Below are 110,555 nucleotides of genomic sequence, written 5' to 3' on the forward strand. Positions count from 1 at the left end.
CTGATAGCACGGAAAATCAGAAGTTATAGCCGACCACGAGGTAATAACCCCAACCGGTAGACTTGATCGGGCCCTGTGGCAGGTTGATATCCGCGCCATCCTGCCACTGGCCGCCGTTATGGAAATAACGCGCCACGAAAGAATAGTGCCAGTGATCGTAGTTCAGCGCCAAAATGTGGCTGGAGGCGATAGAGTTGCTGGTGCGCACCTGTTTGCCGGTGCCGTCAACCCAATGGCTGTCCTTGCCCAGATCGGAACCAAAGTCGAAGTTGGTGAAGCCGATGTAGCTCAGGTTGCCGCCCCACACCTGGGTCAGCGGCACGAAGTATTTCACCTTGAAGCGGTAACCGTCCCAGCTGTTCTCGTTGGCAGCCTGGTAGTTTTCCCACTGGTATTTGGCATAGATGTTCATCGACAGGCTCATCGGCAGGCCGGTGTCGATATCGGTGCCCAGACCCATGTACCAGGTGTTTTGACGACCGTCGGCGTTGTGGCCCAGGTCATAGATGTAGTTGTTGGCGAAGTACCACTCTTTGAACGGACCGAAGCTCAGATCGGTGCCGGTCAGCTTGTCGATGGAGAAGCGCGGTTCAATCTCCATAAACAGCGGGGAGCCTTTGTCCCAGATGCCGCGATCCGGGGTATTGCCCACGCCGAAGAACTTCGGCACGTCAACGTAACCGTAGAAGTCGAACCAGTCTTTCTTGGCGAAGGCTTCGTATTCGAGATACACGTCGTTATTCAGCTGCGGTCCGAAACGGGTGTGGTAGCTGCCCACCACGTTAACGCTCTGGTGCCACCAGTCGGAGACATATTGACTGTCTTTGCTATCAGCCATTGATGATGCACTGTAAGACGCTGCGAGCAGTACACCTGCTGCGAGAGCTATTTTTTTCATTTTATTACCACATGCTTAAAGGGCCATTTCCTGCCCGTTTAGAAAAGATGACAATGAGTCTGCCGACACCTGGCGTTGTCTTCACACAGAAACTCGGATGACGCGCGCATTATAGAAACCACTGACTGTAAGAATCTGTGATCCAGTTACGCATTTCGCGAATAGGTAATCGATTGCGTTCACATTTGTCAAATTATGTTTCATTCAAATTCACATTCGCTGTGATTTTTGTCATGCACATCGATTTTTAGCGCAGTTTTTGAGCCAACTGTCATCAACCGGCAATGAAGAGGAGTACGGCATTCAAGCGGGAAATGCCGGCGAAAACTCGCCGGCGAGAGAGAAGCGGCAGCCGATCACGCTGGCCACATCGAACGACGAATGAGGCTGCAAAAATTACCGCGAACAAAGCTCGGTTCCTTATCCGCCAGCACGTCCGCTTTGACGTTGCCGAAGGTGCTGTCCGGCTTATGTCGAATCCCGTCGTAAAACGCCTGAATAATCGCTTCCTTGAAGTTTGCCCCGCGGGGATGCAACTCCACTACCCGCTCTCGCAGCGTCGCGTCATAGCCCTGGTAATTGATCCCTAACACATCCATCTCTACCCCCGCGGTCACCAGCGCAATCAGCGGGTGCATGTATTCCGGGATCCCCGGCGTGGTGTGTAACGCGATCGCCGTCCATACCCGATCGATATCCTGACGGCTGACCCCGTGCCCGCGTAAAAACTCGGCCGCCGCATCGGCACCATCCACTTCGAAACGTTTGTCGCAGCTGCAGTGATCGTGCGTCAGTCCCATATCGTGAAACAGGCAGCCGACGTACAGCAGTTCAGGATCGTAAACCAGCTTGCGCTGCTGCCCCGCCAGCGCCGCCCAGTAATACACCCGGCTGGAGTGGTGAAACAGCAGATCTGATTCGGTGTCGCGCACTAACTCGGTCGCCTGACGCGCCATCGCGCTATCCGGCACGCTGATGCCGTTGATGGTTAAACTCATAACTCGATTCTCCCGTTGTCTGGAACCCGGTTAGATTAGGCGTTACACTGAATGTCCTCAATTGCCATTAATCAACGATTAGGGATATCCCCCATCCATCGGGATATCGCATGCCATGAGTAAAACCATCGCTATTCTCGCCGTGCCACAGGTGCAGCTGCTGGACGTTTCCGGTCCGCTGGATGTTTTCGCCGAGGCCAATCTGCAAGCCGGCTATGCCGCCTATCATCTGCAGGTAGTCGGAAAGACGCTGGCGCCGATCGTGTCCTCCTCCGGCGTCAAACTCGTGCCGGATCTCGCCATCACCCAATGGCGTGAACAGGCGATCGACACGTTGCTCATCGCCGGTGCACCGGGTATCGCCGACGGCGAAAGCGAAACACGCACGCTGGACTGGCTACGCAGAGTGGTACCCCGCACTCGCCGCTACGGCTCGGTGTGCAGCGGCGCTTTTCTGCTGGCGGAGGCCGGCCTGTTGGATGGGCGGCAAATCACCACCCACTGGGCGGTAGCCGATCAATTGTGTCGCCGCTATCCTCAGGTCACGGTGGATAAAGACGCCATTTATGTGCGTGACGGGCGCCTGCAGACTGCCGCTGGCGTGACCTCAGGGCTGGATCTGGCGCTGATAATGGTGGAAGACGATTTAGGGCGTGAGATCGCGCAGCGGGTCGCGGCCCAGCTGGTGATGTTTTTCCGCCGTCCCGGCGGGCAGATGCAATTCAGCTATCGGGAACAGGCGACCCTGGCCGGGCGCTCAATGCTGCAGGAAGTGCAACGCTGGGCGATAGACAATATCGGGTTACCGCACAACGTAGCCAGCCTGGCGGAACGCGCCGGCGTCACCCCGCGGCATTTCAGCAGGCTGTTCGGCAACGAGGTCGGCACCTCTCCCGCTAAATGGCTCGAGGAAGCCCGCATCGCCGAAGCGCGCAGGTTATTGGAACTCGGCGTATTGGCGCCAAAACAGGTGGCGGCGCATTGCGGTTTTTCCAGTGCAGAGCTGATGCGGCGGGCATTTATCCGCCGGCTGGGGGTAACGCCGGCGGACTATCGAAAAATGTTTCTCGGTAAACAACTGCGGCGCGAAAGCTGAGATCAGTTTACCGCCGGCACCGCCTTGGCGATGTTTTCCTGGCGGAACGCCACCTCTTCGCCGTTTTTCACCTCCCAGTTGGCAACCGGAATGTCGGTCTTGGGCGCCGCCGCGACGACCGAACCGTAAATCAGCTTGTCGTCGCGGCGCAAAATATAAACGTCGAGCTGATATTCGTGCCGCAGATTCGCCGTGGTCAGGCGCACGGTATCGCCGCGCTCATAATGATGCACGTCGATTTCAGGCTGTTGAATAAATTGAATGTCGCTTCTCATCGTCGTCGTTCCTTCAGGCAACATGGCTAGTTAAATTCTAGTTCAACATTGCGCCGACGGCGGATAATTTCCGTTAATTTCCGCGAGTTGCCCGCCAACAGATCAGCGAGCCAAGCGTGACCATCGCTACGCCCTGCCAGAAATTGGCGGTCAGCGAGGTGTGCAACACCAGCGCGGCGAACACCGCCGACAGTACCGGGGTAAAATAAGAGACGGTGGCCAGCAGCGTCATGTTACCGTGCAGAATGCCAACGTTCCAGGCGGCATACCCTGCTCCCATCGCCACCCCGGCGCACAGCAGCGTTACGGTCACGCCGAGGCTGAACTGCATGCCGCTTTCCGCGCTGAAAGCATACTTCAGCCACAGCGCCAGCGCGGTCAGCACGATGAACAGCACCACACCGTTGCTGCCCTGGGCAATCTTCTTGGTCAGGTTGCAATACAGCGCCCAGATCACCGCGCCGCTGAACGCCAGCGTATAGCTGAGCGGATTGCTGCGCACGTTGGCCAGCATCTGCGCCGGTGACCAGCCGCCCTCGCCGCTCATGATCCAGCCGATGCCGAACAGCGACAGCAGCAGCCCCGGCAGCAGCCACCATTTCGCCTTTTGGCCGTTGAGCGCCAGCGCCATCAGCACGGTGAAACAGGGCCACAGGTAGTTGATCATGCCCACTTCTATCGCCTGCAGGCGGGTATTGGCGTAGCCGAGCGACAGCGACAGGCAGATCTCGTAGCTGACGAACAGCAGGCTGCCGACGATGAGATAAGGTCGCGGAAAGCTGCGCCATTTCGGCACGCCGAGCGCCACCAGCAAAAACACCGCGCTGACGCTGTAGATCATCGCCGCGCCGCCGATCGGCCCCAGCCCTTCGCTGACGCTGCGAATAAGGCCAACCACGCTGCTCCACAGCACAATGGCCAACAAACCGAACAACGTGGCGCGGGTACGCGAGGGCAAAGCGGGCATAAGACAGGTCCAATGGGTTATTTTTTATCAGGTTTTTCACTCTACTGCCGCACGTGCCAAAAAGAAAGGCGGGATACTCCCGCCTGTGAATTTATTGCTGCGGTTGCCGCTCCAACTGCGGCGGCGGCTGGCGAAAGCGTCGGGTCAGCCAGGCCAAATAGCCGAAGCCCAGTGTCGCCCAGATCAGCCCCATGGTCAGCGAGCTTTTCTCCAGGTTCAGCCACAGCACCCCCACCGTCAGCGCCCCCACCAACGGCAGGAACAGGAAGTTGAAGCGATCCTTCCAGCTTTTGTTGCGCCCTTCGCGAATGAAGAAGTGGCTGATCACCGACAGGTTAACGAAGGTAAAGGCTACCAGCGCACCAAAGTTGATCAGCGCCGTGGCGGTCACCAGATCGAACGACAGCGCTGACAGCGCCACCAGCCCGACCATCAGTACGTTCAGCGCCGGGGTGCGCCATTTGGGGTGGATATAGCCGAAGAATTTCTCCGGGAACACGTTGTCACGCCCCATCACGTACAGCAGGCGCGATACGCTGGCGTGCGACGCCAGGCCGGAGGCCAGCGTGTTGATGAAGGTCACGCACAGGAAGATCGACTGGAACAGCTTGCCGCCGACGTACAGCGCGATCTCCGGCAGCGCGGCGTCGGGCTGGTGAAAGCGTTGAATGGACGGGAAAAACAGCTGAATGAAGAACGACACGCTGATAAAGATCACCCCGCCGTACAGCGCGGTCAGGAAGATGGCGCGCGGGATCACCTTGGCGGCGTCGGGCGTCTCTTCACACAGCGTGGTGACCGCGTCAAAACCGAGGAACGAGAAGCACAGGATAGTCGCGCCGGTAATGACCGGCAGCAGATGCGCATTCTCGCTGAGGAACGGCCGCAGGCTCCACACCGTGCCCATCCCCTCGCCGTTGTGCAGGCCGCGCACCACCAGATAGATGAACACCAGAATGATCGCCACCTGCGCCAATACGAACAGGGTATTGAAGTTGGCCACCAGATTGACGCTTTTCAGGTTGATGGCGGTGATAAGGATAACGAAGCCCACGACCCACACCCAGGGCGGCACTTCCGGGAACAGCGCGGTCAGGTAAATCTTCGCCAGCAGCGTATTGATCATCGGCAGGAACAGATAATCAAGCAGCGATGACCACCCCACCAGAAAACCGACGTGCGGGTTGATCGCCTTCTGCGCATAGGTATAGGCAGAGCCGGCGGTGGGAAACTGGCGCACCAGTTTGCCATAGCTGATGGCGGTGAACAGCACGCCGGCCAGCGCCAGCAGATAGGAGGTCGGCACATGGCCGTCGGTGAGGCCGGAGACGATCCCGAAGGTGTCAAACACCGTCATCGGCGTCAGATAGGCCAGGCCCATCATCACCACCTGCCACAGCTTGAGGGATTTGCGCAGCTGCGGTTTGCCCGCCGGGCCGCCGTCGATGGCTTTAATCGTCATGGCATTTCCCCTCTTGGTCCTCTGCTGTCAACCGTGCAACGTCATTCAGAGAGGCCGCAGGGAAACTGCTGCTCAGGCGGCGGTAAAAACGGGTTGGTATCGCTGTCGGGCGGCCGGCGACCGGCCCGTAGGCACTGCGGCACAGACAAACGTCTGCGCAGGGGGCTGACTGAGTCATGGTTATTTCCTCGTCGGCGTCCTGTACGCCGTGATAGAAGAAATTCTGTACCGCAGCGCGCAGCCTCGCCGGCCACAGGAGAGCCGATGAAATGCGCCGGACGCGCGCGGTAGTCGCAGGGTGAGCGGGATCAGGCGTTTTTCAACATCCACTCGATTTCGGTTTCGGTGATCAGGCGCTCGAACTGCACCAGCTCATCAGTTTTGCAGGCCAGATAGACGTGGCTGAAGCGTTCGCCCAACAATGCATTGAGCACCGGCTGATGTTCGAACTCGTACAGCGCGTCGCTCTGGCGGATCGGGAACGGCAGCCCGTCCTGTTCCAGACCGTTGCCGGTCACCGGCTCAGGCAGCGGCAATGCGGTTTCCAGGCCATAAACGATGCCGGCCAGAATGGTCGCCATCACCAGATAAGGATTGGCGTCGGCGCCCGCCACGCGATACTCCACGCGGTGGTTGTCGCGATCGCCGCAGGGAATGCGCAGCGCCACGGTGCGGTTGTTATGCCCCCAGGAAGCCTGGGTCGGCACATACATGCCAGGCTGGAAGCGGCGGTAGGCGTTGACGTTCGGCGCCAGCAGCGCCATCGAAGACGGCATCAGGGCGATCATGCCCGCCAGCGCCTGTTTCAGCAGCGCCGAATCTTCGCCGTCATCGTCGGCGAACACGTTGTTGCCCTGCGCGTTCAGCATGCTGATGTGCACGTGCATGCCGCTGCCGGCGTGCTCCTCATACGGTTTGGCCATAAAAGTCGCCTGCATATTGTGGTTCTCGGCCACCATGCGCACCAGCCGCTTCAGCGCCAGCGCGTGATCGCAGGCCTGCAGCACATCATCAGTATGATGCAGGTTGACCTCGAACTGCCCCGGCGACGCCTCCGCCACCGCGCCGTCCGCCGGAATGCCCTGCAAACGCGCCAGTTCGTCGATCTCGCTCAGCACATCGGCGAAATGGTTCAGGTTATCGACGGAGTACACCTGGCTTTGGGTGTTGCGTTCTTGCGTGCCCGGCGCGCACGGCGGCTGCAGATAGCCTTCCGCGTCACGTTGACGATCGATGAGATAGAACTCCAACTCTACCGCTACCACGGGGGAAAGCCCGCGCTGACGCAAACGCTGCCACACTCGGTTCAGCACATTGCGCGGTTCAACGTCAAAGGGAGTGCCATCTTCATCCAACATGGTGAGCAGCACCTGCGCAATATATTGCGGGTCCGCCGCCGACGGCGTCAGCGTGCCCGGTACCGGCACGCACACGTGATCCGGCTCGCCCAACTCCTGCCCCAACCCGGCCTCTTCCACCACGTTGCCGAGAATATCCATCGCAAATACCGACGCCGGGAAGTAACAGCCCTTCTCCAGTTTGTTCAGGCCGCCGACCGGGATGCGTTTGCCGCGGAAGCTGCCGTTCAGGTCGGTCAACAGTACGTCGACATGTTGGGTTAACGGATAACGTTCCAGATACTTTTTCACTTCGCGCTGGAACGCGCTACTTCGTCTCTCTTCACTGTGCTGAACAAAGTTTTCCACTTCTACGATGTTGGTCTGCATGGTTCACCCGCCGTTTGTGTTTTGCTGTCGTCGATGTTTATTGACCGTATTGTTCAATATAATGCCCACAAATGAAACGTAGATGAAACAAATTTGTTTTGCAAGTGTTACTTTTGGTTTGAATATTGCCCAATCGACTGCTAGATTTATAGAATATTGAACGAAATCGGCGGTGGAGAAGCTTATCGTTCATAATTTCGAACGTACCAAGGGGATAGCATGGACAATATATTTAACAGACCAGTCATTGGCGTCGTCATGTGCAGGTATAGGTTAAACGGGCACCTCACACAGACCTTGCAAGAAAAGTACCTGAATGCCGTTATCACCGCCGGCGGCTTGCCGATCGCCCTGCCGCACGCGCTGGCGGAGCCGGAAATGCTGGCGGAGCTGCTGCCGCGCCTCGACGGCATTTTGCTGCCGGGCAGCCCCAGTAATGTGCAGCCGCACCTTTATGGTGAAAACGGCGATGAGCCTGACGCCGATCCTGGCCGAGACGCGTTGAGCCTGGCGCTGATCCGCCAGGCATTCGACAGGCGCATTCCCCTTTTCGCCATTTGCCGCGGCATGCAGGAAATGGTGGTCGCCACTCAAGGCACCCTGCATCGCCGCCTGTACGAACTGCCCGAGCTGCTGGAGCATCGTGAAGATCACGATCTGCCGCTGGAACAGCAATACGCCCCCGCCCACGAAGTCATCGTTCAGGAAGGGGGGCTGCTTTCGCAACTGATACCGGATTGCAACAGATTCTGGGTGAACTCGCTGCACGGCCAGGGTGCCAAAACCCTGGGCGCGAGCGTTCGCATCGAGGCGCACGCCGCTGACGGGCTGGTGGAGGCGATCAGCGTGCGCGATCAGCCCTTCGCGCTCGGCGTGCAGTGGCACCCCGAGTGGAACAGCGACGAGTATGTCCTGTCGCGCCTGTTGTTTGATGGTTTCATCACCGCCTGTCGGAACTATCAAAAGGAAAAACGCCCATGAGCGACGTCAGCTTGGCACCGGGAAAACGTCTGTCGCAGATCCGTCAACAATTGGGGTTGTCGCAGCGCCGGGTCGCCGAACTGTCTGGGTTAACCCACAGCGCCATCAGTACTATCGAGCAAGATAAGGTCAGCCCGGCCATCAGCACGCTGCAAAAGTTGCTGACGGTGTACGGTCTGTCGCTGTCGGCGTTTTTCGCCGAGCCGGAAAAACCGGCTGAGCCGCAGATCGTGATAGACAGCGACGACCTGATCGAAATCGGCAGCCAGGGCGTTTCGATGAAGCTGATCCACAACGGCGACCCGAATCGTACGTTGGCAATGATGATCGAGACCTACGAACCGGGCACCACCACCGGCGAGCGCATCAAACACCAAGGGGAAGAGATTGGCACGCTGCTGGAAGGCGAAGTGGTGCTGCAGGTCAACGGCCAGAGCTATCACCTGCTGGCCGGGCAGAGCTACGCCATCAATACCGGCATCCCCCACAGTTTCAGCAACACGTCGGCGCGCATTTGCCGGATTATCAGCGCCCATACGCCGACGACATTCTGATCAACGGAGCCAGGCATGAACTTTCACCACTTGCAGTATTGGCAACAACGGGCGCAGGCCCTGAAGATTGAGCACCAGCTGTTTATCGACGGCCGCTACCAGCCGGCCGCCGCGGGGAAATGTTTCGCCGTGGAAGATCCCGCCGGCCGCCGTGAGCTGGCGCAGGTCGCGCGTGGCGAAGCCGCCGACATCGATCGGGCAGTCAGCGCGGCGCGCGCCGCCTTTGAGCGTGGCGACTGGGCGCAGGCCGCCCCGGCGCAGCGCAAAGCCACGCTGCTGCGTTTCGCCGATCTGATGGAGCAGCATCACGAAGAGCTGGCGCTGCTGGAAACGCTGGACACCGGCAAACCCATCCGCCACAGCCTGCGCGACGACGTGCCGGGCGCCATCCGCTGCATCCGCTGGTACGCCGAAGCGATCGATAAGGTCTACGGCGAAATCGCCCCCACCGGCCGCGAGGCGCTGGCGCTGATCGAGCGCGAGCCGATCGGCGTGGTCGGCGCCATCGTGCCCTGGAACTTCCCGCTGCTGCTGGCCTGCTGGAAACTCGGTCCGGCGCTGGCCGCCGGCAACAGCGTGGTACTCAAACCCTCCGAAAAATCGCCGCTGAGCGCCATCCTGCTCGGCAAATTGGCGCAGCAGGCCGGGTTGCCGGACGGCGTGCTGAACGTGGTGCCCGGCTATGGCCACGACGCCGGCAAGGCGCTGGCGCTGCACCGCGACGTCGATGCCCTCACCTTCACCGGCTCCACCCTGGTGGCGAAACAGCTGATGATTTACGCCGGCGAATCGAATATGAAGCGTGTCTGGCTCGAGGCCGGTGGCAAAAGCGCCAACATCGTCTTTGCCGACTGCCCGGATCTGGATCAGGCTGCCCGCAGCGCCGCCGCCGGCATCTTCTACAATCAGGGGCAGGTGTGCATCGCCGGCACTCGCCTGCTGGTCGAAGCGAGCATTGAGCAAGCGTTCCTGCAGGCGCTGCGCAAACACGCGGCGGCCTTCGTCCCCGGCGATCCGCTCGATCCCGACACGGTGATGGGCACGCTGATCGACAGCGGCCACTGCGAGAAAGTGGCCGGCTATATCGATCGGGGGCTGAGCCAGGGCGCCGCGTTGTTCCTCGACGGGCGCGACCATCCGCAGGGCGACCACGCCGGCTATCTGGGGCCGACCATCCTCACCCAGGTGAACAACGCCATGAGCGTGGCGCGCGATGAAATCTTCGGCCCGGTGCTGGCGGTGACCACCTTCGACGACGAGCAACAGGCGCTGCAGCTGGCCAACGACAGCGACTACGGCCTCGGCGCCGCGGTCTGGACCCGCGATCTGGCGCGCGCGCACCGCATGGCGCGCCAACTGAAGGCCGGCACGGTGTTCGTCAACAACTACAACGACGGCGACATGACCGTGCCGTTCGGCGGCTACAAGCAGAGCGGCAACGGCCGCGACAAATCGCTGCACGCGCTGGACAAATTCACCGAATTGAAAACCACCTGGATCTCGCTGGAATAAGGGCTTATCTCATGACTGAACACGTAAAAAGCTACTATGCGGCCACGGCCAACGCACATCAGCCCTATCCGCAACTGAATGAATCGATCGAATGCGACGTCTGCGTGATCGGCGGCGGCTATACCGGCCTCTCCTCCGCGCTGTTCCTGGTGGAAGCCGGCTATAACGTGGTGGTGCTGGAAGCGGCGCGCATCGGTTTCGGCGCCAGCGGCCGCAACGGCGGCCAGTTGGTCAACTCTTACAGCCGCGACATCGATGTGATTGAAGAGCGTTACGGCGCGGAAAGCGCCCGCCTGCTCGGCAGCATGATGTTCGAAGGCGCGGAGATCATTCGCAGCCGCATCAGCCGCTACGCCATCGACTGCGACTACCGCCCCGGCGGCATCTTCGCCGCCCTGAACAACAAGCAGTTCCATGCGCTGATCGAGCAAAAGCGCAACTGGGAGCGCTACGGCAATACCCAGCTCGAGCTGCTCGATGCGGATCGGGTGCGTCAGGAGGTCGCCAGCGATCGCTACGTCGGCGCGCTGCTCGATCACAGCGGCGGCCACATCCATCCGCTCAATCTGGCGCTGGGCGAGGCCGAGGCGATCCGCCTGCAGGGTGGGCGCATCTTCGAGCAATCGGCGGTGACGAACATTCGCCACGGTGAACCGGCGCTCATCAGCACCGCCAACGGCCAGGTGAAGGCGCGCTTCGTCATCGTCGCCGGCAACGCCTACCTGGGCGATAAGCTGGAGCCGCGGCTGGCCAAGCGCAGCATGCCGTGCGGCACTCAGGTGGTGACCACCGAACCGCTAGCGCCGGAGATCGCGCAGGCGCTGATCCCGCAGAATTACTGCGTGGAGGACTGCAACTACCTGCTGGATTACTACCGCATCACCGCCGATCATCGTCTGCTGTACGGCGGCGGCGTGGTATACGGCGCGCGCGATCCGGACGATATCGATAACCTGATCCGGCCGAAGCTGCTGAAGACCTTCCCACAGCTGAAAGGGGTGCGCATCGACTATCGTTGGACCGGCAACTTCCTGCTGACGCTGTCGCGCATGCCGCAGTTTGGCCGGCTGGAGAATAACGTGTACTACATGCAGGGCTACAGCGGCCACGGCGTGACCTGCACCCATCTGGCGGGCAAGCTGATCGCCGAGCTGATGCGCGGCGACGCCGAACGCTTCGACGCCTTCGCCAAGCTGCCGCACCTGCCGTTCTTCGGTGGACGCAATCTGCAGATCCCGTTCACCGCCATCGGCGCGGCCTACTACACGCTGCGCGACCGCATCGGCGTCTAAAAACAACAGGCCCGGTCATCCTGGCCGGGCCGGTAGGTTAACGCTTAGACGATCTTCGGTTGGCCGTCCGAGGCGGTCGCCCCGCCATCGACCGGAATGTTGGCGCCATTGATAAAGCTGGCGTCGTCGCTGGCCAGAAACGCCATCACCGCCGCCACTTCTTCCGGCTCCGCCGCACGCCCCAGCGCGATGCGCTCATTGAACTTGTCGCGGATCTCCTGCGGCCAGCCGTTGGTCATGTTGGTTTTGACCAGGCTCGGGCAGACCGAGTTGATGCGCACGCCGTCACCGCCGTGATCCAGCGCCATGGCGCGCGTCAGGTTGACCACCGCGCCTTTCGCCGCGCAGTAATAGGCCGCACCCCAGTCGCCACCCAGGCCGGACACCGACGCGGTATTGACGATACAGCCCTTGGTTTTCAGCAGGTGCGGCAAGGCAAATTTGGAACAGAACACCACGCCATCGATATCGACCCCGGCGATGCGGCGCCAGTCGTCGATGCTGGTTTCCAGCACGCTGCCCGCCACGTGTACGCCGGCGTTGTTCAGCAGGACGTCGATGCGGCCCAGTTTTTCCGCCACCTCGTTCATCATTTTTTCAACCGCAACGTGATCGGAAACATCGATATGCACCGCCATCGCGCGGCCCTTCGGCAGCGAAGCGGCGACCTTGTCTACCGCCTCTTTGGCCCAGTCGGCCAGCACCACGATGGCGCCTTCGGCGGAGAAACGCCGCGCCGCCGCTTCCCCCATGCCATTGCCCGCACCGGTGATAACCACGACTTTATTGTCAAAACGCATGAGACCTCCTCCATGTGAACGTATTTATATAAGTCATACAAATCTCATTGCCCCGAGGATAAGACGCCTCTCTCCAGAGAACCAGTCAAAACGTGCGGTTTATTAACCAAAAGGAGGTATGTCAGTGATTTCAATGCGCTGGATTAACCTTTATCGGATTTTGGCCAACATATTGATGGATAAAATAAAATTACGGTGAGTCACTATTCGTCAGGCGGATTGTCAGCAAGCGGGATTATTGCGAAAAGGCAGTTATGGCCACTCAGAGATAAGTGATGTGAATGAAAAACGGCAGCCGCCCGCAGGCGGCCGCGACTATTTTTTCTCGATGGGGACAACCAGCAGATCGACGTTCAGTTCGTTGATCGCCTGACGCGCCGAAGAAACCAGCCGGCTCCAGACATCGTGATGGTGGCCGAAGATCACCAGGTCGAACCCTTTTTCCTTCGCCACCCGGTTCAGCTCTTCCGTCAACGCGCCGCGGCTGACGATCACCTCTTCGACCGGGTAGGACGACTGCCCTTTGATCGCATTGAGCATATTCTTCACCCGCTCCGAAAAGGTGCGATCGGTGTAGTTGTAATCGCCCACGCCCAGATCGACGTAATAGCCGGCGCGGTGGATGTCGATATAGATCAGGGAAAGTTTGGCATGGAGTGCGGCAGCCAGCCTGGCGCCCTTGCCCAGCAGAAACTCGGCGTCTTCGCTGAGATCCGTGGCGACAACGATATGCTGATAAGCCATGACGGTAGCCCTCCGCGTCAAACCCATGAACAGGATGGCGTTCCTTGCCGCATGTTTCTTATGCACCTTAAGTTTAGCCCAGCGCCGAGCCCTTCGCCTGCGTCAAAATCGTTCCATTTATGGAACGATGTATCCCGACTTCAGGCTCTACCGGATTTCTCTCTTCTCCCTACACTGTAGGCAAGTGCTGAGTTTCAGCCTTATCAATCAAAGAAGATACCCACTGACCTCACGACGAGAAAAGGAAAACACCATGAGCACTCCAGCCAACTTCAACGGCCAGCGTCCTGTTATTGATGCCAATGACGCAGTCATGCTCCTGATCGACCACCAGAGCGGCCTGTTCCAGACCGTCGCCGATATGCCGATGACCGAGCTGCGCGCCCGCGCCGCCGCCCTCGCCAGCATCGCTACCCTCAGCAAACTGCCGGTGATCACCACCGCCTCGGTGCCGCAGGGCCCCAACGGCCCGCTGATCCCGGAAATTCACCAGAATGCGCCGCACGCGCAGTACGTCGCCCGTAAAGGGGAAATCAACGCCTGGGACAACCCTGACTTCGTAGCGGCGGTCAAGGCCACCGGCCGCAAGACCCTGATCATCGCCGGCACCATCACCAGCGTCTGCATGGCCTTTCCGTCCATCAGCGCGGTGGCCGAAGGCTATAAGGTCTTTGCGGTGATCGACGCCTCCGGCACCTACTCGAAAATGGCGCAGGAAATCACCCTGGCGCGCGTGGTGCAGGCCGGCGTGGTGCCGATCGACACCGCCGGCGTCGCCTCCGAGCTGCAGGGTAGTTGGAATCGTGCCGACGCTCAGCAATGGGCCGAGGTTTACACCAAAATCTTCCCGGCCTATCAGCTGTTGATCGAGAGCTACCTCAAGGCGCAGGACGTGGTGAAAAACAACGAACTGCTGGACTCGCAGCGTTAAAATCGCGGGCATAAAAAACCCCGGCTAAGGCCGGGGCTATTGATCATGTGCCGGTGGCTTTCCCGGCTGTCATGTTATGGCGTAAGCGTCCATCCAACACTCCAACATTACGCAGCCTAAGCACAACTTTTTCACAACAGAAAAAAAGACTGAAAAGTGGCATTATTATTTATGCGATAATCTGTTTTTCTGTTGCCAATAATAATTAATTATTGGAACGTCATCGAGGAATCGAACCCCAGTCCGCCAACGAATATTTCGCTGCCGCTCTTCCTGCTGAGCTAATGACGTATCGATAAAGACTCCGGGCGAACCCGGAGTTTATTTAGGCTAAAGGTGTTATTTCTTAACTGCTCCGGCTTAAACCCTCATCGCTGTCGTAAGAAACCGCACCTCGACCGAAAATTACAACGCGACCACGTTGCCGGCAGAAGGACCCTTCATACCCTTTTCGATAGTGAACTCAACCTGTTGGCCTTCGTCCAGCGTTTTGAAATCGTTGCTCTGGATAGCAGAGAAGTGTACGAACACGTCTTTGCCGCCGTCTGCCGGGGTGATAAAGCCGAAGCCTTTCCCTGCATCAAACCATTTTACCAAACCCGTCATTTTAGTAGACATAGAGATATTTCCTTTCTATTTTTGCGACGCCATAGGGCGATAGAGGTCTGTTTTTATTGGAAACTTATGGGGCACTAGAGAAGAAAATTCGCGGAAGAAGAGGTATCTGGGGGATATCACTAACACTGAGAACTGCTTTACTAAAACTGCTTTCATAAGGTCTGTATGACAAACCGATGACGCTATTTACACACAGCTAATTTATTTAAGCAAGATATATTTTAAATTATATTCATATGGCTCATAATTTTATTATCGCAAAAGGCCGCTGACGCCTGTCGCTACGGGCAGGTAAAAAAAGGTTTCACCCTGCTGGATTATATCGGCGATTCATTATAAAACTAAGGCTAACTCGCTGCTTACAGGCCGTTAACCGATGATCGATATGCCAGCCGTGCTCGCCGTTTTCACCGTCTATATCGTTGGCGTGGTGATCCCCGGCCCCAATTTTGTCGCCGTCGCCCACAAAGCCGTTTCCGCGCGCCGCAGCGAGGCTTTCGCTCTGGTGGCGGGCATTGTCTTGGTCAACCTGTTCTGGGCGAGCAGCGCCCTGCTCGGCGTCGGTATAATTTTCGCCTTGTTCCCCTGGTTGGCGCTAGCGGTAAAAGTGGCCGGCGCAGGTTATTTGATTTGGTTCGGTTATCGGCTGATCGCCCATGCAGCTCCCGGCTCAGGGGTTATCGGCGCGGCGGGTGGGGTGAACTCCGGCTTCAGATCGGCATTCTTGCAAGGAGTCGCCACCAACATCGCCAACCCCAAATCCGTCGCCTTTTACGCCGCGGTGTTTTCGTCGGCGGCGCCTGCCCATGTCTCCATGCCCACCTTCGCCGCCATGCTGCTGGAGGTCGCGGTAGTCGCTAGCCTGTGGTATGGCCTGGTGGCGCTGGTGCTGTCGCACGCGCCGATCGCCAGCGCCTACCGACGCAGTAAAGCCTGGATCGATCGCGCCTGCGGCGTGCTGATCATCAGCCTGGGCATCAGGCAGCTCTTCAGCCGATGATCGCGATCCCGAGCCGCTCCAACAGCTGCGCGGCCTGGTGGCTGTCCATTTTGACGCCCTGCAGATCGGTAGTGCGCAAATCCAACTCGCCCAGTTCCGCGTTGCTCAAATCACACTGGGTGACGTCGGCGGCACGCCAGTCGAAACCGGAGAATTCGCCGCCGGACAGATCGGAGCCGCTGAAGCTGGCGCCGAGCACCTGTGCGCCGTGCCAGCGGTTTTCCCACAGCTCGCATTTCTCCAGCACCACCTTGGCGAAGTTGGCATAGCTCAGGTTGCTTTTGGTGATATAGGCGCTGCAAAACCAGGTGCGGCTGGTGATCATGTTCATAAAGCTGGTGCCGCGAAAATCGGCGCCCTGCGCGCGGCATTCGCGGATCTCGATGCCCAACGCGTTGGCATGACGAAAATCGGCCATCGATAAATCACAGCTTTTAAAACTCGCGTCTTTCAGTATCGCGCGGCTGAAGTTGCCGCCCTGTCGGCTGTCGCGGTCGTAGAACTGGCAGCCGATAAATTCGGTGCCGGTCAGATCGGCACCCGAAAAATCACACAGCATAAAGCTGCCGTTTTCAATCTTCTCGCCGGTAAAGCGGTTACGTTCGATCTTCTCACCCTTCAGCGCCAGGCTCATTGCAACACCCCTGTTTATTTATACAGCCAGGGCAGCATTTAATCCTATTCCGACAGGGTTGGCAACCGTCGTCGATCAGCGTGCCTCAGCCGCAGGCCGTGCTAACGCCACCTTGACGATGCTGAACGTCCTGATGCTCTCCGCCTGAGCGACGTCAGCAAACAGTTTGGGGTAACGGGAGTTGACCACCCACACCTCGCCATCGCGCAACGCGGCGCCGGTCGGCCCATCCAATCCCGGCGGCGTGGCGACCGCGGCGACATGGGCGCTGGCCCAGCCGTCGGCCGAGGCGAGCAGCGTCACGTCGCCGGACATGCTCCCCTTTTCAGCCGGAAAAGACTGTACGATCACCAATTCGTTGGCGTTTTTGAGCCGCAGCCCGTCCGGCCCTTTCAGCCGATGCGGCAGCCTGATTTCACTTATCGCAGGCGTGTTATCCAGCGTCACCTTCCACAGCAGCCCGCGGGTGTAGTCCGACGCAATCAGGTAGCCATCTGGGTGATACACGATGCCATTGAGATAAGGCTGTGTGCCCTGCGCAGCGGCGGGTGCGTCGGCGGGCAGCAGAAGCGATGAGCGCACCAGGATCGACACGTGGCGCGTTGCCCGGTCGATCTTGTAAATCTGCGGCTGGAAGCTGTCGGTTACGTAGATATTTCCCTGCGCATCGAGCGTCAGATCGTTGGCCAGCGTCGGCCCACGGCTTAACGATGAGAGATCGTACGTCTGCTGCAGCGCGCCGGTATCGAGATTGAACTCCAGCACCTGCGCCACGCGATTGCGCGTGCCAGGGGCTGAATGGAGGGAGACGCCCACGTCTTCGTTGCATACCAGCACCCGGTTGCGCTCGGTGTCCACCAGCATGCCGGAGGTGGTAATCAGTCCCTTGTCGGTGGAAAACCGCCGATAGCGGCCATCCGGGTAGACCAGGCCCAGCTGGCCACCGCGCAGGGAGGAGATCAGGAACGCACCGGCGCGCGGCTCCCAGGCGATGCCCTCAGGGTAGGCGCCGGCGGGATCCGGCGAAAAATCGATGCGTTGCGTGGCCTGCGCCTGCATAACGACGCCGAGAAGCAGTGTGGCGCCGGCCAGCTGGGTGACGCGCCGGCGGCGCAACAATAAGAAAGACAAGAGACTGAAGCGGAACATGAGCATGACCCTGATGAGGACTCGGATCGCTAGAGTAGGATCGCGCCGCTTACGGCACCAGCCGGGAAAAAGGCAATGCGCCACTAAAAAAATCGCAGTAATCAGCGCAAAAAAAAACCGCCCGATGCGGGCGGTTGAGGTGACGGCGAACCGTTACTTCAGGGCTTCCTGAATGGCGTCGGCCATTGGGCCGATGTGCTTTTCCGCCGCTTTCAGCTGGAAGTCCACGCCGTTGCCGTCGTTGGTATCCGACAGCGTGGCCTTGATCAGTTCCAGCGCCGCCTGCACCGCCACCAGCCGTTTGTGCTGTTCGTCCGTGACCGGTTCGGCGCCCATATTGGCCGGATAGTAATGTTCTAACATCGCGATCTCCTTTTGATGACGTTAACCTCTAACCTACCAGAAAACCGCGCATTTACTAAGGAAACCAAGCCGGGCGCGGCCGAGTGACGATAAATTGCACTATACTGGGCAAACACTCCCCCCTGATACAGGATCATCGCCATGTCATTCCAGGGAAGCTGCCACTGTGGCGCCGTCACCTTCTCCGTAGACGCCGAACTGCCCACCGAAGCCCTCAGCTGCAACTGTTCTATTTGCCGCCGCAAAGGGCTGCTGCTGTCGTTCTTCCCCATCAGCGCTTTCACGCTCAACAGCGATCAGGACCAGCTCAGCACTTACACTTTCAATCACCACAGGATCCGCCATCAGTTCTGCCGGACCTGCGGTGCCCAGCCCTTCGCCTACGGAACCGCGCCGGACGGCGCCGCGATGTGCGCCGTTAACCTGCGCTGCGTGCCTGACGTCGCGCTGGATGCGTTACAGATCCACAGCTACGACGGGGCCAGCGTCTGAGCGAATCGCGCACTCAGTCGAAGGCAACCCAGCCGGCGTCGGTTTCAGCGGATTGCACGCAGCGCGCCACCCACTTCACGCCCAGTGCGCCAGCCTGCACGTCCGGGTACCAGAAGTCGGCCAGGAAGGCCGCGTCGCGCCGATCGGTGGCGTCCATCGCCAGCGCGAAGCGGCGGTAGAGATTCGACCAGGCTTCAAACAACCCCTCCGCATGACCGCCGCCGATGCGATCGTCCGCCAACGCCGGCGCATCGAGATACGGCATGCCGCGCTCCAGGATCCGCACCGGCTCGCCCTGCACTTCGAAGCGTAGCTGATTGGGTTGTTCATCCCACCACTCCAGGCTAGCCTTTTCACCGACGATGCGCACCTTTTGACCGTGCATCGAACCGCAGTTGACCGCCGAACACCACACGGAGCCGACGGCGCCGTTGTGATACTCCATCAGCACATAGGCGTTGTCCTCCAACGGCGCGCGCGACGGCACAAAGCTTTGCCGGCTGCAGATCAACCGCCGGATCTTCAGCTGCGGCGCCATGGTTTCCGCCAGAAACAGCGTGTGGGTCGCCAGATCGCCCAGCACATAGCTGGGGCCGACAAAGCGCGGATCGACCCGCCAGCGAGTGCTGGGATTATCCTGCTCCACCGGCGCGGCGTGAAAGCCGTGAGCGAACTGCATATTCACCAGCCGGATTTCCCCCAGACGGCCATCGGCAATCATCTGCCGGGCCTGTAAAATCATCTGGTGCCCGGCATAGCCGTAGGTCACGCCGATGACTTTGCGCTGCCGCTCGCACAACGCCGCCAGCGCCTGCGCCTCATCGACGCTGAAACACAGCGGCTTCTCGCACACCACGTGCAATCCCGCCTCCAGCGCCGCCCGGCAAATGGCGTAATGGGTGTTGTTCGGCGTGGCGATCGAGACCGCTTCGATGCCGTCCGCCCGCGCGGCTTCGGCGCGGAACATCTCGGCATAATCCGCATAACAACGCTCCGCCACCACGCCCAGGCTCCGACCAAAATCACGCCCGCGTTCGGCGTCAATGTCAAACGCGCCGGCCAACAGAGTAAACGCGCCGTCGCGCAAGGCCGCCGAACGGTGGATGTAACCGATCTGGCTGGTGCCGCCGCCGCCGACCATGCCCCAACGCAACGATCTCGCCAAAGGTTTGCTGCCGTTGATCATCGTGTTTCTCCTGATTAAAAGCCGAGGCCGCGCAAGTAGCGCAAGCTGGCGGTGACGTCCTGCAGGCTGCCCTGCACATTGCGCGGATCGCGTTCCTGCTCGATAGTGATCCAGCCCCGGTATCCGCGCTCGGCCAACAGCGCGCGCAGCTGCGGATAATCGATCGCCCCGCTGCCCAACGGACACATGACACCCTCGGCGCAGGCGGTGAAAAAATCGACGCCGCGCGCCAGCACCTCGCGGAACACCAGCGGATCGACGTCTTTAAAGTGCAGATAATCGAGACGTTCAAAGTGCTTGCTCAGCCAGGCCGCCGGGTCCAGCCCGGCGTAATACAGATGGCCGGTATCCAGGCACAATCCGGCGGTGTGATGCGGAATGTCCGCCGCCAACCGGTCGATTTCGTCGGCGAACTCGATGCAGCCGCCGGCGTGCGGATGCACCACCGGCCGCACGCCGTATTCCCGCCAGGCCAATTCGCTGATGCGCGTAATGTGCCCGATCATCCTCTGCCACTCTGCCTGCGACAAACGCGGCGCTAAATCTGAACGCCCGGCGAACCTGGCGCGTTGCGGATTGCCGAAATCGATAATCACCAAGAACGGCGGCGCGGCGCGATCGCCCTCGGTCGGCTCCGCCCTAGGCGCCCGCGAGAGGTTGCGGCATATCCGATGAGTCAGGGCCAGCAGGCGCTCAATGTTCGCCTCGCTGACCAGATCGTCAAAAATCGTGCCGGCCACCAGCGACAGACGATGCTGCTCCAGCGCGGCGCACAGCGCCTCGCTCTGCGTCGGCAAATAGCCCCACGGCCCCAGCTCGATGCTGCGGTAGCCGGCCGACGACGCTTCTTGCAGAACCGTGGCGTAGGGCGGCAAATGGGGATTGTTTGGGTCATCCACGCCCCAACTGCAGGGCGCATTGGCGATAGGCAAAGTCATGGCGACGGCTCCTTTCTTGCGGGGAATGCCGGCAGTATCAAACAAAAATTCCAAAACCATCAATAATGAAAATTTTATTTTTTGATAGAGATCGCGCTATTTTTGATGAATTATTTGATAGTTTTTAATCAAATTGAGGCGACGCCTGACTGCGCCATGACCTCGGCAAACACCACTCAGCGGCCGTCAGAGGTTTTCTTTGGTGATCACATCGAAGCGATTAATGATGTGGCGTAATCCCGGTTGTTCATCGGCAGCGAGCAGCGTCTCGACAATCGTGGCGGCCAACTCAGAAATGCGGTGACACAGCAACAGATCCACCGTGCCGTCGAGCAGCGCCATTTCACCGCCCTGCACCGGGCCGTGGCACACCAGCGTGATGTCGCGCTGCCGGCCGCTCTCTCGTAACGCCTGAATAATGCCTTCTACACCGCCGCTCGGCGCGTACAGCGCCGCCAGCTCCGGGTGGTTCGCCAGCAGTTCACGCGTGACCCGGCGCGCCGTTTCCGCGTCCTCGAGGCTGCGCACCGGTTCCAGCACACGCTGGCCGCTCATCTGCTCACGCAGGTAGGAGCGAAAACCGATCTCGCAGGCTTCCTGGCAAGTAAAACGGTTGTCGCCGATGATCACGCCAACATCTCCCTGACGCCGGCACAGACGGTCCACCGCCCAACCGGCGGTGCGGCCCGCTTTTTGATTATCCAGACCGATGTAGCCGGCGCGGCTGGGCACCGATAAATCCGACAGCAGCGCGAAAACGTTGATGCCCGCCTGGGAGGCTTCTTCTACGGCATAGTGGATCAGGGGGTGATCCAGCGCCAACACACCGATCGCGTCCACCTGGCGGCTCAATTGGCTAATGGCGGCGGCGGTATCGCCGATGGCATTGAGAGAGTGGAAGATGAACTGCGGCGGCTGCCCCGGCTCATGATACGGCGCCGCTTGCACCATCAGTTCATCAGCCAGTTGCGCATAGAAAGAGTGTTCGCGCCGCAGTAGGATGAACCCCATTCTCAGGCGGCGTTCCGGCCTGCCCAGCACCGCCGACAGGCAGTGGGACTTTTCCAACGCGAACCCCAACTTTTTCGCCGCCTCAATCACCCGGCGCTGGGTGGCGGGCCGCACCGACGCGCGTTGGTTGATCACCCGATCGACGGTGGCGATGCCGACCCGCGCCTCTCTGGCGATGGCCGCCATGGTGGTTTTCTTGCCGCTCATGTTCATCTCCATCAACGATTTGATGGAAAAATATCATAGACGTTGCCGCCCCTGATGTGATGCCGTTCGCGATTAACGGTAGACGGAGAACTTCTTGGTGAGCGGCTTAAGCTGTTCAGTGTCGCCGTAGAGCGCCACCGCCACGAAGTCCAACTGCTCGTAGGGGGTATTGGCGGTGTCGGCGATCTGTTGTTCGGCGGAGTGCGACAGCATGGTGGTGGTGAAGAAGTTGGACAGCACGCCCTCCTCCTTGCACTTGAGGATCAGGTTGCTGAGCTGGCTGCTGTTCTTGGCCTGCAGGATGACGATCGGGTAGTGGCTCATATTGGCGCTGACGCCGTCGAGGCTGCTCGGGTAGTGGTGAAACTCGCGCTGCTCGATAAGATCGGTGATGCCCGCCGTCAGATGGCAGGAGGCGTTAAACAGAGTGGCCGGTTCGTGGTTGCGGTTGAGGATAATGTAGAATTTTTTCTCGTTGTCGCTGTACATACTCTTCTCCTTGAATAGACAACCCTTTTTACCCAAGCCAAGGGCGGTTTTCAAGGCGAGATAAGGGCCGCGTCCGGCCCCGTGATGACGTTTCAGCCTCAGATCCCGCCTTCGCCCGGGCCCAGCGGCTGCGCCACCTGATGCAGCACGGTGATGTTCTGCAGGATAGTGCCGCCGTCAATCGGTTTCATCTGGCCGTCGCGATCTTTATAGTGCGTCGGTTTGGCGCCGTGGAAAAACAGGCCAGCGTTAACCTGCACGCCCAGATAGCCTGCGCTGGCCGGCAGGCGCTGCACGTCGGTCCAGGGGTTGGAAACCGGCACGTACTGGAAGCCCTCGCCCGTCTTGGCGTATAGCGGGCGCAGCAGCGTGACAAAGGCCATCATCGGCGACAGCGCTTCTTTAAAGATCTGCACCGGCCGATCGACCGTCATCAAGAAACCCTGCGGTTGCTCCTCAACCGTGTCGAGGCTCAGGCTGCTGCTGATATCATCACCCCGGCCGCCATAGCTCCACTCCATCACCGGCGCTCCATTTTCATTCATCATCTCTGACATACACTGCTCCTTATAAATAAAATTGATCGGGCACGCTCGCTGCGTGCCGGAACAGTAAACCGCTGAACGGACACCCGCGTCCACGCAGGGTGGTACGCTGGCGAACCAAACAACGAGGCGCGCAAAATAAAGCTCGAAATGAATAATTTCCCCGCGTGACAGCGCAGCATTTGAACGACTTCTGTTGTAGCGCAGACGCATAGTGAGGGCGTTACCGCCTCAGGAGAGTGTTATGACCGCGATTAAACCGGACGCCATCGACCGCGTCCTTCCCGCCGCTACGCCCTGGCTAGCCGTCATCAACGTGCTGTTCGCCGGCATCGCCGCGGCGCTGCACGTAGGTAAGGCCACCATCGCGCTACCGGCGCTGCAGGCCGAATTCGGCCGTTCGCTCGAAACGCTGAGCTGGGTCATCTCGGCCTTTCCTTTCGTCGGGGTGTTCGGCGGCATCGCCGCCGGGCTGCTGGTGCGCCGCTGGGGCGATCGGCGCCTGCTGGCGGCGGGGTTACTGATCGTCAGCGCCGCCAGCTTTACCGGCGCCACGCTGCACAACTTCAACGGATTGATCGTCAGCCGCTTTGTCGAAGGCCTCGGCTTCGTGATCGTGGTGGTCGCCTCGCCGGCGGTGCTGAACCGCATCGTCGCCCCGGCGCAGCGCAGCCTGGTGTTCGGCATCTGGAGCACCTTCATGCCGGCGGGCATCGCCATTTCATTGTTTTTCGGCCCCCATCTCGCCGGCTGGCAACAGAGTTGGCAGGCCGGTGCGGCGTTGACGCTGCTGGCCGCCCTGCTGCTGCCGCTGACCACGCCCCGACGCGCCGCCAAGACGCACGTTCCGCCGTTGCAGCTGCGGCATGCGCTGGGCGCGATGCTGCGGGCACGCCAACCGCTGTTGCTGGCGCTGATGTTCACCACTTACAACCTGCAGTTTTTCTCGGTGATGACCTTTCTGCCGATCTTCCTGATGCAGCGCATCGGCCTGTCGCTGGCGGCCGCCGGCGGCATCAGCGCAGCGGCGGTGGCGGCGAACATCATCGGCAACCTCGCCGCCGGGTTCTTGCTGTCGCGCGGTCTGCGGGCCGGTAGCCTGCTCGCGGCCACCAGCCTGGTCATCGGCATCTTCGGCATCGGCATTTTCCTGCCGATGACGCCCAACGGCCTGCTGATCCCACTGTGTTTCCTGTTCTGCGCCATCGCTGGCATGTTGCCCGCCACCATTCTGGCCGCCACGCCGGCGGCGACGCCGGAGCCCACGCTGTTGCCGCTGAGCCTGGGGCTGGTGATGCAAGGGAACTATCTCGGCCAGGTGATCGGCCCGGTCGCGCTGAGCGCCATCGTGGCCGCAGCCGGTTGGGCGGCGCCGGCGTGGCTGGTGCTGGCGGCGGCCCTGTTAGGGGCGCTGTTGGCGCTGGCTTTTCTCAGCAGGCGGCATAATGCAGGGTGATAAGCAGAAAAGTCGTTCTGTTTGTTATAAGCGGTGCTGAATTTTCCCTGGTGCAGGTGCCTGCTTATCGCGAAGGATAAGGCCAATGATGATCGAGACCCGACAATGACAATGCGCCAGTGGCCGCGAAATACACCAGCAGGCCGGCAAAGGCGATCAGTAGCGTTTTCTCGATGACACCGAGTCGTTTGTGTTCAGTCATTTGCATACTCCTTCGTGATATCGGACGAAAGGCCGCCCTCCTAAAAACTAGGAAAGCCTGGCGCAGGCGGCAAGCGCGGCTCACAAAATGAAACACAATCGATAAATTTTGTTAATTATTTAGCCCTCATTCTTTTCTCGTGCCGCCGCCTGTTCACCCTGCAGCGCCCGCCTTTCCCTTAGTAACCCTATGGTATACGCCGTTAAAAATCCCCTACCGGTTAAGCAAAGGTGATGATAGTGTTGTTTTCATTCAGTTCATCTATGCTGAAAATTCATCTTTTGAGGGACGACTATGATGTCTAAAGGCATTTCCAAGGGATTCTTTATTCTGATCCTGTTCATCGTTACCGCCGCCTTTCTCGACGTGCTGGGGCCTTATTACTCCTCAGTGCTGTGGGCGGTTATTCTGGCGGTGATTTTCCATCCGGTGAAAAAGAAGTTGAAGCAGTACGTCGGCGAACGCAACGGCGTAGTGTCGCTGCTGACGGTGGCGCTGATCTGTCTGATCGTGTTCACGCCGTTGGCGATCATCGCCTCATCGCTGGCGATGGAATTCAACGTGATCTACACCAAGCTGCAAACCAACAACAGCCAATTGCCGACCATGCTGGCGGACTTTATGCGTCACCTGCCCGGCTGGGCGCAGCGCTTCCTGGCGGAGCATAACCTCAACAGCGCCGCCGAGATCCAAAAGCAGCTTTCCGACGTGGCGCTTAAGGGCGGGCAATATCTGGCGGGCAGCGTCTTCCTGATCGGCAAAGGCACCTTCAACTTCGTCGTCGGCTTCGGCGTGATGCTCTACCTGCTGTTCTTCCTGCTGAAAGACGGCCCCTATCTGGTGAACCTGGCGCTCGAAGCGCTGCCGCTCTCCCAGCACGTGAAGCACCACCTGTTCGTGAAGTTCGCCGCCGTCTCCCGCGCCACCGTCAAGGGCACGGTGGTGGTCGCCGTGGTGCAAGGTGCGCTCGGCGGGCTGGCATTTTACTTTACCGGCATCGACGGCAGCCTGCTGTGGGGCGCGCTGATGGCGTTCCTGTCGATCATCCCGGCCGTGGGCTCCGCCATCATCTGGGTACCGGCGGTGATCTACTTCTTCGCCACCGGCATGCTGTGGAAAGCCATTTTCCTGGTGGTATTCTTCGTGGTGGTGATCGGCCTGGTGGACAACATTCTGCGCCCGCTGCTGGTAGGCAAAGACACCAAAATGCCGGACTACCTGATCCTGATCTCCACCCTGGGCGGCATGGAGATTTACGGCATCAACGGCTTCGTCATCGGGCCCTTGATCGCCGCGCTGTTCATCGCCTGCTGGAACATCCTGTCCGGCCGCGACAGCGAGGAGAACATCGAAGAGATCGACGAAGAATTCATCGAGGAAGGCAAAAATCATCCCGACGCGGCGGCGGAGTAACCCTCTCGCAGCGAATCACACAGGGGCCCAATTGGGCCCCTTTTTTTGTCTGTGGTATCCTTGCCCGGCTCACAAGGAAGAACGGGTTTCATTATGCTTATTTTTTACGCCACGTTGGCCATCGCCTTCACTCTGCTGTGCCTGTTAGCCTTTATCTATTGCGCCTATCAGCTGTCAAAACACGGTGACGTCAGGTTTTTGGCCTCGCTTTCGGTGCTGATCTTCGCGCTGCTGGCCTTCTATGCCGCTTATGGTTACGTCAGCACCTGGCTGCAACAGCAGGCGGTCGATGTCCGGCTGTATTAGCGCTGCGGGATGAAAAAGACCTGCTCCGGGTCGCCGTCATCGAGATTGTCAATTTGGCCGCTGGCGACAAACCCGGCGTTCAACAGCAGCCGCTGCATCGGCAGGTTGGAACGATTGGTGGAGGTGAACAGCTTCGGATGTCGGCAATGGGATTTCAACGCCGCAATCAGCGCCTGCCCGACGCCCCGGCGGCGATAGCGCTCGCCGACCATCAGCATCTCGACAAAGCCGCAGCCGAAGAAGTGATAGTGCAGCACACCGTAGCCCATCACCACGCCCCGTTCTTCGGCAAGATAGCAGACACTCTGTGCGCACCAGGTGCGGATCTGCGCCGCGCGCTGCGGCTCGTCTTCGGCGACGCTGTCGAGGGCGATCAGGGCTGCGGCATCGGTTTCAGTGGCAAGACGAACACACATGTTTACCCCTCATTCTTATGAGTGACGGCGACACCGCTTCAACGAAACGGCAACCGAAGCGGGATAACTTTTACATCCCCGCCGAATTTTGTAATCCTATTATAGAGTTACTAAAACACACGCCAAGGAAGGAAAGCTTTTCCCGATGAGAATACCGCAAATCTCCGCCGCCCTGCTGTTTACCCTGCTGCTGGCGGGCTGCCAGTTCCACAAAACCGTGTTCCCGCCGCCGTATATCGGCACCCCGCAAGAGATCAGCACCTACGAAGTGAAAGGGCTGACGTTCGTCACCACCGTCACCTTCAGCGGCCTGTTCGCCGAAGATCTGGTGCGCGAATACGCACAGAAACATCACTATCGCTACTATGTGGTAACGATGCGCAGCAACGGTTTTAAAGATCGGGCCGAGCGCGTGAGCGCGATGATGTATCGGTAATACCAAACAAGTAGCCGGCGCGTTAAACCCAATGATAAAGTGATTTGCGACAAAGAGCTTGCCCGCACCTTAGCCGTAACCTTGTCATCTGCGCGCCAAGACGGGAAATTATCGCTCGTTCTCTCAGGGTAACATTACGATACGCTGCAACGCAGAAAAGGAACCGTTATGCCTTTACTCCCTGCCGTGCACATCGAAACCGAACGGTTGATATTACGTCCTCACAACCTGGCCGATTTCGATGCCTGGTATGCCATGTTTACAGATAAGGAACTGTTCAAATTTATCAGCGCCCCCAATCTTTCACCTGAAGACGGTTGGAATAGACTACTGCGCTATATTGGCCACTGGTCGGTTTTCGGCTATGGGCTGTTCGCCATATTTCGCAAAGTGGACGGACAGTTCCTGGGCGAGACCGGGTTGGCGGATTTTCATCGGGGTCTGGGCAATGACTTCGATGGGAGCCCTGAAGCCGCATGGATTATTGCCCGGGAGGCCCAAGGTCAGGGAGTCGCGCAAGAAGCGGCTGCCGCAGCGCATCAATGGATTGACAGCACGTTATCACCCGCTCAAACAGTTTGCCTTATCGGTGAAAACAATCGGCCTTCCGTTAAAATAGCTCAACATTTGGGTTACCAAATATTTGGCCAATGCGAATACAAAGGAGCATCTTGCTTAAAACTAAGACGGACAATAAAGACTTAAATCTAAATCCACCAGCCGCACAGGCTGGTGGAAGTCACGTGAACACCTAAATTTTTTACTAAAAGATCCCGCTGCAAAACACTGCGTTATCCCAACCCCTTATTTCATCTAGCTGCTTAAGGACGCAGTTGCAACGTGATAATTTGGAACGCATTATGGGCCTCTGCCGTCGGCGGCTTAGGGAAGCGCGAATCGGCAATTGCCTTCATGGCGGCGCGGCAAAGATCCGGATCGCCTCCTTCAGTTCGAACACCGATTGGCATACCGTCCGGCGCCAGCGTGATACGCAATGTGCAACGCTTGCCCGAGTAGGCTTCGGCATCTTTCAAATGGCTTTGAATCACGGCCTGCAACTGGGCGATATAGCGTTCTTTCTCTTTTCCCGGTGCCGGCGCCTTTGGGTCGCCAAGATTGGCGAAAAGATCGTCAACCTTTTTATTTTCCGGATTGCTTTGGCTGGGGGCTGTACTCTTGGCACACCCCGTTAATGCCAGTGCGAACATTCCCGCCAATAATATGGCGGCGCCGGTTTTGTAGCCTGAATGCGTAATTTTCATATCCCTGTCCTTATGGATGATTATCAGCCAAATCAACGTGGTATTTGACAAGACCCCCGGTCAATACTTATACAGAATTCACGTAAAACCGCCAATGACATCAAGCTCTGGCGCGCGGAAAATCGTGAGTAGATGATGATATGAAACCCTAACCCCATCGGCGGGCCGTACGCCTGAAGGCCATGGCTTATCGACATCCCTCGAATGGGCAATCATCCCATCAATAAATTAAGAAATTCTTAATTTTTATCGCATTAAAAGCACTTTTAACGCTAGCAATCTGGAGATTCTGCCTATACTTACTTTCCTGCCATTAAATTCATTTAAGTAACCAGGATGGTAAGTATGAAAAGTAAACGACTCTTTGCCGCGCTTCTTACTGCGACCACGGTGATGTTCATGGCGGGCTGCGCTTCCAATCAGGCGATTAAAACAACGGATGGCAAGACTATTGTCACCGACGGCAAGCCTCAAGTCGATAAAGATACCGGGTTAGTCTCCTACCGAAATGCAGAAACGGGCAAAACGGAACAGATCAATCGAGACCAGATTGCAAACATGAGTGAGTTGGATAACTAAAAGGAGCTTCAAATGAAAAAAGCGCTTGTTCTTCCCGCGATCGCCCTGGTTGCTATCGCCACACTGTCAGGCTGCACACGCACCAGCTACGCTATTCATACCCACGATGGCCGAACGCTCATCAGTGACGGTAAACCGAAAGAAACCTCTGCCGGTTTGCTCGGTTATACCGATGCCAATGGCGTTAAACAGCAAATCAACAAGACGGAAGTCAAAGAGGTTTCAGAGATCCCTCATTAAGGTTCCGATAATCTTAGCCCGCTAAAACCTAGGGAGCCCATGGCTCCCTCCCAACTCAAACACCAACCGTGCCTGCCCGCGTTTAATGAGAACGTCGATAACCACCTGACATTTCAGCAGACAACGCTCTCAGGTTTGCCATACGGATCTCCCCTTTCCCGGCGTCGAACGGCTATAATCCAAGAAGTGGAGTTATTTGATAACGATAAGGAGGGAGTATGTACAAAACTATTTTGGTTCCCGTGGATATTACCGAGCCGGAATTAACACAGCAGGTCATCCCGCATGTCAATGCGCTCGCCAGGCTCGAAGACTCCCACGTCCATTTCCTGGCGGTGATCCCGTCGCGCGCCACCTACGCGGCCTTCGGCTTTGCCGCCACCGCGGCGGTGGAAACCAAAGATGAAACTATTGCGGTAGCGACCGAGGGGCTGGCAAAAGCGGCGAAACAATTCAGCGTTCCCGAGGATAGAGTGACCACCCATGTGGCCGTCGGCGATCCCAAAGATCAGATCCTGGAACTCGCTGATGCGCTTAACGCGGAGATTATTGTGATGGGTTCCAACCGCCCTTCTGCAATGACTTACCTCCTCGGCTCGAATGCCACCGCCGTCGTCCGCCACGCCAATTGCCCGGTGCTGGTCGTGCGTGAATCGGCTAACGCTTGATATCTCTTACTCATTTGAACAATAAAAAACGGGAGCCCTAAGGCTCCCGCTCCCATTCAAGCGCCAAACACGCTTACATGTGTTTAATGATAGCATCGCAAGATTACTAGGCAGCGTTTGAATCTAGAGTGTATGACCAGCGATTTTCAACATTACTGATAACAACATCGATACATGGTCAATGCGATACTATCGGCCATAATCACAGTGACATGCCCCCATGGATTAATACAGTTCGCACTCTAACGAAAGTCCGCTTCTGGCAGAGAACTGCCCATCAGATTGGGATTGGTTCTGTACCGTATCAGGTCTGAACTAATACACTTGAGGGTCCCCCTCAAGCTTTTACTCTTTCTCGAACCCAAACGTCACGCGGTGCCGTTTTAAGTATTTTTTATTCTCCCCAAACAGCCCATCAATTTTTGAGTCCAAGGGAATTTTTAAATCATGAAGCAAACCTGCATATTCTTTCTTGTGCAATAAGCGTCCATTATCATCAAAACTGATCATGCCCCGGTCGAACAATCTGTCCAGGTTAGGAATCAGGGGGAATCCGTTGTAAGGGTCAACTTTCTCTTTGTCATTTGAGATAGACCACGAAACAATATGAGAAGCGGTTAGCATTGACTCAAGCGCAATGCCGGTGACCGCGCATTTTCCGCCCCACTTCTTAAATAATTTATCGCGGTAGGGGCCGTGACCAACGCGAGCCTGAATGACGGCTGCTTTAGTGCTTCCTCTCGCCTCTTTTACCGTGGCCGTCTGTTTATTGAAGTCTATTGAAACGTTATCGTTAATAAAACTTGCTATCATTTTTGCTGCAGCCTCGGGTATTTCGCACATGTAAGTCTGCGTACAAAACCCGTTTTCAGCAAAAACTGTTGGCCGACTTAACTCATTAAACACAGTCAGAAATATGTCACTGAACTGCAAAACATCGATCGGGTGCTCTAAAACGGTCAAATCTACTTCTACTCGGGTACCTTCACGCTCCCACTTATCAAAAGATCGATTAGGTGGCCGCGGTGCATCATCAGCATCGGCTGTAGCAGTCGCTACATAGACAATCTCTCGATCCTTATTACAAAAGATGACGTCACCTGCTTTTACATCCTTCACTGTCTCCCAGGAGGCATTACTAAACTTTTTCCCGTGCTTATTCATGCCATATTGTGGAGCCCAGAGGAAATTTTGTTCTTTAACCTCATTAAAACTGCTACCAATATTCACCCAGAAAAAGCTCATTAACACTCCTTGTAGAATTTTATCTCATGCAAAAAAATGCGGCTGCAGGCAGTTTATCGTCCATTTCATTGCAAAGTTTAGACGCAGCTCAACCTTTAGATCTATACGCTCTAAAGCGCCAAAATGGCCGAGTTTTGATAACCGTTGCAGTTTGAATAATAAAAAACGGGAACCATCAGGCTCCCGTTATCATTTAACGCTAAAACACCATTACATGTGTTTAACGATAGCGTCGCCAAACTCTGAACATTTCAGCAGCTTAGCGCCTTCCATCAGGCGTTCGAAGTCATAGGTCACGGTCTTGGCAGCGATTGCGCCTTCCATGCCTTTAACAATCAGGTCAGCCGCTTCGAACCAACCCATGTGGCGCAACATCATCTCTGCGGACAGGATGATGGAGCCTGGGTTCACTTTGTCCTGGCCGGCGTACTTCGGCGCGGTGCCGTGAGTCGCTTCGAACAGCGCGCAGTCGGAGCCGATGTTGGCGCCCGGCGCGATACCGATGCCGCCAACCTGGGCCGCCAGGGCGTCGGAGATGTAGTCGCCGTTCAGGTTCATACAGGCGATCACGTCGTATTCCGCCGGGCGCAGCAGGATTTGCTGCAGGAAGGCGTCGGCGATCACGTCTTTAACCACGATCTCTTTGCCGGTGTTCGGGTTCTTGATCTTCAGCCATGGGCCGCCGTCGATCAGCTCGCCGCCGAACTCTTCGCGCGCCAGCTCATAGCCCCAATCCTTGAAGGCACCTTCGGTGAACTTCATGATGTTGCCTTTGTGAACCAGGGTCACGGAGTCGCGGTCGTTGGTGATGGCGTATTCGATCGCCGCACGCACCAGACGCTTGGTCCCTTCTTCGGAGCATGGCTTCACGCCGATACCGCACTGCTCTGGGAAGCGGATTTTCTTCACGCCCATTTCGTCGCGCAGGAATTTGATCACTTTGTCCGCTTCGGCGGAGCCGGCTTTCCACTCGATGCCGGCGTAGATGTCTTCGGCGTTTTCGCGGAAGATCACCATGTCGGTCAGCTCAGGCTGTTTCACCGGGCTTGGAGTGCCCTGGTAGTAACGCACCGGGCGCAGGCACACGTACAGGTCCAGCTGCTGGCGCAGGGCCACGTTCAGAGAACGGATGCCGCCGCCGACCGGGGTGGTCAGGGGGCCTTTGATGGCGACGCGGTAGTCGCGGATCAGGTCCAGAGTTTCGTCCGGCAGCCACACGTCTTTACCGTAAACGTGGGTAGATTTTTCGCCGGTGTAGATTTCCATCCAGGAGATTTTACGTTCGCCGTGGTAAGCCTTTTTAACGGCCGCATCAACCACGTGGATCATGGCAGGAGTCACGTCAACGCCAATGCCGTCGCCTTCGATGAACGGGATGATCGGGTTATGAGGAACAACCAGTTTACCCTGGGCGTCAACCGTGATTTTTTTACCTTCTGCCGGAACAACTACTTTGCTTTCCATCAACCTCTCCTTCAAGCGCAATTTTGTTAATGCTTTGTAAGATGCGTGTAGATACTACTTGAATATTCGGTCCGCGCCAATCCGAAACGGATTCGGTTATAATGCGCTTATCATCCGTAATCTCAACTGTTATGAAAAAATTCTCTGTTAGAAATCACAACGTTAAACGATTCAGCAAGCCGAATACCGCCAAACCCGCAGCGCCGAAGGGGCCGCGTCGAATTGTGTTATTCAACAAGCCCTTCGACGTGCTGCCGCAGTTCACCGATGAAGCCGGCCGCGCCACGCTGAAAGAGTACATCCCCTTCCCCGACGTTTACGCCGCCGGGCGTCTGGATCGCGATAGCGAAGGGCTGCTGGTGCTGACCAACGACGGACAGCTGCAGGCGCAGCTCACCCAGCCGGGCAAGCGCACCGGCAAAATCTATTATGTGCAGGTCGAGGGCGCGCCGCAGGAGAGCGATCTGGCGCCATTGCGCAGCGGCGTCACGCTGAAAGACGGCCCGACGCTACCCGCCGGTGTTGAGTTGGTGGCCGAGCCTCAGTGGCTATGGCCGCGCAACCCGCCGATCCGCGAGCGTAAATCCATCCCCACCAGTTGGCTGAAAATCACCCTGTTCGAAGGGCGAAACCGCCAGGTGCGTCGCATGACGGCGCATATCGGGTTCCCTACCCTGCGCCTGATTCGCTACAGTATGGGTAATCTTTCGCTGGGTTCACTGCAGCCTGGTGAATGGAAAAGCATCGATTCCCTGTAGACCGATAACTGATGGAGGCGCCATGAAATCCACGCCGATCGCGCTGCTGCTCGCCGCTCTGGCGGCCCCGTTCGCGGCCCAGGCCGCCAGCTTCGACTGCGCCAAGGCGGCAAACCGCGATGAGCAAGCCATCTGCGCCAACCGCACGCTGAACGATTTGGATGTGCAAATGGCCACCCAATACCAATTCCTGCGCGGCCTGTTCGCCATGGGCGCGCGTGGCGCGATGCAGGACAGCCAGCAGGCCTGGCTGGCAAAACGCCAGCGGTGCGGCGGCGATACCGCCTGCCTGCTGCAAAGTTATCGCACCCGCATCGCCGAGCTGGACGACATCTACCGGCGCATCGACAAACCGCTGTAAGGAGACCGCATGTTCAAACCGCACGTCACTGTGGCCTGCGTGGTACACGCCGCCGGCAAATTTTTGGTGGTCGAAGAGACCATCAACGGCAAAGCGCTATGGAACCAGCCGGCCGGCCACCTGGAGGCCAACGAGACGCTGGTGCAGGCCGCCGAGCGCGAGCTGTGGGAAGAGACCGGTATCCGCGCCACGCCGCAGGCGTTCCTGCGCCTGCACCAGTGGATAGCGCCGGATCGCACGCCGTTTCTGCGTTTTTGCTTCGTTATCGAGCTGGAACAGCCGCTGCCGACCGAGCCGCACGACAGCGACATCGATCGCTGCCTGTGGCTGAGCGCCGACGAGATTTTGCAGGCGCCCAACCTGCGTTCCGCGCTGGTGGCGGAGAGCATTCGCAGCTACCAGCAGCCGGAGCGCTATCCTCTGTCGCTGGTCGGCAGCTTCGCCTGGCCGTTTTAAGGGCGCCGAGCAGCACAAGATGACCAGTGCGCCGGCGCGGCCAACGTGGTAAAATCCTGCGCTTGTTTTTATCAGCACGGTTCGTGTTCAAGTTCGTGAGATCCCCATGTCAGACAACAGCCAGAAAAAAGTAATCGTCGGTATGTCCGGCGGCGTCGACTCCTCCGTTACCGCCTATCTGTTACAGCAACAGGGCTATCAGGTCGCTGGGCTGTTCATGAAAAACTGGGAAGAAGACGACGACGAAGAGTACTGCTCCGCCGCGACCGATCTGGCCGACGCGCAAGCGGTCTGCGACAAGCTGGGCATCGAACTGCACACGGTGAACTTCGCGGCGGAATACTGGGACAACGTGTTTGAGCTGTTCCTGGAAGAGTACAAGGCCGGCCGCACGCCGAACCCGGACATCCTGTGCAATAAAGAGATCAAATTCAAAGCCTTCCTGGAGTTTGCCGCCGAAGATCTTGGGGCCGATTTTATCGCCACCGGCCACTACGTGCGTCGCCAGGACGTGGACGGCAAGAGCCGCCTGCTGCGCGGCGTCGACGGCAATAAAGATCAGAGCTACTTCCTCTATACCCTGAGCCACGAGCAGGTGGCGCAAAGCCTGTTCCCGGTCGGGGAGCTGGAGAAGCCGGAGGTGCGCCGCATCGCCGAGCAGCTGGAGCTGGTCACCGCCAAGAAGAAAGACTCCACCGGCATCTGCTTTATCGGCGAGCGTAAGTTCCGTGACTTCCTCGGCCGCTACCTGCCGGCCCAGCCGGGCCCGATCGTCAGCGTCGACGGCCAGACCGTCGGCGAACACCAGGGCCTGATGTATCACACCCTGGGCCAGCGCAAAGGGCTGGGCATCGGCGGCATGAAAGACAGCAGCGAAGATCCGTGGTACGTGGTCGATAAAGACGTGGCCAACAACGTGCTGGTGGTTGCGCAGGGGCACGATCACCCACGCCTGATGTCCGTCGGCCTTATCGCGCAGCAGCTGCACTGGGTTGATCGCCTGCCGCTGAGCGGCCCGTTCCGCTGCACGGTGAAGACCCGCTATCGCCAGCAGGATATCCCTTGCACCGTGACCCCGCTCGACGATGAACGCATCGAAGTGCATTTCGACGAGCCGGTCTCCGCCGTCACCCCCGGCCAGTCGGCGGTGTTCTACCAGGGCGAAATCTGCCTCGGCGGCGGCATTATCGAACAGCGCCTGGCATAATTCGTCTGTCGCAAGAAAAACGCTGCGTTTACCGCAGCGTTTTTTTTTATTCAAAATTCCACCTGTGCCCCCAGTTCAATCACCCGATTCGGCGGGATTTCGAACAGATCCGGCGCCCTCAGCGCGTTGCGCTGCAACAGCTGAAATACCTTGCCACGCACGCGCAGATACCAGGGGCGCTTGCCCAATACCAGCGTATCGCGCGACATGAAGAACGAGGTCTCGTTCATGGTGAAGCTCATCCCCTCCAGCCCGCAGCGATAAAGGATGTCCGTCACGTTGGGCGTCTCGCGCCAGCCGTAGCTTGCCACCACCCGCCAAAAGCTCGCCGACAGCTGTTCAATCGCCACCCGCTGCACGTTGTGCACGTACGGCATGTCGGTGGTGACGATGGTCAGCAGCACCACACGCTCATGCAACACCTTGTTGTGCTTCAGGTTGTGCAACAATACCAGCGGCACCGCATGCGGTGTGCGCTCCATAAACACCGCGGTGCCCGGCACCCGCTTCGGCGGCGCTTTCTCCAGCGACTCGATCAGCGCGCTCAGCCCTTCCTGATTGTCGCGCAACCGGCGGATCAGGCGCAAACGCTCGGTCTTCCAGGTCAGCATGATCAGCAGAATCGTCAGCCCAAGCGCCACCGGCAGCCAACCGCCGGTCGCCAGCTTGATCAGGTTGGCACCGAACAGCGGTACGTCGATGCACAGCATGACCAGCAGCATCAGCCCGCCCAACGCGCGCGGCCAGCCCCAGTTTTTCACCGCCACAATGCTCAGCAAAATCGACGACAGCAGCATGGTGCCGGTCACCACGATGCCGTAAGCCGACGCCAGGTTGCTGGAGTGTTTGAAACTGATAATCACGATCAGCACCGCTGCGAACAGCAGCCAGTTCACCACCGGAATGTAAATCTGCCCGGATTCCTGATCGGAGGTATAGATGATACGCATCGGCGGCAGGTAGCCCAGCCGCACCGCCTGGCGCGTCAGCGAGAACACGCCGGAGATCACCGCCTGCGAGGCGATCACCGTCGCCAGCGTGGCGATCACCAGCAGCGGGATCAGCGCCCAGGTCGGCGCCAGCAGGAAGAACGGGTTGTTGATCGCCGCCGGATTGGCCAACAGCAGCGCCCCCTGGCCGAAATAATTCAACACCAGCGCCGGTGCCACCAGCGTAAACCACGCCAAACGGATCGGCTTTTTACCGAAGTGGCCCATATCGGCGTACAGCGCTTCGGCACCGGTGACCGACAGCACCACCATGCCCAACGCAAAGAATGACACCGCCTTGTATTCGAGGAAGAAATTCACCGCCCAGTAAGGGTTCAGTGCCCGCAGCACGCCGGGGTGATGCAGAATACCGCCGATGCCCAGCAGCGCCAGCGTCAGGAACCAGATAACCATCGCCGGGGCGAACAATTTGCCGACGCTGCCGGTGCCGCGTTTTTGGATCGCGAACAACGCGGTCAGCACCAGCAGCGACAGCGGCACGATAAAGCTGTCCAGCTCGGGGGCGATAATCTGCAGCCCCTCGATGGCCGAGAGCACCGAAATGGCCGGAGTGATCACCCCGTCGCCGTAAAAGAAGCTGCCGCCCACCAGCCCGATCAGCACCGCCGCCGGTACCCAGCGTGCATCCAGCTTGCGGATCGCCAGCGACATCAGTGTCAGAATGCCTCCCTCGCCGTCGTTGTCGGCACGCATCACAAAACAAATGTACTTAATTGACACCACCAGCGTCAGCAGCCAGAAAATCAGCGACAAAAAGCCGTAAATCGAGGCCGGCGTCAGGGTGATGCCCTCCTCCGCCGTCAGGCATTCGCGCAAGGTATACAGCGGGCTGGTACCGATATCGCCGTACACCACGCCGATGGCCGCCAGCGTTACCGCCGGCAGTGGCTGCTTGTTTTTTACGTGCATATAGAGGTCTTTATTTAAGGGGTCACGTTGGCAGTATAGATGCAGCCACCGCACTTTATTTGTCGCCGCAACAATAAGTTCGCACCGCCGCGCCGGCGATTTTCGCCGCCTATTTGCGCAGTTCTGCGCCGCACGGCGCATCCGCCTTGCCGCAGGCGTATTAGACGCTGGGTTTACCCTCGATTTTGTGGCATGATCCGCGGCATTCGTTGTCATCGTTGTTACAGCCACGCCCGATCGTTCCCGTTCGCGGCCGCCGCCGTTACCCTGGCGATACACACAACCTTATGCAGTAAGCCATGTACCGTTCACAGCGTTTACAGGAGTATTCGTGGCGAAGAATTATTATGACATCACGCTGGCCATGGCGGGCATCAGCCAGGCGGCGCGTTTGGTTCAGCAGCTGGCCCACGAAGGGCAATGCAATCGCGAAGCCTTTCAGACCTCGCTGAAAAGCCTGCTGCAGATGGACCCGCCCTCCACGCTGGCGGTGTTCGGCGGCGAGGAGCGCAATTTGATGGTCGGCCTCGAAACCCTGATGGGCGTGCTTAACGCCAACAACAAAGGGCCGGGCGCGGAACTGACCCGCTACACCATCAGCCTGATGGTGCTGGAGCGCAAGCTCAACGCCAACAAACAGGCGATGAACACGCTCGGTGAACGCCTCGGCCAACTCGAACGCCAGCTGGCGCACTTCGATCTTGAGTCAGACACCATCATCAGCGCGCTGGCCGGCATTTACGTCGACGTGGTCAGCCCGCTCGGGCCGCGTATCCAGGTAACCGGCTCGCCGGCTATCTTGCAGAACCCGCAGGTGCAGGCCAAGGTTCGCGCCACGCTGCTGGCCGGCATTCGCGCCGCCGTGCTGTGGCAACAGGTTGGCGGCAGCCGCCTGCAGTTAATGTTTTCCCGTAATCGTCTGTTCAAGCAGGCGCAAAATATCGTTGCTCATTGTTAATCGATCCCAGGAGTTGCTACCGATGGAATTATCCTCACTGACCGCCGTTTCCCCCGTTGATGGACGCTACGGTGATAAAGTCAGCGCACTGCGCCCCATTTTCAGCGAATACGGTCTGCTGAAATTCCGCGTACAGGTTGAAGTACGTTGGCTGCAAAAACTGGCCGCCTGCGCAGAAATCAAGGAAGTTCCCGCTTTTGACGCCGACGCAAACGCTTTCCTCGACAAAATCGTCGCTGAATTCAACGAAGAAGACGCTCAGCGTATCAAAACCATCGAGCGCACCACCAACCACGACGTGAAAGCGGTCGAGTATTTCCTGAAGGAAAAAGTGGCGGCGGTGCCTGCGCTGCACGCGGTGTCCGAGTTCATCCACTTCGCCTGCACCTCCGAAGACATCAACAACCTGTCGCACGCGCTGATGCTGCAAAGCGCCCGTCAGGACGTGGTGCTGCCTTACTGGCGTAAAATCATCGATGCGCTGAAAGGGCTGGCGCTGGAATACCGCGATATCCCGCTGCTGTCGCGCACCCATGGCCAGCCGGCGACCCCGTCGACCGTCGGCAAAGAGTTCGCCAACGTGGCTTACCGCATGGAGCGCCAATACCGCCAGCTGGAGCGCGTGGAGATCATGGGTAAAATCAACGGCGCGGTCGGCAACTACAACGCCCACATCGTCGCTTACCCGGAAGTGGACTGGCATCAGTTCAGCGAAGCGTTCGTGACCTCGCTCGGCATCACCTGGAACCCGTACACCACCCAGATCGAGCCGCATGACTACATCGCCGAGCTGTTCGACTGCGTAGCGCGTTTCAACACCATTCTGATCGACTTCGACCGCGACATCTGGGGCTACATCGCCCTGAACCACTTCAAGCAGAAGACCATCGCCGGCGAAATCGGTTCTTCCACCATGCCGCACAAGGTCAACCCGATCGACTTCGAAAACTCCGAAGGCAACCTGGGCCTGGCCAACGCCGTGCTGGGCCACCTGGCGGGCAAACTGCCGGTCTCCCGTTGGCAGCGCGACCTGACCGATTCCACCGTGCTGCGTAACCTGGGCGTGGGCCTGGGCTATGCGCTGATCGCCTACCAGGCCACCCTGAAAGGCATCAGCAAGCTGGAAGTGAATCAGGCACACCTGCTGGACGAACTGGATCACAACTGGGAAGTGCTGGCCGAGCCGATCCAGACCGTGATGCGCCGCTACGGCATCGAAAAGCCTTACGAGAAGTTGAAAGAGCTGACCCGCGGCAAGCGCGTGGACGCTGCCGGCATGCAGGCGTTCATCGATGGCCTGGCGCTGCCGGAAGAAGAGAAAACCCGTCTGAAGGCGATGACCCCGGCCAACTACATCGGCCGCGCCACCACCCTGGTCGACGAGCTGAAGTAAGCGCTTTAGCCCGATAAAAAGGCGGCCCGCGGGCCGCCTTTTTGCTTATTATTCGCCGCGCAACACCTGCAGCCGAGCTATCTGCCGCCCCTGCGCATCGAAGTTGTCCGCGCTCAGCCAGCGCGCCAGCGCCTGTCGTACCGTCGGCCACCGGTCGGCGGTGATGGCGAACCAGTCGGTATCCCGGCTGCGCCCCTTGACGATCACCGCATAGCGGAAGTTACCCTCGTAGCGAAAGCCAAAGCGCAGCGCAGCCTGGCGGGAGGGCGCGTTATGGCTGTCGCACTTCCACTCGCAGCGGCGGTAGCCCAGCGTGTCGAAGGCATAGCGCAGCAGCAGCGCGATAGCCTCGGTGGCGCTGGAGCGCTGTTTCATCAACGGCGACCAGCTGACGTGGCCGATCTCCAGCACGCCATTGGCCTCGTCGATGCGCATCAGCGCCACCGTGCCCACCGGCGCGTCGCTGGCGGCGTCGAACACCGTCAGATTAACCAGCGTCGGGTTGGCCTGCAGCGTTTCCAGATGCTGCAGCATCGCCGCCGGCGTATCGGGCCGCTCGATAGACAGATAGGTCCAGTCGCGGCCGTCCGGCGCCAGTTGAAACGCCTCGAACAGCGCGGCGTAATCCCGCTGCGGCTCGAGCGGCGCCAGCGAGCAGAAACGCCCGCCGAGCGTCGCGCCGCCCGGACGGCGAGCCGGCTGCCAATCCGGCATCGGTTCGCCAATCGGCTGACCATAACGATTCATTGCCATACACGCCTCCTGCGGTTAACGGGTATAAACGATAAACGAGCTTCTTCTGCCGATTTTGTCGTACAGCGAGCGCGCCGGCGCGTTGTACTCCTGGGTCATCCAGTAGACCCGATCGCTGCCGCGCGTCTCTGCCAATCGGTACGCCTGTTCGAACAGCTTTTCCGACACCTTATGGCCACGCGCCTGCGGCGACACATAGAGATCTTCGATATAACAATAGCCGACTGCGCTCCAGGTGGACGGGTGGAACACCAGGTTCATCAGCCCCAGTAGCTGGCCGTTGGCATCCTCCGCCACCAGCCCGTACACCTGTTCATCCTGCCCCAGGCGTTCGAAGGTGCGATCGGTCACCTGCGGCGCGACATCGGCGCGGTAAAAGTCGAGATAGCCCTGCCAGAGCGCCAGCCATTGCGCTTTGTCGTCGCCATTGATTCTGCGGATAGTCACTTCAGGGTTTGATGGGTTCATAGCGCCTCACGGTGTAAGATATTATTTCCATTAGGGAAATAATCGGATAGCGGCAGAATACACCGCATGGCGGCGGTACAATACGGACCAATTCAAAACGCCGAGCAGACCAATTTTAGCCATCGCTTTCCACCGGCAGCGCGTTGAACACCTGCGCCAGCGTGGCGATAAAGCGCACGATCTCATCCGGCGTATAGGCCGAGAAGCCGAGCACCAACGCCCCGCGCTGCGGTGTGCCGGTGTAGAAGTCCGCCAGGCCGTACAGCCGTATCCCCCTTTCGGCGGCCGCCGCCACCAGCCGCCGCTCCGTCGCCGCATCCGCCAACGGGCAAACCAGCTGCAGCCCGCCCTGCGGCAGCGCCGGACGCGTCCAGGCAGCAAGGTGACGATGCACCGCGTCGTACAGCACGTCCAGCCGCGCTTTGTACAGCGTGCGCATATTGCGCAGATGCTCAGCGTAGCCGCCCTCGTGCAGGAAGTGGAACAGCGTCATCTGCGCCAGCGCCGACGTGTAGCCGTCCTGAAACTGCCTGGCGGCGACCAAGGGCCGCACCAATTGAGGCGGCGCGATCATGAAACCGATGCGCAGCCCCGGAAACAGCGTCTTGCTGAAGGTGCCGATGTACAGCGTACGCCCGCCGCTGTCCAGCCCCTGCAGCGCCGCCTTGGTTTGCCGGTCGTAGTTGAACTCGGCGTCGTAGTCGTCTTCGATGATCCAGGCCCGGCAGCGCTGCGCCCACTGCAACAGCGCCAGCCGCCGCTCGAGGCTCAGCGAATACCCCAGCGGGTAATGATGGGACGGCGTAATGTAAACGCCCCGCCCGCCGCCCGAAGCCTGCATCAACTGCCCGACGTCCAGCCCTTGTTCATCGATGCCGATCGGCCGCGCCTGCAGCCCCGCCGACTGCACCAGTTTTTTTGCCCCCTGGTAACCCGGCTCTTCGACGAATACCGCATCGCCGGGATCGAACAGCACCTGCGTACACAGCGCCAACGCCTGCTGAGAGCTGGTGACCACGATCACCTGTTCCGCCGTCGCCTTGACGCCCCGCTCCCGCTGCAGATAGTGCGCGATCTCCGCGCGCAGCTCCGGCAGCCCTTGCGGATCGGCATACCCCAACAGCCGCTCGCCGTGCCGCCGCAGCGCCTGCTTTTCCTGCTGCAGCCATTGCTCGATGGGGAACGCCCGCAGATCCGCCAGCGAAGGCGTCAGCGAAGCCTGGCGGCAGGTGTGCGGCGTATGGCTGACCGCCAGCAGCGCCCGGCCGCGATCGCTCAGCTCGCGCTCCGCCAGCCGCGCCTCTTGCCCCGTCGCCGTCGTCAGCAGTTCACGGCCGAGCAGCGTGTCACTACGATAACGCACAAAGCTGCCGCGCCCCACCGTTCGGCTGATGAACCCCTCAGCCTCCAGCCGCGCGTAGGTCAGTTCCACCGTGTCGCGCGCCACCGTCAGCCGGGCAGCCAACGCACGGCTCGGCGGCAGCTTCGCCCGCCAGGGCAGTTCTCCGGCGGCAATCAGTTGCAACAGAGCCTGATGCAGCGCCGAACGCCGGGTCAGGCCTTGTTGCAGACCTGGCGAAAAAGCCGCCGCGATCGCCTCTTCTATGGCATACGGCTCGTTGATGCAGTTTTCCATGGCACTCCAATGTGAGTTAAGCGGAACACGACCTTATTGCACTTCGCCGGCTCACCGTGAATGTTAACAAATTGATCCCGATCAACTGAAATGTAAAAAAAACGTTTTGAAACAGATCATTTATTGTTTCTTCACACTTCTCGATCTTAGACTCAATTACCATACAAGTAGCTTGCTAACTATATATGGTGATAGACGACCTCTCCTTTCCCCGCCTGTTTACCGTCGCTGGAGAGCGACGGCGCAGGTGATGCAAAACCTGCGCGGGCATTACTGTGAAGCATGTTCAAGGTGGAATTATGTCGCAACAGCATATCCCTACGCCGCCCCGGCGTGAATTTTTGAAAAAAACGCTGGCGCTGATCCCGTTAGCCGCTGCCGGTAACGGTCTCATGATGGTAAACGCCCAGGCAGAGCCGGCTGCAGGCATCTCGCCGAATTACGTTCCGGTTTATTTCAACAACGAAGAGTGGCGATTCTTGCTGGCGGCCTGCGATCGGCTGATCCCCAGCGACGAGAACGGCCCCGGAGCCGTCGATCAGGGGGTCCCGGTATTCATCGATCGCCAAATGGAAACACCCTACGGCCATGGCGGCCTGTGGTACATGCACCCGCCGTTCGTGCCATCGGCGCCGGAGTTGGGCTATCAGTCCAAACTGACGCCGCGCGAGACCTATCGCAACGGTATCCTCGCGTTCAATGAGCTCTGTCAACGTCAGTTCGGCAAAGTTTTCGCCGAGCTGTCTCATGGCGAGCAAGAACAGCTGTTGACCGCGTTGGAAAGCGGCCAACTCGATGCGGATACCTTGCCGGGTAAAGCTTTCTTCGAACAGCTGCTGCAAAACACCAAAGAAGGTTATCTGGCCGATCCGATCCACGGCGGCAACCAAACGCTGGCATCATGGAAATTGATAGGCTTCCCCGGTGCGCGCGCGGACTTCGCCGATTGGGTCAACAAACCCAACCAACCCTATCCTCTTCACCCGGTCAGTATCTCCAGCAAAAGGAATGCATAATCATGAGCACAATAAAAAAACCACCGGTAGATGTGGTGATCGTCGGCTTTGGCTGGACCGGCGCCATTATGGGAATGGAATTGACCGACAGCGGCCTGCAGGTGCTGGCGCTGGAACGCGGTGAACGGCGCGATACCTACCCTGATTTCGCTTATCCGCGTATCGCCGATGAACTGACTTACGGCATTCGCCTCAAGCTGGCGCAGGAAATGGCGCATGAAACCGTCACCGTGCGCCATACGCCGGCGGATTTCGCGGTGCCTTATCGCCAGCTCGGCTCTTTTTTGCCGGGCAACGGCGTCGGCGGAGCCGGCGTGCACTGGAACGGCATGCACTGGCGCGCCCTGCCTTCCGATCTCAAACTGCACACCACCCTCACTGAAAAATACGGCGCCAACTGGATCCCGGAAGGCATGACGTTACAGGACTACCCCCTCAGCTACCAGGAGTTGGAGCCTTACTTCGACAAGTTCGAGAAGGTGTGCGGCACCGCCGGTAAGGCCGGTAATCTGCAGGGTGAGCTCATCAAGGGCGGCAATCCGTTCGAAGGGCCGCGTAGCAATGACTACCCGACGCCGCCGCTTAAACAGCTCTACTCGGGCTCACTGTTTGGCAAAGCCGCCGAATCGCTAGGCTACCATCCGTTTGCTATCCCCGCCGCCAACTGTTCCGAACCCTATACCAACCCGTACGGCGTGCAGCTTGGCCCCTGTAACTTCTGCGGTTACTGCGAACGTTTCGGCTGCTTCATGTACTCCAAGGCCTCGCCGCAGTCGACCATCCTGCCGGTACTGACACAGCGTAAAAACTTTGAGCTGCGCACCCAGGCGCAGGTGATCAAGGTCAATCTGGACAGCAGCGGCAAAAAGGCCACCGGCGTCACCTACATCGACGAGCAAGGGCGTGAAGTAGAGCAACCCGCCGATCTGGTGATCCTCAGCGCTTTCCAACTCCATAATGTTCGCCTGCTGCTGCTTTCCGGCATCGGAAAACCCTATGATCCGGTCACTGGTGAGGGCGTGGTCGGCAAGAACTACGCCTATCAAATGAACAGCGGCATTTCTCTCTTTTACGATCGCGATACCCATTTCAATCCCTTTATCGGCGCCGGTGCCGCCGGAACGGTGATCGACGATCTTAACGGGGAAAACTTCGACCACGCCGATCTCGGTTTTATCGGCGGCGCCTACATCTCCGCCACCCGCACCGGCGGTCGGCCTATCCAGCAAATGATGCTGCCGCCGGGCACGCCGAACTGGGGCAGCGGCTGGAAACAAGGCATCCGCGACAATTACCCGCACTCAATGAGCATCGGCTCGGAAGGATCGGTGATGCCATACCGCGATTGCTATCTGGATTTGGATCCCACCTATAAAGACGCCTACGGTCAGCCTCTGCTGCGTATGACCTTCGACTGGAAATCGAATGAGATCAAAATGACCCAGCATATCACCGCTAAAATGGCGGACATCGCCAACGCTATGAAACCAAAGCAGATGGCTATCTCGGTAAGAAAAACCGGCGATCATTATGACGTGCGCCCCTACCAATCCACTCACACTACCGGCGGTGCCATCATCGGCGACAATCCGGTCACCAGCGTGGTGAACAAATACCTGCAATGCTGGGACGTGCCCAATGTATTCGTCACTGGCGCCTGTGCATTCCCGCAGAACCTGGCCTACAACCCAACCGGCATCGTCGGCGCGCTGGCTTATCACTCTGCCGAAGCGATCCGCGAGCAATACCTGAAAAACCCTGGCCCGCTGGTGCAGGCATAACGCCTAAGGAGCTCAAGATGAAAGGATTTACACCCACATTGCCGGTGCTGCTGTTGCTCGCCGCAGGTGCGGTTAAGGCGGCCGACGCCCTCCCTTCCACGGCGCGAATTGAACACGGTGAATATCTGGCGCGCGCAGGGGATTGCGCGGCCTGCCACACCGCGCCCGGCGGCGCCCTCTTCGCAGGTGGCCTGAAGATGACCACGCCGATCGGCGCTATTTACTCCACCAACATCACGCCCGATCGCCAAACCGGTATCGGCGGGTACAGCCTGCCCGAGTTCGCCGATGCGCTTCGCAAAGGCATCGCGCGCGACGGCAGGCGGCTGTACCCGGCCATGCCCTACCCGTCGTTTGCCAAAATCAACGATGACGATATCCGCGATCTTTATCTGTATTTCACGCAAAAGGTCAGCGCAGTGGCGCAGCCGAATCGGGAAAGCGACATTCCCTGGCCGCTCAGCATGCGTTGGCCGCTGGCATTGTGGGATCTGATCTTTCGCGAAGACGGTGTTTATCAGCTGGATGCGCAGCGCGGCGCCGAGTGGAATCGCGGTGCCTATCTGGTTCAGGGGCTCGGTCACTGCGGCACATGTCACACGCCGCGCGGTATCGGCTTCCAGGAAAAGGCGCTCAGCCAAAGCGATACAGCCTATCTGAGCGGCGGGACGTTGGAGGGCTGGCATGCCGCTAACCTGCGCGCCGATACCGCCAGCGGCTTAGGGGACTGGAGTGCGCAGGAGATCACGCGCTTTCTGAAAACCGGCCATACCCAACGTTTCGCCGCCTTCGGCTCAATGGTGGAGGTGGTACAGGACAGCACGCAACATCTGAACGATGACGATCTGAAAGCGATCGCGGTCTACCTGAAATCGCTGCCTGCCGGTGATGAGAAGTCATCGCCGCCGCGCAACGACGGCATCGCCCAGGCGTTGTTCACCGGTAAGGTCAACACGCCCGGCGCACAAACCTACCTGGACAACTGCGCTGCCTGCCACCGTAGCGACGGCCAGGGGTATCGCAACACGTTTCCTCAGCTGGCACGCAATCCGGCGTTGCTGAGCGAAGATCCGTCGTCGCTGATCAGCATCATCCTCCACGGCTCACGGACGCCGGTAACCATCGGTGCGCCTACCGGCCTGACCATGCCGGACTTCGGTTGGCGGTTGAGCGATGAACAGGTCGCTCAGCTCGCGACCTTCGTGCGCACCAGTTGGGGTAACAGCGCCCCGGCGGTCAGCGCCGATCAGGTGAAAAACATTCGCTCCGGCGATAACCCGTCTCAGCCATGAACCAGTGGGCATCCTATGCCCACCCATCGTTATCGCCGGGCGGCGGCAGTTGCGCTGCCCGGCGAAATCCCCTTAAATAAGCCATCGCAATGCGGCTACAGGATTTCCGTCGGCTATGAGCAAGGAGACCAACCAGCGTCTGCTGGACAAACTGCAGCAGGATCTGGCCAGCGCGGGCGCGATGCCGCTGTATTTGCGCTTCAACGCCTCGGTGCGCCAGGCTATCGATCAAGGATTGCTGAATGCGGGAGATTTTTTGCCCAGCGAGCGCCTGTTCACCGAACGGCTCGGCATCTCGCGCATCACGGTACGCAAAGCGTTGGCCTGCCTCGAGCAGGACGGCCTCATCGGCCGTTCACGCGGTTACGGCACCTTTATCCAACTGCAACGGCCCGAACCGAAGCTGTTCTATTCTTTGGCAGACGTCAAAGGATTCTCGAGCGAGGTGTTACAGCAGGGGCGCCGGCCAGATACGCAATGGATCAGCCGCGGGCGGGTACCCGCCAGCGCTGAACTGGCTGAAAAGCTGCAGCTGGCGGCCGGAACGCCGATCTACACACTCAAACGCATTCACTTGATCGATCGGCGGCCGATGTCGGTGGCGGTGTCCTACGTGGTGGTGGCGGCGATTGCCAACGTCGACGAGATTGGCATCTCGCTCTATGACTACTTCCGCCGAAATAACGTGGAGATGGGGTCGCTGCGCAGCCAGGTCAGCGCGACGATGGCCGACGACGACATCCGTCGGGCGCTGCAATTATCAGAACCGATGCCGCTGCTGATCGTGCGTCAAACGCTGTTCGACCACAGCAAGAAGCCGATCGAATACAGCGAAAGCTTCTGCCGCAGCGACATGTACGAGTTTACCAGCGAAAGCTGATCCGTTATGCCTCGCCCTGCCGGCGGCGGCGAAAGCGCACGAACGCCTGAACGTAAGCCTCGATATCCAGCGGATTCATCCGTTTTAACTCCGCCAGCAACCCGGCTTCGATCGCTTCTGCGCCATGCAGCGCGCCGCAAATCGCAGTGGCCATCGCACCGATGGTGTCGGTATCGCCGCCCAGGTTGGCGCACAGCACGGCGCACCGGGTAGGGTCGGTTTGCGCCAGCTGCACCATCGCCAGCGCCGCCGGCACCGACTCGATGGTGCTGACCCCGGCGCCGATCAGTTGATACACCCGCTCGGAGGCCTGCTCGGGATCGCTGGCTTCATCCACCACCTGAAACGCCAGCTCGATACGCGCCGCCAACGAGGGGCTGAACGTCGTCTCCTGACGGCGCTGGGCATACTCCGCCACGCCCGGCAGCGCCAGGCGAATCGAGGCCCAGTCCGCGCCCTCCACCGCCCGCGCAACCGCCCAAGCGATCGCGACGGCCCCGGCGACGGCGATGTCAGATTTGTGCGTCGGGCTGGAGGCCAGCCACACCTGCTGACAGAACTCCTCCAGCGGCGCAGACGGCAGCACGCAGCCTAAAGGCGAAATGCGCATCGCCGCACCGTTGGTGATGCCGTTGTTTTCCAACTCGGCGATCGGCGTTCCCGCTTTCTGCTCGCTCAGCGCCAGTTTGGAACTGGGGCCGAGAATGTTCTTGTTGAAGGCGTCAAAACTGTCCACCCAGCGGATCACGTTGCGGGCGATCAACTCTGGCACCACCTCGCCTTTCGCTTCCCGCAGCGCATCGGCCAGCGCTAACGCCATCGCGGTATCGTCGGTATATTGCCCGGCCTTGAAGTAGCAGGCGGCCGAGTTCTCCGCCGGCCCATCAAGGAAACCGTCTATCCAACCGAAATGGCGCTTAACCCGCTCGCGCGGCCACAGCTCGGAAGGCATGCCGAGCGCGTCGCCCAGCATCTGTCCGTAAAGTGCGCCCGCTATGCGTTCTGCCTGGGTTAACTGCTTCATCCGTCGCTCCTGAGAAAATATGCCGATACCTCGATAATACCTTATTAGTACCTTTAAAGCTTATCAAGCGCCCCGGTTCACATTTTGCTTTCGCGACAATGCCTGGCGCGTTTAAGTTGCGTTTAACGTTGCCCCGTCGCTGTTTATCCGACGTTTATCAGAACTTGTCGATAATGTCGGCGAACAAATTGATAACGCTTATTTTAATACATTGCTTCGGTTCTCTTGCGAGCCGGGCGGGTTATACCTACCATAGCCTCAGCACTTTTTGTCAAAATGGTTCAGGTGGCCGCGTTATCCCCTGACACGCCGCAGAGCGTGTTCCCTTTTATCGCGTGGGTGACAGGACGTTCACCCGCACAGTCACAGGAGTTCGCCATGCGAGTACTGGTTGTTGAAGATAATGGTTTGCTGCGCCACCACCTTTCCGTTCAGATGCGCGAGATGGGCCATCAGGTCGACGCGGCCGAAGACGCCAAGGAAGCCGATTATTTCCTGCAGGAACACGCGCCGGATATTGCCATCGTCGATCTCGGCCTGCCGGGCGAAGACGGCCTGAGCCTGATCCGCCGTTGGCGCGCGCACCAGACCAAACTGCCGATCCTGGTGCTGACCGCCCGCGAAAGCTGGCAGGACAAAGTGGCGGTGCTGGAAGCCGGCGCCGACGACTATGTCACCAAGCCGTTCCACCTGGAAGAAGTGATCGCCCGCATGCAGGCGCTGATGCGCCGCAACAGCGGCCTGGCTTCGCAGGTGATCGTGCTGCCCCCGTTCCAGATCGATCTGTCGCGCCGCGAACTGAGCGTCAACGATCGGCAGATCAAGCTGACCGCTTTTGAATACACCATCATCGAGACCCTGATCCGCAACGCCGGCAAGGTGGTGAGCAAGGATTCGTTGATGCTGCAGCTCTACCCGGACGCCGAACTGCGCGAAAGCCACACCATCGACGTGCTGATGGGACGTTTGCGTAAAAAGGTGCAGGCGGAATACCCGCATGAAGTGATCACCACGGTACGTGGCCAGGGTTATCGTTTTGACGCGAAGTGAACATGATGTTCAACAAGAATAAAAAACCGTTTTCGCTGCGCGCCCGCTTCCTGATGGCGACCGCCGGGGTGATCCTGGCGCTGTCGCTCTCTTACGGTTTGGTGGCGGTCGTCGGCTACATCGTCAGCTTCGACAAGACCGCCTTCCGCCTGCTGCGCGGCGAGAGCAACCTGTTCTTCAGCCTGGCGCAGTGGAAAGACAACAAGCTCACCATCGCCATCCCCCCCGATATCGATCTCAACTTCCCGACGCTGGTCTTTATCTACGACGATAAGGGCAACCTGCTGTGGAGCCAGCGCAAAGTGCCGGAGCTGGAGAAGCTGATCAACAAGGAATGGCTGGAAGAGTCCGGCTTCTACGAAATTGACACCGATACCCGCATCAGTAGCGAAGTGCTGGGGGATAACCCCAAGGCACAGGATCAGCTGAAGAATTATGACGATACCGATCAGAACGCGCTGACGCACTCGGTGGCGGTCAACACCTATGCCGCCACGGCGCGGCTGCCGGCGTTGACCATCGTGGTGGTCGACAGCATTCCGCAGGAGCTGCAGCGCTCAGACGTGGTGTGGGAGTGGTTCAGCTACGTGCTGCTGGCCAACCTGCTGCTGGTGGTGCCACTGCTGTGGCTGGCGGCCTACTGGAGCCTACGGCCGATCAAGGCGCTGGTCAATCAGGTGGGCGAACTGGAGAACGGCGAACGCGATCAGTTGGATGAGAACCCGCCCAGCGAACTGCGCGGCCTGGTGCGCAATCTGAACATTCTGGTGCGCAACGAGCGCCAACGCTACACCAAATATCGCACCACCCTGTCGGATCTGACCCACAGCCTGAAAACGCCGCTGGCGGTGCTGCAAAGCACCCTGCGCTCGCTGCGCAGCGGCAAACAGACCACCATCGAAGAAGCCGAGCCGATCATGCTGGATCAGATCGGGCGCATCTCTCAGCAAATCGGTTACTACCTGCACCGGGCCAGCATCAACTCCGGCCAGACGGTGCTGACGCGCGAGATCCACTCGGTGCCGGCGCTGCTCGACAGCCTGGTGGTGGCGCTGAACAAGGTTTACCAGCGCAAAGGGGTGGTGATCACGCTGGATATCTCGCCGGAAGTGACCTTTATGGGCGAGAAGAACGACTTTATGGAAGTGATGGGCAACGTGTTGGAAAACGCCTGCAAATACTGCCTGGAGTTCGTTGAGATCACCTCGCTGCACTCCGAGAAAAACCTCACCATCGTCATCGACGACGACGGCCCGGGCATCCCGGAAAGCAAGCGCCAGCTGATCTTCCAGCGCGGCCAGCGGGTGGATACCCTGCGCCCCGGCCAGGGCCTTGGCCTGTCGGTGGCGGCGGAGATCATCGAGCAATACGACGGCGAAATCGTCATCAGCGACAGTCCGCTCGGCGGCGCGCGCATGCAGGTCACCTTCGCCCGCCAGCACGACACCCACCACAACGAGTAAATTATGCCGCTGCGGCCCCGATCCACGGGGCCAAACTTCCGTTATAATCGCACTCAGGCTCACTCCTCTATCCTGGAATAGAACATGGATTATCAATTAGATCTGGACTGGAACGATTTTTTGCAACGCTATTGGCAAAAGCGTCCGGTGATTCTGAAGCGCGGCTTCAAAAACTTTATCGATCCGATCTCCCCGGATGAGCTGGCCGGGCTGGCGATGGAAAACGAAGTGGACAGCCGCCTGGTCAGCCACCAGGACGGCCGTTGGCAGGTTGCGCACGGCCCCTTCGAGAGCTTCGATCACCTGAGCGAAAACAACTGGTCGCTGCTGGTGCAGGCGGTGGACCACTGGCATGAGCCTTCCGCCGCGCTGATGCGCCCGTTCCGCCAGCTGCCGGACTGGCGGATGGATGACCTGATGATCTCCTTCTCGGTGCCTGGTGGCGGCGTCGGCCCGCACCTCGATCAGTACGACGTGTTCATCATTCAGGGCACTGGCCGCCGCCGCTGGCGCGTCGGGGAAAAAACGCCGCTGAAACAGCACTGCCCGCACCCAGATCTGCTGCAGGTCGAACCGTTCGACGCCATCATCGACGAAGAGATGGAGCCGGGCGACATTCTCTACATTCCGCCGGGCTTCCCGCATGAAGGCTACGCGCTGGAAAACGCGCTCAATTACTCGGTGGGCTTCCGCGCGCCGAACGGCCGCGAGCTGGTGAGCGGCTTCGCCGATTACGTGCTGGCGCGCGAGCTGGGCAGCAAACGCTACGGCGATCCGGACGTTAAACTGCGCGAACACCCGGCGGAGATCCTGCCGCAGGAAGTGGACGCCTTACGGCAGATGATGCTGGATCTGGTGCAACAGCCGGAACACTTCCAGCACTGGTTCGGCGAGTTCATCTCCCAGTCGCGCCACGAGCTGGATCTGGCGCCGCCGGAGCCGCCGTATCAGGCCGGGGAAATCTACGAACTGCTGCAACAGGGTGAAGCGCTGCAGCGCCTGGGCGGGTTGCGCGTGCTGCGGGTCGGCGATCGCTGCTTCGTCAACGGCGAACTGATCGACACCGACCAGCTGCAGGCCGCAGATGCCCTGTGCCAGCACTTCAGCGTCGACGCCGCCCTGCTCGGCGACGCGGTGGACGACCCGTCATTCCTGGCGCTGCTGACCGCGCTGGTCAACAGCGGCTATTGGTACTTTAACGACTGATTGCGAGTACGCGAACAAGCCGCCCTATCGGGTGGCTTTTTTTATGCCTGCCGCGCCTGCGCGCGAAAGCCGGCCAGCGCTTCATTCGCCATGCCCGCCTGCTCCGCCGCCGCGCAAATCTGCCGCCAGGTATTGGCGTCTATCGGTATGCCCTGCTCCAGCCGCGCCGCGCGGTTGGCCTCTTCCCATTCTCCCGGCACCGCGATCGGCTGTTCGCCGCTCGGCGGCGACGCCTTCACCCAGCCGATAAACGCTTCGGCCTCGGCCTGCATTTGCGGGGCGTCGAAGGCCTGAGGATCGAGGATCAGGGTCGTCATGCAGTTGAAGATGGCGTCGCTGTCGGCTTTCAGCGTAGCGTCGTGGGTGGTGCGGCCGCCGGAGAGCGCGCCGCCGAGGATCTCGCACATCGCCGCCAGCGCATAGCCTTTGTGCAAGCCGAACGGCAGCAGCGACCCGAACGGCGCTTCGTGCATCACCTTCGGTTCGGTGGTGGGTTGCCCGTGTTCGTCGATCAGATAGCCCGGCGCCACCGACAAGCCTTTGTTATAGGCCACCCGAGTCTTGCCGAAGGCGATGCCGCTGGTGGCGAAATCCAACAGCAGCGGCGTGCGGCCCGGCCGCGGGAAAATGGCGCAGAACGGGTTGGTGCCGAAGCGGCGATCGCTGCCGCCGAACGGCGCCACCATCGGATCGCCCACCACGTTGACGAAGTGAATCGAGATAAAACCGGCGCGGGCACACTGTTCCGCCCAATGGCCGATGCGGCCGATATGGTGCGCATTGTGCAGCGCCACCGCCGCCAGGCCCAGCTTGCCGGCGCGTTCAATGCCCAGCGCCATCGCTTCGCTGGCCACCACCTGACCGAAGCCGCGCGCGCCGTCGAGCGTCAGCACCGCGCCAGCGTCGCGCACCACTTCGGCGTGCTGATTGAGCTGTAATTGCCCCTGCGCCAACGACGCCATGTAGCTGGGGATCATGCCGACGCCGTGCGAATCGTGCCCGGCCAGATTGGCCTGCACCAGATGATCGGCCACCAGCTCGGCTTCGCGCGCCGTACTGCCGGCCTGGCGCCAAATCGCCTGAACGAACTGCGCCAAATGCGGGCTGGCGATACGGTATTCGGTGCTCATCATGCGGTCCTTATGCGTGGGGAATGTGCCTCCACACTATGAGCAACGCCTTGTTGCGGCAAGCGATTATGCCGATCGCAAGCGTCCCGTTTTAACTACAGTGTCCGCACGTTAGCCTGCGACAAAAATAGCGGGCGCCGCTACTTTAGCCCCCGGCAAAAGGCTCTCGTTACGGTGCCCTTCCACCTGCCAAAAAAGAAAACCCCCAACAAACTTTCGTTTGCTGGGGGTTAAAGATGCACTAATCAGACCATAACTATGGCTATTCGATACCGTATTTTTTCTCGGTTACGAATTTCGGCTCTTTCCAGTTGGGGCCTTTCACTACTTTTCCATTTTGATCTTGAAGCACCCCTTTTTGGAATAATGCATCATAAGTAGAAGAGAGCTCCCCGCTGGAAATTGCATCAAAGCGATTATAGGTATATAGACGATCCAATTTACGGTAATCAGCGGTCGGCCCCAAAAAAGTTAGCACATCTTCTACACTTTCATTTTTAACGATATCTTTTAAAGGCATTATTTCTTCCCTCCCATAGCATCTTTCAGTTCCTGTTCATATGCGGCTTGTAGGGCCCCATCTGTATAAAGCGCCTGTTCCTTTTCATTTATTCTATAGTCTTCAAGCGTAGCAGTATGTGTATTATTCCATACGGCCTTCTGTTCTTGAACACTGTGCGGAACCTCACCATCTTTTATGCCAAGATTCCTGTACCTCTCCAACTCTCTGATTTCATGAGTATAAAATCGCCTATCAGTGTCAGTAGGTTGTAGCTCCCCTTTCAAAATTTTATCCAAACGGTCAATCATCACTTGGTTTTCCGGAGTCTGTTCAAAACGCCCTGTATGCAGCTTCACCTTATCCACGCCGGCACGGTCGATGCTAGCCCCTTTCCAATCCAGGTTCTGAATGGGGCCCCCTGCTTTATTGGTGTTGTATTCACGCCCGCTGTATTTGCCCCTGGCGTTGGTTTCACCATAGGGCTTGCTCACCATCACATAAACAGCTTCAACTCCGGTTTCCAGCGCATCCGGCTGCCACAGGATAAAATCTTGCAGATCCTGCACCACATCCGCCGGGAAGGTGGTAACCACGATGCTGTCCGCCTGCCTGATGCCGGTGCCGGTATGCACTGGCGATTTGGGCCCCGGTGAGCCGTTGCCGGTATGCGCCGGCGCAGCCGGCCCGGTCGGCACCGGGTTGATCAGTATCGTTCTGGCCGGCGCGCCCGCCACCGCCGGCAGCGTGATTTTGTCCAGCCCCGTCAGGTCATCGCGAACGGGTCTGAATACCGGCACGCTCGGCGATACGCCGCCGACGCCCGTTCTGACGAAGTTGACGCTCTGTCTCCCGTTATCGTCAGTGGTGATAAATCCGCGCACCGGCAAATCGACCGAGGTCATGCCGGGCTGAATGGTCGCCCTGCCCGCCGCCGCCAGGCTCGCCTGCAGGGCAAACAGATTGACATCCCGCCCGGGCACCCGATCACTCCCTGCACCGACCTCCGTCGGGTAGAAGCCGAGAGCAAAAGCCCCCAGCACCGATCCGGCGGCGACCGCGGTGCCGGCGCGTATACTGCCGACTTCGTAGGCCGCCCGCCACGATGCGCTCGCTGCCCAGCCGGCCAGTTCGCTCGTGGTCGTCATCACACCTTGCCCGACCATCGACGTCTGCAGCATGGCGGGGGCGCGGTTGAGCACCATGGCGCCTGCCGCCGCCAGCGCCGCATTGGCCGCTTTTAGCTTTTCCGGCGTATACGCCGGAGCGTCCATAATACCCGCTTTAGCGAACAACGCTTTTCTGGCGGCTTCCACCTTGCGGGCCTCTTCAGCCTTACGGGCTTCCTCGGCTTTGCGAGCCTCTTCAGCCTTACGAGCCTCTTCGACTCTGCGGGCCTCTTCCGCCTTTCGGGCCTCCTCAGCTTTACGGGCCTCTTCGGCCACTTCTCGTTCTACCTGTTTAAATTGTTGATAGGCCGAGGTCAAAGAAGGTACTTCGACATTGCGTTGCCGATACCCTGTGCGATCGTCCCCTTTGCCGCCTCCGTTGATTTCATATTGCTCCGTAATTTCGGTCATCATCCTATTATTATCAAGCCAGAAACCCGGCGGGATTTTTCCATTAAGCACCTCGGAATAGGTGGCTAATGACACCTTATCTTCAGCGGTAGAATTGTTACCATTACTGTTCCCGTTGGGTGCACTCTGATAATTACCGATCTTATGGCCAGTATCAATATGACCGACAAAACCGGTCACTCCAGACTTATTAAAATCAAAACCAATGACATTTTTTAATTGTGGCTCAGACTTTAATGCGTTACGCACACCTATTTCATCAACCGCGCGAACGTCACTTACCTGAACCTGCAATCTGCCACTATCATCCAACCCCGTCAAAGATACTGAGGCATAAGGTGCAAGGGCTCGTCTTATTTTTAGCAAACTACCCAGTATACTCTTGACGCTAGGGTCATTTTTGATGGCATTGACCTGTCGTTGCTTCGCAGCCTCTCGGGAGTTCCCACTGATACTACTGTCTCTGCCGCCATTACCGTTCGAGCCGCCTGGCGTCGAACCATCAGGTCGAGCATTGAGATTATCGCCGCTGCCGCCCATATAATCTCCAGCGGTAGGACCATGGCCATTCAGTTCCTGTGGCATATTATTTTCTCCTGGATATTACTATTCCATCAGATGCACTGAAGGCGATTTATTCCCTGTCTGGCAAACGTCGACATGCAAAAATATTTCCGCGTCGCTGAGTTCTCAATTTGATTCCCGGTTTGGAGAGATTGAATAAATCGCCGTTTTATTATCGTTATTGGCTGGAAATCATGCCTTCCAACGCCGCCAACCGCGATTCCAACCCTTCTCGGGCCGCTCGCTCTTCCTTAAGCGCCTCAACCAGCAACGCCACCACGCCGTTGATATTGATGCCCCGCGCGTCCTTCAGCACGCTGCCGTCGTTGAGCTTCAATTCGGTTTGGGTTACCGACTGCGGCAATACGCTCTCCACTTCCTGAGCGATCACCCCGGCCTCCGGCACGCCCTGTTTGAGGTAGGTGTAGCCGCCTATCTTGGCCAGCTTGTCCAATGCGCCGTCAATTTGGGTGATGTCCGTTTTCATGCGGGCGTCGGAGCTGCTGTGCCAAGCGCCGTTGGTGAAGGCGTTTCCATTATTACGGAATTCAAATAGGCCACTGCTTTTGTCATCACCAACCTGAATCTCCACAAACTGGTTTTCCCGTATCCGCTCGCCAAGGTACAGGTTGGCATAGACTCTTCCATTTCCCTGCAGGTGCAGACCATGGGTGACGCTTAACGCGTCATTTTTTTTGACAACCCCTTCAGCCCAGAACCAGCCATTGGGATTGCGCTTGGTCAATTGCCCCACCGAAAGCTCAGCGTTAGGCTTCACCTGGAGTTCGTTCCAGTTTCCTTTCATGTCACGATAAGACAGCAGGCCGTAATCCTGCTCATTGCCGACAATCCGTGAGCCCATCAGCATCGTTGAGGTCTTATCGCCGCTGGTGAACTTGCTCTCAACAGGGGAAGAATAATAGATTTGTCCATTGATAAGCGGGATCGGACCAGTGGTCGAGGTGGAGATACCCGCGTTGTGCGAGACCATCGCCCCGCCGGAAATGTCCACCCCATTGCGCAAGGCAACCCGGCCAGACGCCAAATTGAACGAGAACGGGCGCAGGGTGTTCCACTGTCCGTTAAGCGCTTGGCCACCCGGCGTCGTCAGCGCATAAAAATCGCGTCCATCATTACGCAGCATCACGCCGGTATTGCCATTTGCCAGCCGAAAACCGTTGGCCGATTTGGAGACGATTTCACCGTCGCTGACCACGCGCTGGCGCAGCGTAGAAAGCGATTTCAGTTCCGCGATATCGTCATTAACGCCGTTAATCACCTGCGCATTTTTCTTTTCTTCTGCCATGATTGTTACCCTCTTACGTCCTGTTTGATGGCGGTTAACAGCGCTCATTCCCCCAGCATTCCCCGGCCACTGGGCTCACCGCACCGAAGCTGTAAAACCGGTTAAGCACACAGCAACACTGTATGCATAACCAGAACTTTATCTCGAAGAATAATGGGATTCCCTCACCACGGGTTGTGTGATGAACGGGACAACCAAGCGGCGGGAACTATAAAGAGAACAGAAGCAGAGAACGGCGGGCGCGCTGAGCCCCTCCGGGCATATCAGAAAAAGGAATACGGGCCGGCGCAAGCCGGCCGGGGAACGAAGGGGTTTACCGCGCCCGCTCGGCGGCCAGCGCCGCGATGCGCATGATCACCGCCACCGCTTGCTCCATGCCCTCCAGCGTCACGAACTCGTGCTTGCCGTGGTAGTTGTAGCCGCCGGTGAACAGGTTCGGGCACGGCAAGCCGCGGAACGACAGCTGCGCGCCGTCGGTGCCGCCGCGGATCGGTTTCATCACCGGTTCGATGTCGCAGTCGCGCATCGCCTGCTGCGCCAGCGCGATCACGTGCGGGTGCTCCGCCACCTGTTCGCGCATGTTGTAATAGCTGTCTTCGATGCTCACTTCGATATAGCAATCGCGGGGCAGGCCTTTGCCGACCTCGCGGGCGATGTCCACCATTTTGCGTTTGCGCGCCTCGAACCCCTCGCGCTCGAAGTCGCGCAGGATATAGTGCATTTCGGCGCGCTCTACGCTGCCCTTGATGCTGCTGAGGTGATAAAAGCCCTGGTAGCCTTCGGTGGTCTCCGGCGCTTCGTCCGCCGGCAGCGCCTGATGAATGCGGGTGGCCAGCGACAGCGCGTTGACCATCACGCCCTTGGCGCTGCCGGGGTGCACGCTGTTGCCGAGGATTTTGATCGTCACCGAGGCGGCGTTGAAGTTCTCGCACTCCAGCTCGCCGACGCCGCCGCCGTCCACGGTGTAAGCCCATTCGGCATTGAAGGCCGCCACGTCGAACAGCTGAGCCCCCTTGCCCACCTCCTCGTCCGGGGTGAAGGCCACGCGGATGTCACCGTGCGGGATTTTGCGCGCGCGCAGGCGCACCATGGCGGTGAGGATCTCGGCGATGCCGGCCTTGTCGTCGGCGCCCAGCAGCGTTTTGCCGTCGGTGGTGATCAGGGTCTGCCCCAGCATCTGGTGCAGGATCGGGAACATCACCGGCGACAGCACTTCATCGCCGATGCCGAGCGCAATGTCGCCGCCGCGATAGTTCTCGACGATTTGCGGATTGACGTGTTTGCCGCTGAAATCCGGCGAGGTATCCAGATGGGCGATAAAACCGACCGCCGGCACCGGCCAGGCGACGTTGCCCGGCCAGGTGCCCATCACGCAGCCGTGTTCGCTGAGCGACACCCGCTCGAAACCGAGCGCGATCATTTCCTGCTGCAACGCACGCGCCAGCTTCAACTGCCCGTCGGTGCTCGGCACATGCTTTACGTTCGCTTTGGACTGGGTGTCGAAAGAGACGTAGTTGAAAAAGCGGTCAAGTAATTTGTCCATGGTAGCGGCCCCTCAGAATATCGCGTTTCATTATGCGGAACCGATCAGGATCAAATATTGCGTCAGGTCATTTTTAACCAGAATTCGCCAATATCATTAATCTTTGTGATGATTTCAGAGGGAAATAACGCTGTCATCACAGGGTCATTTGTCGCTATCATGATGAAAAACGCGGCATCTGGGCCGGATCGGCTTTCAATTCCGGCATTCAGCGTCTATCATGCGCGCTCGAAAAATTTCCATTGGCGTAACTGGTTTGAGCTTCATTTGATCAGCGGGCATCCCGCAAGCTCCGGCAGTCTTTTCCAGTTGCGGTTCTATCTGCATTAGCCCACGGGATAGAGTAATACGATAAATGACTGAGATATCCTCTCGAGCACCCCTTGTTGAACTGCATGCCCTGAGCAAAGCGTTCGATGGCAAAACCATCATTGCCGATCTGGATCTGACGATTAATCACGGCGAATTCCTCACCATTCTCGGCCCCTCCGGCTGTGGCAAAACCACGGTGCTGCGCCTGATCGCCGGTCTGGAAGACGCCGATCGGGGCCGCATCGCGCTCGACGGCCAGGACATCACCGCCATTGCGGCCGAGCATCGCCACGTCAACACCGTGTTTCAGAGCTATGCCCTGTTTCCGCACATGTCAGTGTTCGACAACGTCGCCTTCGGCCTGCGCATGCAAAAGGTGCCAGCGGCGGAACTGACGCCGCGCGTCGAAGAGGCGCTGCGCATGGTGCAGTTGGACGACTTCGCCAAGCGGCGGCCGGGCCAGCTCTCCGGTGGCCAACAGCAGCGCGTGGCCATCGCCCGCGCGGTGGTCAACAAGCCGAAGGTGCTGCTGCTGGACGAATCGCTGTCGGCGCTGGACTACAAGCTGCGCAAGCAGATGCAGAACGAGCTGAAGGCGCTGCAGCGCAAGCTGGGTATCACCTTCGTGTTCGTCACCCACGATCAGGAAGAAGCGCTGACCATGTCGGACCGCATCGTGGTGATGCGCGAAGGCCGCATCGAGCAGGACGGCACGCCGCGTGAGATCTACGAAGAGCCGAAGAATCTGTTCGTCGCCAGCTTCATCGGCGAGATTAACATCTTCGACGCGGTGGTTTTGGAGCGCCTCGATCCACAGCGGGTGCGCGCCAACGTCGAAGGCCGCGAGTGCGACATCTATGCCGATCTGCCGGTGGAGCCGGGCCAAAAGCTGAAGGTGCTGCTGCGCCCGGAAGATCTGCGGGTGGAAGAAGTGAACGACAGCGCGCAGCACGACGGGCTGATCGGTTACGTGCGTGAGCGCAACTACAAAGGCATGACGCTGGAGTCGGTGGTCGAGCTGGAGAATGGCAAAACGGTGATGGTCAGCGAGTTCTTCAACGAAGACGATCCGGACGTCGATCACTCGCTCAACCAGAAGATGGCGGTGACCTGGGTCGAAAGCTGGGAGGTGGTGCTGGCCGATGAAGAAATCGCGTAAAGTCTTCCAGAATGTGGTGATCGTCGGCGTCGTCGCCTGGCTGCTGTTGTTCGTGTTCATGCCGAACCTGATGATCATCGGCACCAGCTTCCTGACCCGCGACGACGCCAATCTGGTGCAGATGGTGTTCACGCTGGATAACTACCGGCGCTTGTTCGACCCGTTGTACGCCCAGGTGCTGCTGCACTCGCTGAACATGGCGCTGATCGCCACCCTGTGCTGCCTGGTGGTTGGCTATCCGTTCGCCTTTATCCTGGCGCGCTTGCCGCAGAAAGTGCGGCCGCTGCTGCTGTTTCTGCTGATCGTGCCCTTCTGGACCAACTCGCTGATCCGCATCTACGGCCTGAAGCTGTTTCTCAGCACCCGCGGCTATCTCAACGACGCGCTGCTGTGGATCGGCGTCATCGACAAGCCGCTGCGCATCATGTACACCTCGGAAGCGGTGATCCTCGGCCTGGTGTATATCCTGCTGCCGTTTATGGTGATGCCGCTCTACTCCAGCATCGAAAAGCTCGATAAATCCTGCCTGGAGGCGGCGCGCGATCTCGGCGCCAGCAAGCTGCAGACCTTTATCCGCATCATCGTGCCGCTGACCATGCCGGGCATTATCGCCGGCTGCCTGCTGGTGGTGCTGCCGGCGATGGGGCTGTTCTTCGTCGCCGATCTGATGGGCGGCGCCAAAAACCTGCTGATCGGCAACGTGATTAAAAGCCAGTTCCTCAATATCCGCGATTGGCCGTTCGGCGCGGCCACCAGCATCTGCCTGACGCTGGTGATGGGGCTGTTGCTGCTGGTCTATTACCGGGCCGCACGCCTGCTGAACAAGAAGGAGGATCTGGCATGATCGGACGTCTGCTGCGCGGCGGCTTTATGACGCTGGTATACGCCTATCTGTATATCCCGATCGTCATCCTGATCGTCAACTCCTTCAACGCCTCGCGCTTTGGCATCAACTGGCAAGGGTTCACCGCCAAGTGGTACAGCACGCTGCTGAATAACGACAGCCTGCTGCAGGCCGCGGGGCACTCGCTGACCATGGCGGTGCTCTCCGCCACCTTCGCCACCCTGATCGGCTCGCTGACCGCGGTGGCGCTGTACCGCTACCGCTTTCGCGGCAAGCCGTTCGTCGGCGGCATGCTGTTCGTGGTGATGATGTCGCCGGACATCGTAATGGCCATCTCGCTGCTGGTGCTGTTCATGCTGCTGGGCATTTCGCTCGGCTTCTGGTCGCTGCTGTTCTCGCACATCACCTTCTGCCTGCCGTTCGTGGTGGTGACCGTCTACGCGCGCCTGAAAGGCTTCGACGTGAAGATGCTGGAAGCCGCGCGCGATCTCGGCGCAAGCGAGTTCACCATCCTGCGCAAAATCATCCTGCCGCTGGCGATGCCGGCGGTGGCGGCCGGTTGGCTGCTGAGCTTCACCCTGTCGATGGACGACGTGGTCGTCTCCTCCTTCGTCACCGGGCCGAGCTACGAGATTTTGCCGCTGAAGATCTACTCGATGGTGAAAGTCGGCGTCTCGCCGGAGGTCAATGCGCTGGCCACCATTTTGCTGCTGCTGTCGCTGGTGCTGGTGATCGCCAGCCAGTGGGTGATGCGCGATCGCGCGCCCAAGGCAGAATAATCCTTCCCGCCGGGCGCCGCAGCGCCCGGTTGTGATCCCCTTCACAACCGGCACCGGTTGTCACTCTCTGACCATCGGTGCCTATTTCCGCCCCGCCGATTGCAGCGGCGAAAACTTCCCCCTATAACTGAATCCAGGCAAGGCGCCTTATTTTTTCTCGCTTTCAGGGAGTTTATTCAGCAACGTCGTCATCCATTAAAATATAAAAAGGAACTGCCATGAAAGGTATTATCGATAATATCTTAAATAAGCTGCAGCTTTTCTCCAAAGCCATGATGGGGCCGATATTTTTCCTGCCGGTAATCGGTCTGATTCTGGCGCTCAGTTCTATTCTTACCAATGCCACATTAATCAATGAACATTCCGCCGTCTTCTCTATCGGTAAAATGATCGGCGATACCTTCTGGCCGTTATTCGGCAATCTCGGGCTGATTTTCTGTATCGGTATTACCTACGGCCTGGCCAAAGACAAGAAAAGCGAAGCGGCGCTGGTCGCGGTGATGTGCTTTATCATGTTCCTCGGCGCCAATTCGTCTTATCTGCAATTCAGCGGCCACGTCGCGGCCAAGATCAACGGTGAGTATTACGGCACCGGGCAAACGGAACTGCTGGGATTTACCGTGGTAGATATGGGCATTTTCCTCGGTCTTATCCTCGGCGTCACGATTGCCTGGGTGCATAACCGCCTGTGCAACGTCGAACTCAACGGCGTGTTCTCGGTCTACGGCGGCGCCAAGCTGGTGCTGATTGCCATGACGCCGATCATCATGCTGTACGCCGTCGCCTTCAGCTACCTGTGGCCGGCTATCTCACAGGGCCTGATCGCGCTTACCGGCTTTATGAAAAGCGCCGGCTCGCTCGGGGTATTCGTCTACGGCTTCTTCGAGAAATTCCTGATCCCCACCGGGCTGCACCACTTTATCTGGTCGCCGTTCCAGCTCACCAGTATCGGCGGTTCGATCGTACAAGACGGCCAGACCGTCTCCGGCTCGCAGGCGATTTTCCTGGCCTACATGCGCGACCCAAGCATCTCGCCGCTGATGAACGAGGCGCTGCGTTTCTCGCAGCAAGGGATGGTGACCATCTTCGGCCTGTCGGGCGCGGCATTGGCTTTCTATCACACCGCCAAACCGGAAAAGAAAATGCTGGCCAAGGCGATTCTGATCCCGGCCATCACCACCTCGATCCTGGTCGGCATCACCGAGCCGATAGAGTTCACCTTCCTGTTTATCTCTCCGCTGCTGTGGGTGATCCACGCCGTGTTGACCGCGCTCTCGCAGGTAGCCTGCAACCTGTTCCAAGTGCGCCCCTGGGGCGCCAGCGGGCTGGTCGAGTTCCTGGCCTACAACCTGCCACTGCCGGTCTCCCTCACCCGCTGGCCGCTGTATGTGGTCATCGGGCTGGTGCAGTTTGCGGTGTATTACCTGGTGTTCAAAACGCTGGTGCTGAAGCTCAATCTGAAGACGCCGGGCCGTGAAGATGATCAGGACGTCAAACTCTATTCCAAACAGGATTACCGGAACCGTAAAAATACCCCGGACGAGCCAAGCGGCATCATTATTCGCGCGCTGGGTGGCAAGGAAAACATTATTTCCGTCGATAACTGCTTTACCCGGCTGCGGGTGGAATTAAAGGATATGGCGCGGGTGGATGAGGCCGCGTTGAAAAGTACCGGCGCCAAAGGCGTGGTGAAGAATCGCCGTGAAGTGCAGGTGATTTACGGCGTCACGGTCGGCAAGGTCAAAAATCAGGTAGAGAAATATTTAGCGGCACTCTAACGCTTTATTAATGGGAGATATCGAATGAAATTAACCGTTCTCGGCGGCGGCGGCGTGCGTTCCCCGTTCCTCGCCAAATCCATCGCCTATAACGCCCATCGCATCGGCATTACCGAAGTAGTGTTTATGGATACCGATGAGCGCCATCTGGCGATCTACGGCGCCCTCGCGCAGGGCGTATTCCAGCGCATTCGCGGCGACATTGCTTTCAGCCTCAGCAGCGATCCGCGCCAGGCGCTGCAAGACGCCGATTACATCATCACCACCCTGCGCATCGGCGGCGAGGAAGGCCGCATCCATGACGAGCGCATCGCGCTCAATCACCAGTTGCTCGGGCAAGAAACCACCGGCGCCGGCGGCTTCGCCATGGCGATGCGTTCAATTCCGGCGATCCTCGACTATTGCCGCCTGATCGAGCAGGTTTCCTCGCCGGACGCGGTCCTGTTCAACTTCACCAATCCTTCCGGCATGGTGACCGAGGCGATCATCAAATCCGGCTTCCAGCGCCGGGTCTACGGCATCTGCGACGCCCCCAGCGAGTTTATCCGCGAACTGGCCGAGCTGCTGGACTGCCGCGAAGACCAACTGAGCGTCGACTGCTTCGGCCTCAACCATCTTTCCTGGTTCCGCAATGCGCGCGTCAACGGCGAGCCGGTCACGGAACAGTTGCTGGCGGATCCGCGCCTGTATCGCGATACCTGCATGAAATACTTCTCGCCGGAGCTGGTGGCGCTGTCGGACAATTTGATGCTCAACGAGTATCTCTACTATTACTACTACCGTGAGCAGGCGATCGCCGCCATCGTCGCGGGCGGCGAGACCCGCGGCGAACAAATCGCGGCGATCAACCGCCAAATGCTGTCAGAGTTAGGCGAGCTGGACATCCCCCACCAGTTGGAACACGCCTTCTCTGTCTACTTCAGCCATTATCTGCAGCGCGAAAACTCCTACATGCAGCGCGAGTCCAACCAGGGCAAGGTGAAAAAACGTGAGATGCTGACGCTGCAACAGTTTATCGAGCAGCCGGACAGCGGCGGCTATGCCGGGGTGGCGATCGACATTCTGGAGGCGGTCAACAGCGGCCGGCAAAAACGCGTAGTGGTATCGATGCAAAACCGCGACACGCTCGATTTTCTGCACCCGGAAGACGTGATCGAAATCAGCTGCGAATTGAGCAGCGCCGGGATTCAGCCGGTCAAAATGCGCGATATTCCCGACACCCAGAAAAACCTGATTTCGCAGGTGAAAGAGTACGAACGGCTGGCGGTGGCGGCGATCCTGACCGGCAACCGCCAACTGGCCATCAAGGCGCTGATGGTGCACCCGCTGGTCAACTCCTACTCGCTGGCGAAAACGCTGGTGGAGGAGTACCTGCTGGCCCACCGTCAGTATGCCAGGCACTGGCGCTAAACGGTGCGATGCGGCCGTCAGCGGCCGCGTCGTTCAAACCAGGCGGTGATCACATTCTCGAATCCCAACAGACAGTGGCCGAAAAATGGGTTGGGATAGTAGATATCGTGATCGTATTTTTGCCGATCCTCAAACAGAAAGGTCATATCGGCCTGCTGCGCCAGCGGGCTGTCGCCGTCGCCGCAGAAGGCCGCCAGCAGAATGTGATTACGCTTCACCGCTTCGCTCCAGCTCAGCGCCGAGCCGCTGTTGCCCGACTTTGAAATCACGATCACCATGTCGAAGCGAAAGCGCGTCTCGCGGTCAAGAATGTCGAAATCCGGCCACAGCGACAGGTAACTGTCTACGCCCAGCGTCATAAACTTGTTGTACATATACTGCGCCACCAGCTGTGAAAAACCGCTGCCGTGGATCAGGATCTTGCCGCTGTCGAGCAGATCGAGAAACTGCGCCTGCTGGGCCGGCGGTGCCGCCGACGTAGGGCGTGCCGCCTGGTAGGCCGGCGCCATCGTCAGGTTGAACTTGATGAAATAGACCAGTTCGAGATAGCCGCGAAAGCCCAGCTTTTTAGCCAGCCGCACCAGCGTCGAGGGGGAACTGTAGCAGCGTGCGGACACCGCGCGGATGCCGTCGTCGATGCAGGCGTCCGGGTTGTCGAGAATGCAGTGCAAAATCGTCAGATCCGTCTTGCTGAGCTCCGCCTGGCTGAAGACCTGTTTGAAATTCATCGCCGCCCTCGTTTATTCGCCAAAATTATTGTTTCGCACGCGCTTCACCGCCTGTCCAGCGCGAGACACACAAATTGTGATGCGCTTTAAGCCGCCGAACCCCTTGATTTGCCAACGGGATAACCGCCTTTACCCACCCCGCCCCGGCCCCTATAATGGCCCCTTTCTGGGGTATGGCGCGGCCGAAAACGGCAGCCCATACGGGTTCGGCTCACTACTGCTGAAGGATACGCTGCATGAAAAAGTGGTCACATCTGCTCGCAGCCGGGATGATGGCGCTGAGTTTCTGCTCTGCAAACGCCTCTGACGGCAAGACACTGTACTTCTATAACTGGACTGAATACGTCCCGCCGGGGCTGCTGGAGCAGTTCACCAAGGAAACCGGCATCAAGGTGATCTATTCCACCTATGAATCCAACGAAAGCATGTACGCCAAGCTGAAAACCTACAAAGACGGCGCGTACGATCTGGTGGTGCCTTCCACTTACTTCATCGCCAAGATGAGCAAGGAAGGCATGCTGCAAAAAATCGACAAGAGCAAGCTCAGCCACTTCAAGGATCTCGATCCCACCCTGCTGAACAAGCCGTTCGATCCCAACAACGACTATTCCATTCCTTACATCTGGGGCGCTACTGCCATCGGCGTTAACAGCGACGCGCAAGATCCCTCTACCGTTACCGCCTGGGCCGATCTGTGGCAACCGCAGTACAAGGGCCGCCTGCTGTTGACTGACGACGCACGCGAAGTGTTCCAAATGGCGCTGCTCAAGCTGGGCTATTCCGGCAACACCACCGACCCGAAAGAGATCGAAGCCGCCTACCACGAACTGCAAAAATTGATGCCAAACGTGCTGGCCTTCAACTCCGACAACCCGGGCAACCCGTTTATGGAAGGGGAAGTCAACGTCGGCATGGTGTGGAACGGTTCGGCCTTTGTGGCGCGCCAGGCCGGCACGCCGCTGGAGATCGTCTGGCCGAAGGAAGGCGGGATCTTCTGGATGGACAGCCTGGCCATTCCGGCCAACGCGCGCAACGTCGAAGGGGCGCTGAAGCTGATCGACTTCCTGCTGCGGCCGGAAATCGCGGTGCAGGTGGCGGAGACCATCGGTTACCCGACGCCGAACCTGGCGGCGAAGAAGCTGCTGTCGCCGGAGATCGCCAACGATCCGTCTCTCTACCCGGATAAGACGGTGATTGAGCACGGCGAGTGGCAAAACGACGTCGGCGACGCCAGCACGCTGTACGAAAGCTACTTCCAAAAGTTGAAAGCCGGGCGCTAATACGCCCCGCCATCACATCAGGGCGCGCAGTGCGCCCTGATGCCTTTCTCAGGGCCTGTCGGCCCGCGCCACCTTGCCCACCAGGAATTTGTGCACAAAACGCGGCACCACTTCACTGGCCAGACCGTAGTGTTTCTCGTCGAACTGGCTTTCCACCTGACTCGGCTCCAGGTTCAGCTCCATCGCATAGGCGCCGCCCAGCCGCGCCTCATGCACGAAGCCGGCCGCCGGATAGACGTGGCCTGAGGTGCCGATGGCGACGAAGAAATCGGCCTTGCTCAACGCCTGATAGATGTCGTCCATGCCCAGCGGCATCTCACCGAACCACACCACGTGCGGCCGCAGCGGCGCCGGGAACTGGCAGCAGTGGCAACGATCGTCGACGCTGAGATCGCCGGGCCATTCGAACACCTGCCCCGACTGGGTGCAGCGCACCTTCAGCAATTCGCCGTGCATGTGCAGCACCCGCTTGCTGCCGGCGCGTTCATGCAGGTTATCGATGTTTTGCGTGACCAGCAGGAAGTTGTCTCCCAGCCACTCTTCCAGATCCGCCAGCGCGCGGTGCGCGGCGTTCGGGACGATCTCCTCCGTCTGCAGCTGACGGCGGCGTTCGTTGTAAAACGCCTGCACCAGCGCCGGATCGCGCTGGAAACCTTCCGGCGTGGCGACGTCCTCCACCCGGTGCTCTTCCCACAGCCCATCCGCGGCGCGGAAGGTGCGAATGCCCGACTCGGCCGAAATGCCGGCCCCGGTCAACACCACCACAAACGGCTTTTTCAGCTCTGCCGCCGCCATGGTGTCACGGTGAAAAATACGTGAACGAAAGCGCTGATGCAGCACATGCTTACTCTTGCGAAACTGACACAGCCGATGGCGAGTGTGCATTAACTCTCTCCTTACTTTTCCCTGTTTACCCTTCTTACTGGACGTTGCGGCGTTGTTGGCTGCATATATTCACGCCTGGCCGCAACGCCCATTACTTTGGGCGAGCCAAATTGAGAAACGCTGCGCCGCGCACGCCGCCGGCGTCGCCATAGCGCGCTTTCTCGATGCGCGGTAGCCGGGCCACCCGCAGCAGGTGAGCCGGCAGCCGCTGCGGCAACGCCTGATAAATGGCGTCGAAGTTCGACAACCCGCCGCCGATCACCACCAGATGCGGATCCAGCACCGTCAGCAGGTTGCCCAGGCAGATCGCCAGCACGTCCATAAAGCGGTCGACGTGGGCCACCGCCTGCGGCTCACCCGCCTGATAATGCGCAATGATCTCGGTGGCAGGCAAGCGCCGGCCATAGAAATGGGCGTACATCCATTCGAAACCGCGGCCCGATATGTAATTTTCGATGCAACCCTGATGGCCGCACCCGCAGGCAACGCGAGGCACATCACGCCCCAGCACCTCGAGCGCGTCCACCGGCAGGCGCAAATGGCCGAACTCGCCGGCGATATAGTTGCGCCCAGGCACCGTCTTGCCGTCGACGATCAGGCCGCCGCCTACGCCGGTGCCGAGGATGATGCCCAGCACCGTCGGGTAGCGGCGGAACTCGTCGTCCCAGGCTTCCGACAGCGCAAAGCAGTTGGCGTCGTTATCGACCCGCACCTCGCGCCCGATCAGCGCCGCCAGATCGCGCGGCAGCGGACGCCCCATCGCCGCCGGCACGTTGGCGGTAAACAGCGTGCCGTCATCGTCGTTGGGCAGGCCCGGAATACCGATGCCGACGCTGCCGCGCCGGCCGCAAAACGCATCCGCCTCCAGGGTCAGATCGCACAGCGTGGCCAGCAGTTGCCGATAATCGTCGCGCGGCGTCGGCACCCGCTTTTGCCAAATGCGCCGCAGGTTGTCGTCGAACACTCCCAGCTCAATCTTGGTGCCGCCCATATCGAAACCGTAGTACATAACCCATTCCCAGGCTAAAAAAACGGGGCGGCATCGCTGCCTCCCCGTGGGTTTTATTGTCCGCTCAGCACCCGCGCCGGATCGATGCGGCTGGCGCGCCTCGCCGGATACCAACTGGCCAGCAGGCTCAGCACGATGGCGGTCGCCAGCACGATCAGCACATCCAGCCAGTGCAGCTCGGAAGGCAGGAAGTCGATGAAGTAGATATCGCCCGACAGGAAGGAATGGCCGACCAGTTTCTCGATGCCCCGGATGATGTTGGTCAGCTGCAGCGAGGCGATCACCCCGATCACCACGCCGCTCAGGCTGCCCAGCAGCCCGGCCAGCAGCCCGTACCAGATGAAGATGGCGCGGATAAAACCGTCTTTGGCGCCCAGGGTGCGCAGCACCGCGATATCGGCGCTTTTGTCTTTCACCGCCATCACCAGCGTGGAGACAATGTTGAAGCAGGCTACGCCGATCACCAGCACCATCGCCAGGTACATGATGGCGCGGATCATCTGGATGTCGCGATACATATAGCCGTACTTGCCGATCCAGCTTTTGATGTAGATATAAGAATTGGTCACTTCGCCGGCGTCGCGCACCAGTTTGTTGGCGGCGAACACGTCGTTCATCTTGAGGGCGATGCCCGTGACGCTGTCACCCATGTCGAGATACTGCTGCGCATCGGCCAGCGGCACCAGCGCCAGGCTGTGATCGAGCTGGCCGCTGAGCTGCAAAATGCCGGTCACATGCAGGCGAATGCGCTTCGGCTGCAGCAGCTTCATTTCCGGGTCGCTGTTGGGGATCATCACCGTGACATAGGCGCCCTGCTTGACGCCCAGCGCGTCGGCCACGCCCTTGCCGAGGATCACCTGCTGCTCGCCGGGCTTGAAGTTGGCCCAGGCGTCGCCCTGCACATACTGCGGCAGCGCGCTCAGCCGGCTCTCCTGCTGCGGATCAACGCCTTTGACTTCCACCGCGCGCAGCTGCGCGCCGTTTTCCATCAGGCCGGTAAAGTTGATGTACGGTGCGGCGGCCACAATGCCCGGCACCTTTTCCACCCGTTGCAGAATCGACGGCCAGCCGCTGAACGGCTGATTGACCGGTTCGAGTTCGCCATGCGGCACCACCGCCAGAATGCGGTTCTTCAGCTCGCGCTCAAAGCCGTTCATCGCGCTCAGGCCGACGATCAGCACCGCCACCCCCAACGCAATGCCGATGGTGGAGATAACCGAGATCAGCGACACCATGCCGCCGCGTTTACGGCCGCGGCTGAAACGCAGGGCCGTCAGGAAGGACAGTGAGGCTCCCGCCATTACTCGGCCCCCATCAGGGTCAGCTGCGCCTGCAGGTGGCCGTCGGCCATTTCCAGCTGGCGGCTCAGACGCTTGGCCAGTTGCAGATCGTGCGTCACCACCAGGAACGCGGTGCCCTGACGCACATTCAGCTCGCCCAGCAGATCGAAGATGCTGTCCGCGGTGCGTTTATCCAGGTTACCGGTCGGTTCGTCCGCCAGCACCAGCGCCGGGTTGTTGACCAGCGCGCGGGCGATCGCTACGCGCTGACGCTCGCCGCCGGAAAGCTCGGACGGACGGTGTTTGCTGCGCTTTTCCAGCCCGACCGCCGCCAGCATCTCCCGCGCTTTCTCCTGCGCCTGCGCCGGTTTGGCGCCGCCGATCAGCAGCGGCATGGCGGCGTTTTCCAGCGCGGTGAAGTCCGGCAACAGGTGGTGGAACTGATAGATGAAGCCCAACTGGCGGTTGCGCAGCTCAGCCTTGGCCGCCGAAGACATGGCGTTCAGCGATTCGCCCTTGAAAATCACCTCGCCGGAGGTCGGTGAGTCCAACCCGCCCAGCAGGTGCAACAGGGTGCTCTTGCCGGAACCCGAGCTGCCGACGATCGCCATCATTTCGCCCTGCTGCATAGCAAAGCTGACGTTGCGCAGCACGTCGGTGTGCAGGTTGCCTTCCTGATAGGTCTTGCACAGGTTGTCACACTGCAACAAAAGATGGTTACTCATAACGTAAAGCCTCAGCGGGTTGTACGGCGGCAGCGCGCCATGAAGGATAAAGCGTGGACAATAGGGAAACCGCCATCGCCACCACGGCGATGATCGTCACCTGCAGCGGATCGACCGCCACCGGCAGCGAAGCGCCGTCGATCAAGGCGCCGAGGATCGGCATCAGGTTATTCAGGTTGGTGGCCAGCAGCACGCCGAGCAGCGTGCCGAGCAGCGAACCGATGATGCCGGCGCTGGCGCCCTGCACCATGAATACCGACATGATCTGGCGGCGGGTCAGCCCCTGGGTCTGCAGAATGGCAACCTCGCCCTGCTTCTCCATCACCAGCAGGCCGAGCGACGTAATGATGTTAAACGCCGCCACCGCCACGATAAGGCTGAGCAGCAGCCCCATCATGTTCTTCTCCATGCGCACCGCCTGGAACAGCTCGCCCTTGCGATCGCGCCAGTCTTTCCAGACGGTGCCCGCCGGCAGCGCCTGTTGGCTGAGGGTATCGACCGTCAGCGGCTGTTGCAGGAACAGGCGCCAGCCGGTGATGTTGCCGGCCGGGTAACGCATCAGGCGCGAGGCATCCTGTTGGTTGACCAACAGCTGATAGCCGTCCACCTCGCTATTGGCATGGAAGGTGCCGATGAGGGTGAACAGGCGCTGGCTGGGGATGCGGCCCATCGGTGTGAACTGGCTGGCGCTCGGCACCATCACGCGCAGCGAATCGCCGCGCTTGACGCCCAGTTGCCCCGCCAGCTGTTCGCCGATGATGATGTTGTATTGGCCCGGCTGCAGCTGTTGCTGCTTGACGTTGACCAGATAGGGGGTTAGCGGATCGGCCTCGTCGGGATTGACGCCAAGCATCACCCCAACCGCCACGCTGCGGGCGCTTTGCAGCACCACGTCACCGGTGGTCAGCGGCGCAACGCGCGTGACGCCCTGCAGCTTCTGCACCTCGGAGGCCGGCAGCTGCTGCGGGTTGACCGATCCCTGTGGACTGGTGACCAACGCCTGCGGCATCAGGCCGAGGATGTTGTTCTCCAGATCCTTTTCGAAACCGTTCATCACCGACAGCACGGTGACCAACGCCATCACCCCCAGCGTAATGCCGATGGTGGAAAGCCAGGAAACAAACCGCCCGAAGCGGTCTGAGGCTCGCCCGCGCATGTAGCGCAGGCCAATGAATAACGCGACAGGTTGATACATGAAATCCGTTTGATAGCCGTGGCTTAAGCAAAGTGATCATGGATAATAAAGGCTCTCCCTCGTTTAGGGAACACCCGACGGCCTTTTATTGCGTGGCGGCGAAGAGGGAGACGGCGGCAGCTTCGCGCGTTATTTATCCTCAGCCGCAAAAAACAGACGGCATTAACCGGTTAAATAACCGGCAGAAAATTGATGAGCAGCGCTTTTTGCTGTGTCAGTTTGCCGGCCGCTGGGCTACTATAAACAGCATAAAGGCGCTGGGTTATCCGTGCCGGGACGCCATCCAACACATTGATTAAAGATACCTGAATGAGCACTTCCGATAGCCGTAACCGTTCTTCATCCCCTCGTTATTCTCTGCCCGATCGCGCGGGCGATCTGCGCCAACTGGGGCAACTGACCGGCGCGGCCTGTGCCGTGGAATGCGCCGAGATCGTAGAACGCCACCCTGGCCCGGTGATGCTGATCGCGCCGGATATGCAAAACGCCCTGCGGCTGCGCGACGAGATCCAGCAGTTCACTGACCAGATGGTGACCACGCTGTCCGACTGGGAAACCCTGCCGTACGACAGCTTCTCGCCGCACCAGGAAATCATCTCAGATCGTTTGTCGAGCCTGTATCACCTGCCGACCATGGCGCGCGGCGTGATCATTCTGCCGGTCAACACCCTGATGCAGCGCGTCTGCCCGCACGAATTCCTGCACGGCTACGCGCTGGTGATGAAGAAAGGCCAGCGCCTGTCGCGCGACAAGCTGCGCGCGCAGTTGGAACAGGCCGGCTACCGCAGCGTCGATCAGGTGATGGAGCACGGCGAATTCGCCACCCGCGGCGCGCTGCTCGATCTTTACCCGATGGGCAGCGATGAGCCTTACCGCATCGACTTTTTCGATGACGAAATCGACAGTCTGCGTATCTTCGACGTCGATACCCAGCGTACGCTGAGCGAAGTCGAGGCCATCAATCTGTTGCCGGCCCACGAGTTCCCCACCGACAAGAACGCCATCGAGCTGTTCCGTAGCCAGTGGCGCGAGCAGTTTGAGGTGCGTCGCGACGCCGAACACATCTATCAGCAGGTCAGCAAAAGCGCCTGGCCCGCCGGTATCGAATACTGGCAGCCGCTGTTCTTCAGCCAGCCGCTGCCGTCGCTGTTCAGCTACCTGCCAGGCAATACGCTGATCGTCAACACCGGCGATCTGGAGGGCGCCGCCGAGCGCTTCTGGCAGGACGTCAACCAGCGTTACGAAAGCCGCCGCGTCGATCCGATGCGCCCGCTGCTGGCGCCGGATACGCTGTGGCTGCGCGTCGACGCACTGTTCGGCGAGCTGAAGGCCTGGCCGCGCATCGCGCTGAAAACCGATGAGCTGCCGGCCAAGGCCGGCAATACCAATCTGGACTACCATACCCTGCCCGATCTGGCGGTGCAGGCGCAGCATAAATCCCCGCTGGATAATCTGCGGCGCTTTATCGAAGGCTTCGACGGCAGCGTGATTTTCTCCGTCGAGAGCGAGGGGCGGCGTGAAACGCTGCAGGATCTGCTCGGCCGCATCAAGCTGGCGCCGGCGCTGATTCAGCGCCTCGATCAGGCGGAAACGGCGGGCCGTTACATGATGGTCGGCGCCGCCGAACACGGCTTCCTCGACGGCCTGCGCCGGCGGGCGCTGATCTGCGAAAGCGATCTGCTCGGCGAGCGCGTCAGCCGCCGCCGGCAGGACAACCGGCGCACCATCAACACCGATACCCTGATCCGCAACCTGGCGGAGCTGCATCCCGGCCAGCCGGTGGTGCACCTGGAACACGGTGTCGGCCGCTATGTCGGCCTGACCACGCTGGAGGCCGGCGGCATCAAGGCCGAGTACCTGATCCTCTCCTACGCCGGTGAGGACAAGCTGTACGTGCCGGTGTCATCGCTGCATCTGATCAGCCGCTACGCCGGCGGCGCGGACGAAAACGCCCCGCTGCACAAACTGGGCGGCGACGCCTGGACGCGCGCGCGGCAGAAAGCCGCCGAGCGGGTGCGCGACGTGGCGGCCGAGCTGCTGGATATTTACGCCCAGCGCGCCGCCAAGGCCGGTTTCGCCTTCAAACACAACCGCGAGCAGTACCAGCTGTTCTGCCAGAGCTTCCCGTTCGAAACCACGCCGGATCAGGAACAGGCGATCAACGCGGTGCTGAGCGACATGTGCCAGCCGCTGGCGATGGACCGCCTGGTGTGCGGCGACGTCGGCTTCGGCAAAACCGAAGTGGCGATGCGCGCCGCCTTCCTGGCGGTGGAAAACGGCAAGCAGGTGGCGGTGCTGGTGCCGACGACGCTGCTGGCGCAGCAGCACTTCGACAACTTCCGCGATCGCTTCGCCACCTGGCCGATCCGCATCGAGATGATGTCGCGCTTCCGCAGCGCCAAAGAGCAGCAACAGGTGCTGGACGACGCGGCCGAAGGCAAAGTGGACATCATCATCGGCACCCACAAACTGCTGCAGAGCGATCTGCGCTGGAAGGATTTGGGGCTGCTGATCGTCGATGAAGAGCACCGCTTTGGCGTGCGCCACAAGGAGCGCATCAAGGCGATGCGCGCCGATGTCGATATCCTGACGCTGACCGCCACGCCAATCCCGCGGACGCTGAACATGGCGATGAGCGGCATGCGCGATCTGTCGATCATCGCCACTCCGCCGGCGCGCCGCTTGGCGGTGAAGACCTTCGTGCGCGAATACGACAGCCTGGTGGTGCGCGAGGCGATCCTGCGCGAAGTGCTGCGCGGCGGCCAGGTTTACTACCTTTACAACGACGTGGAAAACATCGAGAAAGCGGCGCAGCGCCTGGCTGAGCTGGTGCCTGAAGCGCGCATCGCCATCGGCCACGGCCAGATGCGTGAACGCGATCTGGAGCGGGTGATGAACGATTTCCACCACCAGCGCTTCAACGTGCTGGTGTGCACCACCATCATCGAAACCGGCATCGATATCCCCAGCGCCAACACCATCATCATCGAGCGGGCCGATCGCTTCGGCCTGGCGCAGCTGCATCAATTGCGCGGCCGCGTCGGGCGTTCGCACCACCAGGCTTACGCCTATCTGCTGACGCCAAACCCGAAAGCCATGGGCACCGACGCCCATAAACGGCTCGAGGCCATCGCGTCTCTGGAAGATCTCGGCGCCGGGTTCGCGCTGGCAACCCACGATCTGGAGATCCGCGGCGCCGGTGAACTGCTGGGTGAAGACCAGAGCGGCCAAATGACCACCGTCGGTTTCTCGCTCTATATGGAACTGCTGGAAAGCGCCGTCGACGCGTTGAAAAACGGTCGCGAACCATCGTTGGAAGATCTCACCAGCAGCCAGACCGAGGTAGAACTGCGCATGCCGACGCTGCTGCCGGAAGACTTCATTCCCGACGTCAATACCCGTCTGTCACTGTATAAGCGTATCGCCAGCGCGAAGAACGACGGTGAGCTTGACGAGTTGAAGGTCGAACTGATCGACCGCTTCGGCCAGCTGCCGGATGCGGCGCGCAACCTGTTGCAATGCGCGGCGCTGCGCCTGCATGCGCAGAGGCTGGGGATCAAACGCATCGAGAGCAACGAGCGCGGCGGCTTTATCGAGTTCGGCGACAACAACCGCGTTGACCCGGGTTATCTGATCGGCCTGTTGCAGGGCAATCCGCAGGTTTACCGCCTGGACGGCCCGAGTAAGCTGAAGTTCACGCTCGATCTGGCCGATCGCCAGAAACGCCTGACGTTCACCGAAGAGCTGCTGAACGCCTTCCGCGAACACACGCTGGCGGCCTAAGGCAACGCCCCCGTCGCTACGACGGGGGCGGCTTATCCGCGCGGAAAACCGGCGCCCAGCGGCGCCAGCTGCATCACGCGGCTGGTCACCACCCGGTTTTTGCCGCTGCGCTTCGCCTCGTACAACGCTTCGTCGGTCATGGCGATCGCCTTGTCCAACGTCATGCCGGGCAGATACAGCGACACGCCGATGGACATCGTGATGTGCGCTTCGTCGTGTGCATTCAGCAAGAACGTCGAGCTTTCCACCGCGCTGCGAATACGTTCGGCTACCCCACCGATGACCTGCGGATCGTAGCTGGCGGTGATCACCATAAACTCCTCGCCACCGTAGCGCCCGACGAAGTCCTCGTTACGCACGCTGTTTTGCAGCAGCCGACCGACGCTGGCCAGCAGCACGTCACCGGCCGGATGACCGTAGGTATCGTTGATGCTTTTAAAGTTATCCAAATCGAGGATCATCAACCCGCACGGGCGACGCTCGGCACGCTGCAGCATCAGCTGATAATCGACGCTGGCGCGGTTGTTGATGTGGGTCACACTGTCGGTCGTGGCACGCGCACGCATCGCGAAATAGGCGTAGATGTGGCGCTCTTTGAAATTCAGCGCATGATAGCAAATCGCCAGACAGAGCGCGGAGACCGCCTGGTACAGCAACACATCCGGCCACAGCCCGCTCATGTCCACCAGCAGCCACACCACCGCGATGCGATACAGCGCGATAATGCCGATCGTCAGGTAAAACGTCCGGTGGGATTTTTTCAGCCACACCTGCGACAGCAGCAGCGGCGCGATGATCGAGGCGATGAACAGGTTATCGACGGTGAAACCGCCGGTCAGCGCCATGGCGAACAGAAAACTCACCAGTCCGCTGACGCCGCCGCCGAAGAACGTCACCAGTATCATCGGGATCATCGCAAAGCTGTAATGTACCTTATCGGTCAACACCAGCCGATCCTGACTCAAATACAGCACCGCCACCCCGGCCAGCAGGCCGAACACGACGCGCTTCCACAGTGCGGAACGGTAGGAAAACGGGGCATTCTTGCTGAGAACGAAATAGCTTACCGACAGCGTGGCATAGGTGATGCAAGCGTCGCTGTAAAGGGTGGAAATGGACGCAATGTAAGTCATAAATAGTCAGCGCGCTCCTCGGGATCGCCAGGGGTAATGTAAAGACGTTGAATAACGCATCCCTGTCGTCTCCGCTTCGGCGGCGGCCATTTTACACAGTCTATTAATAGAGTAGCAGTTCTATCTTATCGCCAAGCCGTCTATCTCACGATGCTCGCTTCAGGCTACTCTGTCCTTTGTATATCGGGGGAGAAACGCATGAATATCGACGATGAACTGCAGGCGCTCAGCGAACAGGAAGCGACGCTGGCCTTTACCCATTTTGACGCCACCACCGCCTGGGAGCTGGGCGCGGCGCTGAAAACCGCCGCCGAGCGACGCGGCCTGAGCATCGCCATCGAAATCCAACTGGCCGGGCAGACGCTGTTTTATTACGCCATGCCGGGCGCCACGCCGGACATCGCCGACTGGGTGCGGCGCAAGCGCAATCTGGTGAACCATTTTCACAAAAGTTCTTACGCCATCGGCCTGCGTCTGCAGCAGCGGCAAACGTCGCTGGAGGAGCGTTACGGGCTGAGCGTGCGCGACTATTCGGTGCACGGCGGCGCCTTCCCGCTCACCCTGACCGGCCTCGGCTGCGTCGGCAGCATCAGCATTTCCGGCGCGCCGCAGAAGGAAGATCACCAGCTGTTGGTAAGCACTTTAGCCCACTTTCTCGGCTTATCCCTACCCGCTCTGCACTAACCGCCAAAACCTTGATGATTCCTTTCTTTTTCAGCCGCAGAATCTGCGGCTTACTTACCTCTTAACGGCATTTAGCGCCGGATAAAACGACGACTCTCTGATTTCCTGTGCCAAATTGACGCAGGTCTGGTAATCCGCTGAACAAAAGGCGTATGGTATCTGTCACGTGACAAGACGGACCTCATCGGGCCCGCCATTCCTTTCACTTTTGAAGATTTGGTACGCACCGTAGATGAAAACGCATGAAATAAACAAAATTCGCCCCTTCAGCGCGCTGATAGATGCCTGCTGGCGGGAACCTTATAGCCTGGCGCGGTTGCTGAAAGACGCCATCGCCGGGGTGACGGTCGGTATTATCGCCATTCCGCTGGCGATGGCGCTGGCGATCGCCAGCGGCGTGCCGCCGCAGTACGGCCTGTATACCGCCGCCATCGCCGGCATCGTCATCGCCGTCAGCGGCGGTTCGCGCTACAGCGTCTCCGGCCCCACCGCCGCCTTCGTGGTGATCCTCTATCCGGTCTCGCAGCAGTTCGGCCTGGCCGGCCTGCTGGTCGCCACGCTGATCTCCGGGGTATTTCTGCTGCTGATGGGGCTGGCGCGCCTTGGCCGGCTGATCGAGTACATTCCGCTGCCGGTGACGCTGGGCTTTACCTCCGGCATCGCCATCACCATCGCCACCATGCAGATCAAGGACTTCTTCGGGCTGCAGCTGGCGCACACGCCGGAAAATTACGTCGGCAAGCTGTACGCCCTGCTGCAGGCGCTGCCGACGCTGGATTTCGGCGATACCCTAATCGGCGCGGTGACGCTGCTGATCCTGATCTTCTGGCCCAAGCTCGGCCTGCGGGTGCCGGGCCACCTGCCGGCGCTGCTGGCGGGCACCGCGCTGATGGGGCTGCTGACGCTGTTTGACCACCCGGTGGCAACCATCGGTTCCCGCTTCAGCTACCTGCTGGCCGATGGCAGCAGCGGCCAGGGCATTCCGCCGATCCTGCCGCAGCTGCTGCTGCCCTGGGATCTGCCGGGCGGCGGCGGGCAGCCGTTCACCCTGAGCTGGCAAACCATTTCCGCCCTGTTGCCGGCGGCATTTTCGATGGCAATGCTCGGCGCGATCGAGTCGCTGCTGTGCGCAGTGGTGCTCGACGGCATGACCGGTAAGAAGCATAACTCGAACAGCGAATTGATCGGCCAAGGCGCGGGCAACATCATCGCGCCGTTCTTCGGCGGCATCACCGCGACCGCCGCAATTGCCCGTTCAGCGGCCAACGTGCGCGCCGGTGCCACCTCACCGGTATCCGCCATCATCCACGCGCTGCTGGTGCTGTTGGCGCTGCTGGTGCTGGCGCCGTGGCTCTCTTATCTGCCGCTGGCGGCGATGGCGGCGCTGCTGTTGATGGTCGCCTGGAACATGAGTGAGGCCCACAAGGTGGTTTACCTGCTGCGCCGGGCGCCGAAGGACGACATTCTGGTGCTGCTGCTGTGCATGTCGCTGACGGTGCTGTTCGACATGGTGATCGCCATTACCGTGGGCATCGTGCTGGCTTCGCTGCTGTTTATGCGCCGCATCGCCCGCATGACGCGGTTGAGCGAGCTGAGTGCCGGCGACGGCCGCCTGGTGCTGCGGGTGAACGGCCCGCTGTTCTTCGCCGCCGCCGAGCGCATCTTTACCGAACTGCTGGCGCGCAGCGAAGGTTACCGCACGATCGTGCTGCAATGGGATGCGGTGCCGGTGCTCGATGCCGGCGGTCTGAGCGCCCTGCGTCGCTTTATCGACGTGCTGCCGGCGGACAAGAAACTGGTGATCACCGACGTGCCGTTCCAGCCGCTGAAAACCCTGGCGCGTGCGCGGGTGCAGCCGATCGAGGGCCGCTTGCAGTTCTACCCGACGCTGCCGGAAGCGCTGGCGGCCACCGGCGCCTAAACGTAAAAAAGCCCGACGAGTCGGGCTTTTTTTATGGCGACGAGCGCTTAGTTGCTGGTATCCAACTCCGGGAAGCTCTTCACCAGGTCGTCGATGGCTTTCATCTGCGCCAAGAACGGCTCCAGCTTGTCCAACGGCAGCGCGGAAGGACCGTCGCACTTGGCGTTGTTCGGATCCGGGTGCGCTTCGAGGAACAGGCCGGCCAGGCCAACCGCCATGCCGGCGCGCGCCAACTCGGCCACCTGAGCGCGGCGGCCGCCGGACGCGGCGCCGAACGGATCGCGGGTCTGCAGCGCGTGGGTCACGTCGAAGATCACCGGATGGCCGCCGGTCACGTTCTTCATCACGTTGATGCCCAGCATGTCGACCACCAGGTTGTCATAACCAAAGTTGCTGCCGCGATCGCACAGGATCACCTGGTCGTTGCCGCCTTCTTTGAATTTGTCGACGATGTTGCCCATCTGCCCCGGGCTGACGAACTGTGGCTTCTTGACGTTGATCACCGCGCCGGTTTTCGCCATCGCTTCCACCAGATCGGTCTGACGCGCCAGGAAGGCCGGCAGTTGGATCACGTCAACCACTTCAGAAACCGGCTGCGCCTGCGCCACTTCATGCACGTCGGTGATGATTTTCACGCCGAAGGTTTTCTTCAGCTCTTCGAAGATCTTCATCCCTTCTTCCAGGCCCGGACCGCGGTACGAGTGGATGGAAGAACGGTTGGCTTTGTCGAAAGAGGCTTTGAATACGTAAGGAATGCCCAGTTTTTGCGTCACGGTGACGTAGTGCTCGCAGATGCTCATCGCCAGATCGCGCGATTCCAGCACGTTCATACCGCCAAACAGCACAAACGGCAGGTCGTTTGCTACGTCGATGTCGCCAATGCTAACCACTTTCTGTTTCATGCTTTCGCCTTTGTTAAGGTTGTAACCGTCGCCTTGCAAACTGCACGGAGTCATTGAATTAATGCAGCGTCACCTGTTTCGGCTCAATCGAGTGGATCTGTACTTTGATCACTTCGCTGACCGGGTCTTCAGGACACTGCTCGACAAAATAGTTGAGATCGGAAATCGCGATGTGGTTGCACTCCAGCTGGGCATAAATCAGCCCGCGGTCGCGGATCTCGTAAGGATCTTCCGGATCGAAGCACAGCACCGTTTCGCTGGTGCGCAGCGCCATTTCCAGCTGCTTTTCTTCCATCAGGGCGGCCTTCAGCGTATCCAACATCTTGCGCACCACCATGATGTTCTCCGACTCGTCGAGGTCGTCGTCTTCCAGTTCGGCGCCCAGCCCCAGGTTGCCCTTGATCCACACTTCCAGCTGGTGCTCGCTCAGGGTTTCGCCGTTCAGCGGGTTGATCAGCCACAGCTCTTCGTCCAGCCAATCGGCGCGCAGGATCAGCTGAGTGGGGAAAATCACCGGCAACAGAGGCAGATCCAGCGCGTTGGCGATGTGCAGGAAAATGGTGCCTAGCGAGACCGGCGTGCCCTGCCGCCCTTCCAGCACCTTGTCCAGCCAGATGGCGTCCGACAGGCGGTAAACGCCGCTGGCGCCGCCGAACCCCCAGGTCTTGTAGAACAGTTCGATGAGCGCATCCAGTTGCTGCTCCTGAGTGATATCGACCGGCACCGCCGCGCGCGCTTCATCCACCAGCTGTTGCAGCTTGCGCTCCACGTCGGCAGCGGGAAAATCGCGCCGCACCGACTGCGACACCAGGATCACCCCTTCGCTCAGCGGCGAGGTGTTAAATTCAAAATCAGCAATGCTACTCATAGGTATCCCATCAGAAACGGTATTTTCGTCGTGGCAAGTTTAATTATCAGATACAGACAGCCCAACGCCAGCACGAACGCCACGGTTCGCAGCCGCTGACTTTTGGTCTTCTTGCCCAATGCGACGTAGCCAAGCAGGATATAGATAATAACGCCAAACAGCTTCTCGGTCAGCCATGAGTCCATACCCAGCAGCGGATAAAACCCGAACGTCACCACCAGCGCGATGCCGCTGACGAACAGCAGCGTATCGTTCAGGTGCGGCGCTATCTTGACCCAGCGGCGGCCCATGATCGGCGAGCGGCGCCACTGCCAAAAGAAACGCAGCACAAACAAGGTAATACTGATGGCGACCGTCAGCAAATGGAAATGTTTCAACGCGGTGTATGCAGTCATGATGCTCCCTTAAATGGCTCGGGCGTCGTTATTATGAGAGGCGCTTACCCCGGCCATTGGCCGAGCGTCACGCGGTCGTTGTCGCCGTAATCACGGTGGGTGGCGACAGCGGAAAATCCGGCGGCCTGCAGCAGCGCGCGCACGCTCTCGCCCTGCTGCCAACCATGTTCCAACAGCAGCCAGCCCTGCGACTGCAAATAATGCGGCGCCTGGCGCACGATGGCGGCCAGATCCGCCAGCCCGTGCTCGGCGGCAACCAGCGCGCTACCGGGTTCAAAGCGCACGTCGCCCTGCGACAAATGCGGATCGGCGGCGTCGATATAGGGCGGATTGCTGGCGATCAGCGCGAAGCGTTGCCCCGCCACCGGCGCAAACCAGCTGCCCTGTAGAAATCGGACGTTGTCGATCTTCAGCTTGTGCGCATTGTGCTGCGCCAGCGCAACCGCCTCCGGCTGCACATCGATGCCGATAGCCGAACAATCCGGGCGCTCACTGGCCAGCGCCAGCGCGATGGCGCCGGTGCCGGTGCCAAGATCGAGGAAATGGCAGGGTTGCGGCGGCAGGCGCGCCAGCGCCAGTTCCACCAGGCATTCGGTATCAGGGCGTGGGATCAGCGTCGCCGGCGAGACCGACAGCGGCAGCGACCAAAACTCGCGCTCGCCCACCAGATAGGCCACCGGCTCACCGCGTTCGCGGCGCGCCAGCAGCGTCTCCAGCTGCTGTTGCTGCGGCGGCGTCAGCAGGGTTTCCCCGAACGCCATCAGGAAGGTTCTGGCCTTGCCGGTCACGAAACCCAACAGGATTTCCGCGTCGCGCCGGGCGCTGTCGCTGTGGGTCAAACGCGCGGCGACGGCTTTCAGCCAGTATTGATAATCCATCACTCTTGCTCGGCGGACAGCGCAGCCAGCTGATCGGCCTGATACTCCTGCACGATCGGCTGGATCAGCATATCCAGTTTGCCTTCCATCACTTCGTCCAGACGGTAGAGCGTCAGGTTGATGCGGTGGTCGGTTACCCGCCCCTGCGGAAAGTTGTAGGTGCGGTTGCGGTCGGAACGATCGCCGCTGCCCAGCAGGTTGCGGCGAGTGGACGCCTCGGCCTGCTGGCGCTTGGCCATCTCGGCGGCGCGAATGCGCGCGCCCAGCACCGACATCGCCTTGGCTTTGTTTTTGTGCTGCGAACGTTCGTCCTGGCACTCCACCACGATGCCGGTCGGCAGGTGGGTGATACGGATCGCCGAGTCGGTGGTGTTAACGTGCTGGCCGCCGGCGCCGGAGGAGCGGAAGGTGTCGATTTTCAGATCGCCCGGGTTGATGTCCGGCAGCTCGGCTTCCGGCACTTCCGGCATCACCGCCACGGTACAGGCGGAGGTGTGGATGCGCCCCTGGGATTCGGTTTCCGGCACGCGCTGCACGCGGTGCCCGCCGGATTCAAACTTCAGCTGACCGTACACGCCATCGCCGGAAACTTTGGCAATCACTTCTTTGAAACCGCCGTGTTCGCCTTCGTTGGCGCTCATCACCTCGACACGCCAGCGGCGGCTTTCCGCATAGCGGCTGTACATGCGGAACAGATCGCCGGCAAAGATCGCCGCCTCATCGCCGCCGGTGCCGGCGCGCACTTCGAGGAAGCAGCTGCGCTCATCGTCCGGATCTTTCGGCAGCAGCAACACCTGCAGCTGCTGCTCCAGCGCTTCGCTGGTCGCCCGCGCCTGTTTCAGCTCTTCCTGCGCCATCTCGCGCATTTCCGGATCGTCCAGCATCATTTCCGCCGTCTCCAGATCCTCCTGCACCTGACGCCATTCCAGGAAGCAGCGGCTGACGTCGGTCAGCTGCGCGTATTCTCGCGACAGCGCGCGGAACCGGTCTTGCTCGGCGATGACGCCGGCATCGCCGAGCAGCGCCTGCACTTCTTCATGGCGCTCTTGTAACGCTTCCAGTTTGGCAACAATAGAAGGCTTCATGCGTGGTAATAAACCCTGTTAATAGAGAAAACTAATGCTGATCCAGCCCGAGGCTGTCGCGTAATAACTGCAACCGCTCCACGTCGCCGTCGCCGGCGGCCTGCTGGAGGGATTTGGTAGGGGCATGAATAAGACGGTTGGTCAGTTTATGGGCCAGCTCGTGAATAACCTGCTCCACGTTGGCGCCCTGCGCGATGGCGGCCAGCGCTTTGGCCTCCATTTCCGCGCGAATTTGGTCAGCCTGCGAACGGTAGTCGCGGATGGTTTCCACCGCGCCCTGCGAACGCAGCCAGGCCATGAAGTTGATGCTTTCCTGCTGCACGATCGACTCCGCCTGCACCGCCGCCGCTTTGCGCTGCGCCAGGTTGCTTTGAATGATGGCGTGCAGATCGTCCACGCTGTACAGATAAGCGTTGGCCAGTTTGCCGACTTCCGGCTCGATATCGCGCGGTACGGCGATATCCACCAGCAGCATCGGCTGGTTGCGGCGCGCCTTCAGCGCGCGCTCCACCATCCCCTTACCGATGATCGGCAGCGGGCTGGCGGTGGAGCTGATGATGATGTCGGCGTCCGCCAGGCGTTCGTCGATCTCCGGCAGGGTGATCACTTCTGCGCCCACCTCGTCCGCCAGCAGCTGCGCGCGCTCGCGGGTGCGGTTGGCGATGATCATGTGCCGCACTTTGTGTTCGCGCAGGTGGCGCGCCACCAGCTCGATGGTTTCACCGGCGCCCACCAGCAAGACGTTGAGATCGGCCAGCGATTCGAAGATCTGCCGCGCTAGGGTACAGGCAGCAAACGCTACGGAGACCGCGCTGGCGCCGATGTCGGTTTCGGTGCGCACGCGCTTGGCGACGGAGAAGGATTTCTGGAACAGACGCTCCAGCTCGCCGGACAGCGACTGGCCGCGTTGCGACTCGGCGAAGGCCTTTTTCACCTGGCCGAGGATCTGCGGTTCGCCCAATACCAGTGAGTCCAACCCGCTGGCCACCCGCATCAGATGGCTGACCGCGTCGTTGCCCTGATGCCAGTACAGGCTTTTCTTCACCTCTTCCGGGCGCAGGTTGTGATATGCGCACAGCCAGGCGACCAGCTGCTCGTGCATGTGTTCCTGTTGCTCTACGCTGAGGTACAGCTCGGTGCGGTTGCAGGTGGACAACACGACACCGCCCTGCACCAACGGTTGTTGGAGCAAGCTGGTCAGCGCCTCATCGATGGACTCTGGCGAGAAGGTCACCCTTTCACGCAGAGAAACCGGAGCGGTTTTGTGATTTATACCTAACGCCAGCAGGGTCATTGCTTCGAGTAATACTTATCTTGGTACGGGTTCTCGTTGAACGGCATTCTACTTGATGCGCGGGATCAATAAAAGTAACAACCGCATCTTCCGTTCAATCGCTGTCATAGATGACATCAATTAATGAATAAGCAATAAATACAGCGGGATAAATAGTCATAGGCTAGGTTGATTGCTTAAATTTTAGCGCAGTTTGCGATAACGCGCACGCTATTCGGCGTACGCAACGGCGGCGTTTGCGCAACTCCGGCACCGCTTATCGGGCGCGCCTCCCCGCCTTTAGGCGATTGTGTTACGCTTAATGGCGACCCCGACGCGCGTACCGGGTTGGCATTGCGCCGGCAAAAGCGGAAAGATTCAACGCGATGCAGCAAAAAATTGACGCGCCGCCGCCGCCCCGTTAGCGTGAGCGCTGAATCCGGGTTTCGTCGCGCATGCCCGCAAGGACAAAAGGACAAGAGAAAGTTATGCCAATACGCAAAGTTAGTTTGCTCCGTCTGATCCCGCTGGCCAGCCTGGTGCTGGCCGCCTGTACCACCACCAAGCCGACCGGCCCGGCCACCAGCCCGACTTCACCGCAGTGGCGCGCCCATGAGCAGGCAGTGCAACAGCTCAGCACCTATCAGACCCGCGGCTCCTTCGCCTACTTGTCTGATCAGAAAAAAGTCTACGCCCGCTTCTTCTGGCAGCAGTTCTCGCCGGAGCGCTACCGCCTGCTGCTGACCAACCCGCTGGGCAGCACGGAAATGGATCTCAACGTGCAGAAAAACGTGGTGCAGCTGACCGACAACCAGGGCAAACGCTACGTCAGCGACAACCCGGAAGAGATGATCCGCAAGCTGACCGGCATGGCGATCCCGCTGAACAACCTGCGCCAGTGGATGCTCGGCCTGCCGGGCGAAGCCAGCGATTTTGCGCTGGATGACCAATATCGCCTGAGCAAGCTGACCTACCAGCAAGGCGGCCAGACCTGGAAAGTGGATTACCAGGGCTACAGCAACGAGGTGCAGCCGACGCTGCCGAACCGCCTGGAGCTGCAGCAGGGCGACCAGCGCATCAAGCTGAAGATGGATAACTGGGCGCTCAAATGATCCGCCAGTGGCCCTCCCCCGCGAAACTCAACCTGTTTTTGTACATCACCGGCCGCCGTGAAGACGGCTATCACCTGCTGCAGACGCTGTTCCAGTTTTTGGACTACGGCGATACCCTGACCATCGACCCTCGCCAGGACGACCGCATTCATCTGCTGACGCCGGTCGACGGCGTTCCAGACGAGCAGAACCTGATCGTGCGCGCCGCCCGCCTGCTGCAGCGCTATTGCGATGAACGCGGCCTGCAAACCGCGCCGCGCGGCGCCGACATCAGCATCGACAAGCGCCTGCCGATGGGCGGCGGTTTGGGCGGCGGTTCCTCCAACGCCGCCACCGTGCTGGTGGCGCTGAACGAACTGTGGCGCTGCGGTCTTGGCGACGACCAACTGGCAGCGCTGGGGCTCAGCCTCGGCGCCGACGTGCCGGTGTTCGTGCGCGGCCACGCCGCCTTCGCCGAAGGCATCGGCGAGCGCCTGCAGCCGGCCGAGCCGCAGGAAAAATGGTATCTGGTGGCGCATCCTGGCGTCGGCATCCCGACGCCGGTTATCTTCGGCGACCCCGAATTAAAAAGAAACACCCCGGTTCGCTCCTTAAGTGAGCTGTTGCAGGCGCCGTACGCAAATGATTGCGAACCGATCGCAAGAAAACGTTTTCGCGAGGTTGAACAGCTTCTTTCATGGCTGTTAGAATACGCCCCGTCACGCCTGACTGGCACAGGTGCTTGTGTGTTTGCTGAATTCGACACAGAAATCGCCGCCCGTCAGGTGTTAAATCAAGCCCCGGAGTGGTTGTGTGGTTTTGTAGCGCGCGGCGTTAACGTCTCCCCACTACATCGCATTCGTTCCGGGCGGTTTGAGTCGTAGCTCAACGTTTCGCTGCGCAGGGTCATGCACACCTGGCCCTGTTATCCCTGCGCTGCCTGCGGTCTCAATTTTAGTTTTACATACCCGTATGTATATTGCGCCGGCGTCGCCAACTGCCCCTTGGCGATGTCGTATGACAATATCTTCTCTGGACGCAAGCCTGAGGTTCTTCTCGTGCCTGATATGAAGCTTTTTGCTGGTAACGCCACCCCGGAACTAGCACAACGTATTGCCAACCGTTTGTACACCAGCCTTGGTGACGCCGCTGTAGGTCGTTTTAGCGACGGCGAAGTGAGCGTGCAAATCAACGAAAATGTACGCGGCGGTGATATTTTCATCATCCAGTCCACCTGTGCCCCGACCAACGACAACCTGATGGAACTGGTTGTGATGGTCGACGCCCTGCGTCGCGCCTCCGCAGGTCGTATTACCGCCGTTATCCCTTACTTCGGCTATGCCCGCCAGGATCGCCGCGTGCGTTCCGCGCGTGTACCCATCACCGCCAAGGTGGTTGCCGATTTCCTCTCCAGCGTAGGGGTTGACCGCGTTCTGACGGTGGATCTGCATGCTGAGCAGATTCAAGGCTTCTTCGACGTACCGGTAGACAACGTGTTCGGCAGCCCGATCCTGCTGGAAGACATGCTGCAGCAGAACCTGGAAAACCCGATCGTGGTTTCCCCGGACATCGGCGGCGTAGTGCGTGCTCGCGCCATCGCCAAACTGCTGAACGACACCGACATGGCCATCATCGACAAACGCCGCCCGCGCGCGAACGTTTCTCAGGTGATGCACATCATCGGTGACGTGGCAGGCCGCGACTGCGTGCTGGTCGACGACATGATCGACACCGGCGGTACCTTGTGTAAAGCGGCTGAAGCGTTGAAAGAACGCGGTGCCAAGCGCGTATTCGCCTACGCGACGCACCCGATCTTCTCCGGCAACGCCGTGGACAACATCAAGAACTCGGTGATTGATGAAGTGATCGTCTGCGACACCATTCCGCTGTCGCCGGAAATCAAGGCACTGAAAAACGTTCGCACTCTGACCCTGTCCGGCATGCTGGCTGAAGCCATCCGCCGCATCAGCAACGAAGAGTCGATCTCTGCGATGTTCGAGCATTGATTCGTCGTCTTTCCGGTGCGGTGCCCACCGTGCCGGAAAGATAGCGAGCCCGACAGCAGAAAAAGAAAAACCCGTTGGTGCGTGAGCAACAACGGGTTTTCTACTCGTAGTCCAACATGACCTCAGACCTTAATGCACGGCAGATATTCCCTTGCCCTGCTCTTGCTTCCCTTCTGATTTTTTAATCAATGCGACGAACGATGTTGGTCGTTACGGCACCGTTTATCAAAGTGTTTTACCCACCAGTAGCGATCCGCCACCTGCTCGCGGCCGCCTATACGCGCGCCCACCAGCCATAACAGCGCGCCGACGAAGATACTCATGATGGCGCCGTGGGCGAAAAATTGCGGTAAATTGAACTGGGAAACTTCAGCAATAATGGAGTATCCAACGCCGCCGATCATCACGACCAGCCCCAGCCCCATAAAAAAGTTGCCCATTCTGTCCGCGCTTCTACGTTTCATATGCCACCTCCATGATTGCCATGTGCCAACCGGGATAACGCTGCAACTTGTTAACCCACTTTGATAAGTTAAGTATAGTCCTTGTTATGGCAAGGGGATTGCGGAGGCGATCACAAATGGTAAAGAATTATTGACACTTCTTAACACGCCACTGAAAATTAGCAGACAAATTGAATGATTCAGCTAATGAATCATTCGTCTTTCTTACCAACGCCGAAGGCAGAGATCGGATTTTGTCATTCACCGCCCCGACAGGTAGACTAAGGCCCTTTCCATTACCCTGATCATAGTGAATCTCCCAGTGAGCAGTATTAAATTGATAGTCGGCCTGGCCAACCCGGGCGCGGAATACGCCCAGACACGCCACAACGCCGGCGCCTGGTACGTCGATCTGCTGGCACAGCGCCACAATCAGCAGTTGAAAGAAGAGAGCAAGTTCTTCGGCTACACCGCCCGTTTGAATCTGGCGGGCAACGACGTGCGCCTGCTGGTGCCGACCACCTTCATGAACCTGAGCGGCAAAGCGGTGCTGGCGATGGCCAATTTCTACCGCATCGAACCCAACGAGATCCTGGTGGCGCACGACGAGCTGGATCTGCCGCCCGGCGTGGCAAAAATCAAGCTCGGCGGCGGCAACGGCGGCCACAACGGCCTGAAAGACATCCAAAACAAGTTCGGCAATAACCCGAACTTCTACCGCCTGCGCATCGGCATCGGCCATCCGGGCGACAAGAACAAGGTGGTGGGCTTCGTGCTCGGCAAGCCGCCGGCCAGCGAGCAGAAGATGATTGACGAAGCGATCGACGAGTCGCTGCGCTGCACCGAGATGCTGATGAAGGACGGGCTGGAAAAAACCGTTCAGCGCCTGCACAGCTTCAAGGCGCAGGCCTGAACCTTACCGCAGCGGGCGCCCTGCCCGCTGCCGGCTTTTAGCCGCGCGGGTTGAAGGTCTCCTCGCCCACGCGGCGATCATCGGCGGCGAACCCCTCTTCCGCCACGTAATACTGCGGATCGTCCAGTTCATGGCTGCAAAACGGCCCGGCGCGCTTGAGCAGGCGCACGCAGTCACCGCTCAGGTGGCGCAGACGAATGCTTTTCCCCGCCGCCAGATAACGCGCCGTCAGCTTATCGATCGCTTCTACGCCGCTGGAATCCATCACCCGGGTGCCGGCAAAGTCCAGCACCACGTTCTGCGGATCGCCTTGCGGCTCGAACAGCTCGGCAAAAGCCGCGGCCGAGCCGAAGAACAGCGGACCATCGAGCCGATACACCGCCACGTCGCCCGTCACCTGCCGCTGGCGCACGCGGATGCGTGCCTGCTGCCAGGCGAACACCAGCGCCGAGATAATCACCCCGCTGATCACCGCCACCGCCAGATCGGTAAAGATGGTGATCAACGTGACGGCGATCATCACCAGCGCGTCCGCCTTCGGCATACGACGCAAACGGCGCAGCGAACTCCACTCGAAAGTGTTGTAACACACCACCAGCATCACCCCGGCCAGCGCCGCCACTGGCAGCAGGCCGATATAGCGCGACAGGCTAACCACAAATAAAATCAGCAGGATAGCGCCCACCGTGCCGGAGATGCGCCCGCGCCCGCCCGAGGTGAAGTTGATGATCGACTGGCCGATCATCGCACAACCGGCGAAGCAGCCGAACAGGCCGCACACCGCGTTACCGGCGCCCTGCGCGATGCTTTCGCGGTTACCGTTGCCCTTCTTGCCGCCCATTTCATCCAGCACCGTCATGGTCAGCAGCGATTCAATCAAACCGACCAGGGCAATCACTACTGCATAGGGTAGCACCACCCGCACCATCTCCAGGGTAAACGGCGCCGTCGGCAGGCTGAAGTGCGGCAGCGCGCCGGAAATGTCCGCCAGATCGCCCACCCGCAGCGTATGCAGATTGAGGCCGATCGCCAACGCCGAAACCACCAGCAGCGCCGCCAGCGAAGACGGAATGGCTTTGGTCAGGCGCGGGAACAGCACCACCACCGCAATCGCCAGCGCCACCAGGCCGTACATCAGCGGCCCCTGCCCGGCGATCATCTTCAGCTGCGCCAGCATGATGACGATCGCCAGGCCATTGACGAAGCCGTGGATCGCCGGCAGCGGCACCAGGCGAATGAACTTGCCCAGCCGGAAGGCGCCGATCAGGATTTGAATCCCCCCGGCAAACAGCGTGGCCCACAGCACGTAACCCATGCCGTACTGCGCCGCCAGACTCATCAGCACCACCACAATGGAACCTGCGGCGCCGGAAACCATGCCCGGCTTGCCGCCGAACAGCGCCGTGACCAGGCCGATAATAAACGCGGTATGTAAACCGACGATCGGCGAAAGACCGGCGACCAGCGAAAAGCCGACCGCCTCGGGGATCATCGAAACCGCCACCACAAAGCCCGCCAGGACTTCATTTTTAACGTCCGCGATCCTGACGTTACTCAGGTTAAACATGCATTATTCACTTATGACAGATGACATCATCTCCCCGCGTAGCGGGTATGGGGTACCGCAAGGCGCGGCAGACTGCAGGCGGGCACAGCTCAGGGTGGCGTAGGCAAGAAATACATCCGGCGCGTTTCCTGTCGGTTAATCGGAACGGCCAGTATGGTTAAATGTGATCCAAATCTCAATCAAAAACCGGTCGCCCGCGCTGCATTCGCCCCGGCCAAGCAAGTCTGATCGAGATAAACGCCCATTACGTGTATAATAGCGGCATTATTTTGCCCTTTATGCAGTTGGTTAAATCTAACCGACTGATAGTTAAGATATTTAAGGTGATTACAACATGGGATTCAAATGCGGTATCGTCGGCCTGCCTAACGTAGGCAAATCCACCCTGTTCAACGCGTTGACCAAAGCGGGCATTGAAGCAGCCAACTTCCCGTTCTGCACCATTGAACCGAACACCGGTGTGGTGCCGATGCCCGATCCGCGTCTGGATAAGCTGGCCGAGATCGTCAAGCCGCAGCGCATTCTGCCGACCACCATGGAATTCGTCGACATCGCCGGCCTGGTGAAAGGCGCGTCCAAGGGGGAAGGCCTGGGCAACCAGTTCCTGACCAACATCCGCGAAACCGAAGCCATCGGCCACGTGGTGCGCTGCTTCGAGAACGACAACATCATTCACGTCAACAACAAGGTCGATCCGGCCGAAGACATCGACGTGATCAACACCGAACTGGCGCTGTCTGACCTGGACACCTGCGAGCGCGCCATCCACCGCGTGCAGAAGAAAGCCAAAGGCGGCGACAAAGACGCCAAAGCCGAGCTGGCGGCGCTGGAGAAATGTCTGCCGCACCTGGAAAACGCCGGCATGCTGCGCGCACTGGATCTGACCGATGAAGACAAGGCGGCGATCAAATACCTGAGCTTCCTGACCCTGAAGCCGACCATGTACATCGCCAACGTCAACGAAGACGGCTTTGAGAACAACCCGTACCTGGACACCGTGCGTAAAATCGCCGACGCCGAAGGCTCCGTGGTGGTTGCCGTGTGCGCCGCCGTGGAATCCGACATCGCCGAGCTGGAAGACGAAGATCGCGACGAGTTCATGGCCGAACTGGGTCTGGAAGAGCCGGGCCTGAACCGCGTGATCCGCGCCGGTTATGAACTGCTGAACCTGCAGACCTACTTCACCGCCGGCGTGAAAGAAGTGCGCGCCTGGACCATCCCGGTCGGCGCAACCGCCCCGCAGGCGGCCGGCAAGATCCACACCGACTTCGAGAAAGGCTTTATCCGCGCGCAAACCATCGCCTTTGACGACTTCATCACCTACAAGGGTGAGCAAGGCGCCAAAGAAGCCGGCAAAATGCGCTCCGAAGGTAAAGACTACATCGTCAAAGACGGCGACGTAATGAACTTCTTGTTCAACGTCTAATTCCTTCCCCGCAGCGTTTTTCTCCGCTGCCGGAAACGGAAAAATCCACGCTTCGGCGTGGATTTTTTCATTCGTCGAAATCTATGCATCTACTTGGTTTCCGTACCATCACTGCTGCCTTTGAGAGTAATGATATGAATGCCTTCCATACATAGTTACCTATCAACCAAGTGTATTTCCTTATTTACAAATCCATGGTGATTCTTCCAATAAGAATAACTCACAATTTTCTCAAATAGAATAAAATCATGTTTAGCATAAATCATTTTTAACTATTAATTATATATCCCGAGTGATTTTCATTCCCACCAATAAGCGTTCAGTATAAAATCACCGATGGTGAATAACACCTATCACACTATTGGGAGGAATCATGAAGAATAGTAACTATCAAAACATAAAAAAAGAAATACAAGGTTATGCCAAGGATATGAATGACTGGTGGGGAAACTTGCAAAAAGATTCCGTGGCAGAGTGGACGTTTCTCACGACCTTGGGTTGTTGGGGGGTACCTAACCACCTTTTCCAAATAATTTCATTTATACTCGCAATTCTCTTTTTCTCCGTAAAGCTATTGAAAATTAAAAACAAAAATCCATTTTCAAAAACAGAGATTCTAATTACCAAAAAAATCAATGAGGCAGATCTTGACGAGAATGAAAAAGAGGCACTTTTCTGCAAGTTAAACAAAGTGAAAAAATTTCGGCACTATCAGAGCACTTTATTCATCTTAAAAAGGAATTGGCGCTTTATAATTAGCTATACTTTCCTAATGATGTCTTTCCTATCTATAACCATAATGTGAATAAAATCATAACCACGGAATGACACCTCCTCTAGACTGGTCACCTGAACTTCCAGACACTTCGACCCACCTTAAATTAGTGACTAGCCTTAAAACCAGTCATTAGGTTGGTAGATAAGCATGATGAAAAAGTTTCTCGGGCCAGAGCGCCGCAGGCGCCGTTCTCCACAGGAAAAAATTGCCATTGTTCAGAAAATACTTCAGCCTGGCATAACAATCTCCCATGTCGCACGGCTTCATGGTGTGAATGCCAACAGAAAACAGCGCCATGAAGGCCGGTTCTCGCTGCACCACCTCTCCCCCGTCGTTGGCAATGCGTCATGTGCAGCTACCGCCAAGGAGGCTCTTCTCTTCAAGAGCCCGTCTTCTGTTGCCGGCGGCCAAACATTATTCAAATGTTCCACGTACCAGCACATCACCATCGGCCAACATCAGCCGACCATTAGCCCACAGCGCCTCGGGATGTAAGTCATCACTTAGCAACAGCAGATCGGCATCGTTGCCCACAGCGATTTCCCCTTTGTGGGGGAGTTTCAGCCGCTGCGCCACATTTCCGGCAATCATCGGCCAGCATTGTTCCAGCGGCAGCGTAGCATTGAGATCCCGAACTTCATTGAGCAAGCTATCAAAACCGGCCACGGTCAGACCGCAAACATTACCCTCTGCATCAAAGGCCGGAATGCTGCCATTTCCATCGGAACTTAGCGTCAACTGGGCCGATGAAATCCCTGCCTCCAGCGCCTCCAGCACCGCCTCACTGGGTTTTACCGCACCGCGAGCGCCCAGATGTGGGCTGATACCGGCGGTGAGATCGAGATTGATACCGTGCAACCTTGCTAACTGCATGGCGTGCCGCCAAAGAGGACGCTGACGGTTGACGTGAGTCGGCAGGAAGTGGATCAATGGCACGTCATATTGCTCACGAATGGCATCCAGTGGGTCAAGCGCACTGGCAGCGTTTCCCAGATGCAAAACAACCAGACCGGGTTTCTGCGTCAACAACGCTGCGGCTCGAGCCTGAGTCGCCAGGCGAATCAGTTCCTCAATGCTCGGTTGTGAAGAACGGTGATCGGATATGGCTGTTTTCACGCCCAGTACGGGCTCGATAAACGTAATGTCATCCCTGACAGAACCGGTGATCGTGACGGTCGGCACCTCATAGGAGCCCGTTAGCATCCAGGCGGAAATGCCTTCGTTGCGCAACCCCATGACTTTGGCGAACAGGGATTGCACATGGCGGGTAACACCATCAGTACCGAGCAATCCCATTACGCTGGTGATGCCGCTTTGCAGCAACTGGGAAAGTTGAACCTCCGGCGTTCGCGTATGAAATCCCGCTTCGCCACCGCCACCCGTCAGATGAACGTGTTGATCAATGATTCCGGGTGCCAGTATGCGCCCGCGGGCGTCAAACAACTCACAGGGAAATAATGACGGCGGAGACAAATCTTCAGCCATCGCCAGAACTTTGCCCATGCCGATGAGCAGGTTCTGCTTAACGATCCCTTGCGGAATAATCACTCGCGCATTACGGATCAATGTAAAGTTCATGGCATCCACCCTTGCTCCAACAGCACGCAGGTTTCGTCCAGACCGGCGGCCCAAATCTGCGCCATTTCTTCGTCGCTACGTTGGTAGTCGCCGCCATAATTGCCATCGCCGATGTAAACCTTGACGGCAGCGGCAGGCAGTTGCGCCAATTTTGCCACGTTGAGTGCAGGCTTCTCTTCCCGCGGCATGTCAACATTGGGCAGACGCGTCCAAGGGAAATTTTCCATCCAGGAAGCATGCGAGGCATTGGCGGAAAAGTGCTTCACCAACCCCATAACTTTGGGAGAGGCCCACCAGTTGTGCAACTGTACGCGAGCCTCGGGATGCCGGTTGAGCCAATTGTGGATCTGAACCTGGACAGGCGAGTTACCGCCATGCCCATTGACCAGGAATAAACGGCGGAAACCGCTGCGATACAGGCTGCTCAAGACATCATCCAGAAGCGAGTTGTAAGTCTGCGGCTGCAGATTGATGGTGCCTGGAAACTCGGTAAAGTAAGGTGCCATACCAAAAGGAAGGCCGGGATAAACCGGAATACCTTGTTTTTCACCCGCTTCTTCCGCCAATCGGGAGGCCAGCAGGTGGTCGGTGCACAGGCTAAGATAAGCGTGCTGTTCAGTACTGCCGAGGGAGAGGATCACGCGATCGTCGCGGGTCAAGTAATCCTGCAGTTGAAACCAGTTCATCTCGCTGATTTTCATTGTTATCTCCTTAAGGTTCCTGGTGTTGGCAATAGTGATGCCAGGCGGGACGTAGCGTCTCGCGCAGATAGCGTGGCTCCGGCGTATGCCGATACTCAAAGGCTTCGCTCGTCGCCGGTAGCATGGGCTGCAAATGGCTATGGCAACCGGTGCTGTAGATGAGGGTGCGATGGCTGGCCAGCGAAGCAGCCAACCCTTCGTCCTCCAGCGCGATAACGTCTATTTTTCCCAGGTGTGGCGCAAAATTCTTCACACCTTCCAGCATGGCGGGCAAAAAAGTTTGATAGCGTGACACCAGCAATACGCCGGTATCGGCGGAAAGCTGTGCCAATCTGGTACGAGTTTCCTCTGATGGAATGAGATATGGCGCGAATATCGGGGTCGATTCCGCGACCCGGAGCCTCAACCGCGGGATGCAATGCGGGATGGTCAACCAGAATTGATAGCTGTCCAATTGCTCTTGCGCCAAATCAGCAAACTCCCGAAATGTATAGGTATCGATCGTTTGTCGGTGACCCAGAACCTCCTGAATGCTCTCAATGTAGCTGAGGTTGATACGGTTGGAGTTGCCGACCAACGCCATCTTCAATACCTGTGGAGAGATATCCGGAGACGCAGTCTGATTCAACGCTCCGATAAAGAACGATTCCGACAAACCGATGTTGGCTGCATCTTGCAACAGCTGTTTAAAGCGCAGTTGAAGCTGCGCTACCTGGTCTTGATGAGGCGTCTCCTGGCGATTTCGCACAACATAAGTGCCTTTGCCGGCAATGGTTTCAATCAGCCCCATACCTTTCAGGGTTTGATAGGCATTGCTGACTGTCAGTTGCGCAACGCCCAGCTGTTTGCTGAGCGCGCGTACCGAGGGCAAAGCGATGTCATCGCGAAAAGTGCCCGCCATGATGCCATATTCAATGGCGCCGACGATCTGCGTTTGCAGGGAAATCGGCAGGTTTTTGTCGATATTGATAAGACACGCCTCTTTTCAATTTATTAATGTTCAGAGTGACCCCTATGCCGCCGGGCACGTCTGACGCACAACGCTTGCAGGTCTTCAAAATGACGTTTTAGCGTCGCGTCACTGGCCGGGCAAGTGAACAGGCTGACCACCACCATCACCACCATGGTGAAACTCCAGCAGATAATCAACGGATCAAAACCAAAGGACCAGTCAGGCAGCCACAGTTTCATCGCCACATAGGCCAGTTCGCCCAAAATCACCGCACTGATGGCGCCGGCTACCGTGGCGCGTTTCCAGTACATGCCGAGGATCACCGGGGCAACCCAGATACCCAGGCCACCAAAAGCGAAGCGTATCAACGCAAAGATCCCGGCAGGTTTCATAATACCGATGATGATGGCGGCGATGCCCAACAAAACGGTCATCAGGCGCGACAACGTCAGAATCTGTTGGGACGAGGCCTGTGGACGTAGCATATTCTGGTAGATATCACGCGTTATGCCACCCGTGGCGACCACCAACAAGGCGGAAATCGTGGACATGCCGGCAGAGACAATCCCGGTTATCAGTAGCGAGGCGATCCAGGGCGACAAATTCTGCTGCAGGATCACGGGAACGATAAAGTCGGTTTCCTGCCCACTCAAACCACTGATGAAAGTCGCAGCGTTAACCCCCGACCATTCAATCATCGTCGCCGAAAACAGCATGCCCAATGTACCGAGGATGACCGCTTTAAACATCGTGCGATAGCTGTTCATGGTAAAGAACTTGGTGAATAGCGTTGGCTGGCCGATAGTAAAGAAACTCCACATCACGATCATCGAGACATAGGTCTGCCAAGGGAAGTCCCCCTTTGCGCCGGGGTGCGTCAAATGGCTCGGCATCTCCGTCGCCAGCTTTCCGGTAATGGCCTCCATTCCGCCGCCGGCATGGACGGAAACGATGAAGGTAACGACAGCAGTGGCGACCATCAGCCCGCCTTGCAAGACGTCTGTCATCATCGCGCCGGTCATGCCGCCTATCATGCAATAGAGCACCACCACCACTCCCATGACTACTACACCGATCCATTCCGGTAGCCCGGTGAAGGTGTTGAGAATGACGCCGGCCCCAACGGTCTGAGCGCCCATCATGGCTATAAGGAAAATGACCATCATAACCGCGTGAACGCCACGGATGGCATTAGACTCATAGCGATCGGACAGGTAGTCGCTCATGGTCATCAGATTATATCTGCGCCCCATCAGCATTAATTTGCGGCCGACAAACAGCGCCGGGATTAGCATGGAGAAAGCCAGTCCGGGCACAGACACACTCATACCGGCGAATCCGGTACTGTAGGTCATGGCTGGCACTCCCATAAAGGTACTCATGCTGTATTGGCTGGCAAAGTAGGCGAAACCACCAACAACTGCACCGGCTTTCCCTCCCATAACCAAAAAGTCACTGAGCGATTTGGTGGCACGGGCGGCATACCAGCCAATGCCGCCGAGCAGCAGCAAGAACAAGCTCAAAGTCGTATAGAAGGATACCGGTTCAGGCTGTAACAGCGTAGTGAGATTGCTCATGCGTTGTCCTCCTCAATATCGCCCTGGTACTCCGGGCGTTGCAAGCATTGCCAGGCAAAGAGAACAATCAAGGCAATAACTGTTACACCATGTATTAACCAGCCAAATATAAACACCGGAACACCTAACCAACCAGGTTGGTAATCGGTGTTGTAGAAGAATGGGAAAGGCATCATTATCAACAGATACATAAACATGAAGACATAAAACCATTTTCTTTCAAAACAGTTACTTGTTACGTCCATCACTCCCCCTTGGTACCGTTTATTATTATTTATCTCAGCAGTACACCAACAGATTATTTGTCGTTGCACTTACTGTTATTATTTAATATAACAGCATGAACAAAATAACAACAATTTTCTTACAAATATAAAAGCTGCAGGAGGGAGTATGGAAAGGCTGCCTTTCAAGTCACGGGTAGAGTTATTGAATACAACACTCGGCAAATCGGAAGATGCGTGTGCACAGCGCTGGTTGGCTGGCCAGGACATCTACGCGCCAGGTGAAGCGGTACAAGTCCTGCATCGACAGATTACCGAGCTCTGGCAATGCGGACAGGAAGGTGTGGCGAGTTTTATGGGAGGGCGCGCGGCCTTCTACGCGGTAGTGCGTACCCTGGGGCTTCAACCCGGTGATCAGGTCCTGATCCCAGCGTTTACTTGCCAATGCGTAACCAATGCGCTGACCTACAACGGTGTGGAAGCCAGATTTGTCGATATTGAAACCGAAACCTTTGGCATGGATGCGGAAGCATTAGCGAAATCCATTACTCCCCGCACGCGCGCAGTGATGATCCAGTACAGTTTTGGCTTGGTTTGCCGCGATCTGGAATCTCTGTTGTCGCTGGCGAGCCGCCACGGGCTGTGGATTATCGAGGATTGCGCCCACGCTACCGGAGCCAGCTACCGCGGTCAGTTGCTGGGAACGTTGGGCGACATTGCTTTTTTCAGCAGCGAGCGTTCGAAGATCGTCAACACCATTCACGGTGGGTGGGTTATCACTCGTGATCCTGCTTTGAAAACTCGCTTGCAGCAGGTGTACGCGCAGACAGCTGATGCCGATCCACTATTCATACGAGCGTTGCTGCGCACTTTGCGACACGCCGTACTGGCCAATCAACAAGGAAAGGCGACGGCGGATGCGTCGTGGCCTCAGGAACAGCGGATACCACAGATGCAGCAGACCGAACTCAGCGGTTTGTTTAGCCCACAGTATCACTGGCGAATGGCCGAACCGGTCGCGGAACTCCTGACACTGCAACTTAATCAGTTACCAGAGCTATTACTGCGGCGCCGCCGTGGTGCGGAATTCTGGCGACGCTGGGCGCTAAAACAGGGATATCCTCCTGCACTGACCCTGGTGGGAGCAGAAAACAGTTGGCTGAGGTTCCCCTTAATGCTCTCAGCGGAGCAAAAGCAACAAAAGGCAGCACTGGAACAAGCGCTGAACGTCGACGTCGGCGTATGGTTTACCACACCAATGCATCCTCAACCTTTGCTGCTGCCAGATTGCCCTACGGGTATGCTGGCTGCCGCCGGCTGTATCAATTTGCCCACCTGGTTACCCGAGTAAGGGCTGATACGATACCTCAATATGAAAATAAGCGCCTTGGCATGCCAACCCACTGCCTGACAAAATATCAGCCCCCCTCCCACACCGAAGGCCGGTTCTCGCTGCACCACTTCTCGCCTGCCGCCGTCCCCGGCGCCGGCGGTTTTAATCCGTCAATCGTCCACAGCGAGAACGGCGTTTCGTCGACGTGCAGTTCCCAGCGCAACCCGCGGGCGGCGATGTAGGGATGCAGGATGCGGGTGCAGGCCGCCAGGAATTGCTGCTGCTCTGCGTCGTTGTCCATGGCGCGCGCGATATGGTCGATGGTCACCCGCACGAAATCATCGACCGGTTCGCCGCCGAGATAGGCCGAACCTGGCGGCAGCGCGTGGAAGAACACGTTGACGTAGAAGCGCGGCAAAAAATTCTGGTACAGGGCGGTGACCTTCTGCGCAATCGCGCGTTTATCGGCGGCGCTGAAGGCCGGCTCAGGGTGGTAAATCTGCCACAGTGGCATAACGTTTTCTCCTCGGTGAAGGCGCGGGTTTCGGGCCGGCGTTCAGGCCATCAGCCGCTGTTAATGACAAACTCCAATAATAAGAGTAATAACTCCAATTATTGAAGTTATCAAGCCGAGGCGATAAAATTATCCGCATTCGGGCGTCAAACGGAGGTAAGGCAACGTGAAAGCAAAAGGGTTTGAAGGCATGACGTGCTCGGTGGCGCACGTGCTGTCGGCATTGGGCGATCGCTGGGGTGCGATCCTCATGCGCGATCTGCTGCTGGGGCTCTCGCGCTATGACGATTTGCGCCAGTCGACCGGTATCACCAACAATACGCTGACCGATCGGCTCAAGGCCCTGGAAAGCCATGGCCTTATCGAAAAGCGGCAATACCAGACGCGCCCCGATCGTTACGAGTATCTGCCGACGGAGAAGGGAAAAGATCTCGGGCTGCTGGTGATGGCGATGATTCAGATTGGCGATAAATGGAATCTGTCCGAGCTGGCCGGGCCGCCGCTGCGCGTGGTTGACCGCGTGACCGGCCACCCCGCCACCCTGCGCGTAGTGGATGGCGTGACCGGCGAATCGTTGCCGCCGCAAAACCTGGCGCTGGCGGCCGGGCCCGGCGCCGATGAGAGCACGCGATGGCGGCTGGCCGTCGGCAAAACCCGCTAACGGTGCGCTACAACAGCGCTATCATCTTCAGTAGTTCGACCCGATTGCGGATGCCGAACTTTTTGCCGGCATTGTTGAGGTGCGAATAAACGGTTTTCGGGTGCAGGTTAAGCCGCCGAGCGGTCAGGCGGATATCTTCGGTGCGGGCGGTTTCACACAGCACCGCCGCTTCGCCAGGCGTGATCGCCGCCGCCCGCTGCCGGTTCACCACGTGCCGTTCGCTCGTCTCCTGGTGGGCCAGCGTTGCGCAGGTCTCTCGCACCACCTGTAGCGCTTCCCGTTTGTGCAAAATCGCATCCGGCTGCGCCGCCGCGATAAATGCCAGGATCAGCGGCGAAGTCTTATCGACGAAGAACAATATCCGGACATTTTTATATTCAGCGCGGCAAAGGTGAATAAACGTCAAATAGGCTTCGAACCGATAAATTTCATGGGGAAAATCCATGATAATTAAACCAGGCGCCGGGCTTATATTTTTAATAATATTAATATTGGGAGAGGATAAGGTTATCACCCCACCGCCTAATAATGTTTTCATGCCCAACCGGCACAGCGGTGAACCGTCGATATAAATCACTCTCACTTTAATTCTCCTTATCAGCATGGACGCATGCTTCCACACCTCAGGCGGCTTGTCGCTGCTCTTTTTTGGGGTAATTCGCCTGCAAAGCACACCGATATAAAACATCTTGATAACATGTCTTTCAAATAATCAGGCAACCGTCAGCACGTTGATTAATACGCAAAAAAGGCATGAATGTTTCAAATTATTTCAATCACAAAAACTGGTAATCCAATAAAATCGCAACGCAATGATATAGATCTATTTTCTATTTTGTATGATATAAGCGCAAATGAAAAAAAATGTAACAGCAGGCTTTCTCGTCTTATTGCCTTATTCAAAACACCTATAGGGAAAATTCTTAGTTTGTTAGGATGAAAATCCATGCTTGCCGAGGCGTTTAAAAAACAATTGCGCAACATGATTAACCCACAACCGCACGTCAGTAATTTATTACTGTCAGGAAAGCTTTTCTCTAAAATAAATTAAAGGGCATTTCACATGAATGTTAAATTAGTCGCATTATCCATGCTGGCTCTCTCCGGCACCTGTGCGGCCGCTTCGTCCAATACGGTGCAATTTAAAGGCGAAGTCAGCACGCAAACCTGCTCGGTAAATATTAACGGCAACCAATCCAACCCGGTCGTTCTGCTGCCGACCGTCGCCGCCAGCAAGCTCGCCGCCAAAGGCGCCACCGCCGGCGACACCACGTTTACCGTCAACGTGACCGGCTGTGCGGCCGCAACCAGCGATACGGCGATCAAAACCGTGCTGGCGGGCAATAATCCGACCACAAACGGCAACCTGGGCAACGCGGGCGATGCGGCCAAAGTGTCCATTCAACTGCTGGACAGCGACGCCACCACGCCGCTGTCGTTCGCCAGCGGTTCGACCGTCACTACCTCTGCGATGACGCTGGCGAAAGACGCCACCTCCACCTCGCAGAACCTGGTGGCCCGCTACTACGCGGAAGACACCGGCGTGGCGGCCGGTTCGGTGATCGCCACCGCACAGTTCGCCATTAGCTACAAATAAGCCGGCGTCAGGCGCCATACCTGTTGATGCCAGCGCCGTTCCTTAGCGAACGGCGCTGTATGACTCGCTCCCTTTATCGGTTCACGTTTATGCCGCAGATAACCCGCTCCGCCCGCCGATGGGCCGCCCTGTCGCTTTGCCTGATAAGTTTTGCCGCTACCCACGCGTCGGCCAGCGTGACGCTGCTCGGCAACCGCGTGATCTACCCCGCCGAGGCACGGGAAAAAACGTTGCAGTTCACCAACGACGACGGCACCCCGGCGCTGATGCAAATCTGGCTCGACATCAATAACCCCAAATCCACGCCGGAAAACGCCGATGCGCCCTTTGTCGCCTCGCCGCAAATCTTCCGCATGAATCCGCACAGCGGGCAGATGGTGCGGCTGTCGTTCGTCGGCCAGCCGCTGCCGCGCGATCGCGAATCGCTGTTCTACCTCAACTTCCTGCAGGTGCCCGCGGTGCGCCAGACGGACAGCGACAAAAACAAACTGCTGCTGGTGGTCACCAATCGGCTGAAGGTGTTCTATCGCCCCGCCGGGCTGGCCGGTGACGCCAACCACGTTATCGATCGGCTCAGCCTGCGCCAGGCCGGCAACGCGCTGCACGTCGACAACCCGACCGGCTACTACGCCAACGTCAGCCAGGCCGCGATCCTCAGCGGCGCGAAACGCACCGTGATCCCGCAGGCGGATCTGATCCCGCCGTTTTCGCAGGCCAGCTGGCCGGTGAACGGGGAGGTGCGGCAGGTCGCACTGCGCGTCATCAATGACTATGGGGTGGAAATCACACGCACCCTGAGCGTCGCGCGCTGACACCAGACAGGGAGGTTTTCATGTTCGATGCTCGCAAAGCGACGCCGCTGCCCGCACGCTGGTGTTGCGCGCTGCTGGCGCTGCCGCTGGGCTGCGCCGCCGCCGACGGCTATACCTTCGATCCCACGCTGCTGCGCGGCAGCGTGCTGAGCAACAGCGCCCTGAGCCAGTTCAACCAACAGGACGCCGTCGCCCCCGGCAGCTATCAGATCGATCTGTATCTCAACGGCCAGTTTCTCGAGCGCGATCAAATTCGCTTCGTGCGCGAAGGCAAGCAGGTGTTGCCCTGTTTCGATCGGCCGCAGCTGACGCGCTTCGGGCTGAAAAATCCGCCGGCGGCCGCCGAAGCAGAATGCCTGCTGCCTGGGCGGGATCTGAAGGACATCGCGGTGAGCGCGGACATTTCGCGGCTGCGGCTGGATCTCAGCATTCCGCAGGCGCTGTTGAACGGCCAGCCGCGCGGCAGCGTCAATCCCGCCAGCCTGGACAGCGGCGAATCGATGGCCTTCGTCAATTACAACCTCAACCAGTACCACGTCAGCTACCGACAGGGGCAAACCCGCGATCTCGACTCGACCTACGCCAACCTGAACGGCGGGTTCAACCTCGGGCTATGGCGCTACCGCCAGCAGTCCAGCTACCGCTACGATCGGGAGTTCGGCGGCCACCTGGACACCAGCCGCCGCTACGTGCAGCGCGCGATCTTGCCCTGGCGCAGCGAAATGCTGTTGGGCGAAGGGTTTACCGACGGGCACTTCTTCTCCGGCCTGGGCTTTCGCGGCATTCAGCTCAGTTCGGACGACCGCATGCTGCCGGATTCACAGCGCGGCTATGCGCCGGTGGTGCGCGGCGTGGCAAAAAGCAATGCGCGCGTGACGGTGCTGCAGGGCAAAAGCACGCTGTATGAAACCACCGTCGCGCCGGGGCCGTTCGCCATCAACGATCTGTACGCCACCAACTACGCCGGCGATCTCACCGTGGTGGTGACGGAAGCCGACGGCAGCGTCAGCACCTTCACCGTGCCGTTCGCCGCGGTGCCGGAATCCATCCGCCCCGGCCAGTCGCGCTACTCCGCGATCGTCGGCCGTTCCCGCTACGTCGGCGACAACGATCTGTTCAGCGAAGTGACCTGGCAGCACGGCCTGACCAACGCCCTGACCTTCAACCTCGGCAACCAGCTGGCGGACGGCTACCAGGCGATGATGCTGGGCGGCGTGTACAGCAGCTGGCTGGGCGCCTTCGGCATGGATACCACCTATTCCCACGCCAGCCTGCCGGACGGCGGCGCCTCCGGCTGGATGCTGCACCTCTCTTACAGCCGAACCTTCAGCCCGACGGACACCACCTTATCCATCGCCGGCTACCGCTACTCTACCGAAGGCTTTCGCGATCTCAGCGACGTGCTCGGCGTACGGCGCGCCGCCACTACCGGCCAAAACTGGCAGTCCGACTCCTACCGCCAGCGTTCGCGTTTCGAGGTCGCCGTCAATCAGGGGATGGGGGCATTCGGCAGCCTGACGATGTCCGGCTCGACTCAGGACTACCGCGATCAGCGCGGCCGCGATAATCAGCTCCAGTTGGGTTGGGGGAAAACCTTCGGCAACGGCGTGGCGCTTAACCTCTCCGTCACCCGCACCCGCAGCTTGGGCTACAGCAACGGCGACTACCGCGGCTACGGGCCGCTGGACAACGTCTACAGTGCGCCGCTGGCGCAGAACACGCAGACCGTCACCGCCCTGTCGCTGAGCTTCCCGCTCGGACGTTCATCATCCGCCCCCAGCGTCTCGCTGTTGGCCAACCACAGCCAGGGTCAGGGCGGCAACTATCAGGCTGCGCTGTCGGGCAGCGTCGGCGACGAGCAGCCGGTCAGCTACGGCCTGAACTTCACCACCGACGACGATCGCCAACAAAGCATCTGGGGCGGCAACCTGCAAACCCGCCTGCCTTACGCCAACGTCACCGGCTCGTTCTCCACCGCGCGCCTGTACCGACAAGGCTCACTGTCGCTGCAGGGCGCCGTGGTGGCGCACCGCGGCGGCGTGACATTAGGGCCGTATGTCGGCGATACCTTCGCCCTGATCGATGCGCCCGGCGCCAGCGGCGCACGGGTGATGGACGGCCAGGGCGCGCGCGTCGATCGCTTCGGCTACGCCCTGGCGCCGTCGCTGGTGCCCTATCACTACAACACCGTCGCGCTGAACCCCGAGGGCATGAACGACAAAGCGGAACTGGAAGACGGCCAGCGCCGCGTCGCCCCGTACGCTGGCGCCACGGTGCGCCTGCACTTCAACACCGTGCGCGGCCAGGCGCTGCTGATCACCGCGCAGCGGCCCGATAACGCACCGATCCCGATGGGCGCCAACGTCCTTGACGCGGCAGGCAACAGCGTGGGCATGGTCGGCCAGGCCAATCAGGTGTATCTGCGCAGCGACCGGAATGCCGGTGTGCTGACGCTGAACTGGGGCGACGCGCCCAGCCAACAGTGCATGCTGCATTACCGCTTGCCCGCCGGGGAAGACGGACCGATTCAGCGGCTCAGCGCCCCATGTCGCTAGCCCATTAAACGTATTCTCAGGAGAGACGATGAAACGTATTGCTTACCCGATCGCCGCCCTGGCGCTGCTTGCTCTGTCGCTGTTCGGCGCGCCCGCCGCGCTGGCCCAATGCACCCGAGTCGCCCCCTGGATCGATTCCGGTTGCGATCCCTGCGGGGTGGGCACGGCGCTGGGCCGGGTCAATCTGACCAGCACTTACCTGCAGCCCGTCGGTACGCCGCTCGGCACCAGCGTGTTCGATCTTACGTCCGGCACGCGCTATCCCGATCCCAACAAGGTGTTGTATGAATGCGACGCTAGCGATGCGGGGCAGATCTATGAAGTCTTCGCTACCAACGGCGACGATCGCGTCGGCGGCTATTACGATCTGGGGACCCAGGACGGCAACCCCAACTACTACGCCACCTATTTCCCCTACGTCGGCATCCGCCTGACCCACCTGGATTCCGGCAAGGTTTTTACCCGCTACTGGCAGTCGGCGCCGATTACCCGCTACGCCACCGTCGGCAGCAAAATTCAGATCCGGGTGAAAGACTTCAGCGCCATCCGTGCCGACTTGATCCGCATCAGTTCGCTGCCGGGTGCGGGCGCCAGCAACTACTGTGGCTACAGCGCCGGCAACCCGCTAGTGGGCATGGCCTCGACCACCGGCAATTCGAACTATACCTGCACGCAGCCGAACGGCTATGTCACCTTTCAGGGGCCCGGCATCGCCTCGGATCCTATCGGCAGCGACTCCGCCACCAACTACGCCACCTGGGGCACCGGGCGCTGGAACGCGATGGGCATGGGCACCGCACCGATCTCCTCCTTGACCTATACCGCCACCTGCGTGGCGCGCAACGTCACGCCGCTGGTGATCCTGCCTACCCTCTCCGTCAGCCAGTTGACCGCCGGACAAACCTCACAGGCGCAGTTCACCATCAATATCGAATGTGACAACGCCGCCGTCTCCGGCGTCAGCAGCAACAATACCGCCCTCGGCCTGCAGGTGCCGTATGAAAGCTATGTCGCGGCGCAGCAACTCGGGCTGGTCAGTGCCAACGGCGGCGTGAGCTACCTGCTCTCCAGCGGCTACGGCACCGACAGCAGCGTCGCCACCGGCGTGGGTATCGCGCTCGCCAACGCCGGCAACGGCGCGCCGATGAACTTCGTCGGCTGGGCGCGCTGCAGCGCCGGGCAATGCCCGCAGGGCAACGACGCCGGCTGGTACCCGGTGCTCAACGGCGCCAGCGGCGGCGGCAGCACCGCGGCGGGATTCACCCACTACACCACTCAACTCACCGCCACGCTCGCCCGGCTGCCCGGGCAAACTGTCACCGCCGGCAAAGTGGACGCCAGGGCCTACGTCTGGGTTAAGGTGCAATAATGATGAGAAAGAAATATCTGACGATGGGATGCGCTCTGCTGCTGGCGCTGACGGCCATGGGCGCGCAGGCGGGCATCATCGCCTCGGCCACCCGGGTGATCTTCCGCGAGGGAGACACGGAAAAAACCCTGATGTTGCTCAACACCAACGGCTATCCGATCGTAGCGCAAACCTGGGTCGATAACGGCGATGTCAACGCCGCACCCGAACTGTCCCGTGCGCCGTTTGTCACCCTGCCCAGCGTATTCGCCCTGCCGCCTTCCGCGCTGAAAGGGCTGCGGATCCTGTTTACCGGCGCGAGCCTGCCCACCGACAGGGAGTCGGTGTTCTGGCTTAACCTGTATGAGATCCCGCCCAGCCGGCCGATCACGCCGCCGCAGGCGTCGCGCGTGACGATGGCGATGAACACGCAGATGAAAATCTTCTACCGCCCCAAAGCGCTGAAGGGTAACGCCGACAACGCGGCCGAGGCCGCTTCGTTCACGCTGCAAAAATCACCGCGTGGCTATCTGCTGCGCTGTCACAACCGGTCGGCGTTTTATCTCTCCTTCGCTCGCATCGCCGTGCAAACCGACAGGCGCGATGCCCCGGTGCGGCAAGAAAGCGACATGATGACCGCGCCATTCAGCACGCGGGATTATCACCTCGACGGCGTTGCGGCGTCGGGGCTCCCCTCTCAGATCACCGTTCAGGCCACCCTCATCAACGACCAAGGCCAACAGATCGTCAAGTCATACACAGCAAACCCATAACGATAAAAAGCAGCACATTTTTTTTAAGTACAGGAAATAGGGAAAATGAGTCTAAGCAGATTCCAGCTACAGTTTCACCTGGAGAAACAGGCCAACATCATCAGGCAGACACCGGCGTTTCACGCCGCCATCGTCAAACACGGGGAGTTATTAAAAGAGACCTACAAGAAACATCCGCTGTTTTATAAAATCATCTTCAGGAACAGCCGGTTCATCATTTGCTCCACTATCCTGTCCATTTATTACCACCAGCCCGCCGCCGGGCTGAAAGACATCAAAGCCTTTTTTAAAGGGAAGAATGTGATCAGCGAGAACTCCCTGGACTCCTTTCTGTTTTTTTTGCGGGTCGGCCGTAGACTGGAGGTCAAACCCTGCGAACATGACAAACGCCAGCTGCGCTATAAACCTACGCCGCACGCGCTGGCGGAAACCCAGGCGCTGATCGCCTCCATGGCGCGGCCCTATCAGGCGCTGGCGCCACAGATGCCCATCGCGACGCTGCTGGCGGCGCCCGACTTTCTGCCCACCTTTTTCGCCGCCTACGGGCAGCTGATGCTCAAGGAGATCTACCTGATCGATCTGGTGCCGCAATCCGGACTGTTTATCAGCAAGGACGCCGGCCACATGGTGCTGCTGATGCTGCATATCGAAAGCATCCGGCAGGACTCCCCTTTTCTGCTGCTCTCCTCGGCCAAAATCGCCAAGTCCTGCTCCGTCTCACGCGCGCACGTGAATCGCATTCTGCAGGCGGCGGAAAAATCCGGCCTGCTGACCACCACCAATAACGTGGTGATCGAACTCAACAGCTCGTTCTTTATCATGGCGGAGCGCTACTTCAGCCTCTATTTCGCGATGGTCGAATGCGGGCTTGAATGGGTTTGGCAAAACTGGCAAGAAGGCCAGACAGCAAAACCGTAAGTTGACGCCAAGACTAAATCGTCACATGCCAAGAGGTGAAATACTCACAAGACAGGCAATACAGTGTAAAAATCATCCTATAGAGAAATAGCGGTTCTACCTTATAAGAACCGCTATAAAGCCTCAATATGCTCTTATTCTCAAAGCATCGGCAGTTTCAATCCAAACCTTTTCGCGGCAGCAACGGCTTGCTCATAGCCAGCATCGGCATGGCGCATCACGCCGGAACCGCAGTCGTTGACCAACACCCGAGCAAGCCGCCGGTCAGCCTCCTCACTGCCATCGCACACGATCACCATTCCCGAATGCTGCGAATATCCCATCCCCACACCGCCACCATGATGCAAACTCACCCAGGTAGCGCCGCCCGCAGTATTGAGCAATGCATTCAGCAACGGCCAATCGGAAACGGCATCGGTTCCATCCTTCATGCTTTCGGTTTCACGATTGGGGCTGGCGACGGAGCCAGTATCCAGATGATCTCGGCCGATAACAACCGGCGCGCTAAGCTCCCCTCTACGCACCATCTCGTTGAAAGCCAGGCCTGCCAGATGACGCTCGCCCAACCCCAACCAACAGATACGCGCCGGCAATCCCTGGAAAGCAATGCGCTCACGCGCCATATCCAGCCAACGATGGATATGCTGGTTTTCAGGAAACAGCGCTTTAACCTTGGCGTCCGTTTTGTAGATATCTTCCGGATCGCCAGATAACGCCACCCAGCGAAACGGCCCTTTGCCCTCGCAAAACAGGGGGCGAATATAAGCCGGTACGAAGCCAGGAAAATCGAAAGCATTTTCCACGCCCATATCGCGTGCGACCTGGCGAATATTGTTACCGTAATCAACAGCCGGCACACCCATGTCAACGAAATCAAGCATTGCCTGCACATGAATGGCGCAGCTAGCGGCTGCGGCGTCAGCCAACCTGGCATGCTGCCCCGGATCGCGTTGCGCTGCTTTCCACTGCGCCACGCTCCATCCCACCGGCAAATAACCGTGGATCAGGTCGTGCGCAGACGTCTGATCGGTAACCAGATCGGGTCGGATACCGCCTGCATGCGCACGTTTGACCAGTTCAGGTAACACCTCTGCGGCATTGCCTAGCAGGCCTATAGAAACCGCCTGTCCGGCCGCCGTGTGCTCCTTGATCAAGGCGATAGCTTCATCCAGATCTTTTGCCTGTTTATCGAGATAGCGCGTACGCAAACGAAAATCCAGGCTACTCTGCTGACACTCTATATTCAACGAAACCGCGCCGGCCAATGTCGCTGCTAACGGTTGCGCCCCGCCCATCCCCCCCAGCCCGGCGGTGAGGATCCAGCGTCCGGTCAGATCCCCGCCATAGTGCTGGCGGCCCGCTTCGGCAAACGTTTCAAACGTACCCTGCACAATGCCCTGGCTACCGATGTAGATCCAACTACCGGCAGTCATTTGCCCGTACATGAACAATCCCTTGCGATCAAGCTCGCTGAAGTGTTCCCAATTGGCCCACTGTGGAACCAAATTAGAATTGGCGATTAACACTCGGGGAGCATCAGTATGGGTGCGGAATACTCCAACCGGCTTTCCGGATTGAACCAACAGAGTTTCGTCTTCATTGAGCTCTTTAAGTGAGGCCAAAATCTGATCGTAACATTGCCAATTGCGCGCAGCGCGACCGATACCGCCATACACAACCAGC

109 protein-coding genes and 2 pseudogenes (1 of these 111 running past the window's edge) are annotated in these 110,555 nt (G+C 59.0%); 55 read left to right on the forward strand and 56 right to left on the reverse strand.

The window, feature by feature from the left end; all coding sequences use genetic code 11:
- Positions 1-16: 16 nt before the first annotated feature.
- Positions 17-898, reverse strand: a complete 882-nt coding sequence (locus ACJ8J5_RS12735; RefSeq protein WP_049204073.1) for a nucleoside-specific channel-forming protein Tsx — start codon at positions 896-898, stop codon at positions 17-19.
- A gap of 356 nt (positions 899-1,254) precedes the next feature.
- Positions 1,255-1,896, reverse strand: a complete 642-nt coding sequence (locus ACJ8J5_RS12740) for an HD domain-containing protein (RefSeq protein ID WP_197770111.1) — start codon at positions 1,894-1,896, stop codon at positions 1,255-1,257.
- A gap of 115 nt (positions 1,897-2,011) precedes the next feature.
- Here ACJ8J5_RS12740 and ACJ8J5_RS12745 point away from each other — a divergent pair, with 115 nt between their 5' ends.
- Entirely contained in the window at positions 2,012-2,992 is a 981-nt protein-coding gene (locus ACJ8J5_RS12745; protein WP_025302557.1) for a GlxA family transcriptional regulator, read from the forward strand.
- A 2-nt stretch (positions 2,993-2,994) separates the two neighbouring features.
- On the opposite strand, the gene ACJ8J5_RS12750 is transcribed toward ACJ8J5_RS12745, so the two are convergent.
- From ACJ8J5_RS12750 to ACJ8J5_RS12765, 4 genes are all read right to left on the reverse strand, one after another.
- Positions 2,995-3,267 carry a hypothetical protein gene (locus tag ACJ8J5_RS12750; RefSeq protein ID WP_025302556.1) on the reverse strand — a complete coding sequence of 91 codons (273 nt, stop codon included), beginning with the start codon at positions 3,265-3,267 and terminating at the stop codon, positions 2,995-2,997.
- Positions 3,268-3,340: 73 nt separating this feature from the next.
- Positions 3,341-4,234 (reverse strand): aromatic amino acid DMT transporter YddG, encoded by an 894-nt coding sequence (gene yddG, locus ACJ8J5_RS12755; protein WP_060432919.1) that lies wholly within the window; start codon positions 4,232-4,234, stop codon positions 3,341-3,343.
- A 91-nt stretch (positions 4,235-4,325) separates the two neighbouring features.
- The gene (locus tag ACJ8J5_RS12760; protein WP_414104686.1) at positions 4,326-5,696 is read right to left on the reverse strand and encodes an APC family permease; all 1,371 of its coding nucleotides are present in this window, start codon (positions 5,694-5,696) and stop codon (positions 4,326-4,328) included.
- Between the two features lie 308 nt (positions 5,697-6,004).
- Positions 6,005-7,423, reverse strand: coding sequence for a glutamine synthetase family protein (locus tag ACJ8J5_RS12765; RefSeq protein ID WP_025302553.1), 1,419 nt, complete (start codon positions 7,421-7,423; stop codon positions 6,005-6,007).
- A 219-nt stretch (positions 7,424-7,642) separates the two neighbouring features.
- Between ACJ8J5_RS12765 and puuD the strand changes: the two genes are divergently transcribed.
- Genes puuD through ACJ8J5_RS12785 form a run of 4 tightly spaced genes read left to right on the forward strand, consistent with a single transcriptional unit; the run spans position 7,643 to position 11,762 of the window.
- Complete coding sequence (gene puuD / locus ACJ8J5_RS12770) at positions 7,643-8,404, forward strand: gamma-glutamyl-gamma-aminobutyrate hydrolase (protein WP_414104687.1); 762 nt, start codon at positions 7,643-7,645, stop codon at positions 8,402-8,404.
- A complete protein-coding gene (gene puuR / locus ACJ8J5_RS12775; protein ID WP_016928041.1) occupies positions 8,401-8,958 on the forward strand; it encodes an HTH-type transcriptional regulator PuuR in 558 nt (185 codons plus the stop codon). Before puuD ends, puuR begins: the two co-directional genes overlap by 4 nt.
- 15 nt (positions 8,959-8,973) lie before the next feature.
- Positions 8,974-10,470 carry an aldehyde dehydrogenase PuuC gene (gene puuC, locus ACJ8J5_RS12780; protein WP_025302551.1) on the forward strand — a complete coding sequence of 499 codons (1,497 nt, stop codon included), beginning with the start codon at positions 8,974-8,976 and terminating at the stop codon, positions 10,468-10,470.
- A gap of 11 nt (positions 10,471-10,481) precedes the next feature.
- On the forward strand, positions 10,482-11,762 hold the full coding sequence (locus ACJ8J5_RS12785) for an NAD(P)/FAD-dependent oxidoreductase (RefSeq protein WP_025302550.1): 1,281 nt from the start codon (positions 10,482-10,484) through the stop codon (positions 11,760-11,762).
- A gap of 44 nt (positions 11,763-11,806) precedes the next feature.
- Here ACJ8J5_RS12785 and ACJ8J5_RS12790 read toward each other — a convergent pair whose 3' ends face one another.
- Positions 11,807-12,562 carry an SDR family NAD(P)-dependent oxidoreductase gene (locus ACJ8J5_RS12790; protein ID WP_016928044.1) on the reverse strand — a complete coding sequence of 252 codons (756 nt, stop codon included), beginning with the start codon at positions 12,560-12,562 and terminating at the stop codon, positions 11,807-11,809.
- A gap of 315 nt (positions 12,563-12,877) precedes the next feature.
- Complete coding sequence (locus tag ACJ8J5_RS12795) at positions 12,878-13,306, reverse strand: universal stress protein (RefSeq protein ID WP_025302548.1); 429 nt, start codon at positions 13,304-13,306, stop codon at positions 12,878-12,880.
- Between the two features lie 253 nt (positions 13,307-13,559).
- On the opposite strand from ACJ8J5_RS12795, the gene ACJ8J5_RS12800 reads away from it, so the two are divergent.
- Positions 13,560-14,237: an isochorismatase family protein gene (locus tag ACJ8J5_RS12800; RefSeq protein WP_016928046.1), complete on the forward strand. Its 678-nt coding sequence runs from the start codon at positions 13,560-13,562 to the stop codon at positions 14,235-14,237.
- A gap of 213 nt (positions 14,238-14,450) precedes the next feature.
- Here the strand turns inward: ACJ8J5_RS12800 and ACJ8J5_RS12805 are convergent.
- Positions 14,451-14,528: pseudogene (locus tag ACJ8J5_RS12805) on the reverse strand.
- Between the two features lie 114 nt (positions 14,529-14,642).
- The gene (gene cspE / locus ACJ8J5_RS12810; protein ID WP_025302547.1) at positions 14,643-14,855 is read right to left on the reverse strand and encodes a transcription antiterminator/RNA stability regulator CspE; all 213 of its coding nucleotides are present in this window, start codon (positions 14,853-14,855) and stop codon (positions 14,643-14,645) included.
- A gap of 376 nt (positions 14,856-15,231) precedes the next feature.
- On the opposite strand from cspE, the gene ACJ8J5_RS12815 reads away from it, so the two are divergent.
- A complete protein-coding gene (locus tag ACJ8J5_RS12815; protein WP_043141429.1) occupies positions 15,232-15,855 on the forward strand; it encodes a LysE family translocator in 624 nt (207 codons plus the stop codon).
- Here ACJ8J5_RS12815 and ACJ8J5_RS12820 read toward each other — a convergent pair.
- From ACJ8J5_RS12820 to ACJ8J5_RS12830, 3 genes are all read right to left on the reverse strand, one after another.
- A complete protein-coding gene (locus ACJ8J5_RS12820; protein ID WP_025302545.1) occupies positions 15,845-16,489 on the reverse strand; it encodes a Qnr family pentapeptide repeat protein in 645 nt (214 codons plus the stop codon). The genes ACJ8J5_RS12815 and ACJ8J5_RS12820 overlap by 11 nt on opposite strands.
- A 75-nt stretch (positions 16,490-16,564) precedes the next feature.
- On the reverse strand, positions 16,565-17,638 hold the full coding sequence (locus ACJ8J5_RS12825; RefSeq protein WP_089181674.1) for an SMP-30/gluconolactonase/LRE family protein: 1,074 nt from the start codon (positions 17,636-17,638) through the stop codon (positions 16,565-16,567).
- A 153-nt stretch (positions 17,639-17,791) separates the two neighbouring features.
- Positions 17,792-18,001, reverse strand: coding sequence for a hypothetical protein (locus ACJ8J5_RS12830; RefSeq protein WP_004941260.1), 210 nt, complete (start codon positions 17,999-18,001; stop codon positions 17,792-17,794).
- 141 nt (positions 18,002-18,142) lie between these two features.
- On the opposite strand from ACJ8J5_RS12830, the gene ACJ8J5_RS12835 reads away from it, so the two are divergent.
- Positions 18,143-18,493, forward strand: a complete 351-nt coding sequence (locus ACJ8J5_RS12835; protein ID WP_197835542.1) for a GFA family protein — start codon at positions 18,143-18,145, stop codon at positions 18,491-18,493.
- Between the two features lie 13 nt (positions 18,494-18,506).
- Here the strand turns inward: ACJ8J5_RS12835 and ACJ8J5_RS12840 are convergent, their stop codons facing one another.
- The 5 genes from ACJ8J5_RS12840 to ACJ8J5_RS12860 all read right to left on the reverse strand — a co-directional run bounded on the left by ACJ8J5_RS12840 (position 18,507) and on the right by ACJ8J5_RS12860 (position 22,881).
- The gene (locus tag ACJ8J5_RS12840) at positions 18,507-19,679 is read right to left on the reverse strand and encodes a Gfo/Idh/MocA family protein (protein WP_169540705.1); all 1,173 of its coding nucleotides are present in this window, start codon (positions 19,677-19,679) and stop codon (positions 18,507-18,509) included.
- Between the two features lie 14 nt (positions 19,680-19,693).
- Positions 19,694-20,617, reverse strand: coding sequence for a TIM barrel protein (locus tag ACJ8J5_RS12845; RefSeq protein WP_060447269.1), 924 nt, complete (start codon positions 20,615-20,617; stop codon positions 19,694-19,696).
- Between the two features lie 186 nt (positions 20,618-20,803).
- Positions 20,804-21,835, reverse strand: coding sequence for a LacI family DNA-binding transcriptional regulator (locus ACJ8J5_RS12850; protein ID WP_197835540.1), 1,032 nt, complete (start codon positions 21,833-21,835; stop codon positions 20,804-20,806).
- 72 nt (positions 21,836-21,907) lie between these two features.
- On the reverse strand, positions 21,908-22,324 hold the full coding sequence (locus ACJ8J5_RS12855; protein WP_004941246.1) for a DUF2000 domain-containing protein: 417 nt from the start codon (positions 22,322-22,324) through the stop codon (positions 21,908-21,910).
- Between the two features lie 98 nt (positions 22,325-22,422).
- Complete coding sequence (locus tag ACJ8J5_RS12860; RefSeq protein WP_043141449.1) at positions 22,423-22,881, reverse strand: hypothetical protein; 459 nt, start codon at positions 22,879-22,881, stop codon at positions 22,423-22,425.
- Positions 22,882-23,113: 232 nt separating this feature from the next.
- Here ACJ8J5_RS12860 and ACJ8J5_RS12865 point away from each other — a divergent pair, with 232 nt between their 5' ends.
- Complete coding sequence (locus ACJ8J5_RS12865) at positions 23,114-24,325, forward strand: MFS transporter (protein ID WP_197835538.1); 1,212 nt, start codon at positions 23,114-23,116, stop codon at positions 24,323-24,325.
- Between the two features lie 64 nt (positions 24,326-24,389).
- Here ACJ8J5_RS12865 and ACJ8J5_RS12870 read toward each other — a convergent pair whose 3' ends face one another.
- A complete protein-coding gene (locus ACJ8J5_RS12870; RefSeq protein ID WP_162837928.1) occupies positions 24,390-24,527 on the reverse strand; it encodes a hypothetical protein in 138 nt (45 codons plus the stop codon).
- A 294-nt stretch (positions 24,528-24,821) separates the two neighbouring features.
- On the opposite strand from ACJ8J5_RS12870, the gene ACJ8J5_RS12875 reads away from it, so the two are divergent.
- Positions 24,822-25,940, forward strand: a complete 1,119-nt coding sequence (locus ACJ8J5_RS12875) for an AI-2E family transporter (RefSeq protein WP_025302537.1) — start codon at positions 24,822-24,824, stop codon at positions 25,938-25,940.
- 93 nt (positions 25,941-26,033) lie between these two features.
- A complete protein-coding gene (locus ACJ8J5_RS12880; protein WP_089195803.1) occupies positions 26,034-26,246 on the forward strand; it encodes a hypothetical protein in 213 nt (70 codons plus the stop codon).
- Here ACJ8J5_RS12880 and ACJ8J5_RS12885 read toward each other — a convergent pair.
- Positions 26,243-26,662, reverse strand: coding sequence for a GNAT family N-acetyltransferase (locus ACJ8J5_RS12885; RefSeq protein ID WP_060447272.1), 420 nt, complete (start codon positions 26,660-26,662; stop codon positions 26,243-26,245). The genes ACJ8J5_RS12880 and ACJ8J5_RS12885 overlap by 4 nt on opposite strands.
- Positions 26,663-26,807: 145 nt before the next feature.
- Between ACJ8J5_RS12885 and ACJ8J5_RS12890 the strand changes: the two genes are divergently transcribed.
- A complete protein-coding gene (locus ACJ8J5_RS12890; RefSeq protein WP_025302534.1) occupies positions 26,808-27,098 on the forward strand; it encodes a hypothetical protein in 291 nt (96 codons plus the stop codon).
- Positions 27,099-27,266: 168 nt separating this feature from the next.
- Entirely contained in the window at positions 27,267-27,803 is a 537-nt protein-coding gene (locus ACJ8J5_RS12895) for a GNAT family N-acetyltransferase (RefSeq protein WP_025302533.1), read from the forward strand.
- A gap of 116 nt (positions 27,804-27,919) precedes the next feature.
- Here the strand turns inward: ACJ8J5_RS12895 and tolA are convergent, their stop codons facing one another.
- On the reverse strand, positions 27,920-28,360 hold the full coding sequence (gene tolA, locus ACJ8J5_RS12900; RefSeq protein WP_043141467.1) for a cell envelope integrity protein TolA: 441 nt from the start codon (positions 28,358-28,360) through the stop codon (positions 27,920-27,922).
- 345 nt (positions 28,361-28,705) lie between these two features.
- On the opposite strand from tolA, the gene ACJ8J5_RS12905 reads away from it, so the two are divergent.
- The 3 genes from ACJ8J5_RS12905 (at position 28,706) to uspF (ending at position 29,847) form a co-directional block, all read left to right on the forward strand.
- A complete protein-coding gene (locus ACJ8J5_RS12905) occupies positions 28,706-28,939 on the forward strand; it encodes a YgdI/YgdR family lipoprotein (protein WP_019454814.1) in 234 nt (77 codons plus the stop codon).
- Between the two features lie 12 nt (positions 28,940-28,951).
- Complete coding sequence (locus ACJ8J5_RS12910; RefSeq protein WP_025302531.1) at positions 28,952-29,179, forward strand: YgdI/YgdR family lipoprotein; 228 nt, start codon at positions 28,952-28,954, stop codon at positions 29,177-29,179.
- Positions 29,180-29,397: 218 nt separating this feature from the next.
- The gene (uspF, locus tag ACJ8J5_RS12915) at positions 29,398-29,847 is read left to right on the forward strand and encodes a universal stress protein UspF (protein WP_025302530.1); all 450 of its coding nucleotides are present in this window, start codon (positions 29,398-29,400) and stop codon (positions 29,845-29,847) included.
- Positions 29,848-30,192: 345 nt separating this feature from the next.
- On the opposite strand, the gene ACJ8J5_RS12920 is transcribed toward uspF, so the two are convergent.
- Both ACJ8J5_RS12920 and icd read right to left on the reverse strand, forming a co-directional pair.
- A complete protein-coding gene (locus tag ACJ8J5_RS12920) occupies positions 30,193-31,092 on the reverse strand; it encodes an HNH endonuclease (RefSeq protein WP_025302529.1) in 900 nt (299 codons plus the stop codon).
- 210 nt (positions 31,093-31,302) lie between these two features.
- On the reverse strand, positions 31,303-32,556 hold the full coding sequence (gene icd, locus ACJ8J5_RS12925; RefSeq protein ID WP_015377612.1) for an NADP-dependent isocitrate dehydrogenase: 1,254 nt from the start codon (positions 32,554-32,556) through the stop codon (positions 31,303-31,305).
- 131 nt (positions 32,557-32,687) lie between these two features.
- On the opposite strand from icd, the gene rluE reads away from it, so the two are divergent.
- The 4 genes from rluE to mnmA all read left to right on the forward strand — a co-directional run bounded on the left by rluE (position 32,688) and on the right by mnmA (position 35,338).
- On the forward strand, positions 32,688-33,314 hold the full coding sequence (rluE, locus tag ACJ8J5_RS12930) for a 23S rRNA pseudouridine(2457) synthase RluE (protein ID WP_060447273.1): 627 nt from the start codon (positions 32,688-32,690) through the stop codon (positions 33,312-33,314).
- 22 nt (positions 33,315-33,336) lie between these two features.
- Complete coding sequence (locus ACJ8J5_RS12935) at positions 33,337-33,675, forward strand: lysozyme inhibitor LprI family protein (RefSeq protein ID WP_049295432.1); 339 nt, start codon at positions 33,337-33,339, stop codon at positions 33,673-33,675.
- Positions 33,676-33,684: 9 nt separating this feature from the next.
- Positions 33,685-34,131, forward strand: coding sequence for an NUDIX hydrolase (locus tag ACJ8J5_RS12940; RefSeq protein WP_049204196.1), 447 nt, complete (start codon positions 33,685-33,687; stop codon positions 34,129-34,131).
- Positions 34,132-34,237: 106 nt separating this feature from the next.
- Positions 34,238-35,338, forward strand: coding sequence for a tRNA 2-thiouridine(34) synthase MnmA (gene mnmA / locus ACJ8J5_RS12945; protein ID WP_049208754.1), 1,101 nt, complete (start codon positions 34,238-34,240; stop codon positions 35,336-35,338).
- A 50-nt stretch (positions 35,339-35,388) separates the two neighbouring features.
- On the opposite strand, the gene kup is transcribed toward mnmA, so the two are convergent.
- Positions 35,389-37,257 (reverse strand): low affinity potassium transporter Kup, encoded by a 1,869-nt coding sequence (gene kup, locus ACJ8J5_RS12950; RefSeq protein WP_414104689.1) that lies wholly within the window; start codon positions 37,255-37,257, stop codon positions 35,389-35,391.
- Positions 37,258-37,588: 331 nt separating this feature from the next.
- Between kup and hflD the strand changes: the two genes are divergently transcribed.
- Positions 37,589-38,215 carry a high frequency lysogenization protein HflD gene (gene hflD / locus ACJ8J5_RS12955; protein WP_025302523.1) on the forward strand — a complete coding sequence of 209 codons (627 nt, stop codon included), beginning with the start codon at positions 37,589-37,591 and terminating at the stop codon, positions 38,213-38,215.
- A gap of 22 nt (positions 38,216-38,237) precedes the next feature.
- On the forward strand, positions 38,238-39,608 hold the full coding sequence (gene purB / locus ACJ8J5_RS12960) for an adenylosuccinate lyase (RefSeq protein ID WP_033652066.1): 1,371 nt from the start codon (positions 38,238-38,240) through the stop codon (positions 39,606-39,608).
- Between the two features lie 48 nt (positions 39,609-39,656).
- Here purB and ACJ8J5_RS12965 read toward each other — a convergent pair whose 3' ends face one another.
- The 3 genes from ACJ8J5_RS12965 to pdxR form a co-directional block, all read right to left on the reverse strand.
- Positions 39,657-40,361 carry a GNAT family N-acetyltransferase gene (locus ACJ8J5_RS12965; protein ID WP_025302521.1) on the reverse strand — a complete coding sequence of 235 codons (705 nt, stop codon included), beginning with the start codon at positions 40,359-40,361 and terminating at the stop codon, positions 39,657-39,659.
- A gap of 15 nt (positions 40,362-40,376) precedes the next feature.
- Complete coding sequence (locus tag ACJ8J5_RS12970) at positions 40,377-40,829, reverse strand: GNAT family N-acetyltransferase (RefSeq protein WP_049204193.1); 453 nt, start codon at positions 40,827-40,829, stop codon at positions 40,377-40,379.
- Between the two features lie 115 nt (positions 40,830-40,944).
- Positions 40,945-42,465 (reverse strand): MocR-like pyridoxine biosynthesis transcription factor PdxR, encoded by a 1,521-nt coding sequence (gene pdxR / locus ACJ8J5_RS12975; protein WP_368907372.1) that lies wholly within the window; start codon positions 42,463-42,465, stop codon positions 40,945-40,947.
- Between the two features lie 299 nt (positions 42,466-42,764).
- On the opposite strand from pdxR, the gene ACJ8J5_RS12980 reads away from it, so the two are divergent.
- The 4 genes from ACJ8J5_RS12980 to ACJ8J5_RS12995 all read left to right on the forward strand — a co-directional run bounded on the left by ACJ8J5_RS12980 (position 42,765) and on the right by ACJ8J5_RS12995 (position 47,434).
- Positions 42,765-43,481, forward strand: coding sequence for a gluconate 2-dehydrogenase subunit 3 family protein (locus tag ACJ8J5_RS12980; protein WP_368907374.1), 717 nt, complete (start codon positions 42,765-42,767; stop codon positions 43,479-43,481).
- 2 nt (positions 43,482-43,483) lie between these two features.
- Complete coding sequence (locus ACJ8J5_RS12985; RefSeq protein WP_025302517.1) at positions 43,484-45,262, forward strand: GMC family oxidoreductase; 1,779 nt, start codon at positions 43,484-43,486, stop codon at positions 45,260-45,262.
- A 17-nt stretch (positions 45,263-45,279) separates the two neighbouring features.
- The gene (locus ACJ8J5_RS12990) at positions 45,280-46,554 is read left to right on the forward strand and encodes a c-type cytochrome (protein ID WP_025302516.1); all 1,275 of its coding nucleotides are present in this window, start codon (positions 45,280-45,282) and stop codon (positions 46,552-46,554) included.
- A 115-nt stretch (positions 46,555-46,669) separates the two neighbouring features.
- Positions 46,670-47,434 (forward strand): GntR family transcriptional regulator, encoded by a 765-nt coding sequence (locus ACJ8J5_RS12995; protein ID WP_368907377.1) that lies wholly within the window; start codon positions 46,670-46,672, stop codon positions 47,432-47,434.
- Between the two features lie 4 nt (positions 47,435-47,438).
- On the opposite strand, the gene ACJ8J5_RS13000 is transcribed toward ACJ8J5_RS12995, so the two are convergent.
- On the reverse strand, positions 47,439-48,458 hold the full coding sequence (locus ACJ8J5_RS13000) for an ADP-ribosylglycohydrolase family protein (protein ID WP_025302514.1): 1,020 nt from the start codon (positions 48,456-48,458) through the stop codon (positions 47,439-47,441).
- A 378-nt stretch (positions 48,459-48,836) separates the two neighbouring features.
- On the opposite strand from ACJ8J5_RS13000, the gene phoP reads away from it, so the two are divergent.
- The 3 genes from phoP to ACJ8J5_RS13015 all read left to right on the forward strand — a co-directional run bounded on the left by phoP (position 48,837) and on the right by ACJ8J5_RS13015 (position 52,177).
- Positions 48,837-49,508, forward strand: coding sequence for a two-component system response regulator PhoP (gene phoP, locus ACJ8J5_RS13005; RefSeq protein ID WP_025302513.1), 672 nt, complete (start codon positions 48,837-48,839; stop codon positions 49,506-49,508).
- Between the two features lie 5 nt (positions 49,509-49,513).
- A complete protein-coding gene (gene phoQ, locus ACJ8J5_RS13010; protein ID WP_025160271.1) occupies positions 49,514-50,971 on the forward strand; it encodes a two-component system sensor histidine kinase PhoQ in 1,458 nt (485 codons plus the stop codon).
- Between the two features lie 84 nt (positions 50,972-51,055).
- Entirely contained in the window at positions 51,056-52,177 is a 1,122-nt protein-coding gene (locus ACJ8J5_RS13015) for a ribosomal protein uL16 3-hydroxylase (RefSeq protein WP_004941161.1), read from the forward strand.
- 41 nt (positions 52,178-52,218) lie between these two features.
- On the opposite strand, the gene ACJ8J5_RS13020 is transcribed toward ACJ8J5_RS13015, so the two are convergent.
- The 5 genes from ACJ8J5_RS13020 to pepT all read right to left on the reverse strand — a co-directional run bounded on the left by ACJ8J5_RS13020 (position 52,219) and on the right by pepT (position 58,799).
- The gene (locus ACJ8J5_RS13020) at positions 52,219-53,307 is read right to left on the reverse strand and encodes a malate/lactate/ureidoglycolate dehydrogenase (RefSeq protein ID WP_049188248.1); all 1,089 of its coding nucleotides are present in this window, start codon (positions 53,305-53,307) and stop codon (positions 52,219-52,221) included.
- A 262-nt stretch (positions 53,308-53,569) separates the two neighbouring features.
- Positions 53,570-53,827 (reverse strand): hypothetical protein, encoded by a 258-nt coding sequence (locus ACJ8J5_RS13025; RefSeq protein WP_060432908.1) that lies wholly within the window; start codon positions 53,825-53,827, stop codon positions 53,570-53,572.
- The gene (locus tag ACJ8J5_RS13030) at positions 53,827-55,971 is read right to left on the reverse strand and encodes an S-type pyocin domain-containing protein (RefSeq protein ID WP_230201379.1); all 2,145 of its coding nucleotides are present in this window, start codon (positions 55,969-55,971) and stop codon (positions 53,827-53,829) included. Before ACJ8J5_RS13030 ends, ACJ8J5_RS13025 begins: the two co-directional genes overlap by 1 nt.
- A 157-nt stretch (positions 55,972-56,128) precedes the next feature.
- Positions 56,129-57,256 (reverse strand): tail fiber domain-containing protein, encoded by a 1,128-nt coding sequence (locus ACJ8J5_RS13035; protein ID WP_060432907.1) that lies wholly within the window; start codon positions 57,254-57,256, stop codon positions 56,129-56,131.
- Between the two features lie 313 nt (positions 57,257-57,569).
- A complete protein-coding gene (pepT, locus tag ACJ8J5_RS13040; RefSeq protein ID WP_004941154.1) occupies positions 57,570-58,799 on the reverse strand; it encodes a peptidase T in 1,230 nt (409 codons plus the stop codon).
- 57 nt (positions 58,800-58,856) lie between these two features.
- Between pepT and ACJ8J5_RS13045 the strand changes: the two genes are divergently transcribed.
- The 6 genes from ACJ8J5_RS13045 to ACJ8J5_RS13070 all read left to right on the forward strand — a co-directional run bounded on the left by ACJ8J5_RS13045 (position 58,857) and on the right by ACJ8J5_RS13070 (position 65,081).
- The gene (locus tag ACJ8J5_RS13045; protein ID WP_127146169.1) at positions 58,857-59,129 is read left to right on the forward strand and encodes a hypothetical protein; all 273 of its coding nucleotides are present in this window, start codon (positions 58,857-58,859) and stop codon (positions 59,127-59,129) included.
- 25 nt (positions 59,130-59,154) lie between these two features.
- Positions 59,155-60,270 (forward strand): spermidine/putrescine ABC transporter ATP-binding protein PotA, encoded by a 1,116-nt coding sequence (potA, locus tag ACJ8J5_RS13050; RefSeq protein ID WP_368907382.1) that lies wholly within the window; start codon positions 59,155-59,157, stop codon positions 60,268-60,270.
- Positions 60,254-61,114 (forward strand): spermidine/putrescine ABC transporter permease PotB, encoded by an 861-nt coding sequence (potB, locus tag ACJ8J5_RS13055; RefSeq protein ID WP_197769345.1) that lies wholly within the window; start codon positions 60,254-60,256, stop codon positions 61,112-61,114. The genes potA and potB overlap by 17 nt, the downstream gene beginning before the upstream one ends.
- Entirely contained in the window at positions 61,111-61,893 is a 783-nt protein-coding gene (gene potC / locus ACJ8J5_RS13060) for a spermidine/putrescine ABC transporter permease PotC (protein ID WP_033640617.1), read from the forward strand. Before potB ends, potC begins: the two co-directional genes overlap by 4 nt.
- Positions 61,894-62,111: 218 nt before the next feature.
- Positions 62,112-63,671 (forward strand): PTS transporter subunit EIIC, encoded by a 1,560-nt coding sequence (locus tag ACJ8J5_RS13065; protein WP_025302508.1) that lies wholly within the window; start codon positions 62,112-62,114, stop codon positions 63,669-63,671.
- A gap of 24 nt (positions 63,672-63,695) precedes the next feature.
- On the forward strand, positions 63,696-65,081 hold the full coding sequence (locus tag ACJ8J5_RS13070) for a family 4 glycosyl hydrolase (RefSeq protein ID WP_049295427.1): 1,386 nt from the start codon (positions 63,696-63,698) through the stop codon (positions 65,079-65,081).
- Positions 65,082-65,098: 17 nt separating this feature from the next.
- On the opposite strand, the gene ACJ8J5_RS13075 is transcribed toward ACJ8J5_RS13070, so the two are convergent.
- Entirely contained in the window at positions 65,099-65,809 is a 711-nt protein-coding gene (locus ACJ8J5_RS13075; RefSeq protein WP_049295425.1) for a MurR/RpiR family transcriptional regulator, read from the reverse strand.
- A 236-nt stretch (positions 65,810-66,045) separates the two neighbouring features.
- Here ACJ8J5_RS13075 and potD point away from each other — a divergent pair, with 236 nt between their 5' ends.
- The gene (gene potD / locus ACJ8J5_RS13080; RefSeq protein WP_049207158.1) at positions 66,046-67,089 is read left to right on the forward strand and encodes a spermidine/putrescine ABC transporter substrate-binding protein PotD; all 1,044 of its coding nucleotides are present in this window, start codon (positions 66,046-66,048) and stop codon (positions 67,087-67,089) included.
- A 48-nt stretch (positions 67,090-67,137) separates the two neighbouring features.
- Here the strand turns inward: potD and cobB are convergent, their stop codons facing one another.
- From cobB to lolC, 5 genes are all read right to left on the reverse strand, one after another.
- Positions 67,138-67,974 (reverse strand): Sir2 family NAD+-dependent deacetylase, encoded by an 837-nt coding sequence (gene cobB / locus ACJ8J5_RS13085; protein WP_016928086.1) that lies wholly within the window; start codon positions 67,972-67,974, stop codon positions 67,138-67,140.
- Between the two features lie 91 nt (positions 67,975-68,065).
- Positions 68,066-68,983, reverse strand: coding sequence for an N-acetylglucosamine kinase (gene nagK, locus ACJ8J5_RS13090; protein ID WP_060432902.1), 918 nt, complete (start codon positions 68,981-68,983; stop codon positions 68,066-68,068).
- Between the two features lie 53 nt (positions 68,984-69,036).
- The gene (gene lolE / locus ACJ8J5_RS13095; RefSeq protein WP_025302503.1) at positions 69,037-70,284 is read right to left on the reverse strand and encodes a lipoprotein-releasing ABC transporter permease subunit LolE; all 1,248 of its coding nucleotides are present in this window, start codon (positions 70,282-70,284) and stop codon (positions 69,037-69,039) included.
- Positions 70,284-70,988, reverse strand: a complete 705-nt coding sequence (gene lolD, locus ACJ8J5_RS13100) for a lipoprotein-releasing ABC transporter ATP-binding protein LolD (protein ID WP_004941120.1) — start codon at positions 70,986-70,988, stop codon at positions 70,284-70,286. The genes lolE and lolD overlap by 1 nt, the downstream gene beginning before the upstream one ends.
- Positions 70,981-72,183, reverse strand: a complete 1,203-nt coding sequence (gene lolC / locus ACJ8J5_RS13105) for a lipoprotein-releasing ABC transporter permease subunit LolC (protein WP_004941116.1) — start codon at positions 72,181-72,183, stop codon at positions 70,981-70,983. Before lolC ends, lolD begins: the two co-directional genes overlap by 8 nt.
- Before the next feature lie 38 nt (positions 72,184-72,221).
- Between lolC and ACJ8J5_RS13110 the strand changes: the two genes are divergently transcribed.
- A complete protein-coding gene (locus ACJ8J5_RS13110) occupies positions 72,222-72,482 on the forward strand; it encodes a hypothetical protein (RefSeq protein WP_016928090.1) in 261 nt (86 codons plus the stop codon).
- Positions 72,483-72,492: 10 nt separating this feature from the next.
- On the forward strand, positions 72,493-75,966 hold the full coding sequence (gene mfd, locus ACJ8J5_RS13115; protein ID WP_060432901.1) for a transcription-repair coupling factor: 3,474 nt from the start codon (positions 72,493-72,495) through the stop codon (positions 75,964-75,966).
- 32 nt (positions 75,967-75,998) lie between these two features.
- Here mfd and ACJ8J5_RS13120 read toward each other — a convergent pair whose 3' ends face one another.
- Positions 75,999-77,099 carry a GGDEF domain-containing protein gene (locus ACJ8J5_RS13120; protein WP_043141520.1) on the reverse strand — a complete coding sequence of 367 codons (1,101 nt, stop codon included), beginning with the start codon at positions 77,097-77,099 and terminating at the stop codon, positions 75,999-76,001.
- Positions 77,100-77,297: 198 nt separating this feature from the next.
- On the opposite strand from ACJ8J5_RS13120, the gene ACJ8J5_RS13125 reads away from it, so the two are divergent.
- Together ACJ8J5_RS13125 and dauA are read left to right on the forward strand one after the other, a co-directional pair.
- Positions 77,298-77,783: a heme-degrading domain-containing protein gene (locus ACJ8J5_RS13125; RefSeq protein ID WP_025302499.1), complete on the forward strand. Its 486-nt coding sequence runs from the start codon at positions 77,298-77,300 to the stop codon at positions 77,781-77,783.
- A 232-nt stretch (positions 77,784-78,015) separates the two neighbouring features.
- Complete coding sequence (gene dauA, locus ACJ8J5_RS13130) at positions 78,016-79,704, forward strand: C4-dicarboxylic acid transporter DauA (protein WP_197811065.1); 1,689 nt, start codon at positions 78,016-78,018, stop codon at positions 79,702-79,704.
- 47 nt (positions 79,705-79,751) lie between these two features.
- On the opposite strand, the gene kdsA is transcribed toward dauA, so the two are convergent.
- The 6 genes from kdsA to hemA are packed head-to-tail and all read right to left on the reverse strand — an operon-like array spanning position 79,752 to position 85,126.
- Positions 79,752-80,606, reverse strand: a complete 855-nt coding sequence (gene kdsA / locus ACJ8J5_RS13135) for a 3-deoxy-8-phosphooctulonate synthase (RefSeq protein ID WP_025302497.1) — start codon at positions 80,604-80,606, stop codon at positions 79,752-79,754.
- Positions 80,607-80,664: 58 nt separating this feature from the next.
- Positions 80,665-81,474 carry an invasion regulator SirB1 gene (sirB1, locus tag ACJ8J5_RS13140; protein WP_016928096.1) on the reverse strand — a complete coding sequence of 270 codons (810 nt, stop codon included), beginning with the start codon at positions 81,472-81,474 and terminating at the stop codon, positions 80,665-80,667.
- Positions 81,471-81,872, reverse strand: a complete 402-nt coding sequence (locus ACJ8J5_RS13145; RefSeq protein WP_171455054.1) for a SirB2 family protein — start codon at positions 81,870-81,872, stop codon at positions 81,471-81,473. Before ACJ8J5_RS13145 ends, sirB1 begins: the two co-directional genes overlap by 4 nt.
- Positions 81,873-81,913: 41 nt before the next feature.
- On the reverse strand, positions 81,914-82,747 hold the full coding sequence (gene prmC, locus ACJ8J5_RS13150; RefSeq protein ID WP_442520481.1) for a peptide chain release factor N(5)-glutamine methyltransferase: 834 nt from the start codon (positions 82,745-82,747) through the stop codon (positions 81,914-81,916).
- Positions 82,747-83,832 (reverse strand): peptide chain release factor 1, encoded by a 1,086-nt coding sequence (gene prfA, locus ACJ8J5_RS13155; protein ID WP_016928099.1) that lies wholly within the window; start codon positions 83,830-83,832, stop codon positions 82,747-82,749. Before prfA ends, prmC begins: the two co-directional genes overlap by 1 nt.
- A 31-nt stretch (positions 83,833-83,863) precedes the next feature.
- Complete coding sequence (gene hemA, locus ACJ8J5_RS13160; RefSeq protein WP_141997829.1) at positions 83,864-85,126, reverse strand: glutamyl-tRNA reductase; 1,263 nt, start codon at positions 85,124-85,126, stop codon at positions 83,864-83,866.
- A gap of 467 nt (positions 85,127-85,593) precedes the next feature.
- On the opposite strand from hemA, the gene lolB reads away from it, so the two are divergent.
- The 3 genes from lolB to prs all read left to right on the forward strand — a co-directional run bounded on the left by lolB (position 85,594) and on the right by prs (position 88,202).
- Positions 85,594-86,217: a lipoprotein insertase outer membrane protein LolB gene (gene lolB, locus ACJ8J5_RS13165; protein WP_197835525.1), complete on the forward strand. Its 624-nt coding sequence runs from the start codon at positions 85,594-85,596 to the stop codon at positions 86,215-86,217.
- Complete coding sequence (gene ispE / locus ACJ8J5_RS13170) at positions 86,214-87,080, forward strand: 4-(cytidine 5'-diphospho)-2-C-methyl-D-erythritol kinase (RefSeq protein WP_049207164.1); 867 nt, start codon at positions 86,214-86,216, stop codon at positions 87,078-87,080. The genes lolB and ispE overlap by 4 nt, the downstream gene beginning before the upstream one ends.
- A 174-nt stretch (positions 87,081-87,254) precedes the next feature.
- Positions 87,255-88,202, forward strand: a complete 948-nt coding sequence (prs, locus tag ACJ8J5_RS13175; RefSeq protein ID WP_004941061.1) for a ribose-phosphate diphosphokinase — start codon at positions 87,255-87,257, stop codon at positions 88,200-88,202.
- Positions 88,203-88,387: 185 nt separating this feature from the next.
- Here the strand turns inward: prs and ychH are convergent, their stop codons facing one another.
- Entirely contained in the window at positions 88,388-88,666 is a 279-nt protein-coding gene (gene ychH, locus ACJ8J5_RS13180; protein WP_025302491.1) for a stress-induced protein YchH, read from the reverse strand.
- Positions 88,667-88,967: 301 nt separating this feature from the next.
- Between ychH and pth the strand changes: the two genes are divergently transcribed.
- Positions 88,968-89,558: an aminoacyl-tRNA hydrolase gene (pth, locus tag ACJ8J5_RS13185; protein WP_004941053.1), complete on the forward strand. Its 591-nt coding sequence runs from the start codon at positions 88,968-88,970 to the stop codon at positions 89,556-89,558.
- Between the two features lie 37 nt (positions 89,559-89,595).
- Here the strand turns inward: pth and ACJ8J5_RS13190 are convergent, their stop codons facing one another.
- Positions 89,596-91,125, reverse strand: a complete 1,530-nt coding sequence (locus tag ACJ8J5_RS13190) for a SulP family inorganic anion transporter (protein WP_025302490.1) — start codon at positions 91,123-91,125, stop codon at positions 89,596-89,598.
- 334 nt (positions 91,126-91,459) lie between these two features.
- Here ACJ8J5_RS13190 and ychF point away from each other — a divergent pair, with 334 nt between their 5' ends.
- The 3 genes and pseudogenes from ychF to ACJ8J5_RS13205 form a co-directional block, all read left to right on the forward strand.
- Entirely contained in the window at positions 91,460-92,551 is a 1,092-nt protein-coding gene (gene ychF, locus ACJ8J5_RS13195; RefSeq protein WP_414104691.1) for a redox-regulated ATPase YchF, read from the forward strand.
- Positions 92,552-92,924: 373 nt separating this feature from the next.
- Positions 92,925-93,356 (forward strand): hypothetical protein, encoded by a 432-nt coding sequence (locus ACJ8J5_RS13200; RefSeq protein WP_141997823.1) that lies wholly within the window; start codon positions 92,925-92,927, stop codon positions 93,354-93,356.
- A 120-nt stretch (positions 93,357-93,476) separates the two neighbouring features.
- Positions 93,477-93,632, forward strand: a pseudogene (locus tag ACJ8J5_RS13205) (transposase); the annotation flags it as partial.
- 111 nt (positions 93,633-93,743) lie between these two features.
- On the opposite strand, the gene iadA reads toward ACJ8J5_RS13205, so the two are convergent.
- From iadA to ACJ8J5_RS13230, 5 genes are read right to left on the reverse strand one after another with little or no spacing between them, the layout of a single operon-like run.
- Positions 93,744-94,907: a beta-aspartyl-peptidase gene (iadA, locus tag ACJ8J5_RS13210; RefSeq protein ID WP_404758340.1), complete on the reverse strand. Its 1,164-nt coding sequence runs from the start codon at positions 94,905-94,907 to the stop codon at positions 93,744-93,746.
- The gene (locus ACJ8J5_RS13215; protein ID WP_414104693.1) at positions 94,904-95,608 is read right to left on the reverse strand and encodes a creatininase family protein; all 705 of its coding nucleotides are present in this window, start codon (positions 95,606-95,608) and stop codon (positions 94,904-94,906) included. Before ACJ8J5_RS13215 ends, iadA begins: the two co-directional genes overlap by 4 nt.
- Before the next feature lie 10 nt (positions 95,609-95,618).
- Positions 95,619-96,578, reverse strand: coding sequence for a GntR family transcriptional regulator (locus ACJ8J5_RS13220; protein WP_049295418.1), 960 nt, complete (start codon positions 96,576-96,578; stop codon positions 95,619-95,621).
- A 23-nt stretch (positions 96,579-96,601) separates the two neighbouring features.
- A complete protein-coding gene (locus ACJ8J5_RS13225; RefSeq protein WP_342094705.1) occupies positions 96,602-98,137 on the reverse strand; it encodes a sodium:solute symporter family protein in 1,536 nt (511 codons plus the stop codon).
- Positions 98,134-98,382, reverse strand: a complete 249-nt coding sequence (locus ACJ8J5_RS13230) for a hypothetical protein (protein ID WP_049295416.1) — start codon at positions 98,380-98,382, stop codon at positions 98,134-98,136. The genes ACJ8J5_RS13225 and ACJ8J5_RS13230 overlap by 4 nt, the downstream gene beginning before the upstream one ends.
- Before the next feature lie 148 nt (positions 98,383-98,530).
- Between ACJ8J5_RS13230 and ACJ8J5_RS13235 the strand changes: the two genes are divergently transcribed.
- Positions 98,531-99,712 (forward strand): aminotransferase class I/II-fold pyridoxal phosphate-dependent enzyme, encoded by a 1,182-nt coding sequence (locus ACJ8J5_RS13235; protein ID WP_141997813.1) that lies wholly within the window; start codon positions 98,531-98,533, stop codon positions 99,710-99,712.
- Between the two features lie 67 nt (positions 99,713-99,779).
- On the opposite strand, the gene ACJ8J5_RS13240 is transcribed toward ACJ8J5_RS13235, so the two are convergent.
- Entirely contained in the window at positions 99,780-100,208 is a 429-nt protein-coding gene (locus ACJ8J5_RS13240; protein WP_414104694.1) for a tautomerase family protein, read from the reverse strand.
- 166 nt (positions 100,209-100,374) lie between these two features.
- On the opposite strand from ACJ8J5_RS13240, the gene ACJ8J5_RS13245 reads away from it, so the two are divergent.
- Positions 100,375-100,869 carry a winged helix-turn-helix transcriptional regulator gene (locus ACJ8J5_RS13245; protein ID WP_197811068.1) on the forward strand — a complete coding sequence of 165 codons (495 nt, stop codon included), beginning with the start codon at positions 100,375-100,377 and terminating at the stop codon, positions 100,867-100,869.
- Between the two features lie 7 nt (positions 100,870-100,876).
- Here the strand turns inward: ACJ8J5_RS13245 and ACJ8J5_RS13250 are convergent, their stop codons facing one another.
- Complete coding sequence (locus ACJ8J5_RS13250) at positions 100,877-101,557, reverse strand: helix-turn-helix domain-containing protein (protein WP_238476097.1); 681 nt, start codon at positions 101,555-101,557, stop codon at positions 100,877-100,879.
- A gap of 375 nt (positions 101,558-101,932) precedes the next feature.
- Here ACJ8J5_RS13250 and ACJ8J5_RS13255 point away from each other — a divergent pair, with 375 nt between their 5' ends.
- From ACJ8J5_RS13255 to ACJ8J5_RS13280, 6 genes are all read left to right on the forward strand, one after another.
- Entirely contained in the window at positions 101,933-102,466 is a 534-nt protein-coding gene (locus ACJ8J5_RS13255) for a fimbrial protein (RefSeq protein ID WP_049209198.1), read from the forward strand.
- Positions 102,467-102,555: 89 nt separating this feature from the next.
- Complete coding sequence (locus tag ACJ8J5_RS13260; protein ID WP_049209199.1) at positions 102,556-103,278, forward strand: fimbrial biogenesis chaperone; 723 nt, start codon at positions 102,556-102,558, stop codon at positions 103,276-103,278.
- A gap of 20 nt (positions 103,279-103,298) precedes the next feature.
- Positions 103,299-105,833 (forward strand): fimbria/pilus outer membrane usher protein, encoded by a 2,535-nt coding sequence (locus ACJ8J5_RS13265; RefSeq protein WP_334273768.1) that lies wholly within the window; start codon positions 103,299-103,301, stop codon positions 105,831-105,833.
- A gap of 28 nt (positions 105,834-105,861) precedes the next feature.
- A complete protein-coding gene (locus ACJ8J5_RS13270; protein WP_197811070.1) occupies positions 105,862-107,202 on the forward strand; it encodes a fimbrial protein in 1,341 nt (446 codons plus the stop codon).
- On the forward strand, positions 107,202-107,954 hold the full coding sequence (locus tag ACJ8J5_RS13275) for a fimbrial biogenesis chaperone (protein ID WP_414104695.1): 753 nt from the start codon (positions 107,202-107,204) through the stop codon (positions 107,952-107,954). Before ACJ8J5_RS13270 ends, ACJ8J5_RS13275 begins: the two co-directional genes overlap by 1 nt.
- A gap of 45 nt (positions 107,955-107,999) precedes the next feature.
- Positions 108,000-108,872, forward strand: a complete 873-nt coding sequence (locus ACJ8J5_RS13280) for a hypothetical protein (protein ID WP_197811072.1) — start codon at positions 108,000-108,002, stop codon at positions 108,870-108,872.
- 140 nt (positions 108,873-109,012) lie between these two features.
- On the opposite strand, the gene hutU is transcribed toward ACJ8J5_RS13280, so the two are convergent.
- Positions 109,013-110,555 carry the 3' portion of a urocanate hydratase gene (gene hutU, locus ACJ8J5_RS13285; RefSeq protein ID WP_147823380.1) on the reverse strand. 152 nt of this gene lie beyond the right edge of the window, so only the last 1,543 of its 1,695 coding nucleotides appear in the window; its start codon lies off the right edge, out of view; it ends in the stop codon at positions 109,013-109,015.

This window comes from Serratia sp. CY43202, from assembly GCF_052168755.1.
Lineage (GTDB): Bacteria > Pseudomonadota > Gammaproteobacteria > Enterobacterales > Enterobacteriaceae > Serratia > Serratia bockelmannii.

What these genes read in the sequence shown, in the direction of transcription:
- ACJ8J5_RS12735 (WP_049204073.1), bottom strand. Translation starts at nt 898, where the DNA reads ATGAAAAAAATAGCTCTCGCAGCAGGTGTACTGCTCGCAGCGTCTTAC.
- ACJ8J5_RS12740 (WP_197770111.1), bottom strand. Translation starts at nt 1,896, where the DNA reads ATGAGTTTAACCATCAACGGCATCAGCGTGCCGGATAGCGCGATGGCG.
- ACJ8J5_RS12745 (WP_025302557.1), top strand. Translation starts at nt 2,012, where the DNA reads ATGAGTAAAACCATCGCTATTCTCGCCGTGCCACAGGTGCAGCTGCTG.
- ACJ8J5_RS12750 (WP_025302556.1), bottom strand. Translation starts at nt 3,267, where the DNA reads ATGAGAAGCGACATTCAATTTATTCAACAGCCTGAAATCGACGTGCAT.
- yddG (WP_060432919.1), bottom strand. Translation starts at nt 4,234, where the DNA reads ATGCCCGCTTTGCCCTCGCGTACCCGCGCCACGTTGTTCGGTTTGTTG.
- ACJ8J5_RS12760 (WP_414104686.1), bottom strand. Translation starts at nt 5,696, where the DNA reads ATGACGATTAAAGCCATCGACGGCGGCCCGGCGGGCAAACCGCAGCTG.
- ACJ8J5_RS12765 (WP_025302553.1), bottom strand. Translation starts at nt 7,423, where the DNA reads ATGCAGACCAACATCGTAGAAGTGGAAAACTTTGTTCAGCACAGTGAA.
- puuD (WP_414104687.1), top strand. Translation starts at nt 7,643, where the DNA reads ATGGACAATATATTTAACAGACCAGTCATTGGCGTCGTCATGTGCAGG.
- puuR (WP_016928041.1), top strand. Translation starts at nt 8,401, where the DNA reads ATGAGCGACGTCAGCTTGGCACCGGGAAAACGTCTGTCGCAGATCCGT.
- puuC (WP_025302551.1), top strand. Translation starts at nt 8,974, where the DNA reads ATGAACTTTCACCACTTGCAGTATTGGCAACAACGGGCGCAGGCCCTG.
- ACJ8J5_RS12785 (WP_025302550.1), top strand. Translation starts at nt 10,482, where the DNA reads ATGACTGAACACGTAAAAAGCTACTATGCGGCCACGGCCAACGCACAT.
- ACJ8J5_RS12790 (WP_016928044.1), bottom strand. Translation starts at nt 12,562, where the DNA reads ATGCGTTTTGACAATAAAGTCGTGGTTATCACCGGTGCGGGCAATGGC.
- ACJ8J5_RS12795 (WP_025302548.1), bottom strand. Translation starts at nt 13,306, where the DNA reads ATGGCTTATCAGCATATCGTTGTCGCCACGGATCTCAGCGAAGACGCC.
- ACJ8J5_RS12800 (WP_016928046.1), top strand. Translation starts at nt 13,560, where the DNA reads ATGAGCACTCCAGCCAACTTCAACGGCCAGCGTCCTGTTATTGATGCC.
- cspE (WP_025302547.1), bottom strand. Translation starts at nt 14,855, where the DNA reads ATGTCTACTAAAATGACGGGTTTGGTAAAATGGTTTGATGCAGGGAAA.
- ACJ8J5_RS12815 (WP_043141429.1), top strand. Translation starts at nt 15,232, where the DNA reads ATGATCGATATGCCAGCCGTGCTCGCCGTTTTCACCGTCTATATCGTT.
- ACJ8J5_RS12820 (WP_025302545.1), bottom strand. Translation starts at nt 16,489, where the DNA reads ATGAGCCTGGCGCTGAAGGGTGAGAAGATCGAACGTAACCGCTTTACC.
- ACJ8J5_RS12825 (WP_089181674.1), bottom strand. Translation starts at nt 17,638, where the DNA reads ATGTTCCGCTTCAGTCTCTTGTCTTTCTTATTGTTGCGCCGCCGGCGC.
- ACJ8J5_RS12830 (WP_004941260.1), bottom strand. Translation starts at nt 18,001, where the DNA reads ATGTTAGAACATTACTATCCGGCCAATATGGGCGCCGAACCGGTCACG.
- ACJ8J5_RS12835 (WP_197835542.1), top strand. Translation starts at nt 18,143, where the DNA reads ATGTCATTCCAGGGAAGCTGCCACTGTGGCGCCGTCACCTTCTCCGTA.
- ACJ8J5_RS12840 (WP_169540705.1), bottom strand. Translation starts at nt 19,679, where the DNA reads ATGATCAACGGCAGCAAACCTTTGGCGAGATCGTTGCGTTGGGGCATG.
- ACJ8J5_RS12845 (WP_060447269.1), bottom strand. Translation starts at nt 20,617, where the DNA reads ATGACTTTGCCTATCGCCAATGCGCCCTGCAGTTGGGGCGTGGATGAC.
- ACJ8J5_RS12850 (WP_197835540.1), bottom strand. Translation starts at nt 21,835, where the DNA reads ATGAGCGGCAAGAAAACCACCATGGCGGCCATCGCCAGAGAGGCGCGG.
- ACJ8J5_RS12855 (WP_004941246.1), bottom strand. Translation starts at nt 22,324, where the DNA reads ATGTACAGCGACAACGAGAAAAAATTCTACATTATCCTCAACCGCAAC.
- ACJ8J5_RS12860 (WP_043141449.1), bottom strand. Translation starts at nt 22,881, where the DNA reads ATGTCAGAGATGATGAATGAAAATGGAGCGCCGGTGATGGAGTGGAGC.
- ACJ8J5_RS12865 (WP_197835538.1), top strand. Translation starts at nt 23,114, where the DNA reads ATGACCGCGATTAAACCGGACGCCATCGACCGCGTCCTTCCCGCCGCT.
- ACJ8J5_RS12870 (WP_162837928.1), bottom strand. Translation starts at nt 24,527, where the DNA reads ATGACTGAACACAAACGACTCGGTGTCATCGAGAAAACGCTACTGATC.
- ACJ8J5_RS12875 (WP_025302537.1), top strand. Translation starts at nt 24,822, where the DNA reads ATGATGTCTAAAGGCATTTCCAAGGGATTCTTTATTCTGATCCTGTTC.
- ACJ8J5_RS12880 (WP_089195803.1), top strand. Translation starts at nt 26,034, where the DNA reads ATGCTTATTTTTTACGCCACGTTGGCCATCGCCTTCACTCTGCTGTGC.
- ACJ8J5_RS12885 (WP_060447272.1), bottom strand. Translation starts at nt 26,662, where the DNA reads ATGTGTGTTCGTCTTGCCACTGAAACCGATGCCGCAGCCCTGATCGCC.
- ACJ8J5_RS12890 (WP_025302534.1), top strand. Translation starts at nt 26,808, where the DNA reads ATGAGAATACCGCAAATCTCCGCCGCCCTGCTGTTTACCCTGCTGCTG.
- ACJ8J5_RS12895 (WP_025302533.1), top strand. Translation starts at nt 27,267, where the DNA reads ATGCCTTTACTCCCTGCCGTGCACATCGAAACCGAACGGTTGATATTA.
- tolA (WP_043141467.1), bottom strand. Translation starts at nt 28,360, where the DNA reads ATGAAAATTACGCATTCAGGCTACAAAACCGGCGCCGCCATATTATTG.
- ACJ8J5_RS12905 (WP_019454814.1), top strand. Translation starts at nt 28,706, where the DNA reads ATGAAAAGTAAACGACTCTTTGCCGCGCTTCTTACTGCGACCACGGTG.
- ACJ8J5_RS12910 (WP_025302531.1), top strand. Translation starts at nt 28,952, where the DNA reads ATGAAAAAAGCGCTTGTTCTTCCCGCGATCGCCCTGGTTGCTATCGCC.
- uspF (WP_025302530.1), top strand. Translation starts at nt 29,398, where the DNA reads ATGTACAAAACTATTTTGGTTCCCGTGGATATTACCGAGCCGGAATTA.
- ACJ8J5_RS12920 (WP_025302529.1), bottom strand. Translation starts at nt 31,092, where the DNA reads ATGAGCTTTTTCTGGGTGAATATTGGTAGCAGTTTTAATGAGGTTAAA.
- icd (WP_015377612.1), bottom strand. Translation starts at nt 32,556, where the DNA reads ATGGAAAGCAAAGTAGTTGTTCCGGCAGAAGGTAAAAAAATCACGGTT.
- rluE (WP_060447273.1), top strand. Translation starts at nt 32,688, where the DNA reads ATGAAAAAATTCTCTGTTAGAAATCACAACGTTAAACGATTCAGCAAG.
- ACJ8J5_RS12935 (WP_049295432.1), top strand. Translation starts at nt 33,337, where the DNA reads ATGAAATCCACGCCGATCGCGCTGCTGCTCGCCGCTCTGGCGGCCCCG.
- ACJ8J5_RS12940 (WP_049204196.1), top strand. Translation starts at nt 33,685, where the DNA reads ATGTTCAAACCGCACGTCACTGTGGCCTGCGTGGTACACGCCGCCGGC.
- mnmA (WP_049208754.1), top strand. Translation starts at nt 34,238, where the DNA reads ATGTCAGACAACAGCCAGAAAAAAGTAATCGTCGGTATGTCCGGCGGC.
- kup (WP_414104689.1), bottom strand. Translation starts at nt 37,257, where the DNA reads ATGCACGTAAAAAACAAGCAGCCACTGCCGGCGGTAACGCTGGCGGCC.
- purB (WP_033652066.1), top strand. Translation starts at nt 38,238, where the DNA reads ATGGAATTATCCTCACTGACCGCCGTTTCCCCCGTTGATGGACGCTAC.
- ACJ8J5_RS12965 (WP_025302521.1), bottom strand. Translation starts at nt 40,361, where the DNA reads ATGGCAATGAATCGTTATGGTCAGCCGATTGGCGAACCGATGCCGGAT.
- ACJ8J5_RS12970 (WP_049204193.1), bottom strand. Translation starts at nt 40,829, where the DNA reads ATGAACCCATCAAACCCTGAAGTGACTATCCGCAGAATCAATGGCGAC.
- pdxR (WP_368907372.1), bottom strand. Translation starts at nt 42,465, where the DNA reads ATGGAAAACTGCATCAACGAGCCGTATGCCATAGAAGAGGCGATCGCG.
- ACJ8J5_RS12980 (WP_368907374.1), top strand. Translation starts at nt 42,765, where the DNA reads ATGTCGCAACAGCATATCCCTACGCCGCCCCGGCGTGAATTTTTGAAA.
- ACJ8J5_RS12985 (WP_025302517.1), top strand. Translation starts at nt 43,484, where the DNA reads ATGAGCACAATAAAAAAACCACCGGTAGATGTGGTGATCGTCGGCTTT.
- ACJ8J5_RS12990 (WP_025302516.1), top strand. Translation starts at nt 45,280, where the DNA reads ATGAAAGGATTTACACCCACATTGCCGGTGCTGCTGTTGCTCGCCGCA.
- ACJ8J5_RS12995 (WP_368907377.1), top strand. Translation starts at nt 46,670, where the DNA reads ATGAGCAAGGAGACCAACCAGCGTCTGCTGGACAAACTGCAGCAGGAT.
- ACJ8J5_RS13000 (WP_025302514.1), bottom strand. Translation starts at nt 48,458, where the DNA reads ATGAAGCAGTTAACCCAGGCAGAACGCATAGCGGGCGCACTTTACGGA.
- phoP (WP_025302513.1), top strand. Translation starts at nt 48,837, where the DNA reads ATGCGAGTACTGGTTGTTGAAGATAATGGTTTGCTGCGCCACCACCTT.
- phoQ (WP_025160271.1), top strand. Translation starts at nt 49,514, where the DNA reads ATGTTCAACAAGAATAAAAAACCGTTTTCGCTGCGCGCCCGCTTCCTG.
- ACJ8J5_RS13015 (WP_004941161.1), top strand. Translation starts at nt 51,056, where the DNA reads ATGGATTATCAATTAGATCTGGACTGGAACGATTTTTTGCAACGCTAT.
- ACJ8J5_RS13020 (WP_049188248.1), bottom strand. Translation starts at nt 53,307, where the DNA reads ATGAGCACCGAATACCGTATCGCCAGCCCGCATTTGGCGCAGTTCGTT.
- ACJ8J5_RS13025 (WP_060432908.1), bottom strand. Translation starts at nt 53,827, where the DNA reads ATGCCTTTAAAAGATATCGTTAAAAATGAAAGTGTAGAAGATGTGCTA.
- ACJ8J5_RS13030 (WP_230201379.1), bottom strand. Translation starts at nt 55,971, where the DNA reads ATGCCACAGGAACTGAATGGCCATGGTCCTACCGCTGGAGATTATATG.
- ACJ8J5_RS13035 (WP_060432907.1), bottom strand. Translation starts at nt 57,256, where the DNA reads ATGGCAGAAGAAAAGAAAAATGCGCAGGTGATTAACGGCGTTAATGAC.
- pepT (WP_004941154.1), bottom strand. Translation starts at nt 58,799, where the DNA reads ATGGACAAATTACTTGACCGCTTTTTCAACTACGTCTCTTTCGACACC.
- potA (WP_368907382.1), top strand. Translation starts at nt 59,155, where the DNA reads ATGACTGAGATATCCTCTCGAGCACCCCTTGTTGAACTGCATGCCCTG.
- potB (WP_197769345.1), top strand. Translation starts at nt 60,254, where the DNA reads ATGAAGAAATCGCGTAAAGTCTTCCAGAATGTGGTGATCGTCGGCGTC.
- potC (WP_033640617.1), top strand. Translation starts at nt 61,111, where the DNA reads ATGATCGGACGTCTGCTGCGCGGCGGCTTTATGACGCTGGTATACGCC.
- ACJ8J5_RS13065 (WP_025302508.1), top strand. Translation starts at nt 62,112, where the DNA reads ATGAAAGGTATTATCGATAATATCTTAAATAAGCTGCAGCTTTTCTCC.
- ACJ8J5_RS13070 (WP_049295427.1), top strand. Translation starts at nt 63,696, where the DNA reads ATGAAATTAACCGTTCTCGGCGGCGGCGGCGTGCGTTCCCCGTTCCTC.
- ACJ8J5_RS13075 (WP_049295425.1), bottom strand. Translation starts at nt 65,809, where the DNA reads ATGAATTTCAAACAGGTCTTCAGCCAGGCGGAGCTCAGCAAGACGGAT.
- potD (WP_049207158.1), top strand. Translation starts at nt 66,046, where the DNA reads ATGAAAAAGTGGTCACATCTGCTCGCAGCCGGGATGATGGCGCTGAGT.
- cobB (WP_016928086.1), bottom strand. Translation starts at nt 67,974, where the DNA reads ATGCACACTCGCCATCGGCTGTGTCAGTTTCGCAAGAGTAAGCATGTG.
- nagK (WP_060432902.1), bottom strand. Translation starts at nt 68,983, where the DNA reads ATGTACTACGGTTTCGATATGGGCGGCACCAAGATTGAGCTGGGAGTG.
- lolE (WP_025302503.1), bottom strand. Translation starts at nt 70,284, where the DNA reads ATGGCGGGAGCCTCACTGTCCTTCCTGACGGCCCTGCGTTTCAGCCGC.
- lolD (WP_004941120.1), bottom strand. Translation starts at nt 70,988, where the DNA reads ATGAGTAACCATCTTTTGTTGCAGTGTGACAACCTGTGCAAGACCTAT.
- lolC (WP_004941116.1), bottom strand. Translation starts at nt 72,183, where the DNA reads ATGTATCAACCTGTCGCGTTATTCATTGGCCTGCGCTACATGCGCGGG.
- ACJ8J5_RS13110 (WP_016928090.1), top strand. Translation starts at nt 72,222, where the DNA reads ATGGATAATAAAGGCTCTCCCTCGTTTAGGGAACACCCGACGGCCTTT.
- mfd (WP_060432901.1), top strand. Translation starts at nt 72,493, where the DNA reads ATGAGCACTTCCGATAGCCGTAACCGTTCTTCATCCCCTCGTTATTCT.
- ACJ8J5_RS13120 (WP_043141520.1), bottom strand. Translation starts at nt 77,099, where the DNA reads ATGACTTACATTGCGTCCATTTCCACCCTTTACAGCGACGCTTGCATC.
- ACJ8J5_RS13125 (WP_025302499.1), top strand. Translation starts at nt 77,298, where the DNA reads ATGAATATCGACGATGAACTGCAGGCGCTCAGCGAACAGGAAGCGACG.
- dauA (WP_197811065.1), top strand. Translation starts at nt 78,016, where the DNA reads ATGAAAACGCATGAAATAAACAAAATTCGCCCCTTCAGCGCGCTGATA.
- kdsA (WP_025302497.1), bottom strand. Translation starts at nt 80,606, where the DNA reads ATGAAACAGAAAGTGGTTAGCATTGGCGACATCGACGTAGCAAACGAC.
- sirB1 (WP_016928096.1), bottom strand. Translation starts at nt 81,474, where the DNA reads ATGAGTAGCATTGCTGATTTTGAATTTAACACCTCGCCGCTGAGCGAA.
- prmC (WP_442520481.1), bottom strand. Translation starts at nt 82,747, where the DNA reads ATGGATTATCAATACTGGCTGAAAGCCGTCGCCGCGCGTTTGACCCAC.
- prfA (WP_016928099.1), bottom strand. Translation starts at nt 83,832, where the DNA reads ATGAAGCCTTCTATTGTTGCCAAACTGGAAGCGTTACAAGAGCGCCAT.
- hemA (WP_141997829.1), bottom strand. Translation starts at nt 85,126, where the DNA reads ATGACCCTGCTGGCGTTAGGTATAAATCACAAAACCGCTCCGGTTTCT.
- lolB (WP_197835525.1), top strand. Translation starts at nt 85,594, where the DNA reads ATGCCAATACGCAAAGTTAGTTTGCTCCGTCTGATCCCGCTGGCCAGC.
- ispE (WP_049207164.1), top strand. Translation starts at nt 86,214, where the DNA reads ATGATCCGCCAGTGGCCCTCCCCCGCGAAACTCAACCTGTTTTTGTAC.
- ychH (WP_025302491.1), bottom strand. Translation starts at nt 88,666, where the DNA reads ATGAAACGTAGAAGCGCGGACAGAATGGGCAACTTTTTTATGGGGCTG.
- ACJ8J5_RS13190 (WP_025302490.1), bottom strand. Translation starts at nt 91,125, where the DNA reads ATGTTTAACCTGAGTAACGTCAGGATCGCGGACGTTAAAAATGAAGTC.
- ychF (WP_414104691.1), top strand. Translation starts at nt 91,460, where the DNA reads ATGGGATTCAAATGCGGTATCGTCGGCCTGCCTAACGTAGGCAAATCC.
- ACJ8J5_RS13200 (WP_141997823.1), top strand. Translation starts at nt 92,925, where the DNA reads ATGAAGAATAGTAACTATCAAAACATAAAAAAAGAAATACAAGGTTAT.
- iadA (WP_404758340.1), bottom strand. Translation starts at nt 94,907, where the DNA reads ATGAACTTTACATTGATCCGTAATGCGCGAGTGATTATTCCGCAAGGG.
- ACJ8J5_RS13215 (WP_414104693.1), bottom strand. Translation starts at nt 95,608, where the DNA reads ATGAAAATCAGCGAGATGAACTGGTTTCAACTGCAGGATTACTTGACC.
- ACJ8J5_RS13225 (WP_342094705.1), bottom strand. Translation starts at nt 98,137, where the DNA reads ATGAGCAATCTCACTACGCTGTTACAGCCTGAACCGGTATCCTTCTAT.
- ACJ8J5_RS13230 (WP_049295416.1), bottom strand. Translation starts at nt 98,382, where the DNA reads ATGGACGTAACAAGTAACTGTTTTGAAAGAAAATGGTTTTATGTCTTC.
- ACJ8J5_RS13235 (WP_141997813.1), top strand. Translation starts at nt 98,531, where the DNA reads ATGGAAAGGCTGCCTTTCAAGTCACGGGTAGAGTTATTGAATACAACA.
- ACJ8J5_RS13240 (WP_414104694.1), bottom strand. Translation starts at nt 100,208, where the DNA reads ATGCCACTGTGGCAGATTTACCACCCTGAGCCGGCCTTCAGCGCCGCC.
- ACJ8J5_RS13250 (WP_238476097.1), bottom strand. Translation starts at nt 101,557, where the DNA reads ATGTTTTATATCGGTGTGCTTTGCAGGCGAATTACCCCAAAAAAGAGC.
- ACJ8J5_RS13255 (WP_049209198.1), top strand. Translation starts at nt 101,933, where the DNA reads ATGAATGTTAAATTAGTCGCATTATCCATGCTGGCTCTCTCCGGCACC.
- ACJ8J5_RS13260 (WP_049209199.1), top strand. Translation starts at nt 102,556, where the DNA reads ATGCCGCAGATAACCCGCTCCGCCCGCCGATGGGCCGCCCTGTCGCTT.
- ACJ8J5_RS13265 (WP_334273768.1), top strand. Translation starts at nt 103,299, where the DNA reads ATGTTCGATGCTCGCAAAGCGACGCCGCTGCCCGCACGCTGGTGTTGC.
- ACJ8J5_RS13270 (WP_197811070.1), top strand. Translation starts at nt 105,862, where the DNA reads ATGAAACGTATTGCTTACCCGATCGCCGCCCTGGCGCTGCTTGCTCTG.
- ACJ8J5_RS13275 (WP_414104695.1), top strand. Translation starts at nt 107,202, where the DNA reads ATGATGAGAAAGAAATATCTGACGATGGGATGCGCTCTGCTGCTGGCG.
- ACJ8J5_RS13280 (WP_197811072.1), top strand. Translation starts at nt 108,000, where the DNA reads ATGAGTCTAAGCAGATTCCAGCTACAGTTTCACCTGGAGAAACAGGCC.